The sequence below is a fragment of the Pseudorhodoferax soli genome (assembly GCF_003337555.1).
Classification (GTDB): Bacteria; Pseudomonadota; Gammaproteobacteria; order Burkholderiales; family Burkholderiaceae_C; genus Pseudorhodoferax; species Pseudorhodoferax soli.
In genome coordinates this window covers 54115-163644 of sequence record NZ_QPJK01000003.1, presented here as the reverse complement: position 1 = coordinate 163644, position 109530 = coordinate 54115, and the positions used below count along the sequence as shown (strand labels likewise).

General features: G+C 71.8%; 106 protein-coding genes, 2 pseudogenes and 1 riboswitch (1 of these 109 only partly in view). Of the genes and pseudogenes, 66 read left to right on the top strand and 42 right to left on the bottom strand.

Annotated features, from left to right (window positions below; genetic code table 11):
* From DES41_RS12450 to DES41_RS12440, 3 genes are all read right to left on the bottom strand, one after another.
* Positions 1-1108, bottom strand: partial view of a glutathione-independent formaldehyde dehydrogenase gene (locus tag DES41_RS12450; RefSeq protein ID WP_114467974.1) — the 5' portion only. Its footprint begins 32 nt before the window's first position; only the first 1108 of its 1140 coding nucleotides appear in the window; its start codon is at positions 1106-1108; the stop codon falls past the left edge of the window.
* Positions 1105-1629, bottom strand: a complete 525-nt coding sequence (locus tag DES41_RS12445) for a hemerythrin domain-containing protein (RefSeq protein ID WP_170168160.1) — start codon at positions 1627-1629, stop codon at positions 1105-1107. The genes DES41_RS12450 and DES41_RS12445 overlap by 4 nt, the downstream gene beginning before the upstream one ends.
* A 745-nt stretch (positions 1630-2374) precedes the next feature.
* Positions 2375-3913 (bottom strand): MFS transporter, encoded by a 1539-nt coding sequence (locus tag DES41_RS12440; RefSeq protein ID WP_114467972.1) that lies wholly within the window; start codon positions 3911-3913, stop codon positions 2375-2377.
* Positions 3914-4021: 108 nt separating this feature from the next.
* Here DES41_RS12440 and DES41_RS12435 point away from each other — a divergent pair, with 108 nt between their 5' ends.
* A complete protein-coding gene (locus tag DES41_RS12435) occupies positions 4022-4933 on the top strand; it encodes a LysR substrate-binding domain-containing protein (protein WP_114467971.1) in 912 nt (303 codons plus the stop codon).
* Positions 4934-4956: 23 nt separating this feature from the next.
* Here the strand turns inward: DES41_RS12435 and DES41_RS12430 are convergent, their stop codons facing one another.
* The 4 genes from DES41_RS12430 to DES41_RS12415 all read right to left on the bottom strand — a co-directional run bounded on the left by DES41_RS12430 (position 4957) and on the right by DES41_RS12415 (position 8071).
* Positions 4957-6285, bottom strand: a complete 1329-nt coding sequence (locus DES41_RS12430; RefSeq protein WP_114467970.1) for a chloride channel protein — start codon at positions 6283-6285, stop codon at positions 4957-4959.
* Positions 6286-6349: 64 nt separating this feature from the next.
* A complete protein-coding gene (locus tag DES41_RS12425) occupies positions 6350-6940 on the bottom strand; it encodes a Clp protease/crotonase-like domain-containing protein (protein ID WP_147282845.1) in 591 nt (196 codons plus the stop codon).
* 191 nt (positions 6941-7131) lie between these two features.
* Entirely contained in the window at positions 7132-7716 is a 585-nt protein-coding gene (locus DES41_RS12420; RefSeq protein ID WP_114467968.1) for a hemerythrin domain-containing protein, read from the bottom strand.
* Positions 7717-7828: 112 nt separating this feature from the next.
* Positions 7829-8071 carry a hypothetical protein gene (locus DES41_RS12415; protein WP_114467967.1) on the bottom strand — a complete coding sequence of 81 codons (243 nt, stop codon included), beginning with the start codon at positions 8069-8071 and terminating at the stop codon, positions 7829-7831.
* 153 nt (positions 8072-8224) lie between these two features.
* Here DES41_RS12415 and DES41_RS12410 point away from each other — a divergent pair, with 153 nt between their 5' ends.
* On the top strand, positions 8225-9385 hold the full coding sequence (locus DES41_RS12410) for a zinc-dependent alcohol dehydrogenase (protein WP_114467966.1): 1161 nt from the start codon (positions 8225-8227) through the stop codon (positions 9383-9385).
* Positions 9386-9426: 41 nt separating this feature from the next.
* Entirely contained in the window at positions 9427-9954 is a 528-nt protein-coding gene (locus tag DES41_RS38740) for a hypothetical protein (protein WP_114467965.1), read from the top strand.
* Between the two features lie 4 nt (positions 9955-9958).
* Here DES41_RS38740 and DES41_RS12400 read toward each other — a convergent pair whose 3' ends face one another.
* The 4 genes from DES41_RS12400 to DES41_RS12385 all read right to left on the bottom strand — a co-directional run bounded on the left by DES41_RS12400 (position 9959) and on the right by DES41_RS12385 (position 12717).
* Entirely contained in the window at positions 9959-10189 is a 231-nt protein-coding gene (locus DES41_RS12400) for a hypothetical protein (protein ID WP_114467964.1), read from the bottom strand.
* Position 10190: 1 nt separating this feature from the next.
* On the bottom strand, positions 10191-10400 hold the full coding sequence (locus DES41_RS12395) for a hypothetical protein (protein ID WP_147282844.1): 210 nt from the start codon (positions 10398-10400) through the stop codon (positions 10191-10193).
* A 39-nt stretch (positions 10401-10439) separates the two neighbouring features.
* Positions 10440-11402 (bottom strand): manganese catalase family protein, encoded by a 963-nt coding sequence (locus DES41_RS12390; RefSeq protein ID WP_114467962.1) that lies wholly within the window; start codon positions 11400-11402, stop codon positions 10440-10442.
* A gap of 151 nt (positions 11403-11553) precedes the next feature.
* Positions 11554-12717: a PAS domain-containing sensor histidine kinase gene (locus tag DES41_RS12385; RefSeq protein WP_170168159.1), complete on the bottom strand. Its 1164-nt coding sequence runs from the start codon at positions 12715-12717 to the stop codon at positions 11554-11556.
* 262 nt (positions 12718-12979) lie between these two features.
* Between DES41_RS12385 and DES41_RS12380 the strand changes: the two genes are divergently transcribed.
* Both DES41_RS12380 and DES41_RS12375 read left to right on the top strand, forming a co-directional pair.
* The gene (locus DES41_RS12380; RefSeq protein WP_114467960.1) at positions 12980-13417 is read left to right on the top strand and encodes an Hsp20/alpha crystallin family protein; all 438 of its coding nucleotides are present in this window, start codon (positions 12980-12982) and stop codon (positions 13415-13417) included.
* 20 nt (positions 13418-13437) lie between these two features.
* Positions 13438-13839: an Hsp20/alpha crystallin family protein gene (locus tag DES41_RS12375; protein WP_114467959.1), complete on the top strand. Its 402-nt coding sequence runs from the start codon at positions 13438-13440 to the stop codon at positions 13837-13839.
* Positions 13840-13882: 43 nt separating this feature from the next.
* Here DES41_RS12375 and DES41_RS12370 read toward each other — a convergent pair whose 3' ends face one another.
* A complete protein-coding gene (locus tag DES41_RS12370) occupies positions 13883-14113 on the bottom strand; it encodes a hypothetical protein (RefSeq protein ID WP_114467958.1) in 231 nt (76 codons plus the stop codon).
* Between the two features lie 169 nt (positions 14114-14282).
* On the opposite strand from DES41_RS12370, the gene DES41_RS12365 reads away from it, so the two are divergent.
* The 6 genes from DES41_RS12365 (at position 14283) to DES41_RS12340 (ending at position 18931) form a co-directional block, all read left to right on the top strand.
* Entirely contained in the window at positions 14283-14537 is a 255-nt protein-coding gene (locus DES41_RS12365) for a hypothetical protein (RefSeq protein WP_114467957.1), read from the top strand.
* Between the two features lie 535 nt (positions 14538-15072).
* Positions 15073-15600, top strand: a complete 528-nt coding sequence (locus tag DES41_RS12360) for a hypothetical protein (RefSeq protein WP_114468398.1) — start codon at positions 15073-15075, stop codon at positions 15598-15600.
* Complete coding sequence (locus DES41_RS12355) at positions 15597-16898, top strand: SDR family oxidoreductase (protein WP_245965679.1); 1302 nt, start codon at positions 15597-15599, stop codon at positions 16896-16898. Before DES41_RS12360 ends, DES41_RS12355 begins: the two co-directional genes overlap by 4 nt.
* A gap of 6 nt (positions 16899-16904) precedes the next feature.
* The gene (locus DES41_RS12350) at positions 16905-17369 is read left to right on the top strand and encodes a DUF2269 family protein (RefSeq protein ID WP_114467956.1); all 465 of its coding nucleotides are present in this window, start codon (positions 16905-16907) and stop codon (positions 17367-17369) included.
* A 168-nt stretch (positions 17370-17537) separates the two neighbouring features.
* On the top strand, positions 17538-18032 hold the full coding sequence (locus DES41_RS12345; protein ID WP_114467955.1) for a YciE/YciF ferroxidase family protein: 495 nt from the start codon (positions 17538-17540) through the stop codon (positions 18030-18032).
* Between the two features lie 5 nt (positions 18033-18037).
* Positions 18038-18931 carry a ZIP family metal transporter gene (locus DES41_RS12340; protein WP_114467954.1) on the top strand — a complete coding sequence of 298 codons (894 nt, stop codon included), beginning with the start codon at positions 18038-18040 and terminating at the stop codon, positions 18929-18931.
* Between the two features lie 11 nt (positions 18932-18942).
* Here the strand turns inward: DES41_RS12340 and DES41_RS12335 are convergent, their stop codons facing one another.
* From DES41_RS12335 to DES41_RS12320, 4 genes are all read right to left on the bottom strand, one after another.
* Positions 18943-19902, bottom strand: a complete 960-nt coding sequence (locus tag DES41_RS12335) for a tripartite tricarboxylate transporter substrate-binding protein (protein WP_114467953.1) — start codon at positions 19900-19902, stop codon at positions 18943-18945.
* A 43-nt stretch (positions 19903-19945) separates the two neighbouring features.
* A complete protein-coding gene (locus DES41_RS12330) occupies positions 19946-21169 on the bottom strand; it encodes a CaiB/BaiF CoA transferase family protein (protein ID WP_114467952.1) in 1224 nt (407 codons plus the stop codon).
* Between the two features lie 113 nt (positions 21170-21282).
* Positions 21283-22422 carry an FAS1-like dehydratase domain-containing protein gene (locus DES41_RS12325; protein WP_114467951.1) on the bottom strand — a complete coding sequence of 380 codons (1140 nt, stop codon included), beginning with the start codon at positions 22420-22422 and terminating at the stop codon, positions 21283-21285.
* Between the two features lie 24 nt (positions 22423-22446).
* Positions 22447-24030, bottom strand: coding sequence for an acetate--CoA ligase (locus tag DES41_RS12320; protein WP_114468396.1), 1584 nt, complete (start codon positions 24028-24030; stop codon positions 22447-22449).
* A gap of 168 nt (positions 24031-24198) precedes the next feature.
* On the opposite strand from DES41_RS12320, the gene DES41_RS12315 reads away from it, so the two are divergent.
* The 6 genes from DES41_RS12315 (at position 24199) to cobJ (ending at position 29142) form a co-directional block, all read left to right on the top strand.
* Positions 24199-24996 (top strand): IclR family transcriptional regulator, encoded by a 798-nt coding sequence (locus tag DES41_RS12315; RefSeq protein ID WP_114467950.1) that lies wholly within the window; start codon positions 24199-24201, stop codon positions 24994-24996.
* A 228-nt stretch (positions 24997-25224) separates the two neighbouring features.
* Positions 25225-25467 (top strand): hypothetical protein, encoded by a 243-nt coding sequence (locus DES41_RS12310; protein WP_114467949.1) that lies wholly within the window; start codon positions 25225-25227, stop codon positions 25465-25467.
* 15 nt (positions 25468-25482) lie between these two features.
* Positions 25483-25721, top strand: a riboswitch (cobalamin riboswitch).
* A 116-nt stretch (positions 25722-25837) separates the two neighbouring features.
* Positions 25838-27061 (top strand): precorrin-3B synthase, encoded by a 1224-nt coding sequence (locus DES41_RS12305; RefSeq protein ID WP_114467948.1) that lies wholly within the window; start codon positions 25838-25840, stop codon positions 27059-27061.
* Complete coding sequence (locus tag DES41_RS12300) at positions 27033-27677, top strand: precorrin-8X methylmutase (protein ID WP_114467947.1); 645 nt, start codon at positions 27033-27035, stop codon at positions 27675-27677. The genes DES41_RS12305 and DES41_RS12300 overlap by 29 nt, the downstream gene beginning before the upstream one ends.
* Positions 27677-28408, top strand: a complete 732-nt coding sequence (locus DES41_RS12295; protein ID WP_114467946.1) for a precorrin-2 C(20)-methyltransferase — start codon at positions 27677-27679, stop codon at positions 28406-28408. The genes DES41_RS12300 and DES41_RS12295 overlap by 1 nt, the downstream gene beginning before the upstream one ends.
* A complete protein-coding gene (gene cobJ, locus DES41_RS12290; RefSeq protein WP_281277193.1) occupies positions 28405-29142 on the top strand; it encodes a precorrin-3B C(17)-methyltransferase in 738 nt (245 codons plus the stop codon). Before DES41_RS12295 ends, cobJ begins: the two co-directional genes overlap by 4 nt.
* Here the strand turns inward: cobJ and DES41_RS12285 are convergent.
* Complete coding sequence (locus DES41_RS12285; RefSeq protein ID WP_114467945.1) at positions 29118-29900, bottom strand: cobalt-precorrin-6A reductase; 783 nt, start codon at positions 29898-29900, stop codon at positions 29118-29120. The genes cobJ and DES41_RS12285 overlap by 25 nt on opposite strands.
* Here DES41_RS12285 and cbiE point away from each other — a divergent pair.
* From cbiE to DES41_RS12245, 8 genes are all read left to right on the top strand, one after another.
* Positions 29869-31059 carry a precorrin-6y C5,15-methyltransferase (decarboxylating) subunit CbiE gene (gene cbiE / locus DES41_RS12280; RefSeq protein ID WP_114467944.1) on the top strand — a complete coding sequence of 397 codons (1191 nt, stop codon included), beginning with the start codon at positions 29869-29871 and terminating at the stop codon, positions 31057-31059. The two genes, DES41_RS12285 and cbiE, sit on opposite strands and share 32 nt — an antisense overlap.
* Positions 31041-31454 (top strand): cobalamin biosynthesis protein, encoded by a 414-nt coding sequence (locus DES41_RS12275; RefSeq protein ID WP_114467943.1) that lies wholly within the window; start codon positions 31041-31043, stop codon positions 31452-31454. The genes cbiE and DES41_RS12275 overlap by 19 nt, the downstream gene beginning before the upstream one ends.
* Positions 31451-32239, top strand: coding sequence for a precorrin-4 C(11)-methyltransferase (cobM, locus tag DES41_RS12270; RefSeq protein WP_114467942.1), 789 nt, complete (start codon positions 31451-31453; stop codon positions 32237-32239). Before DES41_RS12275 ends, cobM begins: the two co-directional genes overlap by 4 nt.
* A complete protein-coding gene (cobF, locus tag DES41_RS12265) occupies positions 32236-32997 on the top strand; it encodes a precorrin-6A synthase (deacetylating) (protein ID WP_114467941.1) in 762 nt (253 codons plus the stop codon). Before cobM ends, cobF begins: the two co-directional genes overlap by 4 nt.
* 139 nt (positions 32998-33136) lie before the next feature.
* On the top strand, positions 33137-33817 hold the full coding sequence (locus DES41_RS12260; protein ID WP_170168158.1) for a DUF4142 domain-containing protein: 681 nt from the start codon (positions 33137-33139) through the stop codon (positions 33815-33817).
* A gap of 57 nt (positions 33818-33874) precedes the next feature.
* On the top strand, positions 33875-34165 hold the full coding sequence (locus DES41_RS12255) for a hypothetical protein (protein WP_114467939.1): 291 nt from the start codon (positions 33875-33877) through the stop codon (positions 34163-34165).
* Between the two features lie 12 nt (positions 34166-34177).
* Entirely contained in the window at positions 34178-34960 is a 783-nt protein-coding gene (locus DES41_RS12250; RefSeq protein ID WP_114467938.1) for a DUF2243 domain-containing protein, read from the top strand.
* Positions 34961-35284: 324 nt separating this feature from the next.
* Positions 35285-35545 (top strand): hypothetical protein, encoded by a 261-nt coding sequence (locus DES41_RS12245; RefSeq protein WP_147282843.1) that lies wholly within the window; start codon positions 35285-35287, stop codon positions 35543-35545.
* A gap of 45 nt (positions 35546-35590) precedes the next feature.
* Here DES41_RS12245 and DES41_RS12240 read toward each other — a convergent pair whose 3' ends face one another.
* From DES41_RS12240 to DES41_RS12230, 3 genes are read right to left on the bottom strand one after another with little or no spacing between them, the layout of a single operon-like run.
* Positions 35591-37948 carry a xanthine dehydrogenase family protein molybdopterin-binding subunit gene (locus tag DES41_RS12240; protein WP_114467936.1) on the bottom strand — a complete coding sequence of 786 codons (2358 nt, stop codon included), beginning with the start codon at positions 37946-37948 and terminating at the stop codon, positions 35591-35593.
* Positions 37945-38997: an FAD binding domain-containing protein gene (locus DES41_RS12235; RefSeq protein ID WP_114467935.1), complete on the bottom strand. Its 1053-nt coding sequence runs from the start codon at positions 38995-38997 to the stop codon at positions 37945-37947. The genes DES41_RS12240 and DES41_RS12235 overlap by 4 nt, the downstream gene beginning before the upstream one ends.
* Positions 38994-39539 (bottom strand): (2Fe-2S)-binding protein, encoded by a 546-nt coding sequence (locus DES41_RS12230; protein WP_211332963.1) that lies wholly within the window; start codon positions 39537-39539, stop codon positions 38994-38996. The genes DES41_RS12235 and DES41_RS12230 overlap by 4 nt, the downstream gene beginning before the upstream one ends.
* Positions 39540-39702: 163 nt before the next feature.
* Between DES41_RS12230 and DES41_RS12225 the strand changes: the two genes are divergently transcribed.
* From DES41_RS12225 to DES41_RS12200, 6 genes are all read left to right on the top strand, one after another.
* Positions 39703-39909 carry a hypothetical protein gene (locus DES41_RS12225; RefSeq protein ID WP_114467933.1) on the top strand — a complete coding sequence of 69 codons (207 nt, stop codon included), beginning with the start codon at positions 39703-39705 and terminating at the stop codon, positions 39907-39909.
* Positions 39906-40175, top strand: coding sequence for a hypothetical protein (locus tag DES41_RS12220; RefSeq protein WP_147282842.1), 270 nt, complete (start codon positions 39906-39908; stop codon positions 40173-40175). The genes DES41_RS12225 and DES41_RS12220 overlap by 4 nt, the downstream gene beginning before the upstream one ends.
* A 70-nt stretch (positions 40176-40245) precedes the next feature.
* Positions 40246-40734, top strand: coding sequence for a DUF421 domain-containing protein (locus DES41_RS12215; protein ID WP_114467931.1), 489 nt, complete (start codon positions 40246-40248; stop codon positions 40732-40734).
* Between the two features lie 92 nt (positions 40735-40826).
* Positions 40827-41732, top strand: a complete 906-nt coding sequence (locus DES41_RS12210; protein ID WP_114467930.1) for an MBL fold metallo-hydrolase — start codon at positions 40827-40829, stop codon at positions 41730-41732.
* 129 nt (positions 41733-41861) lie between these two features.
* The gene (locus DES41_RS12205) at positions 41862-42116 is read left to right on the top strand and encodes a DUF378 domain-containing protein (RefSeq protein ID WP_114467929.1); all 255 of its coding nucleotides are present in this window, start codon (positions 41862-41864) and stop codon (positions 42114-42116) included.
* Positions 42117-42245: 129 nt separating this feature from the next.
* Entirely contained in the window at positions 42246-42575 is a 330-nt protein-coding gene (locus DES41_RS12200; protein ID WP_114467928.1) for a hypothetical protein, read from the top strand.
* Here DES41_RS12200 and DES41_RS12195 read toward each other — a convergent pair.
* The 4 genes from DES41_RS12195 to rpoN form a co-directional block, all read right to left on the bottom strand.
* Positions 42572-43030 (bottom strand): DUF2244 domain-containing protein, encoded by a 459-nt coding sequence (locus DES41_RS12195; protein ID WP_170168157.1) that lies wholly within the window; start codon positions 43028-43030, stop codon positions 42572-42574. The two genes, DES41_RS12200 and DES41_RS12195, sit on opposite strands and share 4 nt — an antisense overlap.
* Before the next feature lie 5 nt (positions 43031-43035).
* Positions 43036-44646: a cytochrome c oxidase subunit I gene (gene ctaD / locus DES41_RS12190; RefSeq protein ID WP_114467926.1), complete on the bottom strand. Its 1611-nt coding sequence runs from the start codon at positions 44644-44646 to the stop codon at positions 43036-43038.
* Between the two features lie 64 nt (positions 44647-44710).
* Positions 44711-44989: a hypothetical protein gene (locus tag DES41_RS12185; RefSeq protein WP_114467925.1), complete on the bottom strand. Its 279-nt coding sequence runs from the start codon at positions 44987-44989 to the stop codon at positions 44711-44713.
* On the bottom strand, positions 44986-46380 hold the full coding sequence (gene rpoN / locus DES41_RS12180; protein WP_114467924.1) for an RNA polymerase factor sigma-54: 1395 nt from the start codon (positions 46378-46380) through the stop codon (positions 44986-44988). The genes DES41_RS12185 and rpoN overlap by 4 nt, the downstream gene beginning before the upstream one ends.
* A gap of 404 nt (positions 46381-46784) precedes the next feature.
* Between rpoN and DES41_RS12175 the strand changes: the two genes are divergently transcribed.
* A complete protein-coding gene (locus DES41_RS12175; protein ID WP_114467923.1) occupies positions 46785-47396 on the top strand; it encodes a D-glycero-alpha-D-manno-heptose-1,7-bisphosphate 7-phosphatase in 612 nt (203 codons plus the stop codon).
* Here the strand turns inward: DES41_RS12175 and DES41_RS12170 are convergent.
* Positions 47338-48330 carry a glycosyltransferase family 9 protein gene (locus tag DES41_RS12170; protein ID WP_114468394.1) on the bottom strand — a complete coding sequence of 331 codons (993 nt, stop codon included), beginning with the start codon at positions 48328-48330 and terminating at the stop codon, positions 47338-47340. The two genes, DES41_RS12175 and DES41_RS12170, sit on opposite strands and share 59 nt — an antisense overlap.
* A gap of 153 nt (positions 48331-48483) precedes the next feature.
* Here DES41_RS12170 and DES41_RS12165 point away from each other — a divergent pair, with 153 nt between their 5' ends.
* Positions 48484-48726, top strand: a complete 243-nt coding sequence (locus DES41_RS12165; RefSeq protein ID WP_114467922.1) for a DUF378 domain-containing protein — start codon at positions 48484-48486, stop codon at positions 48724-48726.
* A gap of 16 nt (positions 48727-48742) precedes the next feature.
* On the opposite strand, the gene DES41_RS12160 is transcribed toward DES41_RS12165, so the two are convergent.
* Positions 48743-50098, bottom strand: a complete 1356-nt coding sequence (locus DES41_RS12160) for a sigma-54-dependent transcriptional regulator (protein ID WP_114467921.1) — start codon at positions 50096-50098, stop codon at positions 48743-48745.
* A gap of 68 nt (positions 50099-50166) precedes the next feature.
* On the bottom strand, positions 50167-51384 hold the full coding sequence (locus DES41_RS12155; RefSeq protein ID WP_170168156.1) for a response regulator: 1218 nt from the start codon (positions 51382-51384) through the stop codon (positions 50167-50169).
* Positions 51385-51685: 301 nt separating this feature from the next.
* Between DES41_RS12155 and DES41_RS12150 the strand changes: the two genes are divergently transcribed.
* The gene (locus DES41_RS12150) at positions 51686-56326 is read left to right on the top strand and encodes a CheR family methyltransferase (RefSeq protein WP_245965677.1); all 4641 of its coding nucleotides are present in this window, start codon (positions 51686-51688) and stop codon (positions 56324-56326) included.
* Positions 56327-56393: 67 nt separating this feature from the next.
* Positions 56394-57431: a chemotaxis protein CheB gene (locus DES41_RS12145; RefSeq protein ID WP_170168155.1), complete on the top strand. Its 1038-nt coding sequence runs from the start codon at positions 56394-56396 to the stop codon at positions 57429-57431.
* A 26-nt stretch (positions 57432-57457) separates the two neighbouring features.
* On the opposite strand, the gene DES41_RS38370 is transcribed toward DES41_RS12145, so the two are convergent.
* Positions 57458-57757: a PRC-barrel domain-containing protein gene (locus tag DES41_RS38370; protein ID WP_170168154.1), complete on the bottom strand. Its 300-nt coding sequence runs from the start codon at positions 57755-57757 to the stop codon at positions 57458-57460.
* A 50-nt stretch (positions 57758-57807) separates the two neighbouring features.
* On the opposite strand from DES41_RS38370, the gene DES41_RS12135 reads away from it, so the two are divergent.
* The 5 genes from DES41_RS12135 to DES41_RS12115 all read left to right on the top strand — a co-directional run bounded on the left by DES41_RS12135 (position 57808) and on the right by DES41_RS12115 (position 63410).
* Entirely contained in the window at positions 57808-60339 is a 2532-nt protein-coding gene (locus DES41_RS12135) for a PAS domain-containing hybrid sensor histidine kinase/response regulator (protein WP_114467917.1), read from the top strand.
* A gap of 190 nt (positions 60340-60529) precedes the next feature.
* Positions 60530-60730: a hypothetical protein gene (locus DES41_RS12130; RefSeq protein WP_114467916.1), complete on the top strand. Its 201-nt coding sequence runs from the start codon at positions 60530-60532 to the stop codon at positions 60728-60730.
* A complete protein-coding gene (locus tag DES41_RS12125; RefSeq protein WP_114467915.1) occupies positions 60727-61725 on the top strand; it encodes a glycosyltransferase family 2 protein in 999 nt (332 codons plus the stop codon). The genes DES41_RS12130 and DES41_RS12125 overlap by 4 nt, the downstream gene beginning before the upstream one ends.
* 18 nt (positions 61726-61743) lie before the next feature.
* On the top strand, positions 61744-62781 hold the full coding sequence (locus tag DES41_RS12120; protein WP_114467914.1) for a UDP-glucuronic acid decarboxylase family protein: 1038 nt from the start codon (positions 61744-61746) through the stop codon (positions 62779-62781).
* A 152-nt stretch (positions 62782-62933) separates the two neighbouring features.
* On the top strand, positions 62934-63410 hold the full coding sequence (locus tag DES41_RS12115) for a glycine zipper domain-containing protein (RefSeq protein ID WP_114467913.1): 477 nt from the start codon (positions 62934-62936) through the stop codon (positions 63408-63410).
* Between the two features lie 78 nt (positions 63411-63488).
* Here the strand turns inward: DES41_RS12115 and DES41_RS12110 are convergent, their stop codons facing one another.
* The 5 genes from DES41_RS12110 to ku all read right to left on the bottom strand — a co-directional run bounded on the left by DES41_RS12110 (position 63489) and on the right by ku (position 66000).
* Positions 63489-63890, bottom strand: a complete 402-nt coding sequence (locus tag DES41_RS12110; RefSeq protein ID WP_114467912.1) for a hypothetical protein — start codon at positions 63888-63890, stop codon at positions 63489-63491.
* A gap of 190 nt (positions 63891-64080) precedes the next feature.
* Entirely contained in the window at positions 64081-64425 is a 345-nt protein-coding gene (locus tag DES41_RS12105; protein ID WP_147282841.1) for a hypothetical protein, read from the bottom strand.
* Between the two features lie 83 nt (positions 64426-64508).
* Complete coding sequence (locus tag DES41_RS12100; RefSeq protein WP_114467910.1) at positions 64509-64697, bottom strand: hypothetical protein; 189 nt, start codon at positions 64695-64697, stop codon at positions 64509-64511.
* Positions 64698-64838: 141 nt separating this feature from the next.
* Complete coding sequence (locus tag DES41_RS12095; protein WP_114467909.1) at positions 64839-65015, bottom strand: DUF3606 domain-containing protein; 177 nt, start codon at positions 65013-65015, stop codon at positions 64839-64841.
* 103 nt (positions 65016-65118) lie between these two features.
* Positions 65119-66000, bottom strand: coding sequence for a non-homologous end joining protein Ku (gene ku / locus DES41_RS12090; RefSeq protein WP_114467908.1), 882 nt, complete (start codon positions 65998-66000; stop codon positions 65119-65121).
* Positions 66001-66142: 142 nt separating this feature from the next.
* Here ku and DES41_RS12085 point away from each other — a divergent pair, with 142 nt between their 5' ends.
* Both DES41_RS12085 and ligD read left to right on the top strand, forming a co-directional pair.
* Positions 66143-66454 (top strand): hypothetical protein, encoded by a 312-nt coding sequence (locus DES41_RS12085; RefSeq protein ID WP_114467907.1) that lies wholly within the window; start codon positions 66143-66145, stop codon positions 66452-66454.
* 306 nt (positions 66455-66760) lie between these two features.
* The gene (ligD, locus tag DES41_RS12080) at positions 66761-70153 is read left to right on the top strand and encodes a DNA ligase D (protein ID WP_114467906.1); all 3393 of its coding nucleotides are present in this window, start codon (positions 66761-66763) and stop codon (positions 70151-70153) included.
* A gap of 45 nt (positions 70154-70198) precedes the next feature.
* Here the strand turns inward: ligD and DES41_RS12075 are convergent, their stop codons facing one another.
* On the bottom strand, positions 70199-73267 hold the full coding sequence (locus tag DES41_RS12075; RefSeq protein WP_114467905.1) for a putative bifunctional diguanylate cyclase/phosphodiesterase: 3069 nt from the start codon (positions 73265-73267) through the stop codon (positions 70199-70201).
* Between the two features lie 133 nt (positions 73268-73400).
* Positions 73401-73628, bottom strand: coding sequence for a hypothetical protein (locus DES41_RS12070; protein ID WP_114467904.1), 228 nt, complete (start codon positions 73626-73628; stop codon positions 73401-73403).
* Between the two features lie 257 nt (positions 73629-73885).
* On the opposite strand from DES41_RS12070, the gene DES41_RS12065 reads away from it, so the two are divergent.
* Positions 73886-74956 (top strand): YihY/virulence factor BrkB family protein, encoded by a 1071-nt coding sequence (locus DES41_RS12065; protein WP_114468392.1) that lies wholly within the window; start codon positions 73886-73888, stop codon positions 74954-74956.
* Positions 74957-74960: 4 nt separating this feature from the next.
* On the opposite strand, the gene DES41_RS12060 is transcribed toward DES41_RS12065, so the two are convergent.
* Positions 74961-77333 (bottom strand): DNA polymerase II, encoded by a 2373-nt coding sequence (locus tag DES41_RS12060; RefSeq protein ID WP_114467903.1) that lies wholly within the window; start codon positions 77331-77333, stop codon positions 74961-74963.
* Between the two features lie 278 nt (positions 77334-77611).
* Between DES41_RS12060 and DES41_RS38735 the strand changes: the two genes are divergently transcribed.
* From DES41_RS38735 to DES41_RS12055, 3 genes are all read left to right on the top strand, one after another.
* On the top strand, positions 77612-77815 hold the full coding sequence (locus tag DES41_RS38735; protein WP_147282840.1) for a hypothetical protein: 204 nt from the start codon (positions 77612-77614) through the stop codon (positions 77813-77815).
* A 13-nt stretch (positions 77816-77828) separates the two neighbouring features.
* Positions 77829-77996: a hypothetical protein gene (locus tag DES41_RS38365; protein WP_211332962.1), complete on the top strand. Its 168-nt coding sequence runs from the start codon at positions 77829-77831 to the stop codon at positions 77994-77996.
* 174 nt (positions 77997-78170) lie between these two features.
* Positions 78171-80366 carry an ATP-binding protein gene (locus DES41_RS12055; protein ID WP_114467902.1) on the top strand — a complete coding sequence of 732 codons (2196 nt, stop codon included), beginning with the start codon at positions 78171-78173 and terminating at the stop codon, positions 80364-80366.
* Between the two features lie 13 nt (positions 80367-80379).
* Here the strand turns inward: DES41_RS12055 and DES41_RS12050 are convergent, their stop codons facing one another.
* Both DES41_RS12050 and DES41_RS12045 read right to left on the bottom strand, forming a co-directional pair.
* Entirely contained in the window at positions 80380-80733 is a 354-nt protein-coding gene (locus DES41_RS12050; protein WP_114467901.1) for a hypothetical protein, read from the bottom strand.
* Positions 80711-80947: a hypothetical protein gene (locus DES41_RS12045; protein WP_114467900.1), complete on the bottom strand. Its 237-nt coding sequence runs from the start codon at positions 80945-80947 to the stop codon at positions 80711-80713. Before DES41_RS12045 ends, DES41_RS12050 begins: the two co-directional genes overlap by 23 nt.
* A gap of 141 nt (positions 80948-81088) precedes the next feature.
* On the opposite strand from DES41_RS12045, the gene DES41_RS12040 reads away from it, so the two are divergent.
* The 12 genes from DES41_RS12040 (at position 81089) to DES41_RS11985 (ending at position 93055) form a co-directional block, all read left to right on the top strand.
* Entirely contained in the window at positions 81089-81808 is a 720-nt protein-coding gene (locus DES41_RS12040; protein ID WP_114467899.1) for an aldolase, read from the top strand.
* 7 nt (positions 81809-81815) lie between these two features.
* Positions 81816-83195, top strand: coding sequence for a CoA transferase (locus DES41_RS12035; protein ID WP_114467898.1), 1380 nt, complete (start codon positions 81816-81818; stop codon positions 83193-83195).
* Between the two features lie 73 nt (positions 83196-83268).
* A complete protein-coding gene (locus DES41_RS12030) occupies positions 83269-84075 on the top strand; it encodes a TlpA disulfide reductase family protein (protein ID WP_114467897.1) in 807 nt (268 codons plus the stop codon).
* A gap of 76 nt (positions 84076-84151) precedes the next feature.
* Entirely contained in the window at positions 84152-85141 is a 990-nt protein-coding gene (locus tag DES41_RS12025) for a Bug family tripartite tricarboxylate transporter substrate binding protein (RefSeq protein WP_114467896.1), read from the top strand.
* A gap of 263 nt (positions 85142-85404) precedes the next feature.
* Complete coding sequence (locus tag DES41_RS12020) at positions 85405-86226, top strand: HpcH/HpaI aldolase family protein (RefSeq protein WP_114467895.1); 822 nt, start codon at positions 85405-85407, stop codon at positions 86224-86226.
* A gap of 55 nt (positions 86227-86281) precedes the next feature.
* Positions 86282-86866 carry a rhomboid family intramembrane serine protease gene (locus DES41_RS12015; RefSeq protein ID WP_114467894.1) on the top strand — a complete coding sequence of 195 codons (585 nt, stop codon included), beginning with the start codon at positions 86282-86284 and terminating at the stop codon, positions 86864-86866.
* A gap of 16 nt (positions 86867-86882) precedes the next feature.
* Entirely contained in the window at positions 86883-87566 is a 684-nt protein-coding gene (locus DES41_RS12010) for an extensin-like domain-containing protein (protein WP_114467893.1), read from the top strand.
* A gap of 146 nt (positions 87567-87712) precedes the next feature.
* A complete protein-coding gene (locus DES41_RS12005) occupies positions 87713-88396 on the top strand; it encodes a 2Fe-2S iron-sulfur cluster-binding protein (RefSeq protein WP_114467892.1) in 684 nt (227 codons plus the stop codon).
* Positions 88393-89364, top strand: a complete 972-nt coding sequence (locus tag DES41_RS12000) for an FAD binding domain-containing protein (protein WP_114467891.1) — start codon at positions 88393-88395, stop codon at positions 89362-89364. The genes DES41_RS12005 and DES41_RS12000 overlap by 4 nt, the downstream gene beginning before the upstream one ends.
* The gene (locus tag DES41_RS11995; protein WP_114467890.1) at positions 89361-91523 is read left to right on the top strand and encodes a xanthine dehydrogenase family protein molybdopterin-binding subunit; all 2163 of its coding nucleotides are present in this window, start codon (positions 89361-89363) and stop codon (positions 91521-91523) included. Before DES41_RS12000 ends, DES41_RS11995 begins: the two co-directional genes overlap by 4 nt.
* Before the next feature lie 89 nt (positions 91524-91612).
* Positions 91613-92548, top strand: a complete 936-nt coding sequence (locus DES41_RS11990) for an AraC family transcriptional regulator (RefSeq protein ID WP_114468391.1) — start codon at positions 91613-91615, stop codon at positions 92546-92548.
* A 192-nt stretch (positions 92549-92740) separates the two neighbouring features.
* Positions 92741-93055 carry a hypothetical protein gene (locus tag DES41_RS11985; protein WP_114467889.1) on the top strand — a complete coding sequence of 105 codons (315 nt, stop codon included), beginning with the start codon at positions 92741-92743 and terminating at the stop codon, positions 93053-93055.
* Positions 93056-93097: 42 nt separating this feature from the next.
* Here the strand turns inward: DES41_RS11985 and icd are convergent, their stop codons facing one another.
* Positions 93098-94351: an NADP-dependent isocitrate dehydrogenase gene (gene icd, locus DES41_RS11980; RefSeq protein WP_114467888.1), complete on the bottom strand. Its 1254-nt coding sequence runs from the start codon at positions 94349-94351 to the stop codon at positions 93098-93100.
* Between the two features lie 173 nt (positions 94352-94524).
* Here icd and DES41_RS11975 point away from each other — a divergent pair, with 173 nt between their 5' ends.
* The gene (locus tag DES41_RS11975; RefSeq protein WP_114468390.1) at positions 94525-94977 is read left to right on the top strand and encodes a DUF192 domain-containing protein; all 453 of its coding nucleotides are present in this window, start codon (positions 94525-94527) and stop codon (positions 94975-94977) included.
* A gap of 3 nt (positions 94978-94980) precedes the next feature.
* On the opposite strand, the gene DES41_RS11970 is transcribed toward DES41_RS11975, so the two are convergent.
* Complete coding sequence (locus DES41_RS11970) at positions 94981-95892, bottom strand: LysR family transcriptional regulator (protein ID WP_114467887.1); 912 nt, start codon at positions 95890-95892, stop codon at positions 94981-94983.
* A 101-nt stretch (positions 95893-95993) separates the two neighbouring features.
* Here DES41_RS11970 and DES41_RS11965 point away from each other — a divergent pair, with 101 nt between their 5' ends.
* Both DES41_RS11965 and DES41_RS11960 read left to right on the top strand, forming a co-directional pair.
* Entirely contained in the window at positions 95994-97013 is a 1020-nt protein-coding gene (locus DES41_RS11965) for a zinc-binding alcohol dehydrogenase family protein (protein ID WP_114468389.1), read from the top strand.
* Positions 97014-97109: 96 nt separating this feature from the next.
* Positions 97110-97658: a hemerythrin domain-containing protein gene (locus DES41_RS11960; RefSeq protein WP_114468388.1), complete on the top strand. Its 549-nt coding sequence runs from the start codon at positions 97110-97112 to the stop codon at positions 97656-97658.
* 12 nt (positions 97659-97670) lie between these two features.
* Here DES41_RS11960 and DES41_RS11955 read toward each other — a convergent pair.
* Positions 97671-98284 (bottom strand): annotated as a pseudogene (locus DES41_RS11955) (NAD(P)H-dependent flavin oxidoreductase); the annotation flags it as partial.
* Between the two features lie 110 nt (positions 98285-98394).
* On the opposite strand from DES41_RS11955, the gene DES41_RS39025 reads away from it, so the two are divergent.
* The 5 genes and pseudogenes from DES41_RS39025 (at position 98395) to DES41_RS11935 (ending at position 108983) form a co-directional block, all read left to right on the top strand.
* Positions 98395-99243 (top strand): hypothetical protein, encoded by an 849-nt coding sequence (locus tag DES41_RS39025; RefSeq protein WP_245965676.1) that lies wholly within the window; start codon positions 98395-98397, stop codon positions 99241-99243.
* The gene (locus DES41_RS11950) at positions 99143-105055 is read left to right on the top strand and encodes a DUF3320 domain-containing protein (RefSeq protein ID WP_245965675.1); all 5913 of its coding nucleotides are present in this window, start codon (positions 99143-99145) and stop codon (positions 105053-105055) included. The genes DES41_RS39025 and DES41_RS11950 overlap by 101 nt, the downstream gene beginning before the upstream one ends.
* A gap of 97 nt (positions 105056-105152) precedes the next feature.
* Positions 105153-107414 carry an AAA family ATPase gene (locus DES41_RS11945; protein ID WP_170168151.1) on the top strand — a complete coding sequence of 754 codons (2262 nt, stop codon included), beginning with the start codon at positions 105153-105155 and terminating at the stop codon, positions 107412-107414.
* Positions 107415-107487: 73 nt separating this feature from the next.
* The gene (locus tag DES41_RS11940; RefSeq protein WP_114467885.1) at positions 107488-108093 is read left to right on the top strand and encodes a type IV toxin-antitoxin system AbiEi family antitoxin domain-containing protein; all 606 of its coding nucleotides are present in this window, start codon (positions 107488-107490) and stop codon (positions 108091-108093) included.
* Positions 108090-108983: pseudogene (locus DES41_RS11935) on the top strand (nucleotidyl transferase AbiEii/AbiGii toxin family protein). Before DES41_RS11940 ends, DES41_RS11935 begins: the two are co-directional and overlap by 4 nt.
* Here the strand turns inward: DES41_RS11935 and DES41_RS11930 are convergent.
* Positions 108971-109530, bottom strand: a 560-nt coding sequence (locus DES41_RS11930) for an NAD(P)H-dependent flavin oxidoreductase (RefSeq protein ID WP_211332960.1), incomplete at its 5' end; no start/stop codon positions are given. The pseudogene DES41_RS11935 and the gene DES41_RS11930 sit on opposite strands and share 13 nt — an antisense overlap.

Sequence of the window (109530 nt, the reverse complement as noted above, 5' to 3'; positions counted from 1 at the left end):
AGCCATCGTTACGCTGGTCGAAGTTCTCGTAGCCCATCGGCGCCTGGTCGAGCGGAAGCTCGTGCGAGACGATGAACGACGGACGGACCTTGTCCTTCTCGATCAGCCGGCTGAGGAAGCGGTTGTAGGCCTTCACGTTGCACTGCCCCGTGCCCATGCTCTGACCCTTGAACCAGAACATGCCGAAGTCGAACGGCATCTTGCCGACCCGGCCCAGTTTGTCCTTCGAACCCGGGTCTTGCGGCACGAACACGCCCACGCAGCCGATGCGTCCGGTGAACTTCACCGACGCGACGAGGTTGTTCATCGTGAGGCCCGGCACTTCCTCGCGGTGCAGTTTGCAGCATTGGTAGCCGACGCATTCGCAACCGCGATCGGCACCCTTGCCGCCGGTCAGCTCCATCACCTGCTCGACGCCGTCGCCCTCGGTGTTGTCGATCGGGATCGCGCCGAGCTTCTCGGCCAGCGCCAGGCGATCCTTCTGGGTGTCGACGACCATCACCTGGCTGGCGCCCTTGGTCACGGAAGAGAGCGTAGCCATCAGCCCGACCGGCCCGGCGCCGTAGATCACGACGCTCTCGCCGGGCCTCACCCCCGCAAGTTCGGTGGCGTGGTAGCCGGTCGGGAAGATGTCCGCGAGCATGACGTAGTCGTTCTGCTTGGCTTCGGCGTCGCGCGGCAGCACGAGGCAGTTGTAGTCGCCGTAGGGCACCCTCAGCAGTTCGGCCTGGCCACCCGCATAGGGTCCCATGTCGGCAAAGCCATACGCGGCGCCGGCCATCCCCGGATTGGTCGTCAGGCAAAAAGCGCTCAGTCCGCGCTCGCAGTTCTCGCAGAAGCCGCAGCCGACGTTGAACGGCAGGGCCACCCAGTCGCCGACCTTGACGCGATCGACCGCGGCACCAACCTCGATGACGACGCCGAGGTTTTCGTGGCCGAGAATGCGGCCGGGCGGCATGTCGGTGCGGCCTTCGTACATGTGCAGGTCCGAGCCGCAGATGTTGGTGGTGGTGATCCTGACCAGCACGTCCGTCGCGCGTTCGATCCTCGCATCGGGCACGTTCTCGACCGAGACATCGCACGGGCCGTTGTAGACGAGGGCTTTCATGACTGCTCCTCCATCTGCTCGGGGGTTTTCTCGGAAGGCAGCTCAGGCACTCCACCCGCAGCGGACTTCAGCGCCTGCTTGCGTTCGAAGAGCGCCACCGCGAGTCCGCGCAGGTCAAGGGGCGAGTAGCGCGCCTGGAGGAACACGCGTTCCCGTTCCTCCATGACGTGCGCCATGATCGCCCCGGCGAGCTGCTGCACGCATTCGTCGTAGCCGTCCTCCTCAGGACCCATCCCCTGGATGCGGGCGATCAGGTCCTTGGCCTCCTGGTGCTCTTCCTCTGCATGGTCGAGCAAGGCGTCGTCCCCGGTCGCTTCGCGCACCGCGGGATAGAAGATCTCTTCCTCGATTTGCGTGTGGATCGTCAGCGCGGCGCAGATGCGCTCGGCCGTCATTCTTCGGTCATCCGGAGAGGCGCCGAATTCATGTTGCGTCTGAAATTGGATGAAGAGCTTCTGGACGAGCTTGTGATCGCTGTCGAGAAGGTCCACCGCGTCTTCGTAGGCAATGGCAGTTGACACGAAATGCTCCTTCGATGAACACCGCTTGCACGTTTTTGCTCTAGCGATGACGTGCGGGAGACCGCCCGCACACGGTGCCGACGGAGCCCCCGTCCGCTGAAAGTGAGACTTTGGGAGGTCGGCAATTGACATGCCGAGTGAGGCGGTCTCGGGCAAATCAGCTTGGAGCAGCGGCTGGCTCTTTGGAGTGCAACCCAATGTTCCATGGGTGTCTGCAGCAAAGAAGTCCGGGGAACTGCATCGAATAGATCGCGATGAGCGTCCTCAACGATGGCAGCGACGCTCTTGCTTTGACCCTCTGCTTGATGCATCGCTGATGAGGACCTTTGAACCCTGCTGCCCGTGTGACGAGGTTGGATGCGAACGCATGGGGTAAAGATTGCGGCAAAAAGAGCGGCTCTGCATCGCGGGTTCAAGCACCGCGTGCAGTGATTGAAAAGGACGAGGCAGGCATCATTGCCCTGTGAACGTCATGACTTAGGCGAAAGGACGGACTTGCCGGTCGTCCTCAGGTACACCGTTTGCCGGCCATCAACCAACTGCTGTAGCGCCCGACCACGCTGCGCGCGTGAGGATCAGCGCCTCTGACACGTTGAGCTCCCTGCCGGCCAAAAACGACCAGACCACATCTTTGGCCTTCCAAAACAACCCATCAGCAGCGGCTTCGTGCCGTCGACGATTGATCGCGCTGCGAAGCACGTCGAGTTCGCTGTTCGTCGAGAGGCCAAGCCACTGCCCCCGCGCCTCAAGCCGCCGCCACGTCCGCCTCAGCGCGCGGACGGCGCAGCACGGCCCAGCTGGCGGCGGCCGTGAGCCAGACCGCGACAGCGCCGTACAGCATCACCGCGCCGAAGCCCTGCGTGACGGCCAGTTGCAGTTGCCCGGCCGCGGCGTCGGGCCCGGCCAGCTGGGCCAGCAGCTGCCGCGCGCCGGCCATGTTGCCGCCGGCCAGCTGTTCGGCGAGCGCACGCAGGCCGGCCGCGTCCACCCCCTGCCCCAGCGACGCCTGCAGCGCGCCTGCGATGCCGGCCACCAGCACGCCGCCCATGGCCGCGATGTTGAGGGCCAGGGTGATGAGGCGCGCACTGGTGTCCATGCCCGAGGCCATGCCCACGCGCTCGGGCGGCACGGCCGAGGTCGTCATGTTGGTCGCGGGCGTGGTCGTCAGGCCCAGGCCCATGCCGGCCAGCAACGCGCCGGGCAGCACCGGCCAGCCGCCCTCTCCTGCGAAGCGGCTGCCCCACTGCATGAGCACGAAGCCCAGGCCGATCGCGAACAGCCCCGCCGGAATGACGGTGCGCGCCTGGTAGCGCAGCAGCAGCCACTGCGCGATCGGCGGCATGACGAGGAAGGGCACGGTGTAGACCAGCAGCGCCAGCCCGGTGGCGGTCGTGTCCCAGCCCAGGCCCGCCGTGAAGTACAGCGGCAGGTAGACCATGAATGGCCAGTAGCTGCAGTTCATGCCCACGCAGCCCAGGATGGCGCCCGAAAAGTCGCGGATGCGGAACACCGAGAAATCGAACATCGGGTGCGGGTGCCGGCGTTCGGCCACGACGAAGCCCGCCAGCCCCGCCAGCGTGGCGGCCAGCAGGCCCAGCGCGGCTGGGCTGCTCCAGCCCAGGCTGGGGCCCTGCGTGATGAGCCAGCTGAGCCCCAGCACGGCAACGGTCAGCGTGGCGATGCCGGCCCAGTCCAGCCGCTGCTGGCGCGCCTGCGGGTCGCTGGACTCGGCCACGCCGGCGCGCACCAGGGCCAGGCACACCAGCGCCAGCGGCGCGTGCACGAGGAAGACCCAGTGCCAGCTGGCCAGTGCCGCGATGGCGCCGCCCACCACCGGGCCGAAGCCCAGGCCGATGCCGGCCACCACGCCCCACACCGCGAAGGCCCGCGCGCGCGCCCGGCCGTCGGGGAACTGGTGCGACAGGATGGCGATGGAGCAGATGAACATGGCGCCCCCGGCCATGCCCTGCGCGAAGCGGGCGGCGATCAGCGCGGGCATGTGCGGCGCCAGGCCGCACAGCAGCGAGGCGATGCCGAAGGCCGCCACGCTGAGGCCGAACACGCGGCGCCGGCCATAGCGGTCGGCCAATGTGCCGGTGGCCATCAGCACCGTGGTGCAGGCGATGGTGTAGGCGTTCATCGTCCATTGCAGGTCCTGGAAGCTGGCGTGCAACTGCGCCTCCAGCACCGGCAGGATGATGGGCACGCTGGAGATCTCCAGGCCGAACAACAGGGCCGCGAGGCAGATGGCAGACAACGCGAGGGCGGGATGGCGGGGTGGCATGGGGGGCAGGGAGCAAGGGGAGGATGGGCATTCTCATGACCCCTCACCCATGAAGCAAATGATGAATTTTTCTGGGATTCAGTGGCCGGATTCATTAATCTCCGCTCCATGAGCTATGACACCGGCCTGCTCCAGGCCTTCATCGCCGTGCACGCGGCCCAGGGGTTCACGCGCGCGGCCGAGCAGTTGCACCTCACCCAGTCGGCGGTCAGCCACCAGATCCGGCGCCTGGAGGAACTCGTCGGGCGCCCGCTGTTCCTGCGCACCACGCGCAGCCTGCGCCTGACGGCCGACGGCGAGGATTTCCTGCGGCTGGCGCAGCGCATCCTGCAGGCCCAGGAGGCGCTGGCACGGCACTTCCGCTGTTCGCCGATCGAGGGCACGGTGCGCTTCGGTGTGCCCGAGAGCTTCATGCGCGAAGGGCTGCCGCAGCTGCTGCGCCAGTTCGCGCGCAGCTGTCCCAAGGTGCGGCTGGAGGTCAGCGTGGGCCTCACCCTCGACCTGGCCAGCATGGTGCGCGAGCGCCAGCTCGACCTGGCCGTGGTGGTGGCGCAGCCGGGTGCGGCCCCGGGCCGGCTGCTGCAGCGCGAGCCCATGGTCTGGGCCGCGGCCGAGGGCTTTGCCTGGTCGCGCGCGGATTCGCTGCCGCTGGCCTATTCACCGCCGCCCTGCGTGTGCCGCCAGATTGCCATGGACGCGCTGAACCAGGCCGGCATCGCCTGGCATGCGGCCTTCAGCTCGCACAGCCTGCACGACCTGCGCGCGGTGGCGCTGAGCGGCCTGGCGGTCGCCCCGTTCACGCGCGACAACCTGCGCCCCGGCATGCAGGTGCTCGACGGCAAGCACGGCCTGCCGCCACTGCCCCTGCTGGACTTCACGCTGGTCTACAGCGAGGAGGCCGCCGGCCAGCACGACCCGGCCGTGCGCGAACTGGGCCGGCTCATCGAGCAGGCCGCCTGGGCGCAGCAGGGCAAGCCGGCCCGCCCGCCGCGCCGCGCGCAGGCCGCCGCCGTGGGCTGAAGGGCAGCGGCCGCGCGCGCAGCTCAAGCCTTCGGTGCGTCGGCGCGGGCTGCGGCCGCCACCATGTGTTCGGCCAGCGTGGCGTACAGGGGCCGGCTGAGCATGCGCGACACCAGGCTCGCGAGCATGGCGGTCGCCATGAGGCTCAGCACCATGGAGTGCCCGTCGACCATCTCCATCACGATGATGAAGGCCGTCAGCGGCGCCTGCGTCACGGCGGCCAGGAAGCCGGTCATCCCCATGGCGATCAGTGCCGGCCCCAGGCCCGGCCCGGCCAACTGCGCGATGCCGTCGCCGATGCCCGCGCCGATGGACAACGAGGGCGCGAAGATGCCGCCCGGCACGCCGCACCAGGCCGTGAGCCAGGTGGCGATGAACTTGAGCAGCGTGTACAGCGGCGACAGCTCGTCGTGGCCGGCCAGCATCTGCTTGACGGCGTCCGAACCCGCGCCGAAGGTGGCGCCACCCGTCGCCAGGCCGATGGCGGCCACCAGCAGCCCGCCCGCCGCCGCGAAACGCACCGGCCAGCGTGCCCGCCAGCGGTTCAGGCGCTGCGGCGATCCGGTCAGCGAGGCGATCATCAGGCGTGCGAACAGGCCGCCTGCCACGCCACTGGCCAGTGCCACCAGCAGCCCGGGGCCGAACAGGTCCCAGCCCAGCGGCGGCACGCGGATGATGCCGAAGTAGCTCATGTTGCCGAAGGCCGAGACGCCCACCAGGCCGGCCAGCACGATGCCCGTGATGATGACCCCGCTGGCACGTGCCTCGAGCCGGCCCGACAGTTCCTCGATGGCGAACACCACGCCGGCCAGCGGCGCATTGAAGGCGGCCGCGATGCCGGCGGCGCCGCCGGCGATCAGCAGCGCCCGCGCGTCGATCTGGCTGCCGGGCGAGAGCCAGCGCCGCGCGTGCTGCATCACACCGGCGGCCACCTGCACCGAAGGGCCTTCGCGCCCGATCGACAGGCCCGCCGCGAAGCCCGCGACGCCCAGCCCGATCTTCGCCACGGTCAGGCGCAGCGAGGCGAACAGGCCGCGCTGCCCGGGCAGCACGGCGGGGTCGAGCGCGGCCTTGATCTGCGGAATGCCCGAGCCGCCGGCGCCGGGAAACCAGCGCCGCGTGACCCAGACGATGCCGGCGGTCAGCGCGGGCGTCCACACCAGCACGGCCCAGGGCTGCGCATGGTGCAGGCGCTCGAACCAGCCGAAGGCCCATTCGGCCGCCACCGTGAAGCCGACGACGAAGAGACCGGCGGCGATCGCATAGCCCAGGACGATGGCGCGGTCGAGCCACAGGCGCCAGCTTGAAAACTCGGCGCGCAGGTTCTGGAGGAAGTCGGGCTCTTGGTTCATTGCGGGGATTCTGGCAGCGGCGCGGAGCGGGCCGGCCCGGCGGGCAACCCCCGCCCGCCGGGCTTCAGTCCACGATGCCGCCGACCAGGCCGAGTTCGCGCGCCTCGGCCGCCGGCACGTACCAGTCGCACTCGCGCACGCGGGCCTCCAGGTCGGCCAGCGACAAGCCGGAGCCCTGCACGAGATCGGCGAAGCCGGCGCGCTCCAGCCGCTGGCCCGAGACGATCTCGGCCAGCGCGCTCTTGACCTGGACCATGCAGGCGTGCAGTGCGCCGTCCAGCTGCAGCGTCTTGCTCAGCCGGCGCTCGTGCACCAGCAGCTCGCAGTCGGCCGTCAGGAAGCGGCGCTCGCGCGCGAACGCCGCCATCACGGTCACGCCGGCCGAATAGACATAGGACTTGCCCAGGAAGTACAGCGCCGCACCGCCTTGGCGCCACGCGCGGATCTCCTGCGCGATGCGGCGGCCCACGTCGGCATTGCCGCCCGAGGTGGACAGTTCGAACACGATGGGGCCGTCGGCCGGCGCCTCTGCACGCTGGCGCAGGAACTCGGCCAGCATGGCCTGGTCGACGGTGCCGTACAGGCGGATGGCCGGCGCCTGCGACAGGGCGGCAGGCACAGGGGAAGCGGACGCATGGGAATGGCTGGCGGGCATGTGGTGTTGTGAAGGGGATGAAGGGATGGGGCACGCGCCGTGCGCGCGCCGCCGCACTGGCCGCCGTACTGTCAGCCGCCAGCACATGCGCGCTGCAGCGGACATGCGCTGACGCACCCGTCGGACGCCTTCGCCAACACGCCGTGGAACGCCAGCGCCCACGGCACCGCCCGCCTGGCAGGCGCGTCGGCTCAGCCCCGGAACGCCCTCCGTCCTGCCCGGCCCCACCACAGCAGCCCCAGCGCCGCAGCCGTGCAGCCGGCCAGCAGCAGCTTGTTGCCCGAGGCGGCGCGGCCCATGTTCAGCGCGATCTCGCCGCTGCGCGGTGCCACGAGCTCGAAGCGCCGGCGCGTCATGCGCAGGCCGATCTCGCCGAGCCGCCCTGGCAGCAGGCGCTCTGCCGCCGGCAGCACCAGCGTCTCCTCGTCGGCCACGTGGTGCATGACCATGCGCATGAGCGCCATCAGCTGCTCCTCGTGCGCAGGGTCGTCCGGGTCGAGCTGGCGCAGGCGCGCGATGGCCTCGCGCATCTCTTGGTGCTCGGCGGGACTGTCGGCCAGCAGCTCGGGGGCCACCTCGCGCACCGCGGGATAGAAGATCTCCTCCTCCAGCTGCGCATGCACCTCCAGCGCCAGGCAGATGGTGTTGGCCAGGCCGATGCGCACGCGCGCCGGCGCGCTGGCCTTGTACTGGTGGAAGGTCGACAGCACGTGGGTGTGGTCCAGCCGGACCATGTTGGTTGCCGAGGGCAACAGCTGCGTGCTCAGGGTGTTCATCGTGGGGTCTCCGTTGCGGGTGGCGGGCCGGCGGCGCCGCCGGCCTTGCTGCAAGCTTTACCGGTGCCACCGGCCAGGCCATCGGCGCGCCGGTGGCGTGGGGCCGCGTGGCTCAGGAACTGCTCGGCGCCGCCGGTGCGGGCGTCGCGGGGCTCGTCGGCGCGGTGCCGGACCCGGCCTCCGGGGCCGACGCAGGCGCGCTCGGTGCTGCGGGTGCAGGGCCTGGCTGCGGCGCCGGCGTGGCGGGGGTCGCGGGGGCGGCCGGCGCCGGCGCATCGTTGCGCTGGCAGGCGCTCAGGGCCAGGGCGGCCACGGCGGCGAGGGCCGCGGCGCGGATGCGGAAACGGTGGTGCATGGGGATCTCCTGAAGTTCGATGGGTGGCCCTGCCCGCGGCAATCGGCGTTCCACGCGCCGGCACACCGATTGCCGGCAGCAGCCCCGACCACCACCCCGCTCTCTGAGCCCCACCACCGGGCCGCGCCGCGGCCCCCTTCCTGGAAACCATCCATGCTGGCAATGAACTACCGCGGTCCCTACCGCGTGCGGGCCGACCACATGCCCGAACCCCGGATCGAGCACCCCAACGATGCCATCGTGCGCGTCACGCGCTCGTGCATCTGCGGCTCGGACCTGCACCTGTTCCACGGCCTCGTGCCCGACACGCGCGTGGGCAGCACCTTCGGCCACGAGTTCTGCGGCGTCGTCGAAGAGATCGGCCCCTCGGTGCGCAACCTGCAGGTCGGCGACCAGGTGCTGGTGCCGTTCAACATCTTCTGCGGCACCTGCTGGTTCTGCGAGCGCGAGCTCTACAGCAACTGCCACAACGTGAACCCCGAGGCCACCGCCGTCGGCGGCATCTACGGCTACTCGCACACCACGGGCGGCTACGCCGGCGGCCAGGCCGAACTGGTGCGCGTGCCCATGGCCGACATCGGCCCGACCGTCATCCCGTCGGACATCTCGCTGGACGATGCGGTCCTGCTGACCGACGCCTTCCCCACCGGCTACCAGGCGGCCGAGATGGGTGGCATCCGCGAGGACGACACGGTGGTGGTGTTCGGTGCCGGGCCGGTCGGCATCTTCGCGGCCAAGTCGGCCTGGCTGCTCGGGGCGGGCCGCGTGATCGTGGTCGACGAGGTCGAGTACCGGCTGGACTTCGTGCGCCGTTTCGCCCACTGCGAGACGGTGGACTTCCGCAGCGTGCGCGACATGGCCGTGCACCTCAAGCGCATGACCGACGGGCTGGGCCCGGACGTCTGCATCGACGCCGTTGGCGCAGAGGCCAGCGGCAGCGCGCTGCAGCGGCTGACCGGCGTGCAGCTGATGCTGCAGGGCGGTGCGGCCACGGTGCTGCACTGGGCCATCAACTCGGTGCGCAAGGGCGGCACCGTTTCCATCGTCGGCGTCTACGGCCCCACCTTCAATGCCGTGCCGATCGGGAACGCGCTGAACAAGGGCCTCACGCTGCGCATGAACCAGGCCAGCGTCAAGCGGCACCTGCCCCGGCTCATCGAGCATGTGCGCGCTGGCCGCGTCAAGCCGTCCGAGCTCATCACGCACCGCATCCCGCTCGAGCACGTAGCCGACGCGTACCACATCTTCTCCAGCAAGCTGGACGGCTGCATCAAGACCGTGCTGACCATGCCCTCGTCGAACGAGCGCGTGTGAACCCACCGCCCCACTCCACGCGACGCACCCAAGGAAACGACATGCCCGACGACACCGTCACCTCCGCCACCATCGCCACCGAAGGCAGCCGCGCGGCCGTGCGCCCGCTGCGCCCGCGCCCGCCCGGCTGGGGCGCCGATCTGCCGCAGGAGAACCGCCCTGCCGTGCCCATGGAGCGCCAGCCGGCGCGGCTGCCGGGCCTGCACTGGACGCAGCCCGAGCAGCAGGAACGCCATGTCCGCGTCCTCTGCTCGGTCGAGCGCCCGGGCATCACACCGGTGTTCGGCAGCACCGTGCCGCCCCGCGGGCTCAGCGGCCTGCTGCGCGGCCTGGCCTTTCGCTACAGCGAGAACGACCTGCGCCACTGGCTGGTGCTGCTGGCGGCCGACCGCCTGCACGTGGGCGAAGGCCTGCTGCAGGACCTGCTCAGCGGGCGCGTGCCCAACGTGCCGGCCGAGATGGGGCTGCGCGCCGAATGGCAGCACAACCCGCGCGGCGCCGTGCACAAGGTCGGCCTGGCCGCCGCCGGGGCGCTGGCGCTGCTGTACCTGCTGCGCCGCCGGCGCTGAGGCTTCAGCCCTTGTCCGCGCCGGGTTCGCTGTCCGGTGCGGGCGGCGGCGTGGCACCGGGCACCTGCTCGGGCACCGTGGTCACCGTCACCGACACCGGATCGCTGGCGGGAAAGCTCTCCTGGATGCCGTGGTCCAGCGCGTCCTCGCTCGGCTGCTGCGGCAGCGGCGCGGCCGGGTCGGGCGGCGGATGGTGTTCGGCCGTCGGGAAGGGCCAGGGGCGCTTGGCGGCCATCTCAAGCACCTCCGATGCCGACGTTGATGGTGCCCGTGCCCAGGCAGGCAGGGCAGGCCTCGGTGCCGATGCGGCCGGTGCCGCCGCAGTCGCGGCAAGGGGCTTCGCCGGTGCCCGGCGTGCCGGCGGGCGCCTCGTCGCCCGGTGCCATGGTTGGCCCGGCCGGCACGTTCGGTGCGCCGGCGGGTGAGGTAGGTTGGTCGTGCGTCATGCCCGAGCGCGGCAATCCGCGTTCCTGCCTGCGCTGCGCTCAGGTCCTGGGCGCGCGCGGCGCGCCGGGTGCGTCCGCCCCGCCCCCTTCGGACTGCAAGGCGCGGTCCACTTCGGTCAAGGCATCGTCCTCGGCCATGCCGAGTTCGGCACCGGTCATGGGATCGCCCGCCGGCACCGAGGCCGTGCGGCCGGCCATCTGGGCCACGACCGCCGCCTCGGCCTCGTCGAGCTGGGTCGTGGCCGACCCATCGCCGCCGTCGACGGCGCTCTGCGCGTCGCGCTCGGACACCACCTCCCAGCGGTTGCCCGAATTCCACGGGCCGCGCACCGCGTCGCCTTCGCCCTGCGACATGTTGAAGTACACGCTGGTGAAGCGCGGGTCGCCTGGCGTCTTGCCGGGCGGGAAGTTCGGCGCGATGCTGTACAGCGCCTTCTCGAAGGACTTCTGGTGCGCGATCTCGCGCGTCATCAAAAAGCCCAGCGCCTCCTTCACGCCCGGGTCGTCGGTCAGGTTGATGAGCCGCTCGTAGACGATCTTGGCGCGCGCCTCGGCGGCGATGTTGGAGCGCAGGTCGGCCGTGGGCTCGCCGATGGTGTCGATGTAGGCCGCTGTCCAGGGCACGCCGGCGGAGTTGACCAGCGGCGGGCCGCCGCCGTAGAGCACCTGGGTCACGTGGCTGTCGTTGCCCGCGCCCGAGATCGCGCGGTACAGCTCGGCCTCGGTCTCCACGCCTTCGGCCAGCCGGCCCTTGGCGCCCTTGTTGAGCATGGCCACGATGGTGCCGATCACCTCCAGGTGGCTCAGCTCCTCGGTGGCGATGTCCATCAGCATGTCCTTGCGGCCCGGGTCGTCCTCGCCCAGGGCCTGGGTGAAGTAGCGGCAGGCCGCGGCCAGCTCGCCCTGCGGGCCGCCGAACTGCTCGAGCATGAGGTTGGCCAGGCCCGGATTGGTCTCGGTCACGCGGACCGTGTACTGCAGACGTTTGTTGTGGGAAAACATGGATGCTCCGTGGGTTGAGAACGAAGGCCCGCCGTGGGCGGGGCCTGCAACCCACTGTCCGGCCGATGCCGCGGCCCCGGTGTCAGCCGATGGCAACTTTGCGCTTCAGCGCCGGCGCACGCGCAGGAACCGCGGCGGCCCAAGGCACCCGCTACGGCAGCGGCCCGTGCAGGTAGGTGGCGGGTTTGGCCAGCGGCACGCGCACGGCGAACTCGCTGCCCTTGTCCGCCCCTTCGCTCTTGACCTCCACCGAGCCGCCGTGCAGCGCGACGATCTGCTTGACCAGCGCCAGGCCGATGCCCAGGCCCTTGCCGCGCCCGGTGTCCGCGCCATCGGCCTGGGTGAACATCTCGAAGATCCGGGGCTGCAGCTCCGGCCCGATGCCGCGGCCCGTGTCCCTGATCCGCACGACGAAATGCTGCGGTTCCACATTCGCCTGCAGCGTGACCTGCCCCCCGGCCGGCGTGAACTTGACGGCGTTGCCGAGCAAATTGCCGATGACCTGGGTGATGCGTCCCGGATCGACCTCGACCTCGACAGGCACGGGCGGCAGCACGCTGAACAGCGCGATCTGCTTGCGCGCGGCCGCTTCTCGCCACGCGTCCACGGCCTCCTCCAGCAGCGGCTGCAGCGGCACGGCCGCATAGGCGATGCGCAGCGCGCCCTGCTGCACGCGCGCCATGTCGACCAGGTCCTCGACCAGGCGCTCCATCTGCTGGATCTGCCGGCGCAGGATGCGCGTGGCGCGCTCGCGCAGCTCCGGTTCGGTGCGCTGGGACAGCAGCTCCGTGGCCGTGGTGAGCGGCTGCAGCGGGCTGCGCAGCTCGTGCGCGATGGTGGCGAGCACCAGGTTCTGCTCCTTGCGCATCCGGCGCAGCTGGCGCACCTCCTCCTCCAGCGCATCCAGCCGCAGCCGCAGGTGGGTCGCATCGCGGAACAGCTTGGCAAAGCCGCGCAGCGCATCAGGGCTGCCCAGTGGCACGGTGATGCCGCTGGCCCACAGCCGCGAGCCGTCCTTGCGCATGTGCCAGCGCTCGTCCTCGGACGAGCCCAGCAGCCGGGCGCTGTTGAGTTCGTGCAGGTGCAGCTCCAGCGCGGCGTCCTCCGGCGTGAAGAGGATCTCCACCGATTGGCCCAGCACGTCCTGCGCGGAGAAGCCGGTGAGCGCGTAGGCGCCCTCGCTCCAGCCGGAGATGCATCCTGCGGTGTCCACGAACACCACGGCGTACTGCTGCAGTCCAGCGGGGAACAGCGCGAACAGGGCCTGCGCGTCCTGCGCGTCCCAGGCCGCATGCCCCTGGGTCTGCAGGCTCATGGGGGGCCGCCAGTCCCCTGCGCGGGACGGTGGAGCGGTGGCGGGCCGCCGGTGGAAGCAGGACGGATGGACATGCGCTGGGCCTTGGATGGGTCGACGGCAGACCAGTCTGGCCGCTGCACCTGCGCGCTGCGTAGGCGCGCGCCGACAGCGCCTGTCGTCACGGCGACCACCTCTTGAAACCGCGCGGGCCAGCCCAAAAGTCGCCATCGGAGCGCCGCAGGTGGTCTGCGGTGCGCCGTTCGACCATGGAGGTTTTCGCATGTACCGATCCCTGTTTCCACGCGACATGCTCGCCGAGATGGATCGCCTGCAGCGCGAGATGCAGCAGGCCTTCGATCTGTCTCCCAGCATCCGCGGCGTGAGCCGCAACGGCTTCCCCGCGCTCAACGTCGGCAGCACGCCCGGCACGATCGAGATCTATGCCTTTGCCCCGGGCCTGGATCCCGCGTCGCTCGAGGTGAACCTGGAGCGCGGCCTGCTCAGCATCGCGGGCCGGCGTGAGAGCGGCCTGGAGCAGCGCGCCGAGCGCTCGGCCGTCCACATCAACGAGCGCTTCGCGGGCGCGTTCCGGCGCGCACTGAGCATGCCGGAGGACGCCGATCCCGACGGTGTGCAGGCGCGCCTGCGCGATGGCGTGCTGCACATCACCGTGCGCCGGCGCGAGGCCGCGCAGCCCCGCCGCATCACAGTGCAATGAACCAGCCAAGGAGACGTTCCATGAACACCAATTCCCAGGAGATCCAGCGCAGCGGGGCCGCCGCCCCCGAGCGCAACCAGCGCTACGCCGAGGAGGCCCTGACGCCTCCGGTGGACGTGGTGGAGGATGCCGGCGGCATCACCCTGTACGCCGACCTGCCGGGCGTCAGCCGCGAAGCGCTGCGGCTGCAGGTCGAGGCGGACCAGTTGACGATCGAGGCCGACATGCAGCTGAACATGCCGCAGGGCCTGGCCTCCAACCACACGGAGGTCGCGCTGGCACGCTTTCGGCGCGTGTTCACGCTGAGCAAGGAGCTGGACACCGAGCAGGTCTCGGCCGAGCTGGCCAACGGCGTGCTCAAGCTGCGCATCCCCAAGGCCGCGCATGCCCAGCCACGGCGCATCGACGTGCAGGTGCACTGAGGCGCGCGCCAGCGGGCGGCTGCCGCCCGCACCATGGCACGCGCTAGGGACAGGGAGGCTGCGTCTCCCAGGCCCTGGCGTCGTGCCGGGTGCGCAGCGACTGGCGCATCACCGTGGCGTGGTGCTCGCGCGCCCAGCCGATGGTCCAGGCGCAGGCCTGCATCTGCGCCAGCCGCGAGGCCGGGTCGACACCGTAAGGGTTGGCCCAGCGCTGGTGCCCGCAGCGGTAGGCGCTGCGCCCTGCTTCCATCGCCACATCGACATCGCTGTCCATGCCGTTTTCTACGAGAGCGCCGACGGCCGGGTTTGTAGGACGCGGCCGGATTTGAGGCGCTTGACCGATGCCGGCCGTGCGCACCTGGATCCTCCGCGCTCAGGCCGGGCGGGCGGCCCCCGCGTTCGGCATGGCGAGAGAGCCTGCGTGCACCACCACAGCTGACGCCATGGAATTCCAACACGCATTCGAGCGCTGGAAGCGGGCCCACCAGGCGGCGTACGAAGCCGAGTGCAGGGCACTGCGCTTCGGCCTCACGCCCGCCGGTGCGCAGGAACTGCAGAACGCCCTCGCCCTGCGCCGCGAGGCCTCGCAAGCCTTGCGCGCGATGCTGGCGGCCAGCGCCGTGGCGGCAGCGGCATGCCGGCCGGCGCCGCCCCTCGCCGACCCAGCGCGCGCCAGCCCGCGCAAGGCGCGGCGCTGACGGCCGCTGAGGGTCGCTGACGGCTGCTGACGGCCGCGCCCGGCACGCCGTTTGCCGGGCCGGCCTGCCGAGCATTGCACCGGGGCTGCGCACCGATGGCCCACCACACCAAGGAGAACCTGCATGAACGATTCCGAACGCGCCGAAGACAAAGGCCAGTCCCCGCCACTGCCCGCCGCCGAACTCGCCAAGAAGCGGGCCGTGCTGCACCTCGCCCGGGCGGACCACGCGATCAAGGGCGAACCCACGAGCGGCCTGCCCGGGGAGCAGGAGCGCGGCCGCGCGAGGACGTGGTGCCGCCGCCCCAGGGCGAGACCGACCAGACGCGCTGAGCCGGACGTTCGCGCCTGCGCGGCGCGTCCCACAGGGCCTGTGGAACACCGCCGGCTGGCCAGTGCAGCGCGAGGCACCAGACTGGCCCTGCGTCTCCGTCCTGGACGCACACTGCTTGCAGCGATCGGCGCCCGCCATGCGTGGCGGGCGCCTTTTTTTGCTGCTGTCGCCGCCACCACCACTGACACGCGAAAGCCTCCGCATGCCCTTTCCGTCGGATCCCCCATCGGCACGCGCCACGGCGCTGCACGGCCTCGTGGCCGGCAGCCTGGCCAGCCTCCTGTCCACCTGCGTTCTGGCATGGGCGGGCCGCCGCGAGAGCGGCAGCGCCGCCGCGCCGCTGAACGCTGTGAGCCACTGGTACTGGGGCGACGAGGCACTGCGGCGCGACGACACCGGGCTGACGCACACCGGGACGGGCTATGCCACGCACCACGTCGCCTCGGTGTTCTGGGCCGGATTGTTCGCGCTGGCCTGCCGCAGGCAGCCGGCGCTGCGCAGCACCCAGGGCGCCCTGCTGGGCGGCGCGGCCACGAGCGCGCTGGCCTGCTTCGTCGACTTCCAGCTCACGCCCAAGCGCTTCACGCCGGGCTTCGAGCACCGCCTGTCCAAGCCCGCGCTGGCCGGCGCCTACGCCGCCTTCGCGCTGGGCCTGGCCCTGGGCACCTGGGCCGTGCAGCGCGCCGGTGAAGAGGAGCGGCCCGCCGCGCCCCCCGGGCGCGAGCCGTGAGCACGGCGCCCCTGCGCATCCTGGTGACGGGCGCCTCCGGCCTGATCGGCAGCGCCCTCGCACGCGCGCTGGCGCAACAGGGCCACGCGGTGGTTGCGGCCATGCGTGCGCCGTGCCGGCAGCCGGCCGAACCGTCCATGGCCACGCTGCAGGCCGACCTGGCCGAGGTGCCGCTCGCCCCATGGTGGGCAGACCGGCTGCGGGGCGTGGACCTGGTCGTCAACGCGGTCGGCATCTTCCGCGAACACGGCCGCCAGCGCTTCGACACCCTGCACCGGCAGGCGCCCACCGCGCTGTTCGAGGGCGCGGCCCGGGCCGGCGTGCGGCGCGCCGTGCAGATCTCCGCGCTGGGCAGCGGTGCGCAGGCGGCCAGCGCCTACCACCGCAGCAAGCACGCCGCCGACACGGCCCTGCGCGCGCTGCCGCTGACCTCCCTCGTCGTGCAGCCCTCGCTGGTCTACGCGCCTGCGGGTGCCAGCACGCGGCTGTTCCACGGGCTCGCCGCGCTGCCGCTGATCGCCTTGCCGGCCACGCCGGCCCAGGTGCAGCCGCTGCACCTGGACGACCTGGTGCAGGCCATCCTGTGTTGGATCAACGATCCCGCCGCGCAGAGCATGACACTGGCTGCCGTGGGCCCGCAGCCGCTGGGCCTGCAGGCCTATCTGGCCACGCTGCGCCGCGCCCTGGGTTGGCGGCGCGCGGCCTGGGTGCTGCCGGTTCCACCGCGCCTGGCGGTGGCGGCGGCCGGCGTGCTGGGCCGGCTCCCGGGCAGCACCGTCGATGCCGAGGCCGTGCGCATGCTGCTGCGCGGCAACACGGCCGAGGCCGCCGCCATCACCGGGCTGCTGGGGCACGCGCCGCGCGCGCCCGCGGCCTTCGTCGCGCCGTCCGAACGGCCCGCGCTGCGCCAGGCCGCCGCCTTGCAGGTGTTGCTGCCGCTGGGGCGCGCCAGCGTCGCCGTGGTCTGGCTGTGGACCGCCGCGGTCTCGCTCGGGCTGTACCCGGTGGCGGGCAGCCTGGAACTGCTGGCCGACTTCGGCCTGCAGGGCCGGCCGGCCCTCGTCGCGCTGTACGCCGGCGCCCTGCTCGACCTGGCGCTGGGCCTGGCGACGCTGCTGGCACCGCCGCGCCACATGGGGCGCGTGTGGTGCGCGCAGCTGCTGCTGATCGCGGGCTACACCGCGCTCATCACGCTGCGCATGCCGCACTGGTGGCTCCACCCCTACGGCCCGCTGTCCAAGAACCTGCCCATGCTCGCGCTGATCGGCGTGCTGTGGGCCACGCAGCGCACGCGCTGAACCGCGATGGACTACCTGCCCGTCAAGTGGCTGCACATCCTGTCGTCCACGGTGCTGTTCGGCACCGGCATCGGCACGGCCTTCTACCTGCTGGTCGCCAGCATGAGCCGCGACGTGGCGCTGACGGCCGGCGTCACGCGCTGGGTGGTGCGGGCGGACTGGCTGTTCACCGCCACCACGGCCGTGCTGCAGCCGCTCACGGGCTGGTGGCTCATGCACCTGGCGGGCTTTCCGCTGGCGGCCCGCTGGTTGCACTGGTCGATCGCCCTGTACGTGGTGGCGATGGCCTGCTGGCTGCCGGTGGTGTGGCTGCAGATGCGGCTGCGCGATGTGGCGGCCCAGGCCCTGCGCGAGGGCGGCCCGCTGCCGCCCCTCTACTGGCGCTACTTCCGCTGGTGGTTCGCGCTGGGCGTGCCGGCGTTGGGCGCCTTCCTCGCGATCTTCTGGCTCATGGTCGCCAAGCCGGCATGAAGACCTGCTCCGGCATGTCAACCGGTTCCCACACGCGCACCGGATGCCCGCCGGGAGCCGCGCACCGGCAAGGCCCTACACCGGTGCCCCACGGCCGCCGCCACCATCACCGCGTCGCGCCCTCCCAGGCCGGCGCGCAACTTTTCCAACCGACACAGGAGTCCACCCATGGCTGTCAAAACCGTCCGCGAACTGTTCATCCATGAACTGTCCGATACCTACAGCGCCGAGAAACAGATGACGCGCTCGCTGCCCAAGATGGCGCGTGCCGCCTCCGACGAGCAACTGGCGCAGGCCTTCCGCGACCATCTGGAGGAAACGCGCGGGCAGGTCGAGCGCATCGACCAGATCGTGGAGCTCACGGGCCTCAAGCTCAAGCGCATCAAGTGCGCCGCGATGGAGGGCCTGGTGGAGGAAGGCAACGACCTCATCGACGAGATCGACAAGGGCCCCGTGCTGGATGTCGCGCTGATCGGCGCGGCGCAGAAGGTCGAGCACTACGAGATCGCCAGCTACACCACGCTGGTGCTCCTGGCCACCAAGCTCGGCTTCATGGACGCCGTGCCGCTGCTGGAGGCCTCGCTGGCCGAGGAGAAGGCCACCGACGAGAAGCTGGGCACGCTGGGCCAGGCCGCGTCGATCGAGGAAGCCGTCCAGGGCTGAGCGCCATGCACGCGCCCGTGGCAGCCGGCACCCTGCGGCCCTGGCGCCGCGCGCTGGGCACGCTCATCCTCGTGGTCGGCCTGGTGCTGCTGGCCGTGCGGGCCTGGCAGGCGCTGCCCTGGGACGACCCGCGCCTGCTGGGCGCGCTGGCCGGCGGCGGCATGGCAGCCCTGGCCACGGCGCTGGGCACGCTGCCGGTGCTGCTGCGCCAGCAGATGTCGCAACGCACCTGCGACACGCTGCTGGGCTTCGGTGCGGGCGTGATGCTGGCCGCCTGCGCCTTCTCGCTGGTGCTGCCAGCGCTGGCCGCGGCCAAGGCCCAGGGCGCCGGGCCCTGGGGCGCAGGCGCCCAGGTCGGCGGCGCCCTGCTGCTCGGTGCGGCGCTGCTCATGCTGATCGACCGGCTGGTGCCGCACGAGCACTTCGTCAAGGGCACGGAGGGGCTGCGCGCGCGTTCGCTGCGCCGAGCCTGGCTGTTCGTGCTGGCGATCGCCTTGCACAACTTTCCCGAAGGCCTGGCCATCGGCGTGGGCTACGGGGGCGCCGACAGCTTCGGTGCCAGCGCACTGGCCACCGGCATCGCGATCCAGGACGTGCCCGAAGGCATGGTCGTGGCGCTGGCCCTGCGCAGCGTGGGCTACGGGCGCTGGCTGTGCGCCGGCATCGGCGTCGCCTCGGGCCTGATCGAGCCCGTGGCCGCCGTGATGGGCGCCGCGTTGATGACCGTGTCGGCCGGGCTGCTGCCCTGGGGGCTGGCCGCGGCGGCGGGCGCCATGCTGTTCGTCATCAGCCACGAGATCATTCCCGAGTCGCACCGCCAGGGCCACGAGGCCTTCGCCACCGGCGGCCTGCTGCTGGGCTTCGTGCTCATGATGGTGCTGGACACGGCGCTGGGCTGAGCCGCCGCGCGCTAGTCGATCTTCAGGCCCACGCCCTTCACCAGCGGGCCCCACTTCCTGCGCTCCGCCGCGGCGAAGGCCGCCAGCTGTTCGGGCGTGCCGCCGGCCGCCTCGTGGCCGAGCTCCAGCAGGCGCCGCTGCGCGTCGGGCTGCGCCAGGATCTTGACCAGCTCCGCGTTGATCCGCTGGACGATGGCGGCCGGCGTGCCCCGCGGCGCGTAGAGCCCGTTCCAGGCCAGCACCTCGAAATCGCCCAGGCCGGACGCGGCCACGCTCCGGGCCCCCGGCAGCAGCGCCGACTCACGCCGGGAGGTCACGGCCAGGGCCTTGAGGCGGCCGTTGGCGACGAAGGGCCGCGCCGCGCTGGCCGTGTCGATCCCGACCAGCACCTGCCCGCCGATCAGGTCGGTCATGGAGGTGCCCGAGCCCTTGTACGGCACGGCCCGCAGCTGCGTTCCGCTTTGCTGCTGGAGCAGCTCCAGCACCAGGCGTGCCGTGGTGCTCGGCAAGGCCACGGCGACGGTGTCGGGATGGGCCTTGGCCTCGGCCAGGAACTCGGCGAGGCTGCCATAGGGCACGCCGGCGTTGGCGAGGATCACCATCGGGAAGGTGCTGACGAGCGCGACCGGCTCGAAGTCCTTCTCGCTGTCGTAGGGCATCGACGGGTAGAGGAACTGGTTCAGCACATGGGTGCCGTTGGTCCCCATCACGAAGGTGTAGCCGTCGGCGGGCGCGCGCGCCGCTTCGGCGGCGCCGATGTTGCCGCCCGCGCCGGCCTTGTTCTCCACCACCACGGCCTGGCCCAGGCTCTTGCCCAGCTGGTCGGCGATGTAGCGCGAGGCCACGTCCGTCCCCTGCCCCGCCTGGTACGGCACGATGATGCGGATCGGCTTGGTGGGGTAGTTGGCGGCGCAGGCTGCGGCGCTCAGGAACGCGAGCGCCCAGGCCATGAGGAACCGGATTGCTGTCATGTCGTTGTCTCCTTGGATGTTGGTGGTGGAACGGAACGGCGTGCTAAGGCGGCGGGCGCTGGTGGAGGACGCCCCGCTCCACCAGCTGTCGGATGTGCGGCTCGGCCATGCCGGCCTCGCCGAGGATCTGGCTGGCGTGCTCGCCGAACCGCGGCGGCTCGCCTTGCGGCGCGCCCGGCGTGCGCGACAGCACCACCGGCAGCCCGACGCCGCGGTAGCCGCCGATCTCCACGCAGGCGCCGCGGTGCGCCGCATGCGGCTGCGCGAACGCCTCGGGCACGGTGTTCACCGGGCCGATCGGCACGCCGATGCGCATCAGCTGCGCACACAGGGCTTCGCGATGCCACCCGGCGAGCGCCGCCTCGATCGCGCTGCGCAGCGCCGCCCGGTGCGCCAGGCGGTCGGCATTGGTCGCGAAGCGCGGATCGTCGGCCAGCGGCGCGATGCCCACGAACTGGCAGAACTTCGCGAACTGCCGGTCGTTCAGGATGCCGAGGAAGACCAGCCCGTCCGCGCAGGCGAACCGGTCGTAGGGCGCGATGTTCGGGTGGGCGCTGCCCAGCAGGCCCGGCGCCGTTCCGGAGTACATCCAGTTGGCCGCGTGCGGCACGAGCAGGCTCATCGCCGTGTCGAACAGCGTGGCCTCCACGCGCTGGCCCAGGCCCGAGCGGTGCCGCTCGTGCAGCGCCATCACGATGCCCGACAGCGCCACGTAGGCCGTCAGGTGGTCGACGATGGGAATGCCCACCCGCGTCGGGCCGCAGGCCGCGTCGCCGTTCACGCTCATGAGGCCGCACATGGCCTGCAGCACGGCGTCGTAGCCGGGCAGGCCGCCCAGCGGCCCGTCGGCACCGAAGCCGGTCACCGTGCAGTAGACGAGCCGGGGAAAGCGCGGGCGCAGGCAGGTCTCGTAGTCCAGCCCCCAGCGCGCCATCGTCCCGGGAACGAAGTTCTCGACCAGCACGTCGGCCTCTTCGACGAGGCGCAGCAAGGTCTCGCGCCCGGCCGGGTCGGCCAGGTTCATGGCCATGCCGCGCTTGCCGCGGTTGACGGCCGTGAAGTAGGCGGCGTCGCCGTGCCGGTCGAACGGCGGCCCCAGCCCACGGGTCTCGTCACCGGTCGGCGGCTCGATCTTGACGACATCCGCGCCGTGGTCGGACAGCATCTGCGTGCAGAGCGGCCCGGCCAGCACCCTGGAGAGGTCGATGACGCGCAGTCCTGCGAGGGCACCGCTGGCGTGCGCGCCGCCGTGTGTGGGACGTTCCATGGCCGGTCTCGTGAAGGCAGGGCTGCGCCAGCCGGCTGCCGGGCCGGCCGCGGGGCCTTGCGAAGAGGGGGAGCGGCGGCCCCGCCAGGGGCCGCTTCGGGTCGGGCGCGGCCTCAGCCGCGCGAGGGCAGCTCGACGACGCCGGAGCCCAGCACCGAGAGCTCGTCGTCCTGGTTGTGCGCCTCCTGCGAGATCTCCACCAGGTGGCGGCCGTTCTCCACGAACTTGCGCTTGACCATGCCCTTGATGAAGAGCATGTCGCCCTCGGGGTTGTGGCGGCGGATCTTGCAGTGCGAACGCCGCAGGAAGCCGGCGTCGCCCGCCCAGTTGGTCAGGTGGTGCGTCATCCAGGAGGTGCGCTCGGGGCCGTAGTCGTAGGCGCCGGGCGCGCCCACCTCCAGCGCGAAGTCCTCCTCCCAGTGCACGCGCTCGGGCACGTCCGGGATGCCGAAGCGGTTGGTGATGCCCACGCCGGGGTGCGCGTCGATCAGGCGCCAGGCCAGCTTGTTGGCGCGGATGTACAGGCCGCCCCAGCCCTGCGCGTAGGCGATGAAGCCGGTCACCGTCATCGGGCCCTTGAACATTACCGGCAACGCCTCGCCTTCCTTGACGTCTTCCCAGTAGCGCGGCGTGCTGCCGCGCACTTCCTCCTGGGCATACAGCTTGTAGGCCTCCTGGATCTCCTCGGGCGTGTAGCGGCGCGGCGCGCGCTCGCGCACCCCCTTGTACTTGCTGCCCTGCTCGCGGGCATGGTCGCGCTCGGTGCGAAAGCACCAGCTGTCCGCCTCGGCGACCTTGTCGCCGTCCTGGTTGAAGAAGTCGACGTGGTAGATCTGCTGCACGGCGCGGCCGGCGAAGCGCGTCTGGTGTTCGACCAGGTCCTTCAGGTAGGCCTCGGTGGAGATCGTGTCGTTGCGCTTGACGGGCTGGTGCCACTGCCAGTCCGCGCCGGACCACATGGCGTGCACGCCCGGCAGGCCACCGACATAGCCGGAGACGATGCGGCTGGTGGAGAACAGGAAGCTGGGCAGCGCGATGATGCCGCCGTAGGCGGTCTTGGCCGCGTAGTCGGGGTCGCACCACAGCGGGTTGTCGTCGCCGATGCCATGGGCGTAGTGGCGGATGTTGTCGCGCGTGGCCTCGTAGCACCAGGGTTCGGCGGTGGCGCCGATCTTCAGGCCGATGCGTTTGCGCAGGTCCTCCAGGCCCTCGTCGGTGATCTTCGGGAAGGTGCGCTCGGTGGTCGTAGACATGCTGTCTCCTTGTGGTGGAACGGTTCAGGGTTGGGGGGCGAGCGAGGCCTGGTCGGCCAGCTCGGCGAGGGCCGCTTCCTGCTCGCGCAGCTTCTTGCGGTGGATCTTTCCGGCCGGCGTCTTCGGCAGCTCTGCGACGAAGGCGACCTGGCGGGGGTATTCGTGCTGGCTCAGGCGGGCGCGCACGCCGTCCTGGATCTCCTGGGCGAAGGCGGCGCTGGCGGGCCGGTTCGACACGACGAAGGCCTTGACGACGAGGCCGCGCAAGGCATCGGGCACGCCGATGGCCGCGGCCTCCTGCACATCCGGGTGCTTGAGGATGGCGTCCTCGACCTCGACGGCACCGATGGTCCAGCCCGCCGAGATGATCACGTCGTCGGCGCGGCCGCCGTGCCAGAAGTAGCCGTCCTCGTCCACGCGGCCGAGGTCCTTGGTGGCGACCCACTCGCCCTTGCGCCACAGCTTGAGCTCGCCCGTCACGCCCGGCGCGCAAGGCCTGCCCGCGGCATCCTGGACCTCCACGCGCAGCCCCGGCACGGGCTTGCCCAACGCGCCCGGCTTGACCGGGAAGTCCTCGGCGCCCGGGTAGCTCACCAGGCAGACGCCGATCTCCGTCGTGCCGTACATGCTGCAGGCGGCGTGGCCGAACGTGGCCTCGGCGAAGGCGGCGGTCTCGCTGTCGATCGGCTCGCCGGTGAAGGACAGCTTGTCGAGGACGTAGGCATGGCGCCCGGCGGCGCCGGAGTTGCGCATCATGCGGTAGTGCGTGGCCGCCGCCGACAGGTTGTTGAACCGGTGCGTGGACAGGGCCTCGAGCAGCCGCTCGCCGCTGAACCTGCCGGCGTAGGCGCCCACGGTGGCGCCCATGGCCAGGGGCGCCAGCGTGCCGTGCCACAGCCCGTGCCCCCAGGCCGGTGACGAGGGGCACATGAAGCGGTCGCCCGGGCGCACGCCGGTGCCGTACAGCGCTGCGAGCATCAGCGTCACCAGCGCGCGGTGCGTGTGCTTCACGGCGTCCGGCAGCTCGCGGGTCGTGCCCGATGTGTACTGGAAGATCGCCAGGTCGTCGGCCCGCGTGTTCACCGCGTACGACGCGGGGTAGCCGCGCAGGTCCGCCAGGAAGGCCGCATCGGCGATCAGCACCTCGAGCCCGTCCTGCGCCGGCACGGCGGCCGACTTCTCGGGGTTGGTGACGACGATGCGCGGCCGGCAGTCGGCCACCCGCAGGCGCACGCCATCGGGGCCGAACAGCGTGAACAGCGGCACGGCGATCGCGCCCATCTTGATCGCGCCGAAGATCGCGGCGTAGAAGGCCAGCGAGGGCTCCAGCATCACGGCGACGCGGTCGCCGGGCCGCACGCCACGTGCCACCAGATGGTGGGCGAAGCGCGAGGACGCCTCGGCGATCGCCGCGAAGCCGAGGACTTCGTCCTGGCCCTCGGCGCGCACCAGCACCACCGCATCGCGGCCGCTGCCCACATGCCGGTCGATGCATTCGTGGGCGATGTTGAGGCGTTCGCGGTCGCCGTCGAACAAGTCCCACAGGGCAGCCGCACTGCAGTGCGCCTGTGCATCTGCGTACGAACTGAATTGCGTCAACTGCGTCATGTCCATGTCTCCGTTGTCGATGGAGACATTTTTTTGCCTGGGCCCTACAATTGTCAAATACAACTATCAATTGTCTATAGACAATTTGCCAGCATGACACCAACGCCTTTCGACGGCCTGCTCGCGCGGCAAAGGGACGTATCCTCGGGACGCTTTCCACACGCCCCCATGGCCCCGACATCCCCCATTTCCAAGCGCCCAGCCACCGCCCGCGTGCGGCCGGTTCCGGCCGTCTCCCGCGCCCTGGCCATCCTGCGGTTCCTGGCCCGGCAGACCGAACCCTCCACGCTCAAGACCATCTCGCAGGAGCTGGAGATGGTCACCAGCACCTGCCTGCACATCCTGCGCGCGCTGGTCGAGGAGCAGATGGTCCAGGTGGATGCATCGACCAAGCGCTACACGCTCGGCGTCGGCGTGCTCTCCCTGGCACGCAGCGTGGCCGAGAACAACCCCTTCCACACGCTGGCCCAGCCGGTGCTGGACAAGATCGCCGAGGACTGGAACGTCACGACGATCGGCGTGAAGGTGGCCGGCATCGAAGACCTCGTGGTCCTCGCGCTGGCGCGCTCGCGCTCGCCGTTCAGCTTCTACGTCGAGGTGGGCAGCCGCTTTCCCGCGCTGACCAGCGCGACCGGCCGGCTCGTGGCGGCGCATGCGGCGCTGTCCCCTGCCGAGCTGCTGAAGCAGTTCAGGCAGCTGCGCTGGGACAACCCGCCCGATTTCGCGCAGTGGCAGAAAGAGGTCCAGGCGGCGGGCCGCCAGGGCTTCGGCATCGACCACGGCCACTACATGAGCGGCATCACGGTCATCGCGGCGCCCGTCACGACGGCACAGGCCCGCATGACGCACGCGCTGGTCGCCGTGGGGGTGACCGACCAGTTGACGAAGGGCACCACCCAGGCGCTGGCCAAGGCCTTGCTGGAAGAGGCGCGCACCCTCTCCCAGACCCTGGGAGGCCGGCCATGACGACCGCGGGCACCGGCCAGCCCGGGCACCCGGTGGCGCCGGGCTGAAGCCGCACGCACTGCCGCGGCGTGCGGACTGCGCCTGCGCGCGTTCACCAAGGCGCGGCGCCGGCACCAGCCGCAGGGTCGGCCAGCGTCCTACCTGCAGGCTGGCATCTGCTCGACAGGCGAGAGCCCTGCGCCGGCGCTAGGGTGGCGGCTTCACTTTTTGCCCGCAGCGCCACCCACCATGGACCTCATCGACCTCCTCCAATGGCCCGCCATGGCCGCCTCGCTCGCCGCCGCCTGGCTCGTCGCATCGGCCTCGGAACAGCGGCGCGCCTACGGCTTCTGGGTCTTCCTGCTCAGCAACGTGCTGTGGGTGGTCTGGGGCGTGTACACCAGCGGCTGGGCCCTGGTCGCGCTGCAGGTGGGCCTGGCGGCCATGAACATCCGCGGCCTCAAGAAGAACGACATCGAAGCAGAAGGCTGAGCCCCCGGGCTGCTACCATCCGCCGCTGCAACAGGTGCCCGGCGACACAAGCGCGCCGGGTTAAACGGGAAGCCGGTGTGCGCGCCTTCGGGGCCGCACGATGCCGGCGCTGCCCCCGCAACGGTGTGCGAGAAGCAAGCGGCAAACACAACCACTGGGTCGGTGCACCTGGGAAGGTTGCCGCAAGCGTCGGGTGTCGCGACAGGCGCCCGGAACTCGCGAGCCCGGAGACCGGCCTGTTGTTCCGAGCTGGCGTTGCGGTGGGCGATGCGGGTCCCATGGCTGCGCACGACCCATAGCCATCCGACCGCATTCCCTCTTGCCACGCACGGCAGCCCCGGGCCCCGGCCCGTACCGTTCAAGAGGACAGATGCGCGCGCCTTCGGCCACGCCGGCACCGCTGCCTGCGGCCCCCCTCCCCACCGTCCATGGCTGGTGCCCTGGTGCCCTGCGGCCCATGGCCTCGGGCGACGGCTGGATCGTGCGCGTGCGGCCGCACGCGGGGCGGCTCACGCGCGCGCAGGCCGCCGGCATCGCGCGGCTCGCCGCAGCGCATGGCCAGGGCACGCTGGAGCTGACCCGGCGCGCCAACCTGCAGCTGCGCGGCGTGGCGCAGGGCAGCCATCCGCAGCTGCTCGCCGGGCTGAAGGCCCTGGGCCTGGTCGATGCCGATGCCGCAGCGGAACAGCGCCGCAACATCGTCGTCACACCGTTCGGCGAGCCGGGCGACGCCACGCTGGCGCTCGCCTGCGCCCTGGCCAGCGAACTCGCCCGGGCCCTGGCCGCGCCCGGTGCGCCCGCCTTGCCGGCCAAGTTCGGCTTCGCTGTGGACTGCGGCGCCGCCCCCGTGCTGCGCGCCACCCCCGCCCATGTCCGCATCGAGCGCGACAGCCAGGGCCTGGTCGTGCGCGCCGACCGCGTGCCGCTGGCGGCCCGCGCCACGCCGCAGGACGCGGTGGCCATCGCCATGGAACTGGCGCACTGGTTCGCCCGCGGCGACGCTGCCGCGCCACCGCCCCGCTTCCAACCCGCCCCGCTGCCGCAGCGCACGGGCCCCAGGCCGCAGCCCGGCCCGGTGCCCGGCGGCTGGCTCGTGGCCGCCGCGTTCGGCCAGCTGCAGGCCGACACCTTCGCGCGCCTTGCCGAGCTGGGCGCGCTGCGCCTCACGCCCTGGCGCATGCTGCTGGTCGAAGGCGTGCGCAGCGCACCGGCACTGCCCGGGCTGCCCGGGCTGCTGACCGACCCGGCCGACCCCCTGCTGCGCGTCGTCGCCTGCAGCGGTGCCGAGGGCTGCCGCCAGGCGGTGGGCGCCACGCGCCCGCTGGCCCGCGCGCTGGCCGGCCTCGTGCCGGCGCACGGGCTGCTGCATGTCTCCGGCTGCAGCAAGGGCTGCGCGCATGCCGAGCCCACGGTCACGCTGGTCGCCACGCCGGCCGGCTACGACCTGGTCCGCCACGGCAAGGCCTCGTCGCGGCCCGACCGGCACGCGCTGCGCGCCGACGAACTCGCCTCCCATCTGGCCTGCGCATGGAACACCACCACAACAACACAAGACGCCCCGGCCCATGACGCCACCGACACCCCACCGCTATGAGACCGACGGCGCGGCGATCTACCGCGCCTCGTTCGCCATCATCCGCGCCGAAGCCGCGCTCGCTCGCTTCTCTCCCGCCGAGGAGATGGTGGCCGTGCGCATGGTCCATGCCGCCGGCATGGTCGAGCTGGCGCCGCACATCCGCTTTTCCGCCGGCGCGGCCGAGGCCGCGCGCGCCGCGCTCGAGGCCGGCGCGCCCATCCTGTGCGATGCGCGCATGGTCAGCGAAGGCATCACGCGCGCGCGGCTGCCGGCCGACAACCGCGTCGTCTGCACGCTGCACGAACCGGAGGTGCCCGCCCTCGCGGCCCGCCTCGGGACGACGCGCAGCGCCGCCGCCGTGGAACTGTGGCGCCCGCTGCTGGCCGGTGCCGTGGTGGCCATCGGCAACGCGCCGACCGCCCTGTTCCACCTGCTCAACCTGCTGCAGGACCCGCTGTGTCCGCGGCCCGCGGCCATCGTCGGCTGCCCGGTGGGCTTCGTCGGCGCGGCCGAATCCAAGGCCGCCCTGATCGAGGCGCTGCCCGCGCCGGCCATCGTCGTGGACGGGCGGCTGGGCGGCTCGGCCATCACGGTGGCCGCCGTCAACGCATTGGCCAGCCGCCAGGAAATCTGATGGGCCGCATCCTCTGCGCCGGGCTGGGCCCTGGCGACCCCGAACTCATGAGCGTGCGCGCCGACCGCGCCATCCGCACGGCCCGCCATGTCGCCTACTTCCGCAAGCGCGGCCGGCCCGGCCAGGCCCGGCGCATCGTCGACGGCATGCTCGCGCCCGAGGTGCAGGAGTACGCGATGGAGTACCCGGTCACGACCGAGCTGCACTTCGGCAGCGCCGAATACAAGGCCTGCCTCGCCGCCTTCTACGACGACTGGGCCGCGCGCCTGGCGGCGCTGGCACAGCAGCAGGATGTGGTGGTGCTGTGCGAGGGCGACCCCTTCTTCTTCGGCTCCTTCATGCACCTGCACACGCGGCTGCAGGGCCGCGCCCAGGTGGAGGTGATCCCGGGCATGCCGGGCATGGTGGGCTGCTGGTCTGCCACCCAGCTGCCCATCACCTGGGGCGACGACGTGCTCGTCGTGCTGATGGGCACGCTGCCCGATGCGGAACTGGAGCGCCACATGCGCTCGGCCGATGCGCTCGTGGTCATGAAGACCGGCCGCAACCTGCCGCGCGTGCGGCGTGCGCTGCAGGCCGCCGGCCGGCTCGACGCCGCCTGGCTGGTGGAGCGCGGCACCATGCCCGGCGAACGCATCGTGCCGCTGGCCGAGGTGGACGGCGCGGACTGCCCCTACTTCGCCATCGTGCTGGTGCATGGCCAGGGGCGCCGCCCCGAGGTGCTGGAGTGAGCCCGGGCTGGCTGTGCATCGCGGGCCTGGGGCCGGGCGACGAGGCCATGCGCACGCCCGAGGTCGCCCAGGCGCTGGACCAGGCCACCGACGTGGTCGGCTACATCCCCTATGTGGCGCGCGTCGCGCCGCGCGAAGGGCTGCGCCTGCACCCGTCGGACAACCGCCAGGAGATCGCGCGCGCCCAGGCCGCGCTGGCCATGGCCGCGGCCGGGCGGCGCGTGGTGGTGGTGTCGTCGGGCGACCCCGGCGTCTTCGCGATGGCGTCCGCGGTGTTCGAGGCGCTGGAGGCGGCGCCCGCGTGGCAACAGCTGGACATCCGCGTGCTGCCCGGCATCACCGCCATGCTGGCGGCGGCCGCCCGGGCCGGCGCGCCGCTGGGGCACGACTTCTGCGCGATCAACCTGAGCGACAACCTCAAGCCGGCCGCCACCATCGAGGCGCGCGTGCGCGCCGCCGCCGGTGCCGACTTCGCCATGGCCTTCTACAACCCGCGCTCGGCCAGCCGGCCCGATGGCTTCGCGCGCATCCTCGCCCTGCTGCGCGAGGCCTGCGAACCCCAACGCCTGCTCGTCTTCGCGCGCGCCGTCGGCACGCCCGAGGAGCGGCTGCGCACCGTGACGCTGGCCGAGGCCAGGCCCGAGATGGCCGACATGCGCACCGTGGTGCTGGTGGGCAATGCCGCGACCCGGCGCGTCGGCCGCTTCGTCTACACGCCGAGGGCGGCCTTGTGAGCCGCCAGCCAGGCCATCACCTCGGCCACCGAGCCGAGGCTGGTCCGCGGCGCCAGCCGCGGCCGCTGAACCATGATGACCGGCAAGCCCAGGCTGCGGGCGGCGTCGAGCTTGGCGCGGGCGCCGCTGCCGCCCGCGTTCTTGGCCACCACATGCGTGCTGCCGTGCGCCAGCATCAGTTGCCGGTCGCCCTCGGCCGTGAACGGGCCGCGGTCGAGCACCAGCGTGGCCTGCGGCAGGGACAGCGGCTGCAGCGGTGCGTCCACCAGCCGCAGCAGGTAGTGGTGTTGCGGGGCCTGGGCGAAGGCGTCCAGGGCCTGCCGGCCGATGGCCAGGAACACGCAGCTGGGCGCGGCCGGCAGGGCCGCCACGGCCGCGGCCATGTCCGGCACCTCACGCCAGTCGTCGCCGGACTGCGCCACCCAGGCCGGCCGCTCCAGCGCGACCAGGGGCACGCCGAGCGCGGCGCAGGCCTGCACCGCGTTCTCGCTCATGCGGGCCGCGAAGGGGTGGGTCGCATCCACCACCTGCGTGATGCGCTGCGCCAGCAGCCACGCGCGCAGGCCGGCCACGCCGCCGAAGCCGCCCACGCGCGTGGGCAGCGGCTGGGCCAGCGGCGCCTGGGTGCGGCCGGCATAGGAGTAGACGGCGTCCACGCCGGCCGTGGCCAGCGCTTCGGCGAGCTGGCGGGCTTCGGTGGTGCCGCCCAGGAGCAGGAGGCGGGGCGTGGCTGAGCGCTGGCTGGACATCATCGGCATCGGAGAAGACGGGTTGGCCGGATTGTCCGGTGCCGGCCGCGCGGCACTGGAGCAGGCCGCGTTCGTCTTCGGCGGCCCGCGCCACCTCGCGCTGGCCCAGGCGGGCGCGCGCGGCCAGGCCTGGCCGCGGCCCTTCGACCTCGCGCCGGTGCTGGCGCTGCGCGGCCGCCGCGTCGCCGTGCTGGCCTCGGGCGATCCGTTCTGGTTCGGCGCCGGCGGCGCGCTGGCCGCGCATCTGGCGCCAGACGAGTGGACGGCGCACCCGGCGCCCTCGACCTTCTCGCTGGCGGCCGCGCGGCTGGGCTGGCCGCTGGAGGGGGTCGCCTGCCTGGGCCTGCATGCCAGGCCGTTCGCCGTGGCGCGCGTGCACCTGCATCCCGGCGCGCGGCTGCTGTGCCTGCTGGCGTCGGCCGAGGCCGTCGGCAGCTTCGCGCAATGGCTGTGCGACCAGGGCTTCGGCAGCTCTACGCTGTGGGTGCTGCAGGCCCTGGGCGGCCCGCGCGAGCGCGTGCACCGGACCACGGCCCAGGGCCTGGACCTGGACCTGGACCTGGCCGGCATCGCAACGCCCGTGGCCGTGGGGCTGGAGCCGGCAGGCGCGGCGGGCCTGCCGCGCGCCGCCGGCCTGCCCGATGCGGCGTTCGCGCACGACGGGCAGATCACCAAGTCGCCCATGCGCGCGCTGACGCTGGCAGCACTGGCGCCGCGGCCCGGCGAGCTGCTGTGGGATGTGGGAGCCGGCGCGGGCTCCGTCGCCATCGAGTGGTGCCTGGCGGGCGGACGTGCCTGCGCCGTGGAGCAGCATGCGGCCCGCGCGGCCAACATCCAGGCCAATGCCGGGCGCTTCGGCGTGGCCGAGCGACTGCAGGTCGTCACCGGCCGCGCGCCCGAGGCCCTGGCGGGACTGGCGCCGGCGCAGGCCATTTTCGCCGGCGGCGGCTTCGACCTGGCGCTGTTCGAGGCGCTGCGCGCCGCCAGCCCCGTGGCGCGGCTGGTGGCCAATGCCGTCGCGCTGGAGACCGAAGCCCTGCTGCTGCAGCTGCACGCCAGCCATGGCGGCACGCTGCTGCGCATCGACATCGCCCAGGCCGCGCCACTCGGGCGCCTGCGCAGCTGGGCGCCGTCTCGCCCCATCGTGCAGTGGAGCGTGCAGCTGTGACGGTGCTGGGCGTGGGCTTCCATTCCGGCGCCGGCGCCGCGTCGCTGCACGATGCGCTGCGCGCCGCCTGCGCCGCGCTGCCGGCCCCGCCCGTGCTGCGCGCCGTGGCCACGGCGCAAGACAAGATGGACAGTGCCGCCCTGGCGCAGTTCGCCGCGGAGCTGCGCCTGCCGCTGGTCGGCGTGCCCCTGCCCCTGCTGGCCGCGCAGCCCGCCACACCCAGTGCCTTCGCGCCCGCGCGCTACGGCGGGCGCAGCCTGGCCGAGGCCGCCGCGCTGGCGGCCGCCGGGCCCGGCGCGCGGCTGCTCGCAACACGCGCCGTCTCCAGCGACCGGCAGGCCACGGCGGCCTTGGCCGCGGCCCGGCCCCATCCCACCGACCCCTGCGAACCATGACCGTCCACTTCATCGGCGCCGGCCCCGGCGCCCCCGACCTGCTGACCCTGCGCGGCCGCGACCTGATCGCCGCCTGCCCCGTCTGCCTCTACGCAGGCTCGCTCGTGCCCGAGGGCGTGCTGGCCTTCTGCCCGCCGGGCGCGCGCGTGGTCAACACCGCGCCGCTGTCGCTCGACGAGATCGTCGAGACCCTGCGCGCCGCGCACGCCGCCGGCCAGGACGTGGCGCGCCTGCACTCGGGCGATGTGTCCGTCTGGTCGGCCATGGGCGAGCAGCTGCGCCGCCTGCGCGCGCTCGGCATCCCGTTCACGGTCACGCCGGGCGTGCCGTCCTTCGCCGCGGCGGCCGCCACGCTGGCGCAGGAACTGACCCTGCCCGGGCGGGCGCAGTCGGTGGTGCTGACGCGCACCTCGGGCCGCGCCTCGTCCATGCCCGAGGGCGAGGCCCTGGCCCGCTTCGCGGCGACCGGCGCGACGCTGGCGATCCACCTGTCCATCCATGTGCTGGCGGGCGTGGTGGCCGAACTGCTGCCGTTCTACGGGCCCGACTGCCCGGTGGCCGTGGTCTGGCGCGCCAGCTGGCCCGACGAGCGCGTGGTGCGCGGCACGCTGGCCAGCATCGAGGCCGAGGTCGGCCAGACCATGGACCGCACCGCGCTGATCCTGGTCGGCGCCAACCTCGGCGCCGAGGACTTCGGCACGAGCCGGCTCTACGCCGCCGACTACGACCGCCGCTACCGCCCGCTGGGCGCCACGCCGCGCTTTCCCGCGGGCGGCGACGCATGATCGAGCTGGCGCTGGTCGGCATCGGCACCGGCCATCCCGACCACATCACGCGGCAGGGCGAGCGCGCGCTCAACGCGGCCGACCTGATCCTCATCCCGCGCAAGGGCGAAGGCAAGGCCGACCTGGCGGACGTCCGGCTGGCGATCTGCTCGGCCGTCGTCACCACGGGCACGCGCATCGCCTTCTTCGACATGCCGGTGCGCGAGGGTGCAGAGAGCGACTACGCCGGTGCCGTCGAACGCTGGCACGACGCGATCGCCGAGGCCTGGCTGGCGGCCATCGCCGTGCACCTGCCCGGCGGCGGGCGGCTGGCCCTGCTGGTTTGGGGCGACCCCTCGCTGTACGACAGCACGCTGCGCATCGCCGAACGGCTGGCACGCCGGACCGCACTGCGCACCAGCGTCGTGCCCGGCATCACGGCGCTGCAGGCGTTGACGGCCGCGCACGCCATCCCGCTCAACGCCATCAACAGCCCCGTCACGGTCACCACCGGGCGGCGGCTGGAGACGGGCGGTTGGCCCGCCGGTGCCGACACCGTGGCGGTGCTGCTGGACGGGCGCTGCGCCTTCCGCGGCCTGGAGACCGCCGGCGTGTCGATCTGGTGGGGTGCCTACCTCGGGCTGCCGCAGCAGCTGCTGCGGCACGGCCCGCTGGCCGATGTGGCCGGGCCCATCGCCCGCCTGCGCGACAGCGCGCGCGTGGCGCACGGCTGGATCATGGACACCTACCTGCTGCGGCGCAGCCCCCCGGCACCCTGAGCGCCTGTCCCGCGGGGAAGGACGCGCGCACACCTGCGGACAGGCCCGGCTCCTACAAGCGGCTTCGCCTTCGCTAGACAGGCGCAGGCCCCGCGCGGGCCGAGCATGGGCGGCGACGATGCCACCGGAGTACAGCACCATGACCGCCCCCTTCCCGCAGCCGCTGCTGCACGCCGCCACCGGCCTGGCCCTGTGCGTGGCCCTGGCCGCGCACGCCCAGCCCGACACCGGCCTGGGGGCCGGCCACCGCGCCGCCGATGCGACGCGCAACACCCGGCCCGACAACGGCCCGGAGTTCGCGGGCGAGGACGGCGTGCGCAAGGGCCGCGAGCAGGCCTTCCTCACGCGCGTGGACACCACCTTCCTCAACGATGCGGCCAAGCTCGCCATGGCCGAGGTGCCCGCCGCCCGCCTGGCCGCGCAGAAGGCCAAGGACCCGCAGTTGGCGGCCTTCGCACGCCGGCTGGCCGAGGACTTCGCGCGCAGCGAGACCGAGCTGCGGCGCCTGGCCGAACGCAAGGGCGTGGAATTGCCGGAAGGCCCGTCCATGGTGCTGCGCGCGCAGCTGCGCCGTCTGGAAGGGGCCGACCACGGCGAGTTCGACGGGCGCTACCGCGAGCACCTGGACACCGATGCCTACGCCGACGCGGTCGAGCGCTTCACGGAGGCCGCCGACAAGGCCGGCGATGCCGACGTGCGCGCCTTCGCGCGCAAGCACCTGCCCATGCTGCAGCGCCATCTCGCGCAGGCGCGCCAGCTGGCCGCCGGCCGTCCGCCCGGCAGCGCGCGCGAGCGCGAGGCGCCGCGCACCCCGGGCTGACGACCCGGACGCCAGCACGCACCCCTTGACCGCCGCCCACCACCGGAGAACCACACCATGCGCACTGTCCGAACGCTCACCGCCGCTGCAGCCCTGCTCGGCGCCCTGCTGCCACCGCTGCACGCCCAGAACACCAGCAGCCCGCCGCGCCCCACCGTGGGCGAAGGGTCCAACCCGCGCCAGGACGGCACCACGCGCGCGGGCACGCCGCGCCCGCCCAGTTCCGCCGCGTCGGCCAGCGCAGCGCCCCGGTCCGAGCGGGACGAGAAGCACCCGCCCGGCTACCGCAAGGGCAGCAGCACGCCGCGCGACAGCGACTCCGGCAGCATCCTGGGCACGCCGAAGTAGGCGCGGCGCGGCATGACGGCACCGGCACCCGCGCCCGGGCGCGCCGCCCTGCTGCTCGGCATCGCGCTGGGCGGCTTCTTCGACGGCATCGTGCTGCACCAGGTCCTGCAGTGGCACCACCTGCTGTCGGGCCTGGAGCGCGTGCGCGACCTGCGCCTGCAGCTGCTGGCGGACGGGCTGTTCCATGCCCTCATGTACCTCCTGGCGCTGCTGGGCCTGGCCCTGCTGTGGCGCGCGCGGCGGGCCTTGAGCGGGCCCGCGGCCGGGCGCGTGCTGGGCAGCGCCGCCCTGGTCGGCTTCGGCCTGTGGCATGTGCTCGACGCCCTGCTCTCGCACTGGCTGCTGGGCCTGCACCGCGTGCGCATGGACGTGGCCGATCCGCTGCCCTGGGACCTGGGCTGGCTCGCGGCCTTCGGCCTGCTGCCACTGGCGATCGCGCTGTGGTGGCGGCGCCGACCGCCGCCCGCCGCTGGACCGGGCCCGGGCGCCGGCCATGGCCGCAGCGGCGCCGTGGCGCTCGGCCTGGCGGCCCTGCTGGCCGGCCCGCTGGCGGCCCTGCCTGCGGCCGACGCCGACCAGGTGCTCGTGGTCTTCGCGCCCGGCACCGCGGGCGCCCGCGCCTTCGACGCGCTGGCGCGGCTGGATGCGCGCGTGCTGTGGGCCCGCGATGGGGTCTGGGCGGTGCAGATGGCGCAGCCGCACCAGGCCTGGCGGCTGCTGGGCGATGGGGCCCTGCTGGTCGGCCAGGGCCCGCTGGCCGGCTGCCTGGGCTGGACGCGCCCGGCCCCGCGCTGAAGGCCGGGCACGCGGCTTGCCTCGCTACGGCGAGCCGCCGGCACGGTGCCGGCGGTGCACCACCACGCGGGAGCACACCATCTGCACCACCGCCCGCGCACCTGGCCCCGGCCAGGGCCGTGCAACAGCCTGCGGGCCACGCGGGGCGGGGACCGGCGCCACGCCGCCCTTTGCCCTTGCACCTGCCGAAGCCATGGACATGGCTGTCCTGCACGAAAGTCCGCGTACAGTCGCCGGACCGCCTTCCCGGCCCCGGCCAGCACCCAGCAGCAACAACCAGATGCGGCCCGCCCGGCACCGACGGCACCGCCTCCCCCCAGAGCCATGCACCGACACGTGACCCGCGAGCAGTTGGAGCAGTGCCGGCACGCACTGGCCTCGGCCGAGGCATCGGACGAGATGCACGCGCTGGCCGACGACCTGCTGGACAAGCTCCTCAGGATGCACGACAGCTGCCGGCTCAGCCGCGACGTGCTGCTGCTGGCACTGGATTCGCTCGCCCTGATCCCCGACCTCGCGGGCTGCGTCGACCGCATCCGGGCCCACGCCGGCGAACTGCCGAGCCGGCCGGCACCGCCGGACTAGCCAGGCCGCCAGGCCGCCTGGCCGGCCGCCGCAGCGCCTGGCGGCTCAGCCGGGCTCGTGCGTGGCCGGCGGCACCAGCGGCAGGCCGGTGGCGCCATCGCCCGCGGGCCATTCGGGCGATGGCGCCATCACCTTGTCCGGCGTCATGGGCGTGGAGCGCAGCCGGCGTCCCGTGGCGTGGAAGATCGCGTTGGAGATGGCCGCGGCCACGCCCACGATGCCGATCTCGCCCACGCCCTTGGCGCCCAGCCGGCTCACGATGCGGTCGTCCTCGGGGACGAACACCACCTCGATGTCGTGCACGTCGGCATTGGTCGCGATGTGGTACTCGGCGAAGTTGTGGTTCATGAAGCGGCCCAGCCGGTGGTCGGCCAGCGTCTCCTCGTGCAGCGCCTGCCCGATGCCCCAGACGATGCCGCCCATCACCTGGCTGCGCGCCAGCCGCGGGTTGACGATGCGGCCGGCCGCCACCGCGCTGACCACGCGCGTCACGCGCACGGTGCCGAAGTCCTCGTCCACGCGCACCTCGCAGAACACCGCCGAGTGCACGGCGCGCACGTACTTCTTCTGCTGCAGCAGCCGCGGCAGCATCAGGTACTTCTCCTGCACGTGCGTGCGGCCGGCCAGTGCCAGCAGCCGCGGGTACGGCAGCGCCGTGCCGCCGCGCAGCACGATGGCGCCTTCGGCGAAGCGCACGTCGGACCAGCGGGCGCCCGAGAACGGCGAGTCCGGCAGCTCGCGCGCCAGCCGCAGCAGCTGGCGCTGCAGCTTCTCGCACACGCCTTCGACGGCCGAGCCCACCGTGGTCACGTGCGAGGAGCCGCCCTCCACCGGCGCCACCGGCAGCGTGGAGTCGCCGAGCCGGAACTCCACCTGCTCCAGCGGCAGCCCCATGGCCCCCGCGGCGATCTGCGCCATCACGGTGTAGGTGCCGGTGCCGATGTCGCTGGCCGCGCTGGCCACCACCAGCCGGCCGTCGGCGTGCAGCACGGCGCTGGCGCGCGCGAACATCTGCATCGCATCCCACTGGCCCGTGGCCATGCCCCAGCCGACGAGTTCATGGCCTTGGCGCATGCTGCGCGGCGCCGGCGGGCGCCGGTCCCAGCCGAAGCGCGCGGCACCCTCGGCATAGCAGCTGCGCAGCTCCTTGCTGGAGTACGGCAGGCCACGCGCGGCATCGCGCTCGGCATGGTTCACCAGCCGCAGCGTGAGCGGGTCCATCGCCAGGGCGTGGGCCAGCTCGTCCATGGCCACCTCCAGCGCATGCAGGCCATGGGCCGCGCCGGGCGCGCGCATGTCGATGGGCGTGTACTGGTCCAGCCGCACCAGGCCGTAGCGCAGGCGCAGGTTGTCGCAGCGGTACAGCTGGCCCGACCAGTTGACGACGACCTCGACGTAGTCCTCCAGGCGCGAGGTGGCGGCGATGGCGTCGTGCAGCACGGCCGTGAGCCGGCCGTCGGCCTGCGCCGCCAGCCGCACGCGCTGCCAGGTCTCGGGCCGGTGCCCGAAGGTGAACATCTGCTGGCGCGTGAGCACCACGCGCACCGGGCGCTGGCACTGCAGCGCCGCCATCATCGCCAGCAGCAGGTTGTACTGCGGCCGCAGGCCCGAGCCGAAGGCCCCGCCCACATAGGCGTTGCGCACCGTCAGCTGCCGCCTGGACAGCCCGAAGACATGCGAGACCACCCAGCGGCAGTTCTGCGCGCCCTGGTTCTTGTCGTGCACCGTCAGGTGGCCGTCGGCGTCGCGCAGCACCGTGCTGGCGTGCATCTCCATCGGGTTGTGGTGCTCGGGCCCGGCGTAGAACTGCGCATCGACGCGGACGGCCGCGGCCTCGAAGGCGGCCTGCGCGTCGCCGGTGGGCTGGGGCGGAGGCGAGTAGCCGGCCTTGAGCCGGCTGGGCCGGTGCACGCGTTCCAGGTTGGCCAGCAGGTCCGTGTCGTGCGGCAGCGGCGCATAGCGCAGCGTGACCAGCGAGGCGGCATGGCGCGCCGCCTCGAAGCTCTCTGCCAGCACCAGCGCCACGGGCTGGCCGCTGTAGAGCACGGTGTCGCCATGCAAGGGCTTGAACGGCGAGCCGGACGGAGCCGTCATGTCCTTGTAGAACAGGTCCAGCCGGCGGCTGCGCGGCCGGTTCAGGTGCGAGAGCACGGCCACCACGCCTGGCACGGCCAGCGCGGCGGCCGTCTCCAGCGCCTCGATGCGCCCGCGCGCGACCGTGCTGTTGACCACCACGCCGAACAGCATATCCGGTGCGCCGTGGTCGGCCGCGTAGCGCGCCTGGCCGGTGACCTTGACACGGCCGTCCACGCGGGCCGGCGCATCGCCGGGGCCCACCGGGCCGGTGCCGGGCTCGGCAATGGGTCGGGCCTGCAGCGGCTGGGACGTCGGGAGCGGGTTCATGCCGTGTTGTCTCCGGTGTTGGTCACCGTGCCCTGGACGGCCTGGCCCAGCGCACGCACGATGGCGCGGCGCGCCATCGGGATCTTGAAGGCGTTGCAGCCAAGGCCCACGCCCTGCGGCCGCGCGCCTTCGAGCACCCGGGCGGCCACCGCCTCGAACAGCGCGGTAGCGGGCAGCTGGCCGGCCAGCAGCGCCTCGGCCGCGGGCAGGCGCCAGGGCTTGTGGGCCACGCCGCCCAGCGCCAGGCGCGCGCTGCGGATGCGGCCGTCCGGCGCGAGGTCCAGCGCCGCCGCCACCGAGACCAGCGCGAAGGCGTAGGACTGGCGCTCGCGCAGCTTGAGGTAGACGCTGTGGGCCGCGTACTGGCGCGAAGGCGGCACCACGATGGCCTCGACCAGTTCGCCGGGCGCCAGCACGGTATCGCGCTCGGGCTGGTCCTGCGGCAGGCGGTGGAAGTCCACGAGCGCGACGGTGCGCGTGCCGCGCAGCGCACGCAGCTCCACCCGGGCGTCCAGCGCCGCCAGGGCCACGCACATGTCCGAGGGATGGGTGGCGATGCACGCCGCGCTGGCGCCCAGCACCGCATGCTGGCGCGCCAGGCCGCCGATGGCGGCGCAGCCGGCACCCGGCGTGCGCTTGTTGCACGGGGTGCCCGTGTCGTAGAAGTACAGGCAGCGCGTGCGCTGCAGCAGGTTGCCGCCGTTGCTGGCCATGTTGCGGATCTGCGGCGAGGCGCCGGCCAGGATCGCGCTGGACAGCAGCGGCAAGGCCGCGCGCACGCGCGGGTCGTAGGCCGTGTCGGCATTGCGCGCCAGGGCGCCCAGGCGCAGGCTGCCATCGGGCAGCGCCTCGATGCGGTCGAGCGGCAGGCGCTTCAGGTCGACGAGCCGCGCGGGCCGCAGCACGTTCTCCTTCATGAGGTCCAGCACATTGGTGCCGCCCGCGATGAAGCGCGGCGCCTGCGCCGCATCGCCGCCCGGCCCGGCCTCGGCGACCAGCGCGAGCGCCTGCTCTGCATCGGCCGCCTGCACGTAGTCGAACGGGTTCATCCCGGCACCGTTCCCGTCACGATGGGCCGGTCGGCGCGCTCGCTGGCATGCGGGCCCGGGCCGAACGCCACCTCGGCCACGGCCTGGGCGATCTGCACGTAGGCGCCGCAGCGGCACAGGTTGCCGCTCATGAGTTCCCGCACCTCGTCCAGCGTGCGCGCCTGGCCTTCGCGCAGCAGGCCCTCGGCCGAGCACAGCTGGCCCGGCGTGCAGTAGCCGCACTGCAGCGCGTCGTGGCGGATGAAGGCCTGCTGCAAGGGCGACAGGCGCTCCCCGTCCGCCAGGCCCTCCACCGTCACGATGTCGCAGCCCGCGCGCGCCAGTGCCAGGCAGCTCAGCTCGCGCCGGCCGTCCACGAGCACGGTGCAGGCACCGCACTGGCCGTGGTCGCAGCCCTTCTTGGTGCCGGTCAGCTGCAGCCGGTCGCGCAGCATGTCCAGCAGGCTGACCCAGGGTTGCAGCACCAGGCTGCGCGGCTGGCCGTTCACGCGCAGGGCCAGAGGCTGGCCGGCCGGCGCCGAGGCTTGGTCGTCGGAATGCATGGGGGGCTCCTTGTGCATGGCGCCTGGGCGGCAAACCGCGTTCCTGCGTTCGGGCAGGTGCGCGGCTTTCCTACACGCGCTCGCGGGCCGGCGCGACAGCGCCGCTGCGTTGCCCGGCATAGCCTTGCGCCAAACCTTCAACCAACACCTGAAAGGACGCCCCATGGCCACCAACCAACCCCGCGAACGCGAACGCGCGGACATGCGCCCGGATGCGGCCGACGACGGCGCCCGCACCGGCGTGCAGGCCGAGCGCGGCGCCCCCGAGGCCGAGCACAGCCAGTACGGACTGGTGCGCGAAGACAGCAAGGCGGCCGAAGGCCTCAACGAACGCCAGATCCGCGGTGTCGAACCGCGCAAGCAGCCATGATGCTGGCCGGCGCGGGCCTGTCGCGCTGGGTCGCGCGCGCCCACCACGCCGACGGGCGCCATCTCGCCATCGAGCTGGTGTGCCGCGGCACGCCTTCTGCAGAGCAGTTCGCCGCGGCCGCGCTCAAGCGCGCACGCGCCCTCGGCCTGGGCCGCCTGGACCGCAAGACGGCCCGGCGGCGCAGCAGCGATGTGGTGCAGCTGGCCCTGCGCGGCGTGACGATTTCCGCCATCCGGCCCGCGGGCACGTGGGAACGCGGCGACTGAGGCACTGCGCTGCGGCAAAACCTGCCGCAAGGACTGCCGCCGCCTGCAACGACGACACGGAGAGAACCGCATGTTCGAACTGAGCGTGCCCTGGTGGGAACTGGTGCTGCGCGCCACTGCCGTCTATGCGGCGCTGCTGCTGCTCATGCGCATGTCCGGCAAGCGCACGGTCGGGCAGTTCACGCCCTTCGACCTGCTGGTCGTGATGCTGCTCAGCGAGGGCGTGTCCAACGCCCTGACCGGCGGCGAGGAATCGGTGCTGGGTGGTCTCATCGTGGCCTGCACGCTGCTGGGGCTCAACGCGCTGGTGAGCCGGCTCAGCGCGCGCAGCGACCGCATCCGCAAGCTGGCCGAGGGCGAGGCCGTGGTGGTGGGCTACGACGGCCGCATCCTCGACGAGCGGCTGCGCGCCGAGCACGTCACGCGCGAGGACGTGATGCAGGCCCTGCGCGAGGCCGACTGCGATGTCGCCGACATGAAGCTCGCGCTGGTCGAAGCCGACGGCAAGATCAGCATCCTGCGCCGTGCCGAGGGCATGGCCGCGCACCTGCGCGGCTGATCCGCGGGCCCGGCCAGCGCGCAGCCGGCCCATCCGCACCCGCGACAAAAGGCCACAGCCGGGCCGGGAGCGCCGCTTGCCGCGCAGCCCACATGCGCATCCACCACCTGAACTGCATCACGGCCTGCCCGCTCGGCGGCCACCTCATGGACGGGCAGCGTGGCGGCGCGCTCACACGCGCGCAGCTGTGCTGCCATTGCCTGCTGCTGGAGACCAGCGACGGCCTGGTGCTGGTGGACACCGGCTACGGCCTGCGCGACGTGCACGACCCGCACAACCGGCTCAGCCCCTTCTTCCTGCGGCTGATGGCGCCCGCGCTGCGCGAGGAGATGACGGCGCTGCGCCAGATCGAACGGCTGGGCCTGGACCCGCTGGACGTGCGCCACATCGTGCTCACGCACCTGGACTTCGACCACGCCGGCGGCCTGGACGACTTTCCGCAGGCGCGCGTGCACATGCTGCGTGCCGAGCGCGACGACGCCGTGGCCCAGGCCAGCTGGCTCGACCGCCAACGCTACCGGCCGCAGCAATGGGGTTACCAGCGCCGCTGGCAGGTCTACGAAGGCAACGAGGGCGAGCCCTGGTTCGGCTTTCGGTGCGTGCGCGCGCTGTCCGGCCTGCCGCCCGAGGTGCTGCTCGTGCCCCTGCCCGGCCACACCCTGGGCCATGCCGGCGTGGCCGTGCAGACCGGCGGGCGCTGGCTGCTGCTGACCGGCGACGCCTACTTCCACCACGGGGAGATGCACCGCGACCGGCCCTGGTGCCCGCCCGGCCTGCGCCTGTACCAGACGGTCATGGAGAAGGACCGCCGCGCGCGGCTGGAGAACCAGCAGCGCCTGCGCGAACTGCGCAACCGCAGCGAGGCGGCCGTGACCGTCTTCTGCGCGCACGACCGCCAGGAGTTCGAGCTGCTGGCCGGCCGCGCCATCGAGGCCCCGGCCATGCCGGCCACGCCGGCCACGCCGCCCGGTCCCCCGACGCCCGCGGGCCGGCCGTAACGCCGCTGCGCGCGCGCTCCGGGCAGCCACGCCGGCGTGCGCCGCGGCGGGCGGCGGACACCGACAGCCGGCATGCCGATTGCCAACCATCCGTGTCCCCTTCCATCCACCCTTTCCAAGGAGTTCTCCATGGCCATCGGTCAGACCACCGCTTCCCAACCCCTGCACGCCCCGGCCCGCCGGCCCTTCAACCTGCTCGACTACATCGCCCTGGTGCTGCTCGTGGTGGGGGGGCTGAACTGGGGGCTCGTGGGGCTGCTGCAGGTCGACCTCGTGGCCACGCTGTTCGGCAGCATGAGCCTGCTGTCGCGCGCGGTCTACGTGCTGGTCGGCCTGGCCGCGCTGTGGGGCATCGTGCTGATGCTGCGCCGGCCCGGCGCCTGACCGGCCGGACGCCACGCAGCCCTGGCCCGAGCACGGCCGCCGCGGCCGATGCCGCGGCGCCTGCGCAGGCCCCTGTTCCGCCAGACCAGGCACGCGGATTGCTCTGACTTGCCCAGGAGGCGCATCCGCATGACCCTGTCCCTGCTGAAGAAGATCGAGACCGCCACCTTGCCGCTGCAACTCACGCAGCGCGCAGAGATGGACGAAGCCCAGTTGCTGCGCGCGGCAGACCTGGTGGCAGCGCTGTTTCTGCGCACGGCGGGCGACGCCCCGGCGCCGCCGCACCGCGTGGCGCGCGTGCTGGCGATCACGCCGCGCGGCCGCGCGCTGCTGGCGGCCGAGCGGCCGCCGGAACCCGGTGAGCCCGGCGGGGCTGTCAACGGCAGCCTGTTCGCAACGGCCACGCCGCCCCAGCCGCCCGCCACCCGACACGGCGGCGCCGGGGCCGGCGCGCCCTAGTACCGCGGCATGCGCAAGGCCGCGCGCAGTTCGGCGGCGAAACGCGCACGCGCCACGGCACCGAGCTGCGTGGCCACGCACACGCGCCGGCCGCCGCTGCTGAGCCGCAGGCCGGCGTGGTCGGCTTCCACGCGCAGCCAGGCCACCGGCAGGCGCTGGCACTGCCGGGCGCTGCCCCGCATGCTCCAGACCTCCAGGCTGCCGTCGGCATGCAGGTGGACCTGCTCGCCGTCCAGCGCGTGGCGGGCCGCATGCACGAAGCCCGCCACGGCCGCCGCCAGCGCCAGCGCGCAGCACAGCGCCACCGGCCAGTAGCCCAGGCCCAGCGCCACGCCGGCCACCAGCAGCAGCCAGGCGGCGATGGCCCCAAGCGCGCCGAAGAACTGGCACGGCCGCAATGCATGCGGGCGCAGCAGCCGCCAGCTGTGCAGCGGCGCCCCGGCCTGCTGCGCCATGGCGCTCAGGCCACCACGCGCGTGGCTGTGGCGTCCAGCTTGGGCGGCTGCTCGAAGGTGTGGAACGGCGCGGGCGACGGCACCTCCCATTCCAGGCCTTCGGCGCCTTCCCAGGGCCGCTGCGGCGCCGGTGCGCCGCGCTTGCGCAGCGCGGGCAGCAGCACCCAGAAGAGGAAGTAGACCTGGGCCAACCCGAACACGAAGGCGCCCACGCTGGTCAGCGCATGGATGTCGGTGAACTGGGCCGCATAGTCCACATAGCGCCGCGGCATGCCGGCCAGGCCCAGGAAGTGCATCGGGAAGAAGGTCACGTTCAGCGAGACGATGGAGACCCAGAAGTGCCAGCGGCCGCGGCGCTCCGACGTCATCACGCCGGTCCACTTGGGCACCCAGTAGTAGTAGCCCGCGAACAGGCCGAACAGCGAGCCGGCCACCAGCACGTAGTGGAAGTGCGCGACGACGAAGTAGGTGTCGTGGTATTGCAGGTCCAGCGGCGCCAGCGCCAGCATCACGCCGGACAGCCCGCCCACCGTGAACACGAAAACGAAGCCGACGGCGAACAGCATGGGGGTCTCGAAGCTCATGGAGCCCTGCCACATGGTGGCGACCCAGTTGAACACCTTGACCGCCGTGGGCACGGCCACCAGCAGCGTGGCGTACATGAAGAACAGCTGGCCCGTGACCGGCATGCCGGTGGTGAACATGTGGTGGGCCCAGACCACGAAGGAGACGATGGCGATCGCCGCCAGCGCATAGACCATGGACAGGTAGCCGAACAGCTTCTTGCGCGCGAAGGCCGGGATCACATGGCTCACGATGCCGAAGGCCGGCAGGATCATGATGTAGACCTCCGGGTGGCCGAAGAACCAGAACACATGCTGGTAGAGCACCGGGTCGCCACCGCCGGCCGGGTTGAAGAAGCTGGTGCCGAAATGCCGGTCCGTCAGCGTCATGGTGATCGCGCCGGCCAGCACCGGCATCACCGCGATCAGCAGGTAGGCCGTGACCAGCCAGGCCCAGCAGAACATCGGCATCTTCAGCAGCGTCATGCCGGGCGCGCGCATGTTGAGCAGCGTCACGATGATGTTGATGGCGCCCATGATGGAGCTGGCGCCCATCAGGTGGATCGAGAAGATGGCCATGTCCATGCCGGGACCCATCTGCAGCGACAGCGGCGCGTACAGCGTCCAGCCCGCGGCGGGCGCGCCGCCCGTCACGCCGAACGAGGCCAGCAGCGCCACGCCGGCCACCGCCAGCAGCCAGAAGCTGAAGTTGTTCATGCGCGCGAAGGCCATGTCGGAGGCGCCGATCTGCAGCGGCAGCATCCAGTTCGCAAAGCCCACGAAGGCCGGCATGATGGCGCCGAACACCATCACCAGGCCGTGCATGGTGACGAGCTGGTTGTACAGGTCCGGGTTGAGCAGCTGCAGGCCGGGCTGCAGCAGTTCGGCCCTGAGGGCCAGCGCAAAGACACCGCCCACCATCAGCATCGCGAAGCTGAACAGCAGGTACAGCGTGCCGATGTCCTTGTGGTTGGTGGCGCCCAGCCAGCGCGCCCAGCCATGCGGCAGGGCGTGCGGCTCGGGGACGGGATGGGCCAGCGGTGGGGTGCTCATCGAGAGGCGCTCCTGTGCGAATGGGACGCCACAGCGCTGGCAAACCGCGGTCCCGGGCCGGGGCTCAGCGGTCGGCGTCGTCGTCGTGCGCGGGTGGCGGCTCGGTGTTGGCCTGCGGCGTCTTGTCGCTGTGCAGGCCGAGCGGCACGGAGTCGTCCTGGCGCTCGCCCGCGGCGTCGGCCGCCTTGTCCTGCATGCGCTCGGGATGGGCCGGGCCGTTGTTGGGCTCGCCCGTGGCGGCGCGGCCCGTCTCCAGCGCGCCGCCGGCGCCGATGTTGGCCACCGTGCCGTCGGTCACCGGGCGCGTGCCCGCGCCGCTCTCCTTGGGGGACGTGCTGTTCATGTGGATGCTCCCTGGGCCATGCCCCTTGCTGCCCGCAGGCCGGCCGTTCCCAGGCCCAGCTGCTGGCGGTATTTGGTGACGGTGCGGCGTGCCACGCGGATGCCGCGGCGCGCCAGTTGCAGCGCAATGGCCACGTCCGACAGCGGCGCGCCCTTCTCGCGCACGATGATCTCGTGCACGAGTTCGCGCACGGCCGTGGGCGAGCATTGCCCGCCGCCGACCACGGACAGGCCGCGCGAGAAGAAGTAGCCCAGCTCGAAGGTGCCCGAGGGCGTGGCGATGAACTTCTGGTGCGTGACGCGCGAGACCGTGGACTCGTGCATGCCCAGTTCCTCGGCCACCTGGCGCAGCACCAGCGGCTGCATGGCCAGGGGCCCGTGGTCCAGGAAGCGCTGCTGCCGGCGCACGATGGACTGCGCCACGGCGAGGATGGTGGAGAAGCGCTGCTCCACGTTGCGCAGCGTCCACCGCGCCTCCTGCAGCTGGCCGGCCAGCGCGGGCGCGGCCGTGCCGCGGTGCTGGCGGTAGAGCTCGGCATAGGCGCGGTGCAGCTGCACGCGCGGCACCACGGCCTCGTTGAGCTGGGCCGTCCAGCCCGTGCGCGTGCGCCGGGCCAGCACGTCGGGCACCACGTAGCGCACGGGCTCGCCGCCGTGGCGCCAGCCCGGATGCGGGTCCAGCCCGCGCAGCAGCCGCAGCAGCCGCTGCACCGTGGCGGCGCTGCAGCCCAGCAGGCGGGCGCAGCGCGCCACGTCGCCGGTGCGCAGCGCCGGTTCGGCCTCGGTCAGCAGCCGCGTGCAGAGCTGGCGCTCCTGCGCGTCGGGGTGGCTGGCCAGCTGCAGCTGCAGGCACTCGACCAGGCTGCGCGCGCCCACGCCGGGCGGGTCCAGCGTCTGCACGCAGGCCAGGGCCGCGTCGAGTTCGGCGACGCCTGCGGCGGGCTGCAGTTCGCCCAGCGCCGCCACCTCGGTGGGGTCCAGGCGCAGGTAGCCGTCTTCGTCCAGCGCCTCGCAGAGCAGGCTGGCCAGCATGAAGGAGCGGTCGTCCAGCCGCAGCAGGCGCAGCTGCGCGTGCAGGTGGTCGCGCAGGCTGACCGGCGCGGGCAGGAAGGCCAGTGCGTCGAAATCGCCGTCGCCGCCGCGCGGGCGCTGGCGCGCGCCCAGCGTGGCGCCCCAGGGCTGGCCGGCGGCGGACACGGCCTGCGCCTCGTCCATCGCGGCCGCGGCGGGCGGCGGCGCCTGTTCGTCGATCTCGAGGAAGGGGTTGCTGGCCAGGCAGGCATCGATGCTGGCGGCGAATTCGAGGTTGGGCATCTGCAGCAGCTGCACGGCGCGCTGCTGGCGCACCGAGAACTGCGGCTGGGCCTGGTGCTGGAGAGCAGGTTGAAGCATGTTGGCGCGGGTCTGTGGTCGAAGAGTGCAGCGCATCGCAAGCGACGTGCCGAAACGGTTGCCCCGTGACACCTGGAAACATACGGGCCCCGCCGTGGGCGGCGCCCCCCGTCAGCAGCCCGCCGCACCGCGCCGATGCCCTGCGCCGCCGTGTCAACGCCACCCTGGCGCCGGCCGCGGCAACGCAAGATTTGCGGCAAGCCCTACCGCGACTGGCAAGCGGCGCCGGTCCCGGGCACGCGGATTGCCCGGAGTGGCACGACCTCGACATTCCGACTGCCCATGCAAGCCACTGCGCCCCCCGCGGCCACCCCTTCCCTTCTCCTGTGCGTGCGTGCCCACGGCGCGGCCACGTCCCCTCCGGCCGTGGCCGCCACCATGGCGCGCCCCCGGCAGGAGGCCCCATGGCGCTGAACGATGGCGGCGACCCCGCAGTGTTCGTGGACAAGGACGGCACCCTGGTCGAAGACCAGCCCTACAACGTGGACCCGGCGCGCATGTGCTTCACCGCCGGCGCGCTGGACGGGCTGCGGCTGTTGCATGCGCAGGGCTTTCGCATCGTGGTCGTGACCAACCAGCCCGGCGTGGCGCTGGGCTACTTCGACCTCAACGCGCTGCTGCGCCTGCGCCAGGCGCTGGCACGCCGGCTTGCGCGCGCAGGCGTGCCGCTGACGGGCTTCTACGCCTGCCCGCACGCGCCGGGCACGGCGGCCGAGCCGGCCTGCAGCTGCCGCAAGCCGGCGCCAGGGCTGTTCCACCAGGCCGCGCGTGCGCATGGCCTGGACCTGGCGCGCAGCTGGATGGTGGGCGACATCCTGGACGACGTGGAGGCCGGCCAGCGCGCCGGCTGCCGCAGCGTGCTGCTGGACGTGGGCAACGAGACCGTGTGGAAGAGCGGCCCCTGGCGCACGCCCCATGCGCGTGCCGCCAACCTGCACGAGGCGGCGCGGCACATCCTCAGGGCGCCGGCGCTCGCAGATCCGCCGGCAATGCCGCCAGAACTTGCGGCACGCTGATGGCCGTGGCGCAGCCGTGGTCGTAGGGGCAGACGGCGTGGGCGCAGGGCCGGCACGGCATGTCCTGGGCGAGCACGCGGTGGCGCGCAGCGTCCAGCGGCGCCCAGCGCCGCACGTCGGCACCGGAACTCACGACCACGCTGGGCCGCCCGCGCGCGGCCGCGATGTGGGAGATGCCGGTGTCGTTGCAGACCACGCAGGCGGCGCCGTCGACCAGCGCGCCCAGCGTCCAGAGCGAGGTGCGGCCCGCCAGGTCCAGGCAGGGCAAGCCCACGGCCTCGGCCAGTGACCGAGTGAGCGCCGCCTCGGCCGGGCCGCCGGTCAGCACGATCTGCAGGCCCTGCCCGGCCAGTTGCCGCGCCACCGCGGCAAAGCGCGCGGGCGCCCAGCGGCGCGAGGGCAGCTGCGCGCCGGCGTGCACCACGGCGTAGGCGGCACCGGCCGGCAGTGGCGCCAGCAGCGCGCGCGCGGCCGCATGGTCGGCCGGCCGCAGCGGGAAATCCAGCCCCAGGCCCTGGCGCGGCAGACCGAGGTGGTCGGTCAGCGCCAGCAGGCGCTCGATCTCGTGGCCCTGCTGCGGCCACAGCCGGTAGCGCACCGCGTCTGCGGGCGGGAACCAGGCCGTGCCGTCGTGGAAGCCCGCCGTGGCGCGCGCGCCGAAGCTGGCCACCAGCGGGTTGACGATGCCACCGCTGCCGTGCAGCTGCACCGCCAGGTCGAAGCCGCGCGCCTGCACCGCCTGCAGGAAGGCCGGCAGCTGCGCCACGTCGCAGGGGATCTCGGGCAGGCCCGGGTAGCCCGGCAGCGCGATGAAGTCGTCCACGCTGTCCAGCCGCGCCGCCAGCTCCTCGGCCCAGGGCAGGCCCACCAGCGTCAGCCGCGCCTGCGGCCAGGCCTGGCGCATGGCGCGCAACGCGGGCGTGGCGCACAGCATGTCGCCGAGCACGAGGGCGCGGAACACGGCCACGCGGCGGGGGGCGGGAAGATCGCAGGGCAAGGTGGCCTGTCACGGCAAGCGGCATGCCCAAGGCCCGCCGGGCATGCCGCTTGCTGTACCGGTTGCACAAGAATCCCCGGAGCACTCGCCATGACCACCCCTCCATCGGCCGCCGTTCCCGCACGCAGAGGTTTCGGCCTGCTCGATGGCTGTGCCCTGCTGCTGATGGTGCTGGGGGCGCTGAACTGGGCGGCCGTGGGCCTGCTGGGCCACGACTTCGTCGCGCTGCTGTTCGGCGGCCACACGCAGCTGACGCGCGCCGTCTACCTGCTGATCGGCCTGGCGGGCATGTACGGGCTGTCGTTCGCGTTCCGCTGCTACCACCCGTTCTGAGCCCGCCGCGGCGGGCTCAGGGCGGCTCGGATTCGTAGGTCTTGAGCTTGTTGTAGAGCGTCTTCAGGCTCACGCCCAGGGCGGCGGCGGTGCGCTCGCGGTGGTTGCCGTAGTGCCGCAGCGTCTGCAGGATCAGCCGCTGCTCCACGTCCGCCAGCGGCGTGCCCAGGGCCACGCGCAGGTCGGGGTCGCCGCCGAGGGCCATGGCCGGCGCGCGCGCCGGCCCGTTGGAGGGCAGCCACTCGGTGGTGATGGTGTCGCCCTCGCTCATCACGTAGACGCGCTGCAGCACGTTGCGCAGCTCGCGCACATTGCCGGGCCAGCGGTAGTCGGCCAGCTTGTCCAGCCCGGCGGGCGACAGGCGCTTGGCCTGGCCCTCGCGCTGGCCGATCTCCAGCAGGAAATGCGTGCACAGCAGGCCAAGGTCCTCCAGCCGCTCGCGCAGCGGCGGCAAGGCGATCGGGAACACATTGAGCCGGTACAGCAGGTCCTCGCGCAGCTGGCCCTGCTCCACGGCCTGCCAGGGGTCGCGGTTGGTGGCGGCGACGATGCGCACATCGGTCTGGCGCAGCGTGGTGGAGCCCACCCGCATGAAGCTGCCGGTCTCCAGCACGCGCAGCAGCTTGACCTGCAGCTCCAGCGGCATCTCGGTGACCTCGTCCAGGAACAGGGTGCCGCCGTCGGCGCGCTCGAAGAAGCCCTGGTGCTGGCGGTCCGCGCCCGTGAAGCTGCCCTTCTCGTGGCCGAAGATCTCGCTTTCCATGAGCTGCGGCGAGATGGCGCCGCAGTTCACGGCGAGGAAGGGCCGCTCGCGCCGGCGGCTTTCGTCGTGCAGGGTGCGCGCCACCAGCTCCTTGCCGGTGCCGCTCTCCCCCGTCACGAGCACGGTCACGCCGGTCTGCGCCACGCGCGCGATCTGCTGGTAGATGCGCTGCATGCAGGGCGCGCGGCCGACCAGGTGGCCGAAGCGGCCGCTCGCGTCCACCTGCTGGCGCCAGTCGCTGCGCGCCTCGGCGCTGGGCACCGGCAGCACGCGCTGCAGCACGGCGTCCAGCTGCTCGGCGGTGACCGGCTTGATCAGGTAGTCGAGTGCCCCCAGGCGCAGGGCCTGCACCGCGGTCTCCAGCGTGGCGTAGCCCGTCATGAGCACCACGCTGGCCTGTGCCAGGGCCGGCTCGTCGAAGAGCGCCAGGCCATGGCCATCGGGCAGGCGCAGGTCGAGCAGCACGAGCTCGGTCGGCTGCACTGCGAGTTGCCGGCGCGCATCCCGCAGGCTGTGGGCCACGACGACAGCGTGCCCGCGCTCGGCCAGTTGCGCCGCCAGCATCTCCGCGGCATCGGCGTCGTCATCGACGATCAGCGTCAATGCCATTGCACCTTCCCTCCCAACACAGAAATTGTGATTATCGAAACTTTGTACTGCATGGCTGTAACGACCTGTCAGCCGGGGCCGGCCAGCGCCTGGCGCAGCTGGCTGGCCCGCACGGGCTTGTGCAGGCAGGTGTCGAAGCCGGCGCGCAGGGCCTCGCTGCGCTCCTGCGAGGGCTCGTAGCCCGCGATCGCCACCATGCGCCCGGCATAGCCTGCGCGCCGTGCGCTGCGGGCCAGCGCGCAGCCCGTCATGCCGGGCAGGCTGAGGTCGACCACGGCGGCGTCCGGCCACTCGGCCAGCAGGCTGCGCAGGCCGGCCTCGCCATCGGCCTGGGCGCTGACCGCATGGCCCTCGTCGCGCAGCTGAGCCGCCAGGCTGTCGCGCACGCCGGCCACATCCTCCACCAGCAGCAGCCGCAGGCCGGCGTCGCGTGGCCGCGCCTCGGCCCGAACGCCCGGCGCGGCGCCGGGTTGCAAGGGCAGGCGCAGTTCGATGGCCGGCTCCGCCCCACCCAGGATCGACAGGCGGCCGCCATGCCGGGCGGCCGTGCAGTGCGCCAGCGCCAGGCCCAGGTCCGGGTCGTCCAGCGGCTGCGCGGGCCGCTGCGGCGCCAGGGCCGGCGCGGGCCGGTCGCTGCGCAGGCGCAGCACGGCTTCGGGCGGCTCGGCGCGCACCTCCAGCACCAGGCCGGCACCGTGGGGCAGCTGGCGCAGCGCGTGGCGCAGCAGCGCCGCCAGCAGCTGTTCGAGCGCACGCGGCTCGCCCAGCACTGGCGCCGGCTGGGTCGCGTGCAGCAGCAGCTGCCCGACAGCCAGGGGGCGCTGCCCGTCCAGGGCCGCCAGCGCCAGCGTGGCCAGGTCCAGCGGAGCGCCGTGCACCCGGTCGGCACCGGCCGTGGACTCCGCCAGTTCGGCCAGGTTGCTCGCCAGGTCGGCAAGCTGGCGCAGTTGCTGCCCGGCGATGGCGCGCGCGCGCTCGCGCACGGCCGGCTCGACCAGCGGCGCGGCCAGCACCTCGGTGGCACCGCCCAGCGCGGCCAGCCGGTTGCGCAGGGCATGGGCCGCCACGGCCAGCCAGTCCGCAGGCGCGGGCGCCGCGCTGGCGCGTACGCTGCGCTGCAGCAGCCAGGCCACGCCGGCCGTCCAGCCCAGCCACAGCCCGCCCAGCCAGGCCAGGCCGCCGGCCGAGGGAGGCGGCGCGCCGGCGCCGAGCCAGACCAGGCCAGCCACCACCGGCGCCGCCGCCATCAGCAGCACCCCACGCCGCACGGCGCGCGTGGGCAGCACGCTGCCAGCCGCCTCCGCGGCCGGTAGAACTTGCCGCAGAACTTGCTGCCATGGCGCGGCCGCCGGCGGCGTTTGCAGGCCCTGTGGGCCTGGCTGCAACGCCGGCTGCGCGGAATCCGTGCGGGGAACTCGAAGCATCCTGCGAGGATTGTGGTGGCATTGCGGCCGAATGGGATGTAGGACGGGTACGATGCGCGCCGACCCCGCATGGCCGACACGCCGAAATCCGCCACACGCGGCCCCGAACTTGCACCACTGCCGGTTGGCCCGTCGCGCGCACGGCCGTCCCCTCCCCCACGCCATGACCGACCAGAGACCCGAAGACGAGATCGATCCCGACCTGCCCGAACTGGAAATGGCAGAGCGGCAGGACGACGCCATCCCCACGCACGGCTACCACATGCTGCCGGTGGTGGCCATCGGCGGCTCGGCCGGCAGCATCGGCGCCCTGCACCAGCTGCTGCAGCACACGCCCCCGGGCAGCGGGCTGGCCTTCGTCGTGGTCGTGCACCTGTCGCCCGACCACGAGAGCGAACTGGCCGGCATGCTGCAGAAGTCCACCCGCATGCCCGTGGTGCAGGTGCGCGAGACCGTGCGCATGCAGGCCGAGACCGTCTACGTGATCCCGCCGCGCAAGGCCATGCGCACGGTGGACAACCAGCTGCAGCTGCTGGACCTGCCAGCCGAGCGCCAGCGCCATGTGGTGGTGGACACCTTCTTCCGCGCGCTGGCCGAGAGCCACGGCCCGCACGCCACGGCCGTGGTGCTGTCCGGCGGCGACGGCGATGGCGCCATCGGCATCAAGCGCATCAAGGAGCGCGGCGGCCTCACCATCGCCCAGGAGCCCGACGAGGCCGAGGTGAGCGGCATGCCGCGCACGGCGGTGAACACGGGCATGGTCGACTGGGTGCTGCCGATCGCCGAGATCGCGCCGCGCATCGTCCAATACCACCGCAACGAGTACGCGCTGCGCCTGCCGCCCGAAGCCGGCCCGCAGATCGCCCAGCCCGGCCGCAGCCCGGCCGCAGACGAAAGCACGCTGCGCGAGGTGCTGGGCTTCCTGCGCATGCGCACCGGGCGCGACTTCTCCTACTACAAGCGCGCCACCATCCTGCGCCGCATCGGCCGGCGCATGCAGGTCAACGGCGTCGCCGAGCTGCCCGACTACCTGGCCTGCCTGCGCACGCGCCCGGGCGAGGCCGGCGCGCTGCTGCAGGACCTGCTCATCAGCGTGACCAACTTCTTCCGCGACGGCGACTGCTTCACGGCGCTGCAGGCGCATGTGGCCTCGCTGTTCCGGGGCAAGAGCGCGGCCGACCCGGTGCGCGTGTGGGTCAGCGCCTGCGCCACCGGCGAGGAGGCCTACTCCATCGCCATGCTGCTCAGCGAGCACGCGCGTGCGCTGGAGGTGCCGCCGCCGATCCAGATCTTCGCGACCGACCTGGACGACGAGGCCATCCGCGTGGCGCGCGAAGGCGTCTACCCCGCGACCATCGAGGCCGATGTGTCCGAGGAACGGTTGCGCCGCTTCTTCGTCAAGGAGCACCGGGGCTACCGCGTGCGCCGCGAGGTGCGCGAGATGGTGCTGTTCGCCGTGCACGACGTGCTCAAGGACTCGCCCTTCTCCAAGCTCGACCTGATCACCTGCCGCAACCTGCTGATCTACCTGGGCCGCGAGGCGCAGACGCGGGTCTTCGAGACCTTCCACTTCGCGCTGCTGCCGGCCGGCATGCTGTTCCTGGGCGCCTCCGAATCGGTGGAGGACGGCAGCGCGCTGTTCTCGGTGGTGGACAAGAAGCACCGGCTCTACATGCAGCGCTCCACGCCGCGCATCGGCATGCCCCTGCGGGCCGGCCCCGGCACGCTGGCGCTGGCGCTGGAGGCGCAGAACGCGGCGCGCACGGGCCCGGTGGTCTCCGGCGCGGCGCGCAACCCGCTGCGCACCGGCACCCTGCCGCCCACCATGCCCGACCTGGGCGGGCGCGTCTCCTCCTGGGCCGAGGCGCATTTCCGCCTGCTCGAGCACGTGGCGCCGCCGTCGCTGCTGGTCGATGCCGAGCACGAGATCCTGCACCTGTCGCCCAGCGCCGGGCGCTACCTGCAGCACGGCGGCGGCGAACCCAGCCGCAACCTGCTGCGCGTGGTGCACCCGGCCCTGCGCATCGAGCTGCGCGCGGCGCTGTTCCGCGCGGCGCAGAACGCCAGCAGCGTCGACCTGCCGGTGCTGGAGGTGGACCTGGGCGGCGACGGGGCGGAGCGCGTAGCCGTGCAGGTCACGCCGCTGCCCGATGTGGCGCCGGGTTTCCTGCTGGTGCTGTTCCGCAGCGTCCCCGAGGGCGCGCAGGACGCGGGCCAGGCCGTGGCCGCGCCGCCGGCCAGCAACGACAGCGCCGTGCACCACCTGGACCGCGAGCTGGAGCGGCTCAAGTCGCACCTGCGCGACACGGTGGAGCAGTACGAGGCGTCGACCGAGGAGCTCAAGGCCAGCAACGAGGAGCTGCAGGCCATGAACGAGGAGCTGCGCTCGGCCACCGAGGAGCTGGAAACCAGCCGCGAGGAGCTGCAGTCCATCAACGAGGAACTGACCACCGTCAACCAGGAACTCAAGAGCAAGGTCGACGAACTCGGGCATGCCAACAGCGACATGCACAACCTGATGGACGCGACGGCCATCGCCACCGTGTTCCTGGACCGCGAGCTGCGCATCACGCGCTTCACGCCCTCTGCCGTGGCGCTGTTCAACCTGATCCCGACCGATGTCGGCCGGCCGCTGTCGGACCTGACCTCGCACCTGGACTACCCCCGCCTGGGCAGCGACGCCGCGCGCGTGCTGGAGCGGCTGGCGCCGATCGAGCACGAGGTGGACGAGGAAGGCGGCAACCGCTTCCTCGTGCGCATGCTGCCCTACCGCACGCTGGACGACCACATCGGCGGGGTGGTGCTGACCTTTGTCGACATCACCGAGCGCAAGCGCGGCCAGGAGGCGCTGCGCCAGTCCGAGGAGCGCTTCAGCGCCATCGCCGAGCAGGCCACCGTGGGCCTGGTGCAGGCCACGCTGGAGGGCCGCATCAGCTTCGTCAACCGCAGCTACTGCGCGATGCTGGGCTACGACGAGAAGGAGCTGCTGGGCCGCAACGTGCTCGACCTCGTGGCACCCGACGACCGCCCGCGCTCGGCCGAGCTGTTCGCCCGGCTGCCGCAGGGCGAGGCCTTCCAGCTGGAAAAGCGCAGCCTGTGCAAGGACGGCAGCCTCAAGTGGACCTTCAACAGCGTGAGCCTGTTGACCGACGCCCAGGGCCTGCCCGGCACGGTGCTGGTCGTCAGCACCGACATCAGCGAGCGCAAGCATGCCGAGGACGCGCTGCGCAACAGCGAGGAGCGGCTGCGCCTGGTGCTGGAGAACGCCACCGAGTTCGCGATCTTCTCCACCGACCTGGAGCGCCGCATCACCGGCTGGAACACCGGCGCCCAGCGGCTGCTGGGCTACCAGGAGGCCGACGCGGTCGGCCGGCCGCTGGACATGCTGTTCACCGAGGAAGACCAGGCCGCCGGCGCGCCGCAGCGCGAGGTGCAGGCCGCGCTGCGCGACGGCCGCGCGCTGGACGACCGGCTGCACCGCCGCCAGGACGGCAGCATCTTCTGGGCCAGCGGCGTGCTGATGCCCATGCACGGCCCCAGCGGCAAGGTGGTGGGCTTCGTGAAGGTCATGCGCGACCAGAGCGCCACGCGGCGCGCGCAGGAAGAGATCGAGCGCAGCCAGGCCGAGATGGCGGCGGCGCTGCAGGAGAAAGAGGCCGCGCGTGCCACGCTGGAGGCGGCCGACAGCGCCAAGGGCCATTTCCTGGCCGTGCTCTCGCACGAGCTGCGCAACCCGCTGGCCTCGATCAGCGGCGCGGCCAAGCTGCTGCTGGCCGAGCAGGCCGAGCCGGCCACGCGCCAGCGCGCGGCCGGTATCGTCGACCGCCAGTCGCTGGTGGTGAAGAACTTGCTGGACGACCTGCTCGACGTCTCGCGCCTGCAGCTGGGCCGGCTCGGCCTGCGCCGCGTGCCGGTCTTGCTGGAAGACGTGGTGCGCAGCGCGCTCGAGACGGCACGCCCGGCCATCGACGCGGGCCGGCACAGCCTCGCCGTGGAACTGCCGTCCGAGCCCGTGGTGCTGGACGCCGATCCGCTGCGCATGAGCCAGGTGCTGTCCAACCTGCTCACCAACGCGGCCAAGTACACGCCCGACGGCGGCCGCATCGGGCTCGAGGCGCGGCGCGAGTCCAGCGAACAGTTGGCCATCTGCGTCTCGGACAACGGCATCGGCCTGGAGGCGCAGGAGATCGATGCGCTGTTCGAGATGTTCGCGCAGGGCGGGGCCATCGGCGAGCGCACCGGCCACGGCCTGGGCATCGGCCTGGCGCTGGTGCGCAGCATCGTCGCGCTGCATGGCGGCGCCGTGCAGGGCGAGAGCGCCGGCCGCGGCCTGGGTTGCCGGTTCACCGTGCGCCTGCCGCTGCCGCAGGACATGACGCCGGAGCAGGCCTTGCGCCAGGCGGCCCCGCCGGAGCCCGCAGCCGCAGGCCTGCAGCAGGTGCTGCTGGTCGACGACAACGAGGACGCCGCCTGGAGCCTGGCCATGGCCATGGAGATGAACGGGCGCAGCGTGACCACGGCCGCCACCGGCAGCGAAGCGCTGGCGCTGGCCGCGGAACTGCGGCCGCATGCGGTGGTGCTGGACATCGGCCTGCCCGACCTCAGCGGCTACGAGGTGGCGCGCCGCATGCGCGAGAGCGACTGGGGCAGGCAGGCGGTGCTGGTCGCCGCGACGGGCTGGGGCCAGGAGAACGACCGCCAGGCGGCGCGCGAGGCCGGCTTCGACGGCCACCTCGTCAAGCCCGTGGACGTGGCCGAGCTGCTGGCCCTGCTCGACCAGCTCCGGTCCGCCCGCCGGGCCTGAGCGCGCGCACGCGCGGCCCGGCACGCCGATTGCCCATCCTGGGCGATCGGTGTGAAGGAGCATGCGCATGGAGTCCAGCCCGAGCGGCACGGCAGATGACAGGGAAACCGGCTGGGTGGTGGCGATCGGCGCCTCGACCGGCGGCTTCGCCCCACTGGGCGCGCTGATCGCGCAGTTGCCGCAGGATTTTCCTGCGTCCGTGCTGGTGGTCCAGCACATCGGCCCGTACCGCAGCGGGCTGGCGCAGCGCCTGGCCCGGTGTGGCGTGCTGCCGGCGCGCGATGCCAGCGACCGCGAGCCGCTGCGGCCCGGCGTGGTCTACGTGGCCCCGCCCGACGCCCACCTGCTGGCCGGGCCGCGCCACCTGCAGCTCTCGCACGGACCCAAGATCAACCACACGCGGCCGGCGATCGACCCGCTGCTGCGCACCTGCGCGATCGCGCACGGCCCGCGGGCGATCGGCGTGGTGCTGAGCGGGCTGCTCGACGACGGCACGGCCGGCCTGCAGGACATCAAGCTGTGCGGCGGCCTGGCCATCGTCCAGGACCCGGGCACGGCCGAGGCCCGCGAGATGCCGATGTCGGCGCTGGACAACGTGGCCGTCGACCACTGCCTGCCGCCCGAATCCATCGGCCAGCTGCTGGCCCGCACCGTGGCGCAGCCACCGCCGCCGCTGCACTGGCCCGAGGCGGCGCTGGCCCGTATCCGCCGCGAGCAGGCCGCCAGCGAAGGACGGGACACCATGGCTTTTCTCAGCGCCCATACCGAGCCCACCATGCAGACCTGCCCGGACTGCGGTGGCACGCTGTGGCAGGTGCGCGGCAGCCAGCCGCCGCGCTACGCCTGCCACACCGGTCACGTGTTCTCGCTCAACACGCTGGCGCGCGCCCAGTACACCGAATCCGAGCACGTGCTGCGCAGCGCCGTGCGCGCGCTGCGCGAGCGCGCGGCATTGCAGCGCGAAATCGAGGCGCTGGAACGCGCGCGCGGCAACGCAGAGGCGGCGCTGCTGGCCGGCCACGAGGCGCATGCGGCGCGGCACCAGGCCGATGGCCTGATGCAACTCATCGAGCGCGAAGCGTCCGGCAACGGCAGGCCTGGCTGAGACCCACCATGCGGCGTTCCCCCGGTTCAATGCGGCTGCGGCACCGCGCCGCGCCAGATGAAGCACTGCGGCGCATCGGCCGCTTCCAGGCCTTCCCAGTCCAGCGCGAAACGGGCCTCGCCCTGCCCCACGAAGCCGCCGCTGGCGACCACGGCATAGGCGATGCGGCCCGTGCGCAGGTCGCACACCAGCTGCTGCACCGTGCCCAGCAGGCCGCCTCGGCTGTCCACCACTGGCCAGCCGAGCAAGGCATCGGCACTGCGCAGGTCCGGCAGGTCGGGCAGGCCGGCCGGGGGCCGGGTCGGTGCGGGCGGGGCGGGTTCCATGCCGCCGCCCCGGCAAGCGGCATGCCGGCAACGCACCCGGGCTGGCGCGCATGAGCGCCGTCCGTTCTCCGGCAGCGCCGCACGGCCCCGCAGCGCGGCCTCGCGCGCGGCTGCGGGGGCTCGTGCCGCGCTGGCCCGCGCCCAGTCTGCGCAGCTACTTCGTGGCCGTGATCCTGCTGACCAGCGTGCCCATCGCGCTGGTGCTGGTCTGGCGCGTGGGCAGCGAGGCGGCGCAGACCCGCGCGCGCATGGATGCCGGCCTGCAGGCCGGCGCACAGGCGCTGGCGCAGCATGCCGACCGCGAACTGCGCGCCTCCTTCGATGCGCTGGCCGCCCTGGCCGACGCGCTGGCACTGCGCGAAGGCGCGCCGCGCGTGCCGCTGCTGCGCGCGCGCCAGCGCATGCAGCCGGCCTGGGCCAGCGTGTTCCTGGCCGACGAGCAGGGCAACGTGCTGGCCGACACGGCCGACATGGCCAGTGCGGCCGCGGCCGCGCCCCTGCCCGCCCTGCTGCGCCGCGCCGCGGCCGGCGGCGGCCCCGCGCGGCTGGTGGCGCGCACGCCCTCCGGCCAGGTGCTGCTGGCGCTGCCGCTGTACGAGGGCGGCCAGCTGCGCCAGTGGCTGGGCGTGCGCTTCGAGCCGCGCTTCTGGCCAGCGCTGGTGGCGGCCGCGCCGGCCGAGGTGGCCCTGCCCGGCCTGCTGACGCGCGCAGGCGAGCCCATCGCCGGCGCGGCACCGCAGGCATTGCCACCGCAAGAGCGGCCGCCCGCAGGCATGCAGCGGCTGCCGCTGGCCGATGGCCGGGCCGCGCTGGTGGCGGCACGGGCGCTGCGCGAGGCCGACTGGTTCGCCACCTCGGCGGCCCTGGCCGAACCGCTGGAGCAGGCCGAGCGCGAGCGCATGCTGCAGACGGTGGCCACCACGGGCGCCAGCCTGCTGCTGGGCGTCTCGCTGGCGCTGCTGCTCGCGCTGCAGGTCACGCGGCCGCTGGGTGCCCTGGCGGCCCGTGGCCAGGCGCCGCGGCCGGGGCCGCTGCCCATGCGCGAGATCGCGCTGCTGGCCGAGGCGCTGGCCGCGGCGCGCCGTGCCGACCGCGCCGCGGCCGACCAGCTGCAGCGCCGCGCCGACGAGTTCGAGGCCTTGTTCCACGGCAGCCCGATCGGCCTGGCCTTCGCGCGCGATGCGGCCTGCGCCTCGGTGCAGTGCAATCCGGCGATGGACGCGCTGCTGGGCGCGGCCGCGCCGCCGGCCGGCAGCCTCGGGGTGTTCCAGACCGGCCGCCGGCTGGAGCCGGGCCAGCAGCCGCTGCAGCGGGCCTGCCGCACAGGCCAGCCGGTGCCGGCCACCGAACTGGAACTGCGCCGCGCCGGCCAGCCGGTGCTGCACGTGGTGGCCAGCGCCGTGCCGCTGCACGATGCCGACGGCCGGGCGCGCGGCGCGCTCAGCGCGGTCATGGACGTCACGCCGCTGAAGACCGCACTGGCCGACCTGGAGCGCGCGCACCGGGCGCTCCAGGCCAAGCAGGCGCTGGTCGAGCTTGCGCAGGACGCCGGCCAGGCCGGCGTGCTGGAGTTCCGCTTCCGCGCCGACGAGCTGCTCTGCAGCGCCGGCATGTCGCGCCTGCTGGGCCTGGCGCCGATGCCCCTGCACGGCCGGCTGCGCGACTGGCTGGCCGCGGTGGCGCCCGAGGACCGGCCGGCCCTGCGGGCCCAGCTGGCCGCGGCGCTGGCGCGCCGGCGCCCGCGCGTGCAGCTGGACTTCCGCGTGGCGGGCAGCACGGGGCGCTGGCTCTCGCTGCGGCTGGCCTGCCTGTACCTGGACGACGGCCGGCCGCTGCAGATGGTTGGCATGGCCGTGGACGCCACGGGCCTCAAGCGCGCCGAGCGCCGGCACCGGCGCGTGGCCGTGCACGAGCACGCCGCGCGGCGCGAAGCCCAGGCCGAGAGCCGCGCCAAGGACGAGTTCCTGCTCATGCTGGGCCACGAACTGCGCAACCCGCTCGGCGCCATCGCGGGCGCGGCCGAGGTGCTGCACAGCGGCGCCGGCGGGCCGCAGCTGGCACGCCGCGCCGTGGCCATCGTGCAGCGCCAGACGCAGCGGCTCACCGAACTGCTGGACCGGCTGCTCGATTCGGCCCACGCTGCCGACGGCGGTACCGCCCCCGTGCGCCGCCAGCCCGGCGACCAGGCCAGCGCCGCGCCCCGCGACACCGCGCCGCGCCGCGTGCTGCTGGTGGACGACCATGCCGACCTGCGCGAGGCCACCGGCGCCCTGCTCGCGCACGCCGGCCACACCGTGCTGAGCGCCGGCGACGGCGCGGCCGGCCTGGCCCTGCTGCTGGCCGAGTGGCCCGATGCGGCCGTGGTCGACATCGGCATGCCGGGCATGGACGGGCTCACGCTGGCGCGGCGTGCGCGCGCGGCCGGCTACCCGGGCCGGCTCGTGGCCATCTCCGGCTATGGCCGCCCGCGCGCGCTGGAGGCAGCGCGCCAGGCCGGTTTCGACGCCTACGTGGTCAAGCCCGTGAGCGGCGAGGCGCTGCGCCGCGCCATGGACCCGCGCAGCGAAGGCTTCCCCGACTGACGACGCCGGGGCCACGCGGCGCCCACCTGCACGGGATGCGGCAAGCCCGTGGCGCTGCGCTGCGCGGCGTGCAGCGCCGGGGCGGCGCGGAGCCGGGCACGCGCGACTGCACGTCGCGGTCGTGGCATGCGCATTGCCATGGTGCGGGGGCGAAGCCGGAGCGGTTTCCGGCGCCATGGAAGCAACACACATGAAGACAGGCCTGTGCCTTGCGCTGACCAGCGTCCATGCCTTGCCGCGCGCGCCGGCCGCCGGCGTCGACGCCGGTGGGCAGACCATCTCTGCGGCCCATGGGCCGCGCAAGGAAGATTTGCGGCAACACCTGCCGCCGTCCGCACCCGGCCGCGGCGCGTGTGCGGCAGGCTTCTTCCTGCCGGAGAAGCCCGTATGAAACGCTTCGCGGCGGCAGACCCGACCGTCCCCGCCATCGCCGTCGTCATCGCCACCTGCCGGCGCCCCGCCCTGCTGCGCCGCTGCCTGCAGGCGCTGCTCGCGCAGCAGGGGCTGGCCCGGGACTGGGAGATCGTGGTGGTGGACGACGGCCCCTGCGCCGACACCGAGGCACTGGTGCAGGCGCTGGCCGCCACCTGCAAGCGGCCCCGCCTGCGCTACGCCCGAGCCCAGGGCACGCGCGGCCCGGCCGGCGCGCGCAACACCGGCTGGCGCAGCACGCGCGCACCCGTGGTCGCCTTCACCGACGACGACACGGTGCCCGCACCCGACTGGCTGGCCGAGGGCCTGCGTGCGCTGGACGACGGCCTGGTGGCGGCGGGCGGCCGCGTCGTCGTGCCGGTGGACGGCCCGCCGACCGACCACGCGCGCATGACCCAGGGCCTGGAGCGGGCCGAGTTCGTGACGGCCAACGCCTTCGTGCGCCGCAGTGCGCTGCTGGGCGTGGGCGGCTTCGACACGCGCTTCACGCGGGCGTGGCGCGAGGACTCGGACCTGCAGTTCGCGCTGCTCGAACGCTACGGCGGCGTCGGCCGGGCCGAGCGTGCCGTGGTGGTGCACCCGGTGCGGCCGGTGCGCTGGGGCATCTCGATGGCGCAGCAGGCCAATGTCTACTTCGACGCGCTGCTGTTCGCCAAGCACCCCGACCTGTACCGCAGCCGCATCCGGCGCCACCCGCCCTGGCTCTACGGCCTGATCGTGGCCAGTGCCCTGGGCGCCGCGGGCGCCGCGCTGGCCGGCCAGGGCCCGCTGGCCGGTGCGCTCGCCGCGCTGGCGCTGGCCGGCTGCCTGGTGTTCGCGCTGCGGCGCCTGCGCGGTGCCTCGCATGCGCCGGCCCACGTGGCCGAGATGCTCGTCACCTCGCTGGCCATCCCCTTCCTCGCCTGCTATTGGCGGCTGCGCGGCGCCTGGCGCTTTCGCACCCTCTTCCCCTGACCTGCTGGAGACCTCCCCGTGCCCTCGACCCACGACATCCTCGTCACCGGCGCGGCCGGCTTCCTCGGCAGCCACCTGTGCGACCGCCTGCTCGAACGCGGCCACCGCGTGGTGGGCCTGGACAACCTCTGTTCGGGCACGCGCGACAACCTGGCCCACCTGCAGGCGCATCCGCGCTTTCGCTTCGTCGAGCAGAACGTGACCGCGCCCTGCACGTTGCAGGTCGACCGCATCTACAACCTGGCCTGCCCGGCCAGCCCGCCGCACTACCAGCAGGACCCGGTGGGCACCACACTGACCAGCGTGCTGGGAACCTGGCGCATGCTGGAGCTGGCGCGCCGCTGCGGCGCGCGGCTGCTGCAGGCCTCCACCAGCGAGATCTACGGCGACCCGGCCGTGCACCCGCAGCGCGAGGACTACCACGGCGATGTCAACACCGTGGGCCCGCGCGCCTGCTACGACGAGGGCAAGCGCTGCGCCGAGACGCTGTGCTTCGACTACCTGCGCCAGCACGGCGTGGCGGTGCGCGTGGCGCGCATCTTCAACACCTACGGGCCGCGCATGCTGCCCGACGACGGCCGCGTGGTCAGCAACTTCATCGTGCAGGCCCTGCACGGCCAGGACATCACGCTGTATGGCGATGGCCGCCAGACGCGCTGCTTCTGCTTCGTCGACGACACGGTGGACGGCCTGCTGCGGCTCATGGAGTCCGACAGCACGGGGCCGGTGAACCTGGGCAACCCGCACGAGATCACGATGCGCGTGCTGGCCGCCGAAGTGCTGGCGCTGACCGGCAGCAGCGCGCAACTGGTCTTTCGGCCCTTGCCGCAGGACGACCCGCGCCGGCGCTGCCCCGACATCGCGCTGGCCCAGCGCGTGCTGGGCTGGTCACCCCAGGTGCCACTGGCGCAGGGCCTGCGCCGCACCATCGACGACTTCGCGCGGCGGCTGGCCAGCCCGCGCACGCCGGACGAGGCCGCCCTGCCGCTGGCCAGCGCCAGCCCGCGGCCGCAGGCCGGCCAGGAGGCGGCACGCGGCGGCCCCGCCAGCTGGTGAGTCCGGCGCCCGACAGCCTGCTCCGTCGTGCCGGCGGCCGCTCCACGCCACCGGCCGTGAGGCGATGGACGACGTGCGCAGACGCTCCGTTCCGGCAGGCCGCGCGCCGCGCAGGTCCTAACTTGGAGACCTTTCATCAACAGGAGATCGCCATGGAAGAAAAGAGCAAGGTCGGCACGGGCGCAGCGGTCGGTGCGGTGACGGGTGGTGTGGCCGGCGGCGCAGCCGCAGGTGCCGCCGTCGGTGGCATGACGGGGCCTGTCGGTGCGGCCGTGGGCGCAGCCGTGGGTGCTGCCGTCGGCGCGCTGGCGGGCAAGGCCACCAAGGTCGACCCGGTGGCCGAGGACAGCTACTGGCGCGACAACTTCAGCACCAGGCCCTATGCGTCCGGCTCCAACTACGACCAGTACGGTCCGGCCTACATGTACGGCGCCAGCGCGTACGAGAAGTACCCCGGCCGCTCGTTCGACGAGGTCGAGCCCGAACTGGGCGCGGGCTGGTCGGGATCGCGCGGCAGCTCGTCGCTGGAATGGGGCAATGCGCGGCACGCCTCGCGCGATGCCTGGCAGCGTCTGAGCGACCGCGTGGAACGTGCGGTGCCCGGAGATTCCGACCGCGACGGCAAGTAGCCACGCAAACAAAACGGGCCCACGGGCCCGTTCGCACATCCAGGTGCCCGCGCGCAGCCTTGCGCGCGGGCCGTCTTGTCAGCCCTTCATGCGCTTGATGTCGGCCTTGGCGCTGTCGTGCTGGGTCTTGGCCTGCTTCACGCAATTGGCCTTGGCGTCGCCCGCCATGTCGTCGCACTTCTCCTTGGCCACTTCATAGGCCATCTCGGCCTTGGCCTCGGCGACGTTCTTGGCGTGCTTGTCCGACGGCTTGTAGTTCTGCTCCAACTCGGCCTTGGCCACGTTCTCCGTGCCCTTGGCTTCCTTCTCGCAGACGTCCTTGGCGTTGTCCTTCAGCGCGTCGCAACGGGCCTTGGCCGCCTTGTAGTCGGCGGAGATCTTGTCCTTGGCCGCGTTGTATTCGTCCTTGGTCATCGCGCTGGCGCCTGCGGAGGCAACGAGGCTGCCGGCCAGTGCGATCCAGAGTAGATGCTTTTTCATGGTGTCTCCTTGGGGCATGACGGTTGGGAAAACTGCCGGCCTTTCCGCGCTCGCGTGGTGTGCCGGCCTTGCCACTGTCTGGTGCGCGCGGGACGCGCGCAGTAGGACGGTGCCCCTAGCCGCGATAGGCCGGCTCTGCATGCGTCCGGCGCTGCCGTTGGAAGGCGCGCCGGACGGGCGCCGCGCATCTTCACGACACCGGCGCCTGCCCCGGCCCCGCCGCGCCTGGGCCCCGGAAGGCAGTGGTGATGTCGACGCGCGCCTGCGCCAGGGCGGCAAGACGCTGCTGGATTTCCTGCGGCGTGGCCTTAGGATTGCCGATGGAGAGCCGGCCGAGGTATTGGTCGCCAGCGACGAGGTCTGCGCGCCCGAACACGTAGTCGGGCGTGCGCTGCACCGCGATGCGGATGTCCACGCCGCGGTAGGACATCGACTGCTCCTGCAACGGGTCGGAGCCCGCACCACCCGGCGTGCGGCCGGGCTGCGGAGCGGCTGGGGCTGGGGCTGGGGCTGGGGCTGGATGTTGGATGGCCATGTGCTTCCTCCTTTCAAGCTGACCCTTCAACCGAGTCCGAGCAAGATAGGGGCGGCGCACGCGGCTTCAAGTCGGTGCTGCGCTCACAGGCCGGGGTGCGGCGGAGTTTCCACGGGTGTCGGCTGCGGCATCACGGGCGGTTGGCCCGGCAAGGGGTTCTGCGGTGCGTCGATGTGGCTGGGCTGCGGGGCCAGCGCCGGGCTGGGCTGGGGCTGTTGTTGCTGCTGCTGTTGCTGCTGCTGTACCCGCAGCAGGGCGGCGTTGTCGGCCATGGGGCGTCCTTTGCGAAGGGGAGTTGTCCGGGGGCGTGGAGGGGCGCTTGCCTTGCAGGCCCGGCGCGCACAGGGCCGCCACCGCCGCAGCGAAGCGGTCGGCGGGAATCACGAGCGTGGTGCGCTGTGCCACGGGCTGCCTCAATGGCTCTGCAGGTACTCGCGCACCTTGTCGGCGGAATTGCCGACGGCCTGCACCGCCTCGCGCAGCTTGTCTTCGGTCGTGCCCAGGCTCTTGGCCCAGTCGCGCCGCTCGTATGCCTCGTCGATGGCGATCCGCTGGCGGTCTGCTGCGGTCTGGCTCTTGTCGTCTGCCATGCTGGCCTCCTTGGTCGTTAGAACGGCCTCCATGCTGCACAAGGGTCGTGCAGCACCGGCGTAGGACGGCGCAGCAAGTGGCGGCCGGCCTGCGGCCCAGGGCTCAGGCGGCCTTCTTCTGTGGTGCGGACTTGCCGGCGGCGGTCTTCCTGCCCGGGCTCTTCTTCGCCGCGGCCTTGGCCGGCGGCTTGCGCCCGCCCTTGAGGCTGCGCTGCAGCAGCGCGGTGAGGTCGAGCACGTTGGCGGCCTCCGGGGCCTCTTCCTCGGGCTGGATCACCGTCTCGGTGTCGCCCGCCTTGACCTTCTTGTCGACCAGCTTCATGACCTGGTGGCGGAACTCGTCCTTGAAGTCCTCCGGGTACCAGTCGCCGGACATCTCGGCCACCAGTTGCTTGGCCATCTTCATCTCGGCCGCGCTGATGTTCTTGCGGCCGGCGGGCGGCAGGTCCAGCGCGTCCAGCGTCTTGACCTCGTCGCCCCAGCGCAGCAGGTTCAGCACCAGCGCGGGCCCGGAAGGCACCAGCGCCGCCAGGTGCTGCTTGGTGGCGATGACCACCTTGGCCAGCGCGATCTTGCCGGTCTCGACCAGGGCCTCGCGCAGCAGGGCGTAGACCTTCTCGCTCTTGGCCAGCGGCGCCACGTAGTACGGCCGCTCCAGGAAGATGAAGGGCATGGCGCCGGCGTCGATGAAGCGCTCGATCGAGATGGTCTGCGTGGTCTTGGGGAACACGGCCTCGATCTCGTCGGGGCTGATGATCACGTACTTGCCGTCCTCGTACTGCACACCCTTGACGATGTTCTCCTTCGTGATCTCCTTGCCGGTGCGCTTGTTGATGCGCTTGTAGCCCACCGGGTCCATGGAGCGCTTGTCCAGCCAATCGAAGTCCACCCCCTGCTCCGACGAAGCGGTGTGCAGGCCCACCGGGATGTGGACCAGACCGAAGGTGATGGCGCCTTTCCAGAGCGTGCGCGACCCAGTTGCCATGTACGGCCTCCCTTGTTTGAACCGGCGGAAAGCAGCAGTGTCGGCGCCGGCAGCCGGCCCCGCGTAGGCCGGCGCAGGCAAGTGCCGTCAGGCAGCCGGCCGACCTGCGCTGCGGCACCGCACGAGGCGGTACGCTGCGCCCATGCCCGCCTTGCGCCACATCGCCGTGCACGTGGAAGAGCCCCGCAGCGGGCGCTTCGTCTGGGTGCTGACCGAGCGCCATGCCGACGACTGGCAGCCGCTGGACCGGGCCCGCACCGCCGTGCCGAGCTACCAGCGCGCCATGGCCGAGGGGCTGCTCGCGCTGCAGCAGCTGGTGGAGGACCTGGACAGCGGGCCGCGCGCCGATGCCGGGCATGCGGCAGCGCCGCCAGAGCGCGGGCGTGCCGACGAAGCCCCACCCAAGGCAGCACCGGCCAAGGGGTCGTACTTCGGCTTCGGGCCGGCGCGCTGAACCTTGCGGACGCGGGGCCGCCAGCGTCCGGCACAGAGTCCTTGCCATGGCCGACAGGGCTTGCCTATGCCTGCCTACAGCGCATGCCGCGGGCCGGCCCCAAGCTGGCGGGCGACCGAACCCTGACAGAACCGACTGGAGCACACCATGCGCAAGATGATCCTGATGGCCATTGCCGGCTTCCTGTGGAAACAATTCAAGGCCCGCCAGGCCGCGAAGCCCAGGGCGGCCTACCCCCGCGACGCGGGCAACTGGCGCGACTGACGGGCGCGCCCGGGACTGTCGCAACCCGTGGCCCCGCGCACGATGCGCGTTGCGACCTGGAACATCAACAACGTCCGCAAGCGGCTGGACCTGCTGCTGGACTGGCTGGCGCGCACGCAGCCCGACGTGCTCGCGCTGCAGGAACTCAAGACGCCCACCGCGGACTACCCCGCTCAGGCGCTGGCCGAGGCCGGCTACCAGAGCCTGGTGGTCGGCCAGCGCACCTGGAACGGCGTGGCGCTGCTGGCACGCGGGCAAGCGCCGCTGCCGGTGGCGACCGCGTTGCCGGGCGATCCGAAGGACAAGGAGGCCCGCTACGTCGAAGCGGCCATCCAGGGCGTGCTGTTCGCCTGCCTGTACCTGCCCAATGGCAACCCGCAGCCCGGCCCCAAGTTCGAGTACAAGCTGCGCTGGTTCGAGCGCCTGCGCCAGCGCGCGCAGGCGCTGTGGGACTCCGGGCAGCCAGTGGTGCTGCTGGGCGACTGGAACGTGGTGCCCACGGACGCAGACATCTACAAGCCCGACACCTGGCGCGACGACGCGCTGCTGCAGCCCCCCGTCCGTGAACGTTTTGCCGCCGTGCTGGCCCAGGGCTGGACCGATGCGCTGGAGAGCGTGCACCCGGGCGGGCGGCAGTTCACCTTCTGGGACTACCGCCGCAAGCGCTGGGAGCGCGATGCGGGGCTGCGCATCGACCACATCCTGGTCGGCGCGGCACTGAAGGTGCGCGGCGCCGGCGTGGACCGCGACGAGCGCGGCCGCGAGGGCGCCAGCGACCACGCCCCGGTCTGGGCAGAGCTCGCGCTGGGCCGCGCCAGGCGGACGCCGCAGGTGGACACGGCCGCGCGCCCTGCCCGCCGCGCCCGTGCGGCAGCGCCCGCCCCGGCGCCCGACGGCGAGGCCCCGCTCGCCCGCTACAACGCCAAGCGCGACTTCTCCAAAACGGCCGAGCCCGCCGGCACGCCACGCGCGCGCGCCGGGGCGGACAGCCAGGCCCTGGCCTTCGTCATCCAGAAGCACTGGGCATCGCGCCTGCACTACGACCTGCGGCTGGAGCTGGACGGCGTGATGGTCTCGTGGGCGGTGCCCAAGGGCCCCTCCTACGACCCGGCCGTCAAGCAGATGGCGATCCATGTGGAGGACCACCCCGTGGACTACAACAGCTTCGAGGGCAGCATCCCCAAGGGCGAATACGGCGCGGGCAAGGTCATCGTCTGGGACCGCGGCAGCTGGGAGCCGGTGGGCGATGCACGCGCGGGGCTGGCCAAGGGCAAGCTGGTGTTCCACCTGCACGGCGAGAAGCTGGCCGGGCTGTGGGAACTCGTGCGCATCTCCAAGCCCGGCGCGAAGCAGCAGGAGCAGTGGCTGTTCTTCAAGAAGCGCGGCGATGCCTGGGCCCGCCCGGGCACCGAGTACGACGTCATCGCCGCGCTGCCGGACAGTGTCGTGACGCACCCGCTGGGCCCGGTCGAGCAGCGCGAGCCGCAGCGCGTCCGGCAGCCGGCCCGGCCAGCGCTGGAGGCGCCCGATCTGCAGGAGGCCCGGCGCGCGCCGCTGCCCGCCAAGCTGCAGCCGCAGCTGGCCACGCTGGTGTCCGCCGTGCCTTCGGGCAACTGGATCGTCGAGTCCAAGTTCGACGGCTACCGGCTGCTGGCGCGCAGCGAACAGGGCAGCGTGCGGCTGTTCACCCGCAACGGCCACGACTGGACCGCCAAGCTCGGACCGGTCGCCCGGGCCATCGCCGACCTGGGCCTGGACAGCGCCTGGCTGGACGGCGAGATCGTGGTCCTCGACGACGCCGGCCTGCCGGACTTCAACCGCCTGCAGAACGCCATCGACAACGCCCGCACCGGCGACATCGAGATGTTCGTCTTCGACATCCCCTTCCTGGGCGGCATGGACCTGCGCGCGCTGCCGCTGGCGAGCCGGCGCGACGTGCTGCGCAAGCTCTTCGACGAACGCGGCGAAGGCATCGTGCGCCTGAGCCAGTCCTTCGACGTGCTGCCCGGGCAGCTGCTGGAGGCCGCCTGCCAGATGGGCATGGAAGGTGTCATGGTCAAGCGCGCCGATGCGCCCTACACGCCAGGCCGCAGCGAAAGCTGGCTCAAGCTCAAGTGCCAGCACCGGCAGGAGTTCGTCGTGGTGGGCTTCACCGACCGCGCCGGCGCCGCTGGCGAGGTGGGGAGCCTGCTGCTGGGCTACCACGAAGGGCCGCTGCTGCGCTTCGCCGGCTCGGTGGGAACGGGCTGGGGCTCGGAGACCGGCCGGGCGCTGAAGGCCAGGCTCGCCGGCCTGCGGACCGACCAACCCGCAGTGGCGCCCGAGGACGCCCGGCCCGGCCGCTGGTCGCGGCGCGCGGCGGGCAGCGAACACTGGGTGCTGCCGCGGCTGGTGGTGGAAGTGGCCTTCGCGGAATGGACGGCCGACGACAAGGTGCGCCATGCGGTCTTCCGCGGCATCCGCAGCGACAAGCCCGCCGCGCTGATCGTGCGCGAGCGGCCCAGGCCGCTCGGCGCCCGCCCTGCGCCCCAGGCCAGGGCACCGGCCAAGGGCACCAAGCTCACCCACCCCGAGCGGGTGATCGATCCCTCCAGCGGCCTGCGCAAGGTCGACCTGGTGCGCTACTACGAGAGCGTGGCCGACTGGATGCTGCCCCACCTGCAGGGCCGGCCGGTCTCGCTGGTGCGCGGGCCCTCCGGCATCACGGGCGAGCTGTTCTTCCAGAAGCACGACGACAAGCTGGCGATCCCGCATGTGCGCAACCTGCCAGAGCGCCTGTGGCCCGGGCATGCGGCGCTGCTGGAGGTGCCCACGGCGCAGGCACTGCTGGCCTGCGCGCAGATGAACGTGATCGAGTTCCACACCTGGAACTCGCGCGCCGGCAGCATCGACAAGCCCGACCGCATCGTGTTCGACCTTGACCCGGGCGAAGGCACGCCATGGCAGCAGGTGCAGGAGGCGGCGTTGCTGGTGCGTGCCCTGCTCCAGGAGCTGGGGCTGCAATGCTGGCTCAAGACCTCGGGCGGCAAGGGCCTGCATGTGGTGGTGCCGCTGGCGCCGCGGCTGGGCTACGAGGCGGTGAAGGATTTCTCCCAGGCCGTGGTGCAGCACCTGGCGCGCACCATCCCGGCGCGCTTCGTCGCCAAGAGCGGGCCGAAGAACCGCGTGGGCAAGCTGTTCGTGGACTACCTGCGCAACGGCCACGGCGCCACCACGGCGGCGGCCTTCTCGGCGCGCTCGCGCCCGGGCCTCGGGGTCTCCATGCCGGTCGCCTGGGAGCAGCTGGCCGACCTGAAGAGCGGTGCGCAGTGGACCATCGCCACGGCACGCGAGTACCTGAGCTTCCAGCAACACGATCCGTGGCAGGACTTCTGGAAGACGCGCCAGGGCCTGGCCGCAGCCCTCAAGACGCTGGCCCGCGCCACTGCGCGCTGAAGCGATGCCCTGCCGCGCGCAGGCGGTGCCGCCGTGCGCGCCGGCTCAGCGCCCTTCGCAGCCGAACAGGGGCTGCAGCCCGGAAGGCGCAGCCGCGCTTCTGAGCGGCAAGGTGGTCTGCAGCAGGCTGCGCAGCCCCTCGTCCGGGATCGGCCTGGAGTACAGGTAGCCCTGCATCTCGTCGCAGCCGCAGTCCTTGAGGAAGTTCGCCTGCTCCTCGGTTTCCACCCCTTCGGCAATGACGCGCAAGCGCAGGGCCTTGGCCATCGAGACGACCGACTGGACGATGGCCTCGGCCTCCTGCCCCTTGGCCGTTCCGATGGGCAGGACGAAGGACCGGTCGATCTTAAGCTTGTCGAGCGGGAACCGGGTGAGGTAGCTCAGGCTGGAGTAGCCGGTGCCGAAGTCGTCCAGCGCGATGCGCACGCCCATGGCCGACAGGCGCTCCATCGTCGCGATGGCCGCTTCCGAGCTTTCCATGATGAGGCTCTCCGTCAGCTCGAGCACCAGGCCGTGCGGCGCGACGCCGAAGCGCGCCATCGTCTGCGCCACCTGCTCGACGAAACCCGGCCGGCTGAACTGCAGCGCCGAGACGTTCACCGCGATGGGCGGCGGCTGCAGGCCGGCGCTGTGCCAGCCGGCCCAGGTGCGGCAGGCCTCTTCCAGGACCCACTGGCTCAGTTCGACGATGAGCCCCGAGGCTTCGGCGATGGCGACGAAGCGCGCCGGCGGCACCATGCCGCGCCGCGGGTGGTTCCAGCGCAGCAGCGCCTCGACACCGGTCAGCGACCAGTTGCTCAGGCGGGCCTGGGGCTGGTAGTGCAGCGCCAGCTGGCGGTTCTCGATGGCCGCTTGCAGCTCCACCGCCAACAGCATGTCGTCGTGCGCCGAGGCGTTCATCGCGGGCTCGTACAGCTGCCAGGTCTTGCCGCCGCGGCATTTGGCCGTGCTCAGCGCAGCGCCGGCGTTGCGCAGCAGCGACTCGGCGTCCTGCGACAGCTCGGGGTAGCTGGCCACCCCCACGCTGACCGAGGGCGTGATGGCATGGGCGCCCGCCGTGTACTTGCAGCACGCCATGTCCAGCATGCGGTTGATGGTCAGCGCGTGGCCGACCGGCGGCCCCTCGAGCAGGCCGACGAACTCGTCGGCGCCGAAGTGAAAGAGCTTGTCCGCCGGCAGCGAGGCCTGCAGCCGCTGCGCCAGCGCGACCAGCATCCTGTCGCCCTCGGACAGTCCGAACGATTCGTTGATGGACTTGAAGCGGTCCAGGTTGAGCACGACGACGGTCAGGCTCCTGTCCCGCTCGGCGGCCTGCCGCACCAGCGTGGGCAGCACCGCATCCAGGCAGCGCCGGTTCGGCAAGCCGGTGAGCTGGTCGTGGTTGGCGTGGTACGCGGCCCGCGTCTGCGCCTCGCGCAGCGCCGTGAGGTCGGTGAACATGCCGACGTACTGGTAGACATCGCCCGCCGCGTCGCGGTGCGCGGTCGCGAGCATGTGGCGCGGGTAGGTCTGGCCGTTCTTGCGGCGTCCCTCCAGCTCGCCCTCCCAGAAGTCGTTCTCGAGGACGGCCGAGACCATCATGGCGTTCTTCCCGGGGTCCGCACCCGTGGTGAGCGCCTCCACCGCCACGCCCAGCACCTCTTCGGGCGCGTAACCCGTGATGGCCGTGAACGCCGGGTTGACGGAGACGACCTCCAGGGCCTTGTTGCACACGACGATGGCCGCCGGCGCGAGTTCGAAGACGCTGGCCGCCTGCTGCATGCGGGCCTGCACCTCGCGCGCCTGGGTGACGTCCGTGGCCACGCTGTGGAAGTAGCGGCGGCCCTGGATCTCCAGCAGGCCGACACTGCCTTCGATGAAGAAGATGCTGCCGTCGGAACGGCGGCGCCGGCCGGTGAACCGGCGCGAGTCGCCGGGTTGCATGCCCTTGACCATCTGCAGCACGGCAGCGCGTTCGCTGTCGGGTGCCAGCGCCATGACGTCGCTGCCGATCAGCTGGTCGCGCGCCAGGCCGAATGCCTTCAGCGCGGACTCGCTGGCATCGACGACCTTGCCGCGCCAGTCGTTGAGCACGAACAGCGCATCGCCGCCGCGCAGGATCTGGTCGTAGAAGCCGGCCATCTCGGCCTCGCGCTGGAAGTGGTGGTGGCGTTCCGCGCGCAACCACAGCGCCAGGCCGGCGGCCACCAGCAGCAGCAGCACGCCGTAGGCCGCCACGGCCATCCGGGTCGGCTGCCGCAGGCCGGCGAGGATCTCCGTCTCGTCGAGCACGCCGACCAGGTACCAGCCGGGCAGCGACAGCGCCTCGCGCACGGCCATGGCTTCGGCGCCGCTGCCTGCCACGCCCTTGACGAGGTTCTCGGGCCCGGTCAGCAGGCGGTGCTCGATGCTGCCGGCCGCGACGTCGTCGAAGACTGCCAGCGCTTGCCCGCCCGCGCCGCCGATGCTGCCGAAGCGCACGGGCTTGCCGTCCCGCAGGCGCATCAGAAAGCCCTCGCCATCGAACACCTTCGGGCTGGATTGCGTCAGCGTCCGCACGAGTTGCACCGGGTCCACCTCGAGGTAGAACACGAAGCGCGACAGCGGGCCGCGCGCGGCGATGCGGCGCACCACCGCGGCGCGGTAGGCGTTGGCCGGGCCCGGGGACGGCAGGTCGATCCAGCGGACCCCGTCGGCGTCCGCCATGCCGCTGGCCAGTGCGATGTCGGCGTGGGCCGGCCGGACACCGCTCACGAACACCGCCAGCTTCTGCTCCGTGTCGACGATGCTGACCGACGGGTAGCCGTAGCGCTGGCGGATCGCGTCCAGGGAGTTCTGGATGTCTTCGTCGTCGGCTCGGCCGACGCCGCGCTCCATCGCATGGCGCAGCACATGCAGCATGCTGGCATGGCTGGAGAACACGTCGGCATCCGCGAAACGCTCCGCCAGCCATGCGTTCATGCTGCGGGCACCGAGCTGCACGGTGCCGCGCAAGGTGTCCACCGCGGCACGCTCGCTCCAGCGTTCGGCCTGGTAGAGGACCAGGCTCCCAAGGAACAGGACCGCGGCGGCGAAGGCGATGAATCCGGCCGTCAGGCGCCACGAGAGCGGCCGGCCACGCAATGACAATCTCATACGTCTGGGTGGGGGTGGGAGTGGCGCAGGCGCACGTCCCCGGGCACGGCGGCGTGGTGCGCACCGGCGGTGTCGGTCCCTGGCGCCGCCGGGGGCACACAGCACCGCCCGCTCCGCCGTTCACTGCGGCGCATCACGGCCCGAGCAGCAAACGGAAGTCTGCCGGCACCGTGCCGCAGCAGGCCACCATGGCCGCGCGGCCCGCAATCTGCCAGGTACGCGCTGCACGCGCCATGGCAGGGCTGGCGTCCGGCGCGGCGGCCTGGGCCTCGGCACGCGCGAGCTGCTCATGGGCACGGTGCGCAGCCTCCGGGCTCAGCCCTGCGCTGCGCAGTACATGGGCCGCAGCCCTGGCGCCCATGGCTTTTTGCTCTGCCGACGCCCCCGACGCGATCACGACCAGATTCACATCCATCCCCTTGCACGCGGGTCGCAAGTGCCCGCCATCCCCGATTCTGTGGAGATCGCAGATCCGAATGTGACGTGACTGTGGCGGCCCCGCCCCTGTCCGCAGCCGACGATCTGACACCACCCGTGCTGCACGGCTGACAGTGGCGCGCGCGCTGGCGCGCAAGACTGGTCGCAACCGATCTCAGCTTGGGGGGAAATACCGTGAAGATGGCCCAATGGATGAAGCTGGCCAAGGAGGCCGTGGTGGCCTGGTCCGACGACTACGCGCCCAGCATGGGCGCTGCGATCTCCTACTACACGCTGTTCTCGCTCGCGCCGTTGCTGGTGCTGGTGATCGCGGTGGCCGGCCTCGCCTTCGGTGCCGAGGCGGTGCGCGGGCAGATCTCGGCGCAGCTGTCTGCGCTCATGGGGCCGGAGACGGCCGAGGCCATCGAGGGCATGGTGGCCAGCGCCACGGTGAGCGGCAGCGGCATCTGGGCCACCATCGCCAGCGTGGCCGTGCTGCTGGTCGGCGCCACCACCGTCTTCAGCGAACTGCAGTCTGCGCTCGACCGCATCTGGCACGTGCCCGAGGCGCGCAAGCCCAGCGGCATCTGGGGCCTGCTGCGCGCCCGGCTGTTCTCGCTCGGCCTGATCCTGGGGCTGGCCTTCCTGCTGATGGTGTCGCTGGCCGTCAGCGCCGGCCTGGCGGCCTTCGGCAGCTACGTGGGTAGCCTCATGCCGGGCCAGGAACTGCTGCTGCAGGTGCTCAACACCGGCGTGGCGCTGGCCGTCACGGCCGTGCTGTTCGCGATGATCTTCAAGCTCATGCCCACGGCCAAGGTGGCCTGGCGCGACGTCTGGGTCGGCGCCGCGGTCACCGCGCTGCTGTTCGAGGTCGGCAAGCTGCTGATCGGCCTGTACCTGGGCAAGAGTGCGCTGGCCAACTCCTTCGCCGGCGCCGGCGCGCTCGTGGTGCTGCTGGCCTGGGTCTACTACGCGGCGCAGATCTTCCTGCTCGGCGCGGAGTTCACCAAGGTCTACGCCCATGCCCATGGCTCGGCCCGGGGGCAGACCGCCGCCACGCCGGTGCAGCTGACGGCCGCCGATGCGCGCAAGCCAGCCGAGCCTGGCGCGCAGGCGCCGGCACCGCAGGCGGCCGTCTCGCACTGGACGGCCCATGCCTCGCGCGAGCTGCTGCCCAAGCTCGCGCTGCTGGGCGGGCTGGTGCTGCTGCGCATCGTGGTGGAGTCGCGCGCCAAGCGCGAGCGGCGCCTGGTGCGCAAGGCCAAGTCCTGAGACGCTAGAACAACCGGCGCTGCGCACCCGTCAGCGCCGCAAAGCTGTCGCCCATGGGGTGCAGGATGGCATCGGCGATCGGCAGCAGCTGCTTGTTGAGGTAGTGCGCGTAGTCGATGCCCGCCCGGCGCGCCTCCAGCGGCTCCGGTCCGTTGCGCGTCATGACATAGCGGATCCAGCCGCCCTGCTGGTATTGCATCGGCCGGTTCATGCGCAGGTTGTGTTCGTCGGCGAGGCGCGCGGCACGCACCTGCGGCGGCACGTTGACCTGGTAGGCGTCCAGCCGGTGGCGCAGCCGCTTGCGGTAGACCAGCAGCGCGTCCTTCTCGCCCGCCAGCGTGGCCCGCGCGTACTCGGTGACGAACGCGCGGTAGGGCTCGCCGCGGAAGATGCGCGACAGCAGGCCTTCCTGGAACTGGCGTGCGAGCGGCGTCCAGTCGCTGCGGGCCATCTCCAGGCCGCGGAACACCATCTCCTCGCGGCCCTGGGCGTCGACGCTGAGGCCCGCATAGCGTTTCTTGCTGCCCACGTCCGAGCCGCGGATGGTGGGCATGAAGAACTTGCCGTAGTGCGTGTCGAACTCGATCTCCAGGAAGTTCTCCAGTCCCTGCTCTTCGCGCAGCGTGCGCGTCCACCAGGCGTTGATGTCCCGCACCAGGCCGGCCGCCACGGCGTGGGCCTCGGCGTTGCCATGGGGGCGCTTGAGCCAGACGAAGATCGAGTCGGTATCGCCGTAGATGGCCTGGTGGCCGCGCTGCTCCACGAAGTCGCGCGTGCGCTTCATGATCTCGTGGCCGCGCAGCGTGACGGCCGACACCAGCTTGGGATTGAAGAAGCGGCATTCGGATGCGCCCAGCACACCTGCGAAGGAGTTCATGAGCAGCTTGAGCGCCTGCGACAGCGGCGCGTTGCCGGCGCGCTTGGCCTCGTCGCGCGCGTGCCAGAAGGTGGTCACGATCTCGGGCAGGCAATGCCGCTCGCGCGAGAACACTGTGTCCTGCGGCCCGTGCACGAGAGCGGCGGGCTCCTGGGCGTGCATGCCCTCCACCAGGCCCACGGGATCGACCAGGAAGGTGCGGATGATGGAGGGGTACAGGCTCTTGTAGTCCAGCACCACGACGGCATCGTAGAAGCCCGGCCTGGAGTCCATCACGTAGCCGCCCGGGTAGGCCTTGGCCGCGATGTCGCCCACGTTCGGCGCCACATAGCCCATGCGGTGCATGCGCGGCAGGTAGTGGTGGCTGAACGCTGCGATGGAGCCGCCGAAATGGTCGGCCTGCAGGCCCGTGGCCTGCGCGCGCTCGAGCACGAACTGCAGCAGCGCGGTCTTCTCGAAGATGCGCAGCACGAGCGCGCAGTCCTGGATGTTGTAGGCGGCCAGCGCCGGCTTGTCTTCCTGGTAGCGCCGCTCGATCTCGGCCATCTTGTCGTAGGCGTCACCGATGTCCTTGCCCTCGCCCAGCAAGGCCTGCGCGACGGACTCCAAGCTGAAGGACGGAAAGCTCCACATCGCCGCGCGCAACGCCTCGATGCCGTCGATGACGACCCGCCCCGGCATCGGCGCGAACAGGTAGCCCTGCTGGCCCGGGTGCGTGCGCCAGGCGATGGGCTGGCACCCGCGGCCAGGCAGCAGCGGCACGCCGCAGGCATCGGCCGCCTTCTGCAGCACGCGCAGGTCGAACTGCACCACGTTCCAGCCGATCACCACATCGGGGTCGTGTTCGACGAACCAGCCGTTGAGCCGCTCCAGCATCTCGCGGCGGCTGGCGCAGTGGACGAGCGTGAAGTCCATCGGCGCGGCCGGCGCGGCAACCGCCTCTCCGAGCATGAAGACCACACGCGGGCCGGTGCCGTCCAGCGCGATGGAATAGAGCTCCTCGGTCGCGCTGGTCTCGATGTCCAGCGACACGACCTTGACGACCGGGCGGTATCCGGGCGCGGGCCGCAGGCGGCCATCGACGATGGTGTCGCCCGCCTGCTGCCCGCCCTCCACCACCACGCCCGCCGTGATGAAGCGTTCCATGAGGTGGCGGTCGTGCGGCCGCACGTCGGCCTCGTAGAGCGGAATCTGCAGCGCCTGCAGCGCCCGCGCCAGCCGGCCCAGCTGCCGAAAGTGGCGCGCGTAAATGCCGAGCACGGGCTCCTGGCCGAAGGAGCGCAGCGCCAGTTCGCGCAGCTCCAGGCCGGGCAGCGTGGCCAGCTGGGCCTCGACGGCGGCCCGGTGCCGGGCCGCCACGAAGGCCACCGAGGTCTGCGCCCGCAGCAGCAGCCGGCGCGGGCCCTGCTCCGTGGCCAGCCAGTACTCGATGTCGGTGCCGTCCGGCGCATCGCGCCAGTGGCGCGTGAGGATGAAGCCCTTGAGTTCGGTGGACGCCACGGGGGCCTGCGGAGAGATGGAGCGGTGACGCGGGTGTTGGACGGGCGCGATTCTCGCTGGCGTGCCGGGGCCCGCCGACTTGTCCCTGGCGGGCGTGGGCAAGGCTGTGGACAAGCTGGTGGGATGTGCCCGAAACCCTTGCCTGGCGCGGCCTGCGACGCGGTGCCTCTTGAATGGGCAGTGCGCTGGCGTTCGCGGCTGTCAGCGCGGTCCTACACCGAGCATCGGAACCGGAGCACAGGCCGCACAGGCTGCGCTTCGTTACGCTATGTCACACCATGCAACAAATACGCATCTCGCGCCCCGCGGAACTCCCATCCCCCGATGGCCGGCGTTTCGATTGCCAATGGATGGAAGCCAGCCAGATGAACCGCTGGTTCCTCAAGGCCCGTCTGGCCGAGGCCCTGGCCGCCCACGGTCCCGACAGCCATTGGATCGAGACGCGTCCCCTGAACCGCGCAGACGTGCGGCTCGGTGCCTGAGCCCGTGCTCTGGATGCCCTGGCAGGTCCTCGCTTTCCTCGCCCTGCTCGGCGCCACAGGCGCCTGGGCCTGGGCACCGCAGCACTGGCATGCGGCCGTGCAGGCCAACGCAGCTGGCCGCCTGCTGCGCCTGGCGTTCACCGCCCTGGTGGTGCTGGTGTACGCCAGCATGGTGGTCTGAGCCGACCGGCGTTCCAGCGGCGTCCTGCCGGCTGCGCGCCGGCGCGGTCCCTGAACCGGTCCAGCGTCAGCCGGGGCCGACCGCCATTGCGCAGCGGCGGGACGATGGCGGCGCAGGGAGCCGCCAAGCTCCCATAATGCGACCCGCCGAAAAGGACACCACCCGTCTCCAGAAATGAGCATCCGAAAGCGCCTGCTGTTGCTGGTCATTGCCGTCTGGCTGCCCGCCGCGGCCGGCTTCGGCATGCTCACCTGGTACACGCACAACGAGCAGGTCGCCGGCACGCGGCGGCAGGTGCAGGAGTACGGGCTGCGCGTGTCCACCACCGTGGAGCGCGAGCTCGACCGGCGCACGGTGCTGGCCCAGGCCCTGGCATCGTCCGGTGAGGCACGCAACGGTGACTTCGCGCGCCTGCACGAGGAAGCGCGCAGCGCGACGGCCGGCGCGGACTCCTGGGCCCTGCTGGTCGACACCGGGGCGCAGATCCTCAACACCAGGGCGCCGTACCCGGGCCCGCGCGTGCCACGCGCCAAGCCGCTGGCGCTGGCCGAGACCGGGCCCAAGGTGCTCTTCGTCGCCAAGGCCCCCGTGGCGAGGACGCCGGCCATCACCGTTTTCGTGCCGGTACCGGGCATGGTGCCGCAGCACTACAACGTGGGCGTGGCGTTCGAGCCGGCCGTCCTGCAGCAGGCGCTGGACGCCAACCCGGGGCCGTTCCAGGCGCTCGCGGCCGTGGTCGACAGCGAGCAGGTGATCATGGCGCGCAGCCGCGACCCGGGGAAATGGTTCGGCGTCTCGGCTTCGCCTGCGTTCAAGCAGCGCATCCTGTCCGGCGGCACGGGTTTTGCGGAGTCGACCACGCTGGACGGCGTGCGCTCCATGACCTACCTCTCGCCGCCCAACGCCTATGGCTGGTCCGTCATCGTCTCCGTGCCGATGAGTGCGCTCGAGGCCGCGGCGCAGCAGGCCTCGGCCAAGGCCGTGGGCGCGGCGGCGCTGCTGCTGGCCTTCGGTCTCCTGCTGGCGCTGAGCGGCATGCGCAAGATCGGGCGCACCGTCGACGCCTTGCAGAGCGCGGCCGGCGACCTGGCGCACCACCGCGTGCCGCCGCGGCTGCTGACCGGCGTTTCCGAGGTGGACCAGATCGCCGGCGCCCTGCACGAAGCCGGCCTACGCGCCCAGGCGTCCAATGCCACGCTGGAGCGCCGTGTGCGCGAGGCCGTGACCCACGCCCAGGATGCCCAGGCCCAGCTGCTACAGAGCCAGAAGCTCGAACTCGTGGGGCGCCTGACGGCCGGTGTCGCGCATGACTTCAACAACCTGCTGCAGACCATCGTCACCGCGCACCACCTGTTGCTGCGCCGCGTGACCGACGGGCCGGAGCGGCGCACGCTGGACGGCGCCGTGCGCGCCGTCGCCAAGGCGCGCGACCTCGTCAAGCAGCTCATGACGTTCGGCCGGGTGCAGTTGCTGGAACCCACCGCCGTCAGCATTCCGGACGTGGTGCTCAAGAGCCAGGAACTCACGCGCACCGCCGTCGGCGAGGCGATCGTGTTGAGCACCTCGCTGGAGCCCGGGCTGCCCGCCGTCCATGTGGACGCCGTGCAGTTCGAGATGGCGCTGCTCAACCTGGTCTTCAACGCGCGCGACGCGATGCCGGCCGGCGGCCACATCGACATCGCCGCCCAGGAGGCGCAGGCCGAGGAGACCGCGCACCTGGGTCCGGGACGCTTCGTGCGCGTGGAGGTGGCCGACACGGGCAGCGGCATGAGCGAGGAGGTCCGCGCCCGCGCGTTCGAACCCTACTTCACGACCAAGCCCGTGGGCTCGGGCAGCGGGATCGGGCTGGCCCAGGTGCATGCCTTCGCCAAGCAGTCCGGCGGCGACATCGGCCTGTCCAGCCATCTCGGCGTGGGCACGCGCATCCGCCTGTACCTGCCCGTCGCGACCGCGCGGCCCGACGCTGCGGCCGTTGTGCCGCAGGCCGCGCCGCCCGCGCCCATGGCGGGCGTGCGCATCCTGATGGTCGAGGACGACAAGCTGGTCTCGGCCATGGTCGCCTCCGCGCTCGAGGAGGAAGGCTATGCGGTGCGCCGCTGCGCCACGGCAGACGAAGCGCTGGGGGTGCTGCAGGCCGGCAACGCCTTCGACATCCTGTTCACCGACGTCGTGATGCCGGGCCGCATGAACGGCGTGGACCTGGCGCGCTGGTGCGCGGCCGAGCGTCCCGGCATCGCCATCGTCGTCAGCACGGGCTACGCCGAGAACCTGCAGGAGTTCTCGGCCACGGTGCTGCGCAAGCCCTACGAGACGGGTGCGCTGTTCGCCGCACTGGAGGAGGCCTGCAAGCGCAAGGCCGTTGCCGCCTGAGGCTGCCCGCTGCTCACCCGGACGAGAAGCGGTAGCCCCTGGACTGCAGGCAGCGGTCGAAGGCGGCGCTGCGCGCGCCGGCGTTGAGGTCGGTGGAGGCACCCGGCGGCTGGACCAGCGGCGCGCAGGGGCCCTGTCCGTAGATGTCGGTGCACTTGCGGTCCGCCTCGGTCGGCCAGCTCGGCGCCGTCATCTGGCGTGGTGGCCAGGCCTTGGCGGCCTCGGCGCCGCAGGCTGCCTTGTCGGCCTCCAGCTGGTCCGGCGTGGCGCCGGGCTTGTTCCAGCTGCCGCATCCGGCCAGCACCAGCGCGACGGCCCAGGGCAGCGCCCGGCGCAGCCCGCGCTCAGCGCGCCTGCGGCTCGACATAGGGCTGCTCCACATGCCAGCCGGCGTTGCCGACCAGGCCTGCCGCCATGAGCCCTTCGTACTGCTCGCGCGTGACGGGCATCAGGAACAGCGCGGCCGATCCGTCCTCGGCCTCGGCCGGCAGCCAGACCAGGCAGCCCTTGCCGGGCCGGTAGCGCTGCGCGGCTTCGGGCACGTAGATGCTGAGTTCCTGCAGTTTCTCGCGGATGTTCATGGCGGCCTCCGGTGGTTGCCGCCAGTCTGGGCGGGGGCCGGCGGCGGCCCTGTCGGACGACAGGCCATCCGCGTGGAAGACGCCTACCGGCAGCCCGGGCGAAGCCCTGCAAGAATGGCCGCGCCATCCACCGGAGTCCCCATGCATTCCAACGATTTCAACAGCCCGGCCGTCACCACCCTGCGAGAGGACCTGGCGCTGGCCCTGCGCGCCGCCGCCCACCACGGCCTGGCCGAAGGCGTCTGCAACCACTTCAGCGTGGAGTTGCCCGACGCCAGCGGCCGCTTCCTGCTGAACCCCCGCGGCCTGCTGTGGTCCGAGGTGCAGGCCGACGACGTGGTCATGGTCGATGCCCATGGCGAGCGCCTGGCCGGCCGCCATGCGGTAGAGCCCACCGCCATGTTCATCCACGCCGCCATCCACCGCCTGTGCGGCCAGGCCGTGGTGCTGCACACCCACATGCCCTACGCCACCGCGCTGACGCTGACCGAGGATGGCATGCTGGACAGCTGCCTGTCGCAGAACGCCATGCGCTTCCACGGCCGCGTGGCGCTGGACCCGCGCTACAACGGCCTGGCGCTGGACAACGCCGAGGGCGAGCGCATCGCACGCGCCATGCAGGGTGCCGACGTGGCCTTCCTGGCCAACCACGGCGTGGTGGTCTGCGGCGCGCGCATCGACCACACCTACGACGACCTGTACTACCTGGAGCGCGCCTGCATGGCCCAGGTGCTGGCCCAGTCCACCGGCCGGCCGCTGCGGCGCGCCGACCCCGACCTGGTGGCGCGCGTGTGCGAACAGACGCTGGGCGAGCGGCTGCAGTCCGAACTGTTCTTCGCGGCGCTGCGGCGCCAGCTGTGAGGCCGGCATGGACAGCACCCGAACCGTCGCCGCCATCTGGGCCGGGGCCGGCCTGCCCGAGGCCGCGCTGGCCGAACTGCAGCTGACCGGCCAGGAGCCGGTCGTCCCCTCCTCCTTCGCAGTGGGCACCGCCGCCCAGGCCAGCATGGCGGCCGCGGCGCTGGCCGCTGCCGAACTCGGCCACGCACGCGGCGTGGCCCGCCAGCGCGTGGCCGTGGACATGGCGCATGCGGCGTTGGAATGCACCGGCTGGTTCAGCCTGGACGGCCAGGCGCCAGACCTCTGGGACGCCTTCTCCGGCCTGTACCGCTGCGCCGACGGCCATGTGCGCCTGCACGCCAACTTCGCCCACCACCGCGAGGGCGCGCTGCGCCTGCTGGGGCTGGACCCGTCCACCGCCCAGCGCAGCGATGCAGAGCGTGCGCTGGCGGGCTGGCGCGCGCTGGACTTCGAGCAGGCCACGGCCGAACGCGGCCTCGTCGCCACCGCGCTGCGCAGCTTCGACCAGTGGGACGCCACGCCGCAGGCGCAGGCCATCGCCGCCCAGCCGCTGTTCACCCTCACGCGCATCGGCGACGCGCCGCCGCGGGCCCTGCCGCCCCTGCAGGCGGACGCGTTGCCGCTGGACGGCCTGCGCGTGCTCGACCTCACGCGCATCCTGGCCGGCCCGGTCGGTGGCCGCGCGCTGGCCGCGCTGGGCGCCGAGGTGCTGCTCGTGAACAGCCCGCACCTGCCCAACATCGCCGCCATCGCCGACACCAGCCGGGGCAAGCGCTCGGCCCAGGTCGACCTGCGCACCGACACCGGGCAGGCACAGCTGCGCGCATTGCTGGCCGAGGCCCATGTGTTCTCGCAGGGCTACCGGCCCGGCGGCCTGGCCGCACTGGGATTCGGGCCCGAAGCGCTGGCCGCGCTGCGCCCCGGACTGGTCTGTGTCTCGCTGACGGCCTATGGCGCGCAAGGCCCCTGGGCCGCGCGGCGCGGCTTCGACTCGCTGGTGCAGACGGCCATGGGCTTCAACCAGGCCGAGGGCGAAGCCGCGGGCGACGGCCAACCGCGGCCCATGCCCATGCAGATCCTCGACGAGGCATCGGGCTTCCTGATGGCCTTCGGCGCCGCGGCCGCGCTGTGGCGCCAGCAGCGCGAAGGCGGCAGCTGGCACGTGCAGGTCTCGCTGGCGCAGACCGGGCACTGGCTGCGCGGCCTGGGCCGCGTGCCGGGCGGGCTGCAGGTGCCGATGCCGGACCGCACGCCCTTCCTCGAAACCAGCGGCTCGGGCTTCGGCCAGCTCCGTGCCGTGCGGCCGGCCATGCAGCTGGGCCGCGCCACGGTGGGCTACCGCCATCCCTCCATGCCGCCCGGCAGCCACCCGCCTGCATGGAGATGAGCGCCGCGACGGGCCGCCCCCAGCAAGCGCGCTCCCGCCTGGCGGGACAGGCCGCAGGCCGAAGGGTGCACCAGTGAGCCTGCAGCTCGGCCCGGTGGTGCTGCCGGCACCGGTGCTGCTGGTGTTGGCCAGCACGCTGCTGGCGTTCTGGCTGGCCCGCCGCCTGGCGCGGCCGCTGGGCGTGGACACCGAGCCGCGGCTGTGGGGCGTGCTGCTGGCCGCGCTGCTGTGCGCACGGCTGGCCTTCGTCTGGAACTACCGCGAGGCCTACCTCGCCGCGCCGCTGTCGGCGCTGGACATCCGCGACGGCGGCTGGAGCCCGGTGGCCGGCATCGTCGGCGGCTGGCTCGCCACGGCCGTGCTGCTGCCGGTGCGCCGGCCCGAACGCCGACCCGTGCTGCGCGCGCTGGCCGCGGCCACCGGCCTGTGGCTGGCGGGCACGCTGGCATTGCAATGGCATGGCCTCCAGCAGCAGCGCAGCCTGCCGGCGCTGCTGCTGGTGGCCGTGGACGGCCGCACGGTAGACCTGCGCTCCTTCCGCGGCAAGCCCGTGGTGCTGAACCTGTGGGCCACCTGGTGCCCGCCCTGCCGGCGTGAGATGCCGGTGCTGCAGCAGCTGCAGGCCGAGCGGGCCGACGTGCACGTGGTCTTCGCCAACCAGGGCGAAAGCGCCGCGCGCGTGCTGCAGTACCTGGCCGGCCAGCAGCTGCAGTTGCATCACCTGCTGTTCGACCCCAAGGCCAGTGCCGGCCAGGCCTTCGGCCACCGGGCGCTGCCGACGACCTACTTCTTCGACCGCGAGGGCCGGCTCGTGGACGCGCGCATCGGCGAGCTCTCGCGTGCGACGCTGGCCGAGCGGCTGCACCGCATCGCCCCTTGAACCCTTGGGCCGAATCCTTGGGGTATGGTCGCGCAGCGGCATCCGCCGACCCACAACGACCCAGGAGATTCCCCGCATGCACGAACGCACCCCTTCGCGCCACCGCCGCAGCGCCCTCGCACTGCTGCTCGCCGCCACCGCCGCGCCCGCGCTGATGGCCCAGGCCGCCTGGCCGGCCAAGCCCATCACCGTCATCGTTCCGTTCCCGCCCGGCGGCCAGACCGACGTGATCGGACGCCTGGTCTGCGACCAGCTGTCGCGCCGGCTCGGCCAGCCCGTGGTGGTGGAGAACCGGCCCGGCGTGAACGGCTCGCTGGGCTCCGAGCAGGTGGCGCGCGCCGCGGCCGACGGCTACACGCTGGTGGTCACCGGCCCGGGCACGCATGCGATCAACCAGCTCGTGAACCCGAACGTGAAGTACGACGCGCGCAAGGACTTCACCCACATCGGCATGGTCACGCGCGCCGGCAACGTGCTGCTGGCCTCGCCGGCCTTCCAGGGCAAGAGCGTGGCCGACGTGGTGGCGCTGTCCAAGGCCAAGCCGCGCTCGATCAACTTCGCGCTGACCGGCATCGGCTCGTCGGGCCACATGTCGATGGAACTGCTTAAGCAGGCTGCCGGCATCGACTTCAACGCCGTGCCCTACAAAGGTGACGCGCCGGCCATCACCGACCTGATCGGCGGCCAGGTGGACCTGCTGTTCGTCAACGCGACCTCGGCCGGCGCCCAGGTGCGCGGCGGCAAGCTGCGCGGCCTGGCCGTGACCAGCCCCGAGCGCAACACCCTTCTGCCCGATCTGCCGACCATGGCCGAGGCCGGCCAAGCCGAGGTCGTGGCGCAGTCCTGGACCGGCCTGGCCGGCCCCGCGGGCTTGCCCGCCGCCCTGGTCGAGCGCCTGAACCGCGAGCTGCAGGGCATCCTCGCGCTGCCCGAGGTGCGCGAGCGCTTCGCCGCCACCGGCAACACCGCCGTGCCCGGCAGCCCGGCCGACGCCCAGCGCTTCGTCGACGACGAGGTCGCCAAATGGAGCAAGGTCGTCAAGGCCGGCAACATCAAGATTGAGTAGACCACCCCGTTTGGATGTCTCACTTCGTGTAGACATCCCATCCCCCTCAAGGGGCCGAGCCCGGACACAAAAGGTCCAGTGGACCTTTTGTGCCTGGCGAGGAGCCGGGCCACTGGCCCGGCGCGGCCTGCAAGGCCTCCCCAGCGGTCCGGCAGAGCCGGCCCCGCGGGTGCACTGGCGTGGCCTGCTCCGCGGCCTTCTGACCCTTTGCTTGCGTGCCGATCTTGCGCATGGCAGCTGACTTAGCATCTTTGAACACTGGAGTGAATCGCTTGCAACCCAACCTCTTCAAACGCGCGCTGCGCGAAGGCCGCACGCAGATCGGCATCTGGTCCACGCTGGCCTCGCCCTACGCCACCGAACTCATCGCCGGCAGCGGCTACGACTGGGGCCTGCTGGACACCGAGCACACCCCGAGCGACGTGCCGCTGATGCTGAACCAGCTGCAGGCCGTGGCCTCGGCCGTGCCCGCGGCCGGTGCCGCGCCCATGGAGGCCGTGGTGCGCCCGGCCTGGAACGACACTGTGCTGATCAAGCGCTACCTGGACATCGGCGCGCGCAGCCTGCTGCTGCCTTTCGTGCAGAACGCCGACGAGGCCCAGGCGGCCGTGCGCGCCACGCGCTACGCGCCGGCCGGCGTGCGCGGCATGGGCGGCTCCACGCGCGCCACCAACTTCGGCCGCACGGCCGGCTACGTGGACCATGCGCACGAGGAGATCTGCCTGCTGGTGCAGGTGGAGACGCGCGAGGCGCTGGCGCAGATCGAGGCGATCGCCGCCATCGATGGCATCGACGGCATCTTCATCGGCCCGGCCGACCTGTCGGCCAGCATGGGCCACCCGGGCAAGCCGCGCCACCCCGAGGTGGACGCCGCCATCGACGACGCCATCCGGCGCATCCGCCGCGCCGGCAAGGCCCCCGGCATCCTGATGGCCGATGCCGAGCGCGCCCGGGCCTGCATCGCCCAGGGCGCGCAGTTCGTGGCCGTGGCCATGGACATGCTGCTGCTGCGCAACGGTGCCGACAACACCGCCGCCCAATGGCGCGACCAAGCTGCCGCGGCGGGCCGCTCGGACAGCTACTGAGCGCGCCAAACCCGTAGCCGGCGGACGGCCAAGCCGGCTCGCATAGCATGCCCGCATGCCACCACTGATCCAGAACCTGCTCATCGCCAACATCGGCGTGTTCGTGCTCCAGATGCTGCTGGGCGGCGACATCCTGGCCTGGTTCGCGCTGTGGCCGCTGGAGTCGGGCATGTTCATGCCCTGGCAGGTGGCGAGCTATGCCTTCCTGCACGGCAGCCTCATGCACCTGGCCTTCAACATGTACGGGCTGTGGATGTTCGGCGGCGAGCTCGAGCGCGTCTGGGGTTCGCGCCGGCTGGCCGTGTTCTATGCCGCCAGCGTGGGCACGGCCGCGCTGGCGCAACTGCTGGTCACCGGCATGACGGGCAGCATGGCCCCCACCGTGGGCGCCTCGGGCGGCCTGTTCGGCCTGCTGATGGGCTTTGCCATGGTGTTCCCGCAGCGCCGCATCACGCCGCTGCTGCCGCCGATCCCGATGCCGGCCTGGGTCTTCGTGATGCTCTACGGCGCCATCGAACTCACGCTGGGCGTGACCGGCAGCGCCAGCGGCGTGGCGCACTTCGCCCACCTGGGCGGGCTGCTGGGCGGCTGGCTGGTGATGCGCTACTGGCGCGGGCAGGCGCCGTTCGGTCGGCGCTGAAGGCCAGGGGCCACGCATGAAGTGGTTGCTGGCCGTGCTGGCATGCGCCGGCCTGGCTGGGGCCGTGTCGTACGGCCGCTACTGGACGCTGCCAGACCGCCACAACCCATGGGCGCCGTTGCACTATGCGGAGCCGCCCAACTGGCTGACGCGCTACAAGCTGCAGCGCCTCGCACAGCAGCCCGAGGCCTGCCTGGCGCTGATGGCCAGCACGCCGTGGCGCTTTGCACCCATCCCCGACCGTGAGACCGGCCCGGGCTGCGGCATGCACGACGCCATCCAGGTGCAGCGCACGGCCGTGGCCATCGGCCCGCCGCTGGCGCTCACATGCCAGGCGGCCGCCTCGCTGGCGCTGTGGGAGCGCCATGTCATGCAGCCGCAGGCCGCGCTGTGGTTCGGCATGCCGGTGCGCAGCATCGAGCACTACGGCAGCTACGCCTGCCGCAACGTGGCAGGTGCCGGCCGGCGCAGCGAGCATGCCACGGCGAATGCGGTGGACCTGGCCGGCTTCGTGCTGCAGGACGGCCGCCGCATCACCGTGGCGCGCGACTGGAGCCGCCCCGGGCCGGCCGGGCAGTTCCTGCAATCGCTGCACCAAGGCGGCTGCGGGCTGTTCACCGGCGCGCTCGGGCCGGGCTACAACCAGGCCCACGCCGACCACTTCCACTTCGACCGCGGGCCGTTCGGCATCTGCCGCTAGCGCGGCCTGGCTGCAGAGCCGCGCACTCCCGCAGCCCGCTCTTTGCCACGTCTGGCGAAGCAGGCAAGACTCCTGCGGGATCGGGCAACCCGGGCGCGGCACCGCTGCCTACATTGAAGCCCATGCCCCACCACCACACCCCACCCATGCCGGAACAGCCCGGCACCCCGTGCGGCGGCCCGACTTCCGCATGCGCGGCGGTCTCGCGCCGCGGCTTTCTGGCCGCCAGCGCCGCCGCGGGCGCTGGCGCGGCAACGCTGGCGACGCAGGCCGTTGCATCCTCCGCCGCAGGCGATGCCGCAGCGCAACCCGCCGCGCCCGGCGCCACCACGGTGCAGATGACCGTCAACGGCGCAGGCCGCAGCCTCACGCTCGACCCGTGCGTGACCCTGCTGGACGCGCTGCGCGACCAGCTCGACCTGACCGGCAGCAAGAAGGGCTGCGACCATGGGCAGTGCGGCGCCTGCACCGTGCTCGTCAACGGCCGGCGCATCAACAGCTGCCTCACGCTGGCGGTGATGCACGAGGGCGACAGCATCACCACGATCGAAGGGCTGGGCACGCCCGAGGCGCTGCACCCCATGCAGGCCGCGTTCGTGCGGCACGACGGCTTCCAGTGCGGCTTCTGCACGCCAGGGCAGATCTGCTCGTCCGTCGCGATGCTGCAGGAGATCCGGCAAGGCGTGCCCAGCCATGCCACCGCAGACCTCATGCAGGTGCGGTTCTCCGACGCCGAAGTGCGCGAACGCATGGCCGGCAACCTGTGCCGCTGCGCGGCTTACCCCAACATCGTCGCGGCCATCCGCGACGCGGCAGGAGCCCGCACATGAAGCCCTTCACCTACCAACGCGCCGGCTCCGTCGAGGAAGCCGTGGCCGCCGTCGCAGCCGTGCCGGGTGCCAGGTTCATCGCCGGCGGCACCAATCTGCTGGACCTCATGAAGCTGCACATCGAGACGCCCATGCACCTCGTGGATGTCAACCGCATCGGCCTGGACCAGATCACGCCGACACCGGCGGGCGGGCTGCGCATCGGCGCGCTGGTGCGCAACACCGAGCTGGCGTCCGATGCGCGGGTGCGCCGCGGCTATGCCGTGCTGAGCCGCGCCATCGTGGCGGGTGCATCGGGCCAGCTGCGCAACAAGGCGACCACGGCCGGCAACCTGCTGCAGCGCACGCGCTGCCCCTACTTCTACGAGACCGCCCTGCCCTGCAACAAGCGCAGCCCGGGCAGCGGCTGCTCCGCCATCGGCGGCCAGACGCGCAACCACGCCATCCTCGGTGCGAGCGCGCATTGCATCGCCACCCATCCCTCGGACATGGCGGTGGCGATGCGCGCACTCGACGCGCAGGTGGAAACCGCGAACCCCGACGGGCAGCGGCGGACCATCCCCATCGCCGCGCTCTACGCACCCCCCGGCGACACGCCGCACAGGGAAACCACGCTGCTGCCGGGCGAGCTCATCACGGCCGTGACGCTGCCCGCGCCGCTGGGCGGCGTGCACATCTACCGCAAGGTGCGCGACCGCGCCTCCTATGCCTTTGCGAACGTGTCGATGGCCTTCGTGGCCCAGCGCGAAGGCGGCCGGATGCGGCCGCTGCGCATGGCCTTCGGCGGCCTCGCGCACGCGCCGTGGCGGGTCGAGGCCGCGGAGCGGCTGGCAGGCGCTGCGGCGGGCGACATCGCCGAGGCGGTGCTGCAGGGCGCCAGGCCGACCGCGCAGAACGCCTACAAGCTGCCGCTCGTCCAGCGCGTGCTGCAAGCCGGCCTCGCCCAGGCCCAGGGAGAACCAGCATGATCGGCCAGGCCATCGACCGCGCGGACGGCCCCCTGAAGGTCACGGGCCGCGCCCGCTACACGCTGGACCGCCGCGAGGCCGGCGTGCCGCTCAGCGGCGTCGTCGTCGGTTCGGCCATCGGCCGCGGCCGCATCACCGGCATCGACACGGCCCGCGCCGAACGCGCACCCGGCGTGGCGCTCGTCGTCACGCACCGCAACGTGCCGGCACAGGGCGCGGTCGACACCACGGTGGCGTCGCAGTTCGCGCGGGCGCGGCCGGTGTTCGTCGGCGACCGCATCGGCTACGCCGGGCAGCCCGTGGCACTGGTGGTGGCCGACACGCTGGCGCAGGCGCAGGCGGCGGCGGCACTGCTGCAGATCGACTACGCCAGCGAAGGCGGCAGCTTCGCGGTCGACGCCCAGCCCGGCTATGCGCCGGCGCGCGCCAACGCGGGCTTTGCCAACGACACGGCGGTCGGCGACCTGGACCGCGCCATGGCCGATGCCCCGGTGACGCTGGACCACAGCTACAGCACGTCCTGGCAGGCCGCCCATGCCATGGAGCCGCACGCCTGCGTCGCTGCGTGGAAGGATGGCACGCTGCATGTCTGGGCCAGCCTGCAGCGCATCAGCACCACGCGCCTGTCCATCGCCGCCACGCTGGGCATCCCGGTGGACGCCATCCACATCGATGCGGCCTTCGTCGGCGGCGGCTTCGGCTCCAAGCTCTCGACCCACGCGGAGATCGTCTGCGCGGCCATCGCCACACGCGCCCTGGGGCGCCCCGTGCGGGTGGCGCTGACGCGCCGGCAGATGGCGTCCATGGTCGGCGGACGGCCCGAGACCGTGCAGCGGGTGCGTCTGGCCGCCACCCGCGACGGGCGGCTCATGGGCATCGGCCACGCCGTGCGCATGCAGGGCAGCCCCGGCGAGGAGTTCACCGAGCAGACCGCCACCGTGACGCGCTCGCTCTACGCGGCACCGCACCGCGCCACCAGCCACCGCGTGGTGGTGCTCGACCGGATGCTGCCCGAGCCGGTGCGCGGCCCCGGCGAGCTGCCCGGGCTGCTGGCGGTCGAGGCCGCGGTGGACGAACTGGCCTTCCAGCTCGGCATCGACCCGGTGGCGCTGCGCCTCTACAACGACACGGCCGTCGACCCGGAACGCGGCGTGCCGCTGTCCGGCCGCAAGCTGGCCGACTGCCTCGTCGCCGGCGCCGAGCGCTTCGGCTGGTCGCAGCGGCCGGCGCGCCCGGCGTCGCAGCGCGATGGCCGCTGGCAGGTCGGCTGGGGCGTGGCGTCGGCCATCCGCATCCACTTCCAGGGCGCGACGCGCGTGGTCGTGCGCGTGGGCGCGGACGGCCGCGTCCAGGTGCTCTCCGACATGACCGACATCGGCACGGGCACCTACACCATCCTGGCGCAGGTGGCGGCCGAGAGCCTGGGCCTGCCGCTGGCGCAGATCGACGTGCAACTGGCCCGCAGCGACCTGCCGGTCAGCGGCGGCTCGGGCGGCTCCTGGGGCGCGGCCAACACCAGCGTGGCCCTGGCGCGGGCCTGCGAGGCGCTCAAGGCCAAGGCACGCGCGGCGTCGCGCCAGCCCGGCGGCGCGGACGGCAAGGTGCGCTATCCCGTCGGCCTGCAAGCCGAGGGCAGCATCGCCGGCCAGGGCGACGACCCGCGCTACCGCCTGTTCTCGCAGCACACCTACGGCGCCACCTTCGCGGAGGTGGGCGTGGACGCGGACACCTGCGAGGTCCGCGTGCGGCGCATGCTCGGCGTGTTCGCGGCAGGCCGCATCCTGAACCCCAAGACTGCGCGCTCGCAGCTGATCGGCGGCATGGCCTGGGGCATCGGCTCGGCGCTGCACGAGGCGGGGCACCTGGATCCGCGCTCCGGCCACATGCTCAACCGCGACCTGGGCGAGTACCTGGTGCCGACCCACGCGGATGTGCCCGCCATCGAGGCCGTGCTGCTGGAAGACTTCGACGACGCCGCCAACACCATGGGCATCAAGGGCGTGGGCGAGCTCGGCGTGTGCGGCAGCGGCGCCGCGGTGGCGAACGCAGTCTTCCATGCCACGGGCGTGCGTTTGCGCGAATTCCCGCTGACGGCGGACCGGCTGCTGATGGCCACGCACGAGGCCAGCGGCGCAGGCGCGAGCGGGGTGGCCGCATGAACGGCGGCAAGGTCGTCCGCCTGCGGCCCGCGGCACGGCAAGGTGCTCCGCACTGCTATGCTTTTCCGATGCCGTCCGCGCCTTCGCCCATGCCCCGTGCCGCGCCCCCGCAGGGCGACGTGCTGCGCCGGTCGGCCTGCCTGGCAGAGCTGGCGCGCTGGGTCGAGGTGTTCGCGCCGCACGACGGCGTGCACGCCACGCCGGTGCCGAAGCTGCGGCTCATCCGCGCGTCGCAGGCCTCCACCGTCACGCATGTCCTCTACGAGCCGGCCGTGTGCCTCCTGGCACAGGGACGCAAGCAGCTGCTGGTGGGCGATGGGCGGGTGGAATACGACCCGTCGCACCACCTCGTCGCCTCGCACCACATCCCGGTGGCAGGCCAGATCGTCGAAGCGTCCGCTGAGCGGCCCTACCTGTGCGTGTGGATCGACCTGGACCCGGACACGCTCGCCTCGCTGCTGCTGGAAGGCGGCGGCCCGGTCGCGGCCCCGGGCAGGACCGCAGGCGGCGCGCCCCGCGGCATCTACAGCGCAAACACCGGCGAGCAGCTGCTGGAGGCCGTGCTGCGGCTGTGCCGCCTGCTCGACACGCCACAGCACATCCCGCGCCTGGCGCCCTTGGTCCAGCGCGAGATCATGTACTGGCTGCTGGCCGCCGACGATGGCTGGAAGCTGGCGCAGTTCGTGACGCCGGGTACGCAGTCGCAACGCATCGGCCTGGCCATCGACTGGCTGCGCCAGCGCTACAAGGAGCCGCTGGACATGGCCGACGTGGCGCGCGCGGGCAACATGAGCTTGTCGTCGCTCAATGCCCACTTCAAGGCGGTGACGAACATGAGCCCGCTGCAATACCAGAAGCAGCTGCGCCTGCTGGAAGCCCGCCGGATGCTGGTCACCGCGGCCGTCAGCGCCGAGCAGGCCGCCCACAGCGTCGGCTACCAGAGCGCCTCGCAGTTCAACCGGGAGTACGCCCGGGCGTTCGGAAAGAGTCCGGCGCGCGACGCGCGCGAACTGCGCACCGGCTGACCTGGCGGCCCGGTGCATGCGTAGGCCATGCACCGACGCTGCGCCGCAGCATCGGCCGATACCTGCACCCCGCCCTGCGGGGCACAGTGAAGCCATCGACGAACGACACCTCCAGAGCGGCGCGGCAGGCGCGGACATGGGGTCCGCACTGCATCCACGCGCCGCAGCGTCCGTCCACTGAAAGGAATCCGCATGCACCGCAAGCTTCTGACCGCCGCCCTGATCGCCGCCGCTGGCTTTGCCGCCGCACCCGGCCATGCCGCCGGCTTCTTCGACGGCGAAGTCGTCCACGCGCCCGACATCGACAACGCCTCCAGCGTCACCACTCGCGACGAGGTCCAGGCGCGCTACCACCTGGCCGAGCGCATGGGGACCACCCCGGTGGACGGCGAGGTCGGCAATGCACAGGTCCAGGCCGAGGCCTACAGCCTGCGCCCGCGCGAACTCGTGCGGTCCGAGGCCAGCGAGATGGTCCGCCATGGCGAGCAGCTCGGCGGCGAAGTCTGATCGCCCCTTGCCCTGAACAGAAGCCGCCGCGAGGCGGCTTTCCTACATCTGCTCGACCATCACCTGGCCGAAGCCCGAGCACGAGACCTGCGTGGCCCCGTCCATGAGCCGCGCGAAGTCGTAGGTCACCTTCTTGGACAGCACGGCCTGCTCCATCGCGTGGATGACGAGGTCGGCCGCTTCCTTCCAGCCCATGTGGCGCAGCATCATCTCGGCTGACAGGATCAGCGAGCCGGGGTTCACGTAGTCCTTGTCGGCGTACTTGGGCGCCGTGCCGTGCGTGGCCTCGAACAGCGCCACGGTGTCGGACATGTTGGCGCCGGGCGCGATGCCCATGCCGCCGACCTGCGCCGCCAGCGCATCGGAGATGTAGTCGCCGTTCAGGTTGAGCGTGGCGATCACGTCGTACTCGGCCGGGCGCATCAGGATCTGCTGCAGGAAGGCGTCGGCGATCACGTCCTTGACCATGATCCACTTGCCGGTGTCGGGGTTCTTGAAGCGGCACCACAGGCTGTCGTCGATGCGCTCGGCGCCGAACTCCTTCTGCGCCAGCGCATAGCCCCAGTCACGGAAGGCACCTTCGGTGAACTTCATGATGTTGCCCTTGTGCACCAGCGTCACGCTGTCGCGCTTGTGGTCGATGGCGTACTGGAGCGCCCTGCGCACCAGGCGTTCCGTGCCCTCGCGCGAGACCGGCTTGACGCCGATGCCCGAGGTCTCGGGGAAGCGGATGGTCGTCACGCCCAGCTCCTTGCGCAGGAAGTCGATGAGCTTGATGGCCTCGGGCGTCTGGGCGGCGAACTCGATGCTGGCGTAGATGTCCTCGGAGTTCTCGCGGAAGGTGACCATGTCGGTCTTCTCGGGCTCCTTGAGCGGCGAGGGCACGCCCTTGAAGTAGCGCACCGGACGCAGGCAGACGTACAGGTCCAGCAGCTGGCGCAGCTTGACGTTCAGCGAGCGGATGCCGCCGCCCACGGGCGTGGTCAGCGGGCCCTTGATGGCCACCACATGCTCGCGCACGGCGGCCACGGTTTCCTCGGGCAGCCAGGTGTCGGCACCGTACAGGCGTGTGGCCTTCTCACCGGCATAGACCTCCATCCACTGGATCTGGCGCGCACCGCCATAGGCCTTGGCCACGGCCGCATCGACCACCTTGCGCATGACCGGCGTGATGTCGCGGCCCACGCCATCGCCCTCGATGAACGGGATGATGGGCTCGTCGGGTACGTTCAGCGACAGGTCGGCGTTGAGCGTGATCTTCTGGCCGCGGGTGGGCGGCGCGATGTGCTGGGACATGGTGGGAGAAACTCCGGCGCAGGCTTCGAGGTCTGGGACGCGGTGCGCAACGGTCTTCGCACCGGACGAAAGGCGCGGCGATTCTAGCCTTCGGCCCTGCGCCCGCCCAGGCGCGCAGGCGACGGCACGGCGTGGAAGAATGGCCGTTTTGCCGCCACCGAGAGAACGCCGTCATGCGTCTGTTTCTTCGCCTGCTCGCCCCCCTGTTGTTCGCCAGCTTCGCGGGCGCCGGCCTGGCCCAGGAAGGGCCGCAACTCGACCTGCCGCGCACCCAGCTCGCAGCGGGCATGCACCACCTGGACGTGCAGCTGGCGACCACGCCGCTGCAGCGCCAGATCGGTCTCATGAACCGCAAGGAGATGCCGCAGCACGAGGGCATGCTGTTCGAGTTCGAGGAAGCCGGCGTGCAGTGCTTCTGGATGAAGAACACGCTGCTGCCGCTCACCGCGGCCTTCGTCGACGATGCCGGTGTGATCGTGAACCTGGTGGACATGAAGCCGCAGACCACCGATTCGCACTGCTCGGCCAAGCCGGTGCGCTTCGTGCTCGAGATGAACCAGGGCTGGTTCGCCAAGAAGGGCATCAAGGCCGGCTACCAGTTGAGCGGCCAGCCCTTCAGGCGCTGAGCCTCAGGGAACCTCGCCCTTCGCCATCGCGGCGAAGCGCTGGTGCAGCCAGTCGCGCAGGCTGCGCACTGCCGGCGTCAGCTGCCGGCGGGCCGGCACCACCAGGGCCAGCGGCGAGGGTTCGCCGAGCCAGTGCGGGTTCACATGCACGAGCCGGCCGGCCGCGAGTTCGCCCGCCACGTCCAGCCAGGACTTGTAGGCGATGCCCAGGCCCGCCAGGGCCCAGCGCTTGACGACCTCGCCGTCGTTGGCGGAGCGGCGGCCCTGCACCGGCACCTGCAGCCAGGCGCCCTCCACCTGCAGCGGCCAGCTGGCCGGCAGCTCGCCGCCCAGCATGAAGCGCAGCGCCTCGCGCCTGCCCAGATCGTCTGGCGTGGCCGGGCTGCCCTGCTGCGCGAGATAGCCCGGCGAAGCCACCAGCACGCGCCGGTTGTCGGGCGCCAGCGGCAGCGCCACCTGCGTGGCCGCGTCGGGTGCGCCATAGCGGATCGCCAGGTCGATGGGGGTGCGGAGCAGGTCGCTGTTGCGGTCGGCCAGGTGCAGGCGCAGCGCCAGCTGCGGATGGCGCTGCTGGAACGCCTCCAGCCAGGGCAGCAGCACATGGCGGCCCAGGTCGGACGGCAGGGCCAGTTGGAGTTCGCCCTGCAGGGCCTGGTGCTGGGCCTGCGCCGCGTCGCGCGCGTGCTGCAGGGCCTGCAGGGCCTGGCGCACATGCGGCAGCAGCCGTTCGCCCTCGGCCGAGGGCCGCAGGCTGCGCGTGCTGCGCACGAACAGCGGCACGCCCCATTGCGCCTCCATGCGCTTGACGGCGGCGCTGGCGGCGGCGGGCGACCAGTCGAGCGCGCGGGCAGCGGCCGTGAGGCTGCCGAGTTCGGCCGCGCGCACCAGCAGTTCGAGGTCGGCGATGCGGGTCATCGTTCCATTTTCTTTGAAAGTGATTCGCGCCCTGCCGGCTGTATTGCTGGAGGGCGCCGCGCCACACTCGCCCCACTCCCTTGTTTTTCGGAAAGATCGCCATGCAAGCCATTGCCTACCAGAACGCCCTGCCGATCAGCGACCCGCGCGCGCTGCAGGACGTGACCCTGCCCGACCCCACGCCGGGCCCGCACGACCTGCTGGTCGAGGTGCGCGCCATCGCCGTGAACCCGGTGGACACCAAGGTGCGCGCCAGCGCCAGTGCCGAGCCCGGCGGCTGGAAAGTGCTGGGCTGGGATGCCGTGGGCACGGTGCGCGCGGTGGGCAGCGCCGTGACGCTGTTCGAGCCGGGCCAGCGCGTGTGGTACGCGGGCGCCATCGACCGCCCCGGCACCAACGCGCAGCTGCACCTGGTGGACGAGCGCATCGCCGCGCTGGCGCCCACCAGCCTCACGGACGCCGATGCCGCGGCGCTGCCGCTGACGGCCATCACGGCCTGGGAGCTGCTGTTCGACCGGCTCGGCATCGCGCGCGACACGGCGCCCAGCACCGACAGCCTGCTGGTCGTGGGCGCGGCCGGCGGCGTGGGCTCCATCCTGCTGCAGCTGGCGCGCAACCTGACCGGCCTGAACGTGATCGCCACGGCCTCTCGCCCCGAGACGCGGGATTGGGTGCGCAAGCTCGGCGCCCACCACGTGATCGACCACAGCCAGCCGCTGGCGCAGGCGCTGAAGGACGCAGGCCTGCCCGCGCCGCGCTATGTCGTCGGCCTCACGCAGACCGACAAGCACTTCGCGCAGATCGCCGAACTCATCGCACCGCAGGGGCGCTTCGGCCTCATCGACGACCCCAAGCCGGGCAGCATCGACATCTCCCTGCTCAAGCGCAAGGCCGTCTCGCTGCACTGGGAGCTGATGTTCACGCGCTCGCTGTTCCAGACGCCCGACATGGTCGAGCAGCACCGGCTGCTGACCGAGGTGGCGCGCCTGGTGGACGCCGGCCTGCTGCGCTCGACCATCGGCGAGCACTACGGCCGCATCAACGCGGAAAACCTGCGCCGGGCCCATGCCCACCTGGAGAGCGGCACGGCGCGCGGCAAGATCGTGCTCGAAGGCTTCTGACAAATCGGCCGGCGTTTGACGCGGATCAAACGCCGGCGTGCCCATGCCCTCGGTCATGCACGCCAGCCCGCGCGGGCGGGGACAATGTTGGCGCGCATGACCACCGCCCGCCACCCGCTGCTGCATGCCGGCCCCAGCGTCGGCTTCGACCAGCCCTTCGAGATGCTGGCGGCCTGCCATGCGCGCATGGAACGCTCGCTGGACCTGCTCGAGCGCCTGGGCCGGCACCTGCACGACCAAGGCTGCGACGCCCAGGCCCGCAGCGCGGCGGCCGATGTGCTGCGCTACTTCGACATCGCCGCGCCGCTGCACCACCAGGACGAGGAACTGCACCTGCTGCCGCTGTTGCGCGCGCAGGGCCAGGCCGGGCTGGCCGCACGGCTGCGCGCCGACCACCAGGTGATGGAGCACGACTGGGCGCGGCTGCGGCCGGACCTGCTGGCCATCGCCAGCGGCAGCCTGGACGCGCAGGTGCTGGCGGGCGCGGTGGCGCGGTGGACGCAGTTCGCCGCGCTGTACCGCCGGCACCTGGCAGCCGAAGAGGCCAGGGCCTTTCCGGCCGCCGGCAGCGGGCTCACGCCCCCGCAGCTGCAGGCCATGGGCGAGGAAATGGCCGCCAGGCGCGGTGCGGCACCGCGGCGCTGAGGGGCCGGCGGCTCAGGCCGCCTGCGCCACCTCGGGCAGCACGCGCTGCACCCATTCGCGCCGGGCCGCGTCGTACTCGCGCGCCAGGCGCGCCACGAGCTCGCCCGCAGGCGGCACGTCGCGCAGCACGCCGATGCCCTGACCGCAGCCCCAGATCTCCTTCCAGGCCTTGGGCTTCTGGCGGTCGCTGCCGAAATCCATCTTGGTCGGGTCGCTGGTCGGCAGCGCATCCGGGTCCATGCCGGCGTTGCGGATCGAGGGCTTCAAGTAGTTGCCGTGCACGCCGGTGATGAGGTTGGTGTGCACGATGTCCTTGGCGCTGCTGTCCACGATCATCTGCTTGTAGCCCTCCACCGCGTTGGCCTCCTGCGTGGCGATGAAGGCCGAGCCGATGTAGGCCAGGTCGGCGCCCAGCGTCTGCGCGGACAGGATGGCGCGGCCCGACGCGATGGCGCCGGACAGCAGCAGCGGGCCGTCGAACCATTCGCGGATCTCCTGGATCAACGCGAACGGCGACTGGAAGCCGGCATGGCCGCCGGCACCGGCCGCCACGGCGATCAGGCCGTCGGCCCCGTCGGCTATGGCCTTGCGTGGAAGGTGCTGTTAACCACGACGTGCAACGCGACTCTTCTACGCACATTTGCGCATTTCTTGTGCGCTGTTCCGGCGAGATTGGTGATTTTTTGTTACAAGCCGTCACTCGCGGCCGTTTCGCGCCGCAACGAGAGGACTTTGCATGCGCGAGGCAGATGGTGCGCCAATGGCGTTGTCAGAGGTTCTTGCCACAACCGAACCGGCACCTGTCGTGCACCTGCAGGTTGCCGCGGTGCTCCGCCTGAACCTTGCGGCATTCCAGAACGCAGTGCCCGCGTTGTACGAGTTGGCGGTCATCAATGACACTCCGGGCCCGGTTTCGGACCTCACGCTGACGATCTCCTCGGAGCCGGCCTTCCTCAAGCCGCGCAGCTGGCAGCTCGCGGCAGTAGGCGCCGGAGAGACCTACCACCTCGGCGACCTCGACGTGCAACTCGATGGCGCGCTCCTGTCGAGGCTCACCGAGTCCGAACAGTCCACGCTTCGCTTCGAACTACGTGCCGCGGCACAGCCAGGGACCGTCCTCGCGCAGCACGAAAGCAGGGTCGAACTGCTGGCGCGCAACCAGTGGGGCGGCATTGGCCAGTTGCCCGAGATGGTGGCCGCCTTCGTGCAGCCCAACGATCCGGCCGTCGACCGTGTATTGAAGGCGGCAGCGCTGGCGCTGCAGGCCGGCGGCAAGGACGGCGCCATCGACGGCTACAGCCACGGCGCCAAGCGCGCTTGGGAACTGGCCTCCGGCATCTGGACAGCCGTGCTGCAACGTCAACTGCACTACGCGCTGCCGCCAGCCAGCTTCGAACACACCGGCCAGAAGGTGCGCAGCCCAGGCCAGGTACTGGACGGGTCTGGGCACCTGCCTGGACCTCACGCTGCTGTTCGCCGCCTGTTTGGAACAGGCACACCTGCACCCGCTGCTGGTGTTCACCAAGGGCCATTCCTTCGTTGGCGTGTGGCTGCGCGACGAGCGGTTCTCCACCACCGTCGTTGACGACATCACGGCGCTGCGCAAGCGCCTCCAACTGCAGGAACTGCTGGTCTTCGAAACCACGCTCGCCGCCCAGGGCCAGCCGGTCGGGTTCAGCCAGGCCATCGCCAATGCGCAGCGCCAGCTTGGTGAAGACCAGGACGACAGCTTCCAGTTGGCCGTCGATGTGCAGCGCGCCCGCATGTCTCGCATCAAACCGCTGGCGCTGGGTCACGCAGCGCCCGATCAAGTCTCGGCCGCAGACGCCCCACCTGCTGCCGTCACCCTGGAAGACGCGCCGGAGCTGCCCAACGAGATCACGCAGGAGCCCCCTGCCACCGACCTCGACCCCAAGGACCGCCTGGCCCGCTGGCAGCGCAAACTGCTCGACTTGTCACTGCGCAACGCGCTGCTCAACTTCAAGGCCGGCAGCAAGGCACTGCTGCTCGACGGGGCCGCGCCCGACCTGGAAGACGCACTGGCCGAAGGCCAGACGCTCAAGCTGCTGCAAAGCCCAGAGCTGATGCAAGGCCGCGATCCGCGCAGCCAGGCATTGCATGAGGCACGCAGCCTGGAAGATTTGCGGCGCGCGCATGCGGCCGAGGCCCTGCTGCGCCGTGAGGTCTTCATCCGCCTGGACGCGCACGAGCTGGAAAGCCGCCTGGTCGAGTTGTACCGTGGCGCGCGCAACGCACTGCAGGAAGGCGGCGCCAATACTTTGTTCCTGGCACTCGGCTTCCTGGTGTGGACGCGACCCGACAAGCCTGAGGTCCGCGTCAAGGCCCCCCTCCTGCTGCTGCCAGTGACGCTGGACCGCCGCAGCGCCCGCGCGGGCTTCACGCTGCAACTGCACGAAGACGAACCACGCTTCAACCCCACATTGATGGAGATGCTGCGCCAGGACTTCCAGCTCGACCTGGGCGTGCCTGCCGGTGACTTGCCGCGCGACGAAAGCGGTCTGGACATTTCTGGCCTTTGGAAGCGCGTGCGCGCCGCCATCAAGGACATCCGCGGTTGGGAAGTCAGCGAGGACGTGGTGCTTTCCATGTTCTCGTTCGCCAAGTACCTGATGTGGAAAGACTTGGCTGAACGCACCGAAGACCTTCGCGGCTCGCCCGTGGTGGCGCACCTGCTGGACACGCCGCGCGAGCCCTACGCCCGCGCGGCCGAAGTCGCCTTCCCCGATGCGCGGCGGCTCGATGTCGACTACACACCACAGCAGGTGTTCAGCCCGCTGCCCGCCGATTCGTCGCAGCTCTCGGCCATCCTGGCGGCCGCACGCGGCAAGGACTTTGTGCTGATCGGCCCGCCCGGCACCGGCAAGAGCCAGACCATCGCCAACCTCATCGCCCAGTGTCTGGCCGAAGGCAAGCGCGTGCTGTTCGTCGCCGAGAAGATCGCCGCGCTGGACGTGGTCTACCGACGGCTGCGCGAAGTGGGCCTGGGCGAGTTCTGCCTGGAGTTGCACTCCAGCAAGACGCGCAAGCTCGACGTGCTGGGGCAACTCAAGCAGTCCTGGGAAAGCCGGGGCGAGGTGGATGCCGCCGACTGGGCCGCCAAGGCGAGCGAGCTGGCCCGGCTGCGCGAACAGCTCTCCAGCTACGTGGCGCGCCTGCACCACCGGCACGGCAACGGACTCACGGTGTACCAGGCCATCGGCGCGGTGACCGGCGGCGCGAACCTGCCCGATTTGGGCCTGACCTGGCCCTCGCCCCGCACGCACGACGAAGCCGCACGTACCGCGCTGCGCAACCTGGCCGGCCGGCTGCAGGCCAATGCCGCTGCCGTTGGGCCGCAGCACCTGGCGGCTGGCCCGCTGACGCCGGTGTACCGCAGCGACTGGTCGGCCCGCTGGCAGCAGGACATGGTGCAGGCTGCACGCACGCTGCGCGATGCCGGCGTGCAATGCTGCGCAGCTGCCCGCCAACTGGGCCAGCATCTGGCCATCGAACTGCCCGCATTGCAACGCGGCGCTCGGACATCGCTGGGCGTGTTGGCCCACGCCTTGCCAACGGCCGCTGGCCAGCCCTGGGCGTTCTGCGCCCTGCCCCACAGCGCCCAGCTGTGCGCCGACCTGCAGGCCGCCGCCGATCTGCTGGCCCGCCACCATGCCCACTCGGCCGCGATGCGCGCGCCATGGTCCACCGAACAGCAGGCCCGCCTGGCTCAGGGCCTTGATCTGATCGCCCAGCACCAGCGCGTGCACGCCGAGCTGGGCACGCCCTGGCCGGTCACTGTGTGCGAGGAACTCGAACGCGGCCTCCGCTGGATCGACGAGATCGCGGCGTTGCGCGCCGGCCTGTCGGTGCCCTACGGTTCAGGCGTCGCGCAGTTGAACGTCGCAGCGCTGCAGCGCGAATGGGACAAAGCCGGCAAAGCCATCTGGCCCTTGTCGTCGCTTGCCAAGCGCAAGCTGCGCGCCACGCTGGACACGGTGATCGAAGGCACGGGCGAGCCGCGCATCGCCGACGATCTGGCCGCGCTGGTGCGCATCAAGGGTCTGCGCGACGAGCTGGCCCAGCTCAACCCCGGTGCCGCGGTTGACGGCCTGTGGGCCGGCGAGAAGACCCGGTGCGACCACGCTCGCAGCGCCCTACTGGCCAACGCCGCGCTGCAGGCCGCTCGCACCCGACGGCCCTACACGCTGGACGGCCTGGCCGCCGCCGCTGAAGGCAGTTGTGGCGAGCGCTGGGTGGCCGAAGCGCGACGCCTGGCCACGCTGCAGGAACTGGAGCGCCGCATCGACGAACTGGCCCCGCTGACCGAACCCAGCGACGGCCTCTGGCGCGGCCACGACACCGATGCTGAAGCGCTGCGCGCGGCCCTGGCGTTTGAGCACGAGCGACAAAGCCTCACACAGCGCGGCACGCTGCACATGGCACACGCTGCTGTGCTCGAGGGCAGCTGCGGCCCGCATTTGCAGGCCGAACACCAGCGCCTGCAAGCCCGCGCCGCACTTGAGGCGCGCCTGTTGGACCAGCCCGAATTGCACGCCCAATGCCCCGGCCTGTGGCAGGCGCTGGACACCGCGCCGGACGCCATCGCCCAGATGCTGCGCTTCCACGCATTGCTGCAAGCCGGCCTGGACGGGCTGAACGAGCCGGCCCCGGCCGCCGATGCCATGCGGGCCGCCATCCACCGCGTGCTCGCCGAACGCCCGCACGAACTTGCGGGTCCCGCACCCGTTGGCCAGGCCTGCCAGCGGATCCTCGCCACACTGACCGTACTGCACGCGGCAGCCGACGCCTTCAGCACCCAGGCCGCCCAGCCTGACGAGGCACGCCGGCACCTGGCCGAGTTCACGCCCGAGGAACTGGCAGACATTGCCTCTCGGCTCGACGCCGCGCATACCGGCCTGCACGCCTGGTGCGCCTGGCGCAGTGCGCAGGCAGACGCGCGCACTGCCGGGCTGGCCACGCTGGCCAGCGCACTGCAAGCCGGCGACATCGCACCGGCCCAGGCCAGCACCGCGTTCGACGTCAACTACGCCCGCTGGTGGCTGTCCGCGGCGGTAGACGAAGACGAGGTGCTCAAGCGCTTCGTCTCGGCCGAGCACGAGCGCCGCATCGACGACTTCCGCGCGCTGGACGAGACCTACACCGCCCTCACCCGCCAGTGGATCCGCGCCCGACTCTGCGCCGATCTGCCCGCGCTCGACAGCCCGCAACGCAGCGGCGAATGGGGCGTGCTGCGCCGCGAAATCACCAAGAAGACCCGGCACCTGCCGCTGCGCCAGTTGCTGCAGGAAGTGCCCAGCGCCGTGCTGCGCCTCACGCCCTGCCTGCTGATGAGCCCGCTGTCGATCGCGCAATACCTCTCGCCCGACGCGCGCGGCTTCGACCTGGTGGTATTCGACGAGGCCTCGCAGATCCCCGTGTGGGACGCCATCGGCGCCATGGCTCGCGGCCGCCAGGTGGTGATGGTGGGCGACCCCAAGCAACTGCCGCCTACCAACTTCTTCGACCGTGCCGACAGTTCAGAGGGCGACTCCGAAGACGTGGAAGGCGACCTGGAAAGCATCCTCGACGAATGCCTGGGCGCCAGCCTGCCGACGCGCCCCCTGGCCTGGCACTACCGCTCGCGCCACGAAAGCCTGATCGCCTTCAGCAACCACCGTTACTACGGCGGTGGCCTTGTCACCTTCCCCTCGCCGGTCACCGACGACCGCGCGGTGAGCCTCCACCATGTGCAGGGCCAGTACGAAAAAGGCGGCGCCCGCATCAACCAGCCCGAAGCCCGCGCGCTGGTGGCAGACCTGGTGACGCGCCTGCAGTCACCGGGCTTTCGCGCCTCGGGTCTGACCATCGGCGTGGTCACCTTCAACACCGAGCAGCAGCGCCTGATCGAAGATCTGCTGGACGCCGAACGCCGCAAGAACCCGGGGCTGGAACCCTGGTTCTCCCAGGTCGAACTCGAACCCGTGTTCGTGAAGAACCTGGAGAGCGTGCAAGGCGACGAGCGCGACATCATGTACTTCTCGATCACGTATGGCCCCGACCTGGCGGGCGTGGTGTCGATGAACTTCGGACCGCTGAACCGCGACGGCGGCGAGCGCCGGCTAAACGTGGCCGTGACGCGGGCGCGGCACGAGCTGCGCGTGTTCGCCAGCCTGCGCGGCGAGCAGATGGACCTGTCGCGCACCAAGGCTGCCGGCGTGCGCGACCTCAAGCATTTCCTCGAATTCGCCGAACGCGGCCCGCGCGCGCTGGCCGAAGCCCACCATGGCAGCCAGGGCGACTTCGACAGCCCCTTCGAAGCTGGCGTAGCCGCCGCGCTGCAGCGCAAGGGCTGGCAGGTGCACACGCAGATCGGCGCCTCGGCCTTCCGCGTCGATCTGGGCGTGGTGCATCCCGACCACGCCGGCCGCTACCTGGCCGGCGTGGAATGTGACGGCGCCACCTACCACCGCTCGGCCACCGCGCGCGACCGCGACAAGCTGCGCGAACAGGTGCTGCGCGGGCTGGGCTGGCAGATCGTGCGGGTGTGGTCCACCGACTGGTGGGTGAACCCGGGCGGCACTCTGGAGCGCGTCCATGAAGGGCTGACGGCGCTGCTGGAGCAGGACCGGCAGCGCAGGGCTGAGGAAGCAGCGGCCCTGGTCGTGCACCAGGACGCGGCGGATTCGGCTGGCAGCGATGAACGCGCGCCAGAATCGCTGGCAATAGACGAAGCGGCAGCCGCCATCGCGCGCGCGGCGGAGCAGGCGGCAGCGGCGGATACCGCCGACTCGCACGATGCGTTGGTGCCGGCCGATGCGCTGTACGCGCGAGCCGCGTCCGCCGAGCCGCTTGTTGCGCAGGCCGTAGCCGATGCGGTGCCCGGGCGCCGCTACGAAGCAGCGCGACCGGCCGACTCCGTGCCGCCCGACGCCATCGCGCCCGAGCGCTTTCACGACATCGGCTATGACGAGGTGCTGCAGGCCATGGTCGCATGCGTGGTGCAGCAAGAAGGGCCGGTGCTCGACGCTGTGCTGGCGCGGCGTATCGCGCGCGCCCACGGGTTCCAACGGACGGGCAGCCGAATCCAGGAGCGAGTGGAACGCATCGCGCGCCAGCGTTTCGGCATGACCGAGGAAGCGGGCGGCACCTTCTACTGGCCGGAGGGCCTGGTGCCGGGGACGGACGTGGATTTCAGGCCCGCGGGCGACGACGAAGGCGCGCGCAGCGTGCAGGAGATCTGCGAGCAGGAATTGCTGCCGCTGGCGCGGCGCGTGTTGCGGTCGGGGCGGACCGGTCATGAGGCAGTGATTGCGATGGCGCGGACCATGGGGGTGAGCCGGCTCGCCGCTTCGAGTCGGGCGCGGCTGGAGCAGGTTCTACAGGGGGCGAGGGGGTGAACGCTTGTGCTTCGGCACCGCCCCCTGGATCAGCAAGAACCAGGGAACAACAACGCGCGCCGGGTCGCCTCCAGGCTGCATGAAGCAAGAGAGCCGCATGATTGAAACAATCCGCTTGGCAGGTGTTGCAACGTATGTACAAGGACCGCAGTCGCTGCGCAATCTTAAGGGAGTGAACTACTTGTACGGTGCCAATGGTTCCGGCAAGACAACGATCTCCCGCGTAATCGCCGATCCAGCCCATTCCGACCATAGCCACTGCACCCTAACCTGGAAGGGTGGTCGACCGATTGATGCCTTGGTCTACAACCGCGACTTCGTCGAAGAGAACTTCGGCGGAGAAGACATCAAAGGCGTCTTCACTGTTGGCAAGCGAAGCGTCGAGGCCGTGCAAGAGATCGCACGACTCAAAAGCCAAGCCACCGAGTTGATCGAAAAGATCGCGGATCGGCGTTCGACGCTAAAGGGAACCGATCTTGAGGTGGTGGGCGGAAAACTCGGCGAACTGGCTGAACTCGGCAAGAAGCTTCAAGCCAAATGCTGGCAACAGAAAGTCCAGCACGAGGGGCAGTTCGCCGGGGCGCTCGAAGGTTATCGGAACGACAAATCAAAATTCCTCAGAAAAGTACTCGAGACGCGCTCAGCAACACCAGCGTCTGGTTTCAGAGCGGCAGCCATCGACGAGATGCGCGAGCGTGCTAAGACTGTCTACGGACCGTCGAAGGCCGTAGAGAGTCTGATTCCGAACCCCTCGGCGGCCAGACTCGTTGCGCTCGAATCCTCTCCGATACTCGCGAAGGTCGTCGTCGGAAAGAAGGACGTGGACGTCGCCGCGCTCATTGAGAAGCTGGGCAACAGCGACTGGGTCAAGCAAGGCCAGCCTTACTTGGCAGAAAGCGCAGGAGCCTGTCCGTTCTGCCAACAACAGTTACCGCACAACCTCGAAGACAGCTTGTCAAAGTACTTCGACGAAGCCTTCCTCACTGACACAGCGGCCATCGCGGCACTAGAGTCGGAGTATCAACGTGAAGCGCACGTGTGGCTCATGGCGATCAGCGAGCCACTCAATGCGAAGCATCCGCGGGTTGACGTGGAGAAACTCAGAGCACTGCGAGACGCAGCGTCCGCCCGCATCGACGCCAACTTGCTCCTGATCGCGACAAAGCGCCGCGAGCCAAGCCGTCCAGTCGCTCTCCAAAGTTCAGCGGAGGCTACAGAGGCGACCCTTGCGCCGCTGTCCATCGCGAACGATGCCATCAAGGCGCACAACTTGACGGTCGCAAACTTGGTGACCGAGAAGGCGCGTTTGACGACTGAGGTGTGGCACCACATCGTCGACGTCGAACTCAAAGCCGACCTGGACGAGCATTTTCGCAAGGCAACCGGCATCCAACGAGCCGTCGACAGACTCAACGAACAGATCGACAAATTCGAGAACGACGTGAAGACCGTCGAGGCGAAAATCCAGGACCTCGAAAAGGAAGCCACGAGCGTTCAACCGACAGTCGACGAAATCAACAAGTTGCTCACCTCCTACGGCTTCACCAGTTTTTCCATCGAGCGCGACGGAAGTCGAGACCGCTACCGCCTGCGCCGAGCGGACGGTTCGAGTGCCCGCAAAACGCTCAGCGAAGGTGAGCGCACGTTCATCACGTTTCTCTACTTTTATTTCCTCGCGCAGGGCAGCGCCAGCGGCACTGGCACACAGAACGAGCGTGTTGTCGTGTTGGACGACCCTGTCTCGAGTTTGGATAGCGATGTGTTGTTCATTGTCAGCAGCTTGATCCACCGCTTGATCGAGTCGATCAGGCGCAGGCAAGGGCCAGTCAAGCAGCTCTTCGTTCTGACCCACAACGTGCACTTCCACAAAGAAGTCTCGTTCGATTCAAACCGAAAAAAGGTCTCGCTGCAGGACGAGACGTTTTGGATCGTCCGCAAAGTCGGCGGCCACTCGTGTGTGGAGTTTCACGACGGCAATCCAGTATCCAGCTCCTACGAGATGCTCTGGACGGAATTGCGTCGACCGGGTCCGCCTCAACCTGGGGTCCAGAACACCCTTCGACGAATCCTTGAGACCTACTTCAAGATCCTGGGTGGCTGGGATCTCAACAAGTTGTGGGAGAAGTTCGAGCCGGCCGATCAGCCAGTTTGCAAGTCGCTGTTCTCATGGGTAAACGCTGGGTCGCACGGCGCACTCGACGATCTGCACCTCGCGTTGGACGACTCGTCCATCGAACGGCACCTTCGTGTGTTCAAGAAGGTGTTCGAGGTATCCGAACATCTCCCGCATTACCGGATGATGATGCGAGAAGCCGTAGAGGCGACCGAAGAGGCCTCCAAGCACACGATTCCTCCCTGAAGGCATCAAGTCCCAATGTTCCATTCTCTCGTCAAATACTTACACTCGACGAAGAAACGGAACATACTCCCTCATGCTTCACGACACCCACACGCAGCGCGTCCTCGGCCTCGCCCGCCAGAAGGGACTGTTGCGCGCCAGTGACCTGGATGCCATCGATGCTCCCCGCGTTGTCCTGACACGCCTGACCGCCGCCGGCCTGTTGGAGCGAACAGGGCGCGGCCTGTACCGTCTGCCAGACGCCCAGGGATCGGAGCACGAAAGCCTCGTCACCGTCGCCGTCAAAGTTCCGCAAGCCGTGTTCTGCCTGCTCACGGCGCTGCAGTTCCACGAGCTGACCACCCAACTGCCGCGCCAGGTGTGGATCGCGATGCCGCGCGGCAGCCATGCGCCCCGCATCGACTATCCACCGATCCGGATGGTGCAGGTCAGCGGCGAGGCCGGCATGGCAGGCGTCGAGGCGTTCGAGCGCGATGGCGTCACGCTGCGCGTGTATGGCGTTGCCAAGACCGTGGCGGACTGCTTCAAGCACCGCCAGAAGATCGGCCTGGACGTGGCGCTCGAAGCGCTGAAGGACGCGCGGGCACAGGGCAAGGCATCCGTCGACGACATCTGGCGCTACGCTGAGATCTGCCGCGTCGCCAACGTCGTGCGGCCCTACCTGGAGAGCATCCAGTGAACCCAGCACCCGCACCGGGCCAGGCAAATGTCGCCGCTTCGGTCCGGGCGCGTCTGCTCAACGTCGCCAAGACGCAGGGCGTGGACTTCAACCAAGTGCTGGTGCGCTTTGCGCTGGAGCGCATCCTCTACCGCTTGACCCGGTCGCAGCATGCGGACCGTTTCCTGCTCAAGGGTGCGCTGCTGTTCACGCTCTGGTACGAGATGCCGCACCGGGCCACGCGCGATGCCGACCTGCTCGGCTTCGGCCCAAGCGATCCGACAGCCGTGGCCGACACCTTCCGCGACATTGCCGCTGTGGAGGTCGACGACGGCATCGTCTTCGACCCGGCCTCGGTCACGGCCGAGACGATCCGCAAGGAGGCCGGCTACGGCGGGGTGCGTATCTTGATCGCCGCCGAATTGGCCAAGGCACGCTGCAAGACGCAGATCGACGTTGGCTTCGGCGACGCCGTCACACCGGCGCCAGTGGATGCGATCTAAACGGTCTTGCTGGACGGGATGCCCGCGCCCAGGCTGCGCGCGTACCCCATCTACACCGTCATCGCAGAGAAGCTCCACGCCATCGCCCTGCTGGGCATGACCAACACCCGTCTGAAGGACTATTTCGATCTATTGGTGCTGCTGGACAGAGAACAGCTGGACCCCGAGTTGCAGGCCCGCGCCATCCAGGCCACCTTCGAAAGACGCGGCACCCTCGTTCCCGATGTGATGCCCATTGGGCTGACCGACGCGTTTGCGCACGATGCCTCTCGGCGATCGCTGTGGCTGGCATTTCTGAAGAAGAACGAACTGCCGCCCGACCCTCTGGCTGCCGTCGTGGATCGGGTACGGTCCGCCCTCGCTCCTGCGTTGATCCGGGCAGTCTGGCTCTCGTCTCAGGCCGGCTGAGCCGCCTGCGGCACGACGCGCTGCAGCCACTCCCGTTGCGCCTGGCCGTACTCGTGCGCCAGGCGCGCCACGAGCTCGCCCGCAGGCGGCACGTCGTGCAGCACGCCGATGCCCTGGCCGCAGCCCCAGATCTCCTTCCAGGCCTTGGGCTTCTGGCGGTCGCTGCCGAAGTCCATCTTGGTCGGATCGCTGGTCGGCAGCGCATCCGGGTCCATGCCGGCGTTGCGGATCGAGGGCTTCAAGTAGTTGCCGTGCACGCCGGTGATGAGGTTGGTGTGCACGATGTCCTTGGCGCTGCTGTCCACGATCATCTGCTTGTAGCCTTCCACCGCGTTGGCCTCTTGCGTGGCGATGAAGGCCGAGCCGATGTAGGCCAGGTCGGCGCCCAGCGTCTGCGCGGACAGGATGGCGCGGCCCGACGCGATGGCGCCCGACAGCAGCAGCGGGCCGTCGAACCATTCGCGGATCTCCTGGATCAACGCGAACGGCGACTGGAAGCCGGCATGGCCGCCGGCACCGGCCGCCACGGCGATCAGGCCGTCGGCGC

Bases quoted from the DNA above. Each gene is read 5' to 3' on its own strand.
- DES41_RS12440 (WP_114467972.1), bottom strand. From the start codon at position 3,913: ATGCCACCCCGCCATCCCGCCCTCGCGTTGTCTGCCATCTGCCTCGCG.
- DES41_RS12435 (WP_114467971.1), top strand. From the start codon at position 4,022: ATGAGCTATGACACCGGCCTGCTCCAGGCCTTCATCGCCGTGCACGCG.
- DES41_RS12430 (WP_114467970.1), bottom strand. From the start codon at position 6,285: ATGAACCAAGAGCCCGACTTCCTCCAGAACCTGCGCGCCGAGTTTTCA.
- DES41_RS12425 (WP_147282845.1), bottom strand. From the start codon at position 6,940: ATGCCCGCCAGCCATTCCCATGCGTCCGCTTCCCCTGTGCCTGCCGCC.
- DES41_RS12420 (WP_114467968.1), bottom strand. From the start codon at position 7,716: ATGAACACCCTGAGCACGCAGCTGTTGCCCTCGGCAACCAACATGGTC.
- DES41_RS12415 (WP_114467967.1), bottom strand. From the start codon at position 8,071: ATGCACCACCGTTTCCGCATCCGCGCCGCGGCCCTCGCCGCCGTGGCC.
- DES41_RS12410 (WP_114467966.1), top strand. From the start codon at position 8,225: ATGCTGGCAATGAACTACCGCGGTCCCTACCGCGTGCGGGCCGACCAC.
- DES41_RS38740 (WP_114467965.1), top strand. From the start codon at position 9,427: ATGCCCGACGACACCGTCACCTCCGCCACCATCGCCACCGAAGGCAGC.
- DES41_RS12400 (WP_114467964.1), bottom strand. From the start codon at position 10,189: ATGGCCGCCAAGCGCCCCTGGCCCTTCCCGACGGCCGAACACCATCCG.
- DES41_RS12395 (WP_147282844.1), bottom strand. From the start codon at position 10,400: ATGACGCACGACCAACCTACCTCACCCGCCGGCGCACCGAACGTGCCG.
- DES41_RS12390 (WP_114467962.1), bottom strand. From the start codon at position 11,402: ATGTTTTCCCACAACAAACGTCTGCAGTACACGGTCCGCGTGACCGAG.
- DES41_RS12385 (WP_170168159.1), bottom strand. From the start codon at position 12,717: ATGAGCCTGCAGACCCAGGGGCATGCGGCCTGGGACGCGCAGGACGCG.
- DES41_RS12380 (WP_114467960.1), top strand. From the start codon at position 12,980: ATGTACCGATCCCTGTTTCCACGCGACATGCTCGCCGAGATGGATCGC.
- DES41_RS12375 (WP_114467959.1), top strand. From the start codon at position 13,438: ATGAACACCAATTCCCAGGAGATCCAGCGCAGCGGGGCCGCCGCCCCC.
- DES41_RS12370 (WP_114467958.1), bottom strand. From the start codon at position 14,113: ATGGACAGCGATGTCGATGTGGCGATGGAAGCAGGGCGCAGCGCCTAC.
- DES41_RS12365 (WP_114467957.1), top strand. From the start codon at position 14,283: ATGGAATTCCAACACGCATTCGAGCGCTGGAAGCGGGCCCACCAGGCG.
- DES41_RS12360 (WP_114468398.1), top strand. From the start codon at position 15,073: ATGCCCTTTCCGTCGGATCCCCCATCGGCACGCGCCACGGCGCTGCAC.
- DES41_RS12350 (WP_114467956.1), top strand. From the start codon at position 16,905: ATGGACTACCTGCCCGTCAAGTGGCTGCACATCCTGTCGTCCACGGTG.
- DES41_RS12345 (WP_114467955.1), top strand. From the start codon at position 17,538: ATGGCTGTCAAAACCGTCCGCGAACTGTTCATCCATGAACTGTCCGAT.
- DES41_RS12340 (WP_114467954.1), top strand. From the start codon at position 18,038: ATGCACGCGCCCGTGGCAGCCGGCACCCTGCGGCCCTGGCGCCGCGCG.
- DES41_RS12335 (WP_114467953.1), bottom strand. From the start codon at position 19,902: ATGACAGCAATCCGGTTCCTCATGGCCTGGGCGCTCGCGTTCCTGAGC.
- DES41_RS12330 (WP_114467952.1), bottom strand. From the start codon at position 21,169: ATGGAACGTCCCACACACGGCGGCGCGCACGCCAGCGGTGCCCTCGCA.
- DES41_RS12325 (WP_114467951.1), bottom strand. From the start codon at position 22,422: ATGTCTACGACCACCGAGCGCACCTTCCCGAAGATCACCGACGAGGGC.
- DES41_RS12320 (WP_114468396.1), bottom strand. From the start codon at position 24,030: ATGACGCAGTTGACGCAATTCAGTTCGTACGCAGATGCACAGGCGCAC.
- DES41_RS12315 (WP_114467950.1), top strand. From the start codon at position 24,199: ATGGCCCCGACATCCCCCATTTCCAAGCGCCCAGCCACCGCCCGCGTG.
- DES41_RS12310 (WP_114467949.1), top strand. From the start codon at position 25,225: ATGGACCTCATCGACCTCCTCCAATGGCCCGCCATGGCCGCCTCGCTC.
- DES41_RS12305 (WP_114467948.1), top strand. From the start codon at position 25,838: ATGCGCGCGCCTTCGGCCACGCCGGCACCGCTGCCTGCGGCCCCCCTC.
- DES41_RS12300 (WP_114467947.1), top strand. From the start codon at position 27,033: ATGACGCCACCGACACCCCACCGCTATGAGACCGACGGCGCGGCGATC.
- DES41_RS12295 (WP_114467946.1), top strand. From the start codon at position 27,677: ATGGGCCGCATCCTCTGCGCCGGGCTGGGCCCTGGCGACCCCGAACTC.
- DES41_RS12285 (WP_114467945.1), bottom strand. From the start codon at position 29,900: ATGCCGATGATGTCCAGCCAGCGCTCAGCCACGCCCCGCCTCCTGCTC.
- cobM (WP_114467942.1), top strand. From the start codon at position 31,451: ATGACCGTCCACTTCATCGGCGCCGGCCCCGGCGCCCCCGACCTGCTG.
- cobF (WP_114467941.1), top strand. From the start codon at position 32,236: ATGATCGAGCTGGCGCTGGTCGGCATCGGCACCGGCCATCCCGACCAC.
- DES41_RS12260 (WP_170168158.1), top strand. From the start codon at position 33,137: ATGACCGCCCCCTTCCCGCAGCCGCTGCTGCACGCCGCCACCGGCCTG.
- DES41_RS12255 (WP_114467939.1), top strand. From the start codon at position 33,875: ATGCGCACTGTCCGAACGCTCACCGCCGCTGCAGCCCTGCTCGGCGCC.
- DES41_RS12250 (WP_114467938.1), top strand. From the start codon at position 34,178: ATGACGGCACCGGCACCCGCGCCCGGGCGCGCCGCCCTGCTGCTCGGC.
- DES41_RS12245 (WP_147282843.1), top strand. From the start codon at position 35,285: ATGCACCGACACGTGACCCGCGAGCAGTTGGAGCAGTGCCGGCACGCA.
- DES41_RS12240 (WP_114467936.1), bottom strand. From the start codon at position 37,948: ATGAACCCGCTCCCGACGTCCCAGCCGCTGCAGGCCCGACCCATTGCC.
- DES41_RS12235 (WP_114467935.1), bottom strand. From the start codon at position 38,997: ATGAACCCGTTCGACTACGTGCAGGCGGCCGATGCAGAGCAGGCGCTC.
- DES41_RS12230 (WP_211332963.1), bottom strand. From the start codon at position 39,539: ATGCATTCCGACGACCAAGCCTCGGCGCCGGCCGGCCAGCCTCTGGCC.
- DES41_RS12225 (WP_114467933.1), top strand. From the start codon at position 39,703: ATGGCCACCAACCAACCCCGCGAACGCGAACGCGCGGACATGCGCCCG.
- DES41_RS12220 (WP_147282842.1), top strand. From the start codon at position 39,906: ATGATGCTGGCCGGCGCGGGCCTGTCGCGCTGGGTCGCGCGCGCCCAC.
- DES41_RS12215 (WP_114467931.1), top strand. From the start codon at position 40,246: ATGTTCGAACTGAGCGTGCCCTGGTGGGAACTGGTGCTGCGCGCCACT.
- DES41_RS12210 (WP_114467930.1), top strand. From the start codon at position 40,827: ATGCGCATCCACCACCTGAACTGCATCACGGCCTGCCCGCTCGGCGGC.
- DES41_RS12205 (WP_114467929.1), top strand. From the start codon at position 41,862: ATGGCCATCGGTCAGACCACCGCTTCCCAACCCCTGCACGCCCCGGCC.
- DES41_RS12200 (WP_114467928.1), top strand. From the start codon at position 42,246: ATGACCCTGTCCCTGCTGAAGAAGATCGAGACCGCCACCTTGCCGCTG.
- DES41_RS12195 (WP_170168157.1), bottom strand. From the start codon at position 43,030: ATGGCGCAGCAGGCCGGGGCGCCGCTGCACAGCTGGCGGCTGCTGCGC.
- ctaD (WP_114467926.1), bottom strand. From the start codon at position 44,646: ATGAGCACCCCACCGCTGGCCCATCCCGTCCCCGAGCCGCACGCCCTG.
- DES41_RS12185 (WP_114467925.1), bottom strand. From the start codon at position 44,989: ATGAACAGCACGTCCCCCAAGGAGAGCGGCGCGGGCACGCGCCCGGTG.
- rpoN (WP_114467924.1), bottom strand. From the start codon at position 46,380: ATGCTTCAACCTGCTCTCCAGCACCAGGCCCAGCCGCAGTTCTCGGTG.
- DES41_RS12175 (WP_114467923.1), top strand. From the start codon at position 46,785: ATGGCGCTGAACGATGGCGGCGACCCCGCAGTGTTCGTGGACAAGGAC.
- DES41_RS12170 (WP_114468394.1), bottom strand. From the start codon at position 48,330: ATGCTGTGCGCCACGCCCGCGTTGCGCGCCATGCGCCAGGCCTGGCCG.
- DES41_RS12165 (WP_114467922.1), top strand. From the start codon at position 48,484: ATGACCACCCCTCCATCGGCCGCCGTTCCCGCACGCAGAGGTTTCGGC.
- DES41_RS12160 (WP_114467921.1), bottom strand. From the start codon at position 50,098: ATGGCATTGACGCTGATCGTCGATGACGACGCCGATGCCGCGGAGATG.
- DES41_RS12150 (WP_245965677.1), top strand. From the start codon at position 51,686: ATGACCGACCAGAGACCCGAAGACGAGATCGATCCCGACCTGCCCGAA.
- DES41_RS12145 (WP_170168155.1), top strand. From the start codon at position 56,394: ATGGAGTCCAGCCCGAGCGGCACGGCAGATGACAGGGAAACCGGCTGG.
- DES41_RS38370 (WP_170168154.1), bottom strand. From the start codon at position 57,757: ATGGAACCCGCCCCGCCCGCACCGACCCGGCCCCCGGCCGGCCTGCCC.
- DES41_RS12135 (WP_114467917.1), top strand. From the start codon at position 57,808: ATGAGCGCCGTCCGTTCTCCGGCAGCGCCGCACGGCCCCGCAGCGCGG.
- DES41_RS12130 (WP_114467916.1), top strand. From the start codon at position 60,530: ATGAAGACAGGCCTGTGCCTTGCGCTGACCAGCGTCCATGCCTTGCCG.
- DES41_RS12125 (WP_114467915.1), top strand. From the start codon at position 60,727: ATGAAACGCTTCGCGGCGGCAGACCCGACCGTCCCCGCCATCGCCGTC.
- DES41_RS12115 (WP_114467913.1), top strand. From the start codon at position 62,934: ATGGAAGAAAAGAGCAAGGTCGGCACGGGCGCAGCGGTCGGTGCGGTG.
- DES41_RS12110 (WP_114467912.1), bottom strand. From the start codon at position 63,890: ATGAAAAAGCATCTACTCTGGATCGCACTGGCCGGCAGCCTCGTTGCC.
- DES41_RS12105 (WP_147282841.1), bottom strand. From the start codon at position 64,425: ATGGCCATCCAACATCCAGCCCCAGCCCCAGCCCCAGCCCCAGCCGCT.
- DES41_RS12100 (WP_114467910.1), bottom strand. From the start codon at position 64,697: ATGGCCGACAACGCCGCCCTGCTGCGGGTACAGCAGCAGCAACAGCAG.
- DES41_RS12095 (WP_114467909.1), bottom strand. From the start codon at position 65,015: ATGGCAGACGACAAGAGCCAGACCGCAGCAGACCGCCAGCGGATCGCC.
- ku (WP_114467908.1), bottom strand. From the start codon at position 66,000: ATGGCAACTGGGTCGCGCACGCTCTGGAAAGGCGCCATCACCTTCGGT.
- DES41_RS12085 (WP_114467907.1), top strand. From the start codon at position 66,143: ATGCCCGCCTTGCGCCACATCGCCGTGCACGTGGAAGAGCCCCGCAGC.
- ligD (WP_114467906.1), top strand. From the start codon at position 66,761: ATGCGCGTTGCGACCTGGAACATCAACAACGTCCGCAAGCGGCTGGAC.
- DES41_RS12075 (WP_114467905.1), bottom strand. From the start codon at position 73,267: ATGAGATTGTCATTGCGTGGCCGGCCGCTCTCGTGGCGCCTGACGGCC.
- DES41_RS12070 (WP_114467904.1), bottom strand. From the start codon at position 73,628: ATGGGCGCCAGGGCTGCGGCCCATGTACTGCGCAGCGCAGGGCTGAGC.
- DES41_RS12065 (WP_114468392.1), top strand. From the start codon at position 73,886: ATGGCCCAATGGATGAAGCTGGCCAAGGAGGCCGTGGTGGCCTGGTCC.
- DES41_RS38735 (WP_147282840.1), top strand. From the start codon at position 77,612: ATGCAACAAATACGCATCTCGCGCCCCGCGGAACTCCCATCCCCCGAT.
- DES41_RS38365 (WP_211332962.1), top strand. From the start codon at position 77,829: ATGCCCTGGCAGGTCCTCGCTTTCCTCGCCCTGCTCGGCGCCACAGGC.
- DES41_RS12055 (WP_114467902.1), top strand. From the start codon at position 78,171: ATGAGCATCCGAAAGCGCCTGCTGTTGCTGGTCATTGCCGTCTGGCTG.
- DES41_RS12050 (WP_114467901.1), bottom strand. From the start codon at position 80,733: ATGTCGAGCCGCAGGCGCGCTGAGCGCGGGCTGCGCCGGGCGCTGCCC.
- DES41_RS12045 (WP_114467900.1), bottom strand. From the start codon at position 80,947: ATGAACATCCGCGAGAAACTGCAGGAACTCAGCATCTACGTGCCCGAA.
- DES41_RS12040 (WP_114467899.1), top strand. From the start codon at position 81,089: ATGCATTCCAACGATTTCAACAGCCCGGCCGTCACCACCCTGCGAGAG.
- DES41_RS12035 (WP_114467898.1), top strand. From the start codon at position 81,816: ATGGACAGCACCCGAACCGTCGCCGCCATCTGGGCCGGGGCCGGCCTG.
- DES41_RS12025 (WP_114467896.1), top strand. From the start codon at position 84,152: ATGCACGAACGCACCCCTTCGCGCCACCGCCGCAGCGCCCTCGCACTG.
- DES41_RS12015 (WP_114467894.1), top strand. From the start codon at position 86,282: ATGCCACCACTGATCCAGAACCTGCTCATCGCCAACATCGGCGTGTTC.
- DES41_RS12010 (WP_114467893.1), top strand. From the start codon at position 86,883: ATGAAGTGGTTGCTGGCCGTGCTGGCATGCGCCGGCCTGGCTGGGGCC.
- DES41_RS12005 (WP_114467892.1), top strand. From the start codon at position 87,713: ATGCCGGAACAGCCCGGCACCCCGTGCGGCGGCCCGACTTCCGCATGC.
- DES41_RS12000 (WP_114467891.1), top strand. From the start codon at position 88,393: ATGAAGCCCTTCACCTACCAACGCGCCGGCTCCGTCGAGGAAGCCGTG.
- DES41_RS11995 (WP_114467890.1), top strand. From the start codon at position 89,361: ATGATCGGCCAGGCCATCGACCGCGCGGACGGCCCCCTGAAGGTCACG.
- DES41_RS11990 (WP_114468391.1), top strand. From the start codon at position 91,613: ATGCCCCGTGCCGCGCCCCCGCAGGGCGACGTGCTGCGCCGGTCGGCC.
- DES41_RS11985 (WP_114467889.1), top strand. From the start codon at position 92,741: ATGCACCGCAAGCTTCTGACCGCCGCCCTGATCGCCGCCGCTGGCTTT.
- icd (WP_114467888.1), bottom strand. From the start codon at position 94,351: ATGTCCCAGCACATCGCGCCGCCCACCCGCGGCCAGAAGATCACGCTC.
- DES41_RS11975 (WP_114468390.1), top strand. From the start codon at position 94,525: ATGCGTCTGTTTCTTCGCCTGCTCGCCCCCCTGTTGTTCGCCAGCTTC.
- DES41_RS11970 (WP_114467887.1), bottom strand. From the start codon at position 95,892: ATGACCCGCATCGCCGACCTCGAACTGCTGGTGCGCGCGGCCGAACTC.
- DES41_RS11965 (WP_114468389.1), top strand. From the start codon at position 95,994: ATGCAAGCCATTGCCTACCAGAACGCCCTGCCGATCAGCGACCCGCGC.
- DES41_RS11960 (WP_114468388.1), top strand. From the start codon at position 97,110: ATGACCACCGCCCGCCACCCGCTGCTGCATGCCGGCCCCAGCGTCGGC.
- DES41_RS39025 (WP_245965676.1), top strand. From the start codon at position 98,395: ATGCGCGAGGCAGATGGTGCGCCAATGGCGTTGTCAGAGGTTCTTGCC.
- DES41_RS11945 (WP_170168151.1), top strand. From the start codon at position 105,153: ATGATTGAAACAATCCGCTTGGCAGGTGTTGCAACGTATGTACAAGGA.
- DES41_RS11940 (WP_114467885.1), top strand. From the start codon at position 107,488: ATGCTTCACGACACCCACACGCAGCGCGTCCTCGGCCTCGCCCGCCAG.